Source organism: Alistipes montrealensis, assembly GCF_018362775.1.
GTDB classification, from domain to species: domain Bacteria; phylum Bacteroidota; class Bacteroidia; order Bacteroidales; family Rikenellaceae; genus Alistipes; species Alistipes montrealensis.
Map to the genome: position 1 here is coordinate 113,383 of NZ_JAGYXY010000002.1, position 115,343 is coordinate 228,725.

Genomic DNA, 115,343 nt, shown 5'->3' on the forward strand with positions numbered 1-115,343 from the left:
TTTCACGAGGATCAGGTTGCTTTCGGGAATTACTTTCAATACACGCAGGTTGAGAACCTTCACCTGCTCACCGCCCATCTGGCCGGGCAAACGCTTGCCCTTGAAGACGCGCGAAGGATAGGACGATGCGCCCAGCGAACCCGGCTTGCGGGCACGGTTGTGCTGGCCGTGAGTCTGGCCGCCGACGCCGCCGAAGCCATGACGCTTCACTACGCCCTGAAAACCTTTTCCTTTCGAAATCCCGGTCACGTCTACCCAGTCCTCCTCCGAGAAGAGGTCTACGGTCAGCGTGTCGCCGAGATTCACTTCGGGCATGTCCTTGAATTCCGCAAGTTTGCGTTTCGGGGTCGTGCCGGCTTTCTTGAAGTGACCTAACAAACTGCTGGTGGCGTGCTTTTCACTTGTCTCGTCATAGGCAATCTGAACCGCCTCGTAGGTATCCTTCTCGACGGTCTTGATTTGCGTAACAACGCACGGTCCAGCCTCAATGACAGTGCATGGTATGTTCTTACCCTCGGCACTGTAAACGGAAGTCATTCCGATTTTCTTTCCAATAAGTCCTGACATTTGTTGTCAAATTGTTTGTTATAAATAAAAAAGTGATCTTTCGTTAGATGGTCATCGATCCTATCACACTTTGATCTCTACCTCAACACCCGAGGGAAGCTCCAGTTTCATCAGCGCGTCGATCGTTTTGGGCGTCGACGAGTAGATGTCGAGGATACGCTTGAAGGTGCAGAGCTGGAACTGCTCGCGGGCTTTCTTGTTGACAAAAGTCGAGCGGTTGACCGTAAAAATCTGCTTGTGCGTGGGAAGGGGCACCGGGCCGCTTACGACGGCGCCCGTGCTCTTCACAGTCTTCACAATCTTCTCGGCCGATTTGTCCACGAGATTGTGATCGAATGACTTTAACTTGATTCTAATCTTCTGGTTCATATTGTTTGCTTATTCTATATCCTTACGTTTACCACTCGCTTTCTCGATGATCTCCTTAGCCAGGTTGGCAGGAACCTCCTCGAAGTGCGAGAACTCCATGGACGAGGTTGCGCGGCCCGACGAAATCGTACGCAGCACGGTTACATAGCCGAACATCTCCGACAGGGGGACTTTGGCTTTCACCACGCGGGCAGTACCCTTCGACTCCATGCCGGTAACCTGTCCGCGGCGCTTGTTCAGGTCGCCGATAACGTCACCCATGTTCTCCTCGGGGGTCACGACCTCCACGGACATGATAGGCTCCATAATCACCGAACCGGCCTTGGGGGCTGCTGCACGGTAACCGTTGCGGGCTGCGATCTCGAACGACAACTGGTCGGAGTCCACGGGGTGGAACGAACCGTCCTTCAGCGTAATCTTCATCGAGTCCATCTTGTAGCCGGCCAATGCACCGTTGGTCATCGCCGAAGCGAAGCCTTTCTGCACGGCGGGGATAAACTCCTTGGGGATGTTACCGCCCTTCACCTCGTCGACAAACGTAAGGCCCATGGCGCCGTCGTCGGCGGGACCGATCTCGAAGATGATGTCGGCAAACTTACCGCGACCACCGGTCTGCTTCTTGAAGACCTCGCGGTGCTGAACCGTCTTGGTGAGCGACTCCTTGTAGTTAACCTGGGGAGCGCCCTGGTTGATCTCCACGCCGAACTCGCGACGCAGACGGTCGACGATGATGTCGAGGTGAAGCTCACCCATGCCGCTGATCACCGTCTGGCCCGAATCCTCGTCGGTGTGAACCGTGAAGGTGGGGTCCTCCTCAGCCAGCTTGCCCAGGGCGATGCCGAGCTTGTCGAGGTCCTTCTGGGTCTTGGGTTCTACGGCCAGGCCGATAACCGGCTCGGGGAAGGTCATCTGCTCCAGAACGATAGGTGCGTTCTCGGCGCAGAGCGTGTCGCCCGTGCGGATTTCCTTGAAACCTACGGCTGCGCAGATGTCGCCGGCGCCGACAGTCTCCATCGGATTCTGCTGCTTGGCGTGCATCTGGTAGATGCGGCTGATACGCTCGCGCTTGCCGCTGCGTGCGTTGAGCACGTAGGAACCTGCATCGAGCTTACCCGAATAAACGCGCACGAAAGCCAGGCGGCCTACGAACGGGTCGGTAGCGATCTTGAACGCGAGGCCGCAGAACGGATCGCTCTCCGAAGCGTTGCGCGTCTCCTCCTTGTCGGTCTTGGGGTTGATACCCGTAACAGCGGGTACGTCCAGCGGCGAAGGCAGGAAAGCCATCACATAGTCGAGCAGTTTCTGTACGCCCTTGTTGTGGAACGACGAACCGCAGAGCATCGGAACGATCTGCATCGAGATCGTCGCCTTGCGGATTGCGGCGAGCAGTTCCTCCGGGGTGATCGAATCGGGATCCTCGAAGAACTTCTCCATCAGCGCATCGTCGGTCGAAGCGACCTCCTCGATGAGTTTGGCGCGCCACTCGGCGGCCTCTTCCTTCATCGACGCGGGAATCTCCTTCAACTCGAAGTTGTCGCGGACGCCCTTGTCGTCGTAGTAATAGATAGCGTTATTATATATAAGGTCTACCAGTCCTTCGAACTTGTCTTCGGCGCCGATAGGCAGAACGACCGGCAGGGCCAGCGCTCCGAAGTGCTCTTTGATCTGCGCGCAAACGGCCAGGAAGTCGGCGCCCGTACGGTCCATCTTGTTGACGTAACCGATACGGGGAACGTTGTACTTGTCAGCCTGACGCCATACGGTCTCCGACTGGGGCTCTACGCCGCCTACGGCACAGAACGTAGCGACAGCGCCGTCCAGCACGCGCAGCGAACGCTCCACCTCGACCGTGAAGTCGACGTGTCCCGGGGTATCGATCAGGTTGATCTGATACTGTTCGCCCTTGTAGTTCCAGAAGGCGGTCGTTGCGGCCGAGGTAATCGTGATGCCGCGCTCCTGCTCCTGGACCATCCAGTCCATCGTAGCGCCGCCTTCGTGTACCTCACCGATTTTGTGGGTTTTACCCGTGTAGAAAAGGATGCGCTCCGACGTGGTGGTTTTACCGGCATCGATGTGAGCCATGATACCGATATTACGAGTATATTTTAAATCTCTTGTTGCCATCTGTCAGTCTCCTTATTAGAATCTAAAGTGTGCGAATGCCTTGTTGGCTTCGGCCATGCGGTGCATCTCCTCCTTACGTTTGAAGGCTGCGCCCTGCTGGTTGTAGGCATCCAGTATTTCTGCTGAGAGTTTGTCTGCCATCGTCTTGCCGGCGCGCTTGCGGGAATAGAGGACAAGGTTTTTCATGGAAATAGAAATCTTGCGCTCCGGACGAACCTCCATCGGAACCTGGAACGTTGCGCCACCGATACGCTTCGATTTTACTTCGACTTGGGGCGTGATGTTCTCAAGGGCCTGTTTCCAGACTTCCAGCGGAGATTTATCAGCATCCTTCATCTTCTTGCCGACGATTTCGAGCGAGTCGTAGAAAATCGTGTAGGCAATACTCTTCTTACCATCCAGCATGAGGTTGTTCACGAAACGGGTCACAGCCACGTCTCCGAACTTCGGATCCGGAAGTAGAATTCGCTTTTTTGGCTTAGCTTTTCTCATTGTATTTGCTAAAAATTAATTTGGTCTTGGTAGAACTTTTATTTCTTCTTTGCAGGTGCTGCTGCTCCTGCCTTGGGGCGTTTTGCACCGTACTTCGAACGACGCTGGCGACGTCCGTCGACGCCTGCCGAGTCGAGTGCACCGCGCACCAGGTGATAACGTACACCGGGGAGGTCCTTTACACGACCGCCGCGGACGAGCACGATCGAGTGCTCCTGCAAGTTGTGGCCTTCTCCGGGGATGTAGGCGTTGACCTCCTTGCCGTTGGTCAATCTTACACGTGCTACCTTACGCATTGCCGAGTTCGGCTTCTTCGGGGTCGTCGTGTACACACGCGTACATACGCCTCGGCGCTGGGGACACGCGGCCAGTGCGGGAGACTTCGACTTGTCCTCCATCTTCACGCGGCCGTTTCTCACTAACTGTTGAATAGTTGGCATTTCTAAAACTGTCCTTTAATTGTTAAAAAATCTATCTCCATTGTCCAAAATGGACTGCAAAGGTACGCAATTTTTCGGAAATACAATATATATGCACGTCTTTTTTCGCCATTTTACAGGATTTTGCGCCATTCTCAATACTTTTTATCTATATAATTTTACACATAATAAGTTTTGATTATAATAAAACAAACAACAGGTTTATTATCAAGGCCATAAACCGAATATTCCCGGCCCCGAACCCCGGCATGAACTTTGCCCTGCAAACAGGATGCAGGCAGACCGTCCCCACAGGACGCCCCGAAAACCCCTGCACCGCAAACCAATGACGATCACCATGAAACGACTTTTACGCAACTTTTTGCCTGTGCTCCTCGCCGCACTCGCCGGCCCCGCAGCATGCAGTTCGGACGACGACGGTCCGAAACCGCCGAAACCCACCGGTTACGACATCTACGCCGCAGGCTACACGACGCCTGCGACCAAGGCCGTCGCAACGGTCTGGAAAAACGGCGAAACGCTCTACACGCTCACCGACGGCACGAACGACGCATGGGCCTATGCGGTCTGCGTCTCGGGCAGCACTGTCTACGTCGCGGGCTACGAACAGCAGGGCGACGAAATCGTGGCCAAAGTATGGGAAAACGGCACGCTGAAATACACCCTGGGCAGCGGCAGTGCAGATTCCTACGCCTATTCGGTTTTCGCCGCGAACGGCAGTCTCTACACGGCCGGAAGCACACAGACCGACGGAGCCCTGACGGCAACCGTCTGGAAAAACGGCGACGTGCTCCACGCCTACTCGGTCAGCCCGGCCGTCTCGCAGGCCCGGTCGGTCGTCGTCTCGGGCAGCGACGTTTACGCCGCAGGCAGCCTGCAAAGCGGATTCACCAAACCGCTCGCCGTCGTCTGGAAAAACGACAAGGCGCACTACACCCTCACCGACGGGGAATCCGAAGCCGGAGTAACCGCACTCTGTCTTTCGGGCAGGACGATCTACGCCGCGGGACATTCGGGCAACAGCGCTACGGTCTGGAAAGACAAGGACCTGCTTTACACCCTGACCGACGGCAGTTCCTACGCCGAGGCCATGGCCGTCTGCCGGTTCGAAAACACGCTCTACACGGCCGGCTACTATACCGACACCGACGATTTCGAGGAGGAGGGCGTCGTCTGGAAAAACGGACAGGAACTCTTCGACCTCTCCGACGGTTCGGGCAGCGGCTCGATGCCCTATTCGATAGCCGCCTGGTACGACGACGTATTCACCGCCGGGACCCTCTTCGGCACGACGCGGACCGCCGTCGTCTGGCACGGCAACGACATCCGCTACACGCTCTCCGACGGCACGGGCCACAGCGAGGCCTATTCGATGTACGTCGTGCCGCTTTACAACTGACGCACAACGACCTGAAATCACGACGGGACACGGCTATAAAGCCGTGTCCCTCCTTTTTATGCCATTCCGACGGACGAAAATGAGTCAATCCAAGAAACTTTTGCTATTTTTGCAGGAAAATCCGCAACAAAAACACACGAGATATGGAGTACAATTTCAAGGAAATCGAGCCCAAATGGCAGCGCCGCTGGCGGGAGAACAAAACCTACAAGGTGGAGACGGACCCCTCGCGGCCCAAATTCTACGTACTGGACATGTTTCCCTATCCGTCGGGCGCAGGCCTGCACGTCGGCCATCCGCTGGGCTACATCGCCTCGGACATCTACTCGCGCTACAAGCGCCTCAAGGGCTTCAATGTCCTGCATCCGATGGGCTACGACGCCTTCGGCCTGCCCGCCGAGCAGTATGCCATCCAGACGGGCCAGCATCCGGCCGTAACGACCGACCAGAATATCGCCCGATACCGCGAGCAGCTGGACAAGATCGGATTCTCGTTCGACTGGGACCGCGAGGTACGCACATGCGATCCCGGGTATTACAAGTGGACACAATGGGCGTTCCTCAAGATGTTCTCCTCGTACTACTGCTACGACAAGCAGCAGGCGCGCCCGATCGAAGAGCTGATCGCCGCATTCGAACAGTCGGGAACCGAAGGGCTGAACGTCGCCCGCACGACCGAAATGCACTTCACGGCAGACGAATGGAACGCCAAAAACGAGCAGGAAAAGGAGCAGATCCTCCAGAACTACCGCCTTGCCTTCCGCGCCGATACCCAGGTCAACTGGTGTCCGAAACTGGGAACCGTGCTTGCGAACGACGAAGTACACGACGGACTTTCGGTCCGCGGCGGCTATCCGGTCGAACAGAAACGCATGAAACAATGGCTACTCCGCGTGACCGCCTATGCCCAGCGCATGCTCGACGGACTGGACAAACTCGAATGGAGCGACTCGCTGAAGGAAATCCAGCGCAACTGGATCGGCCGTTCGGAGGGCGCCCAGGTCTTTTTCGACATCCAGGGCTCGGCGAAGAAACTGGAGATTTTCACGACCCGTCCCGACACGATTTTCGGCGTGACGTTCATGGTTATCGCCCCCGAACACGAATGGGTCGACTCCCTGACGACACCCGAAAACAAGGCTGCCGTCGAGGACTATATCTGCCAGACCAAGAAGCGCTCCGAACGCGACCGCATCGCCGACACAAAACGCGTCAGCGGCGTAGCCACAGGCTCTTACGCCATCAACCCCTTCACCAACAAAGCCATTCCGATCTACATCTCCGACTACGTGCTGGCGGGCTACGGAACGGGCGCCATCATGGCCGTTCCGGCACACGACTCGCGCGACTGGGCTTTCGCCCGGCACTTCGGCCTGGAGATCATCCCGGTGGTCGAAGGCGGAGACGTTTCGGTCGAGTCCTACGACGCCAAATCAGGCAAAGTAATCAACTCGGATTTCCTCAACGGAAAGGATGTAAAAGAGGCGATCGGACTGATGTTCGCCGAAGTCGAGCGCCGCGGATTGGGCAAGAAGCTCGTCAACTACCGTCTGCGCGACGCCATTTTCTCGCGCCAGCGCTACTGGGGAGAGCCCTTCCCGATCTACTACAAGGACGACGTAGCCTACCCGCTGCCGGAAGACAACCTGCCGCTGGAGCTGCCTCCGATCGCGGACTTCGGTCCCACCGAGCAGGGCGAACCGCCCCTGGCCCGGGTCAAGGGCTGGGAGACGCCCGAGGGGTATCCGTTCGAACTTTCGACCATGCCCGGATTCGCCGGATCGTCGGCCTACTACCTGCGCTACATGGACCCGCACAACGACCGGGCGCTCGTCGGCAAGGAGGCCGACGAATACTGGCGCAACGTGGACCTCTACGTTGGCGGCATCGAGCACGCCACGGGCCACCTGATGTACTCGCGCTTCTGGAACATGTTCCTCTACGACCTGGGAGCCGTCTGCGAACCGGAACCGTTCCGCAAGCTCGTCAACCAGGGCATGATCCAGGGCCGCTCGAACTTCGTCTACCGCATCGTCGGGACCGACAAGTTCGTGTCGCTGGGCCTCAAGGACCAGTATGAAACGCAGGCGCTCTACGTCGACGTGAACATGGTCCGCAACGACATCCTCGACCTCGACGCCTTCCGCGCATGGATGCCCGAATACAAGAACGCCGAGTTCATCCTCGAAGACGGCAAGTACGTCTGCGGCTGGGCCATCGAGAAGATGTCGAAGTCGTTCTACAACGTCGTGAACCCCGACTACATCGTCGACAACTACGGCGCCGACACGCTGCGCATGTACGAGATGTTCCTCGGTCCGCTGGAGCAGTCGAAGCCGTGGGACACCAACGGCATCGACGGCGTGCACAAATTCCTGCGCCGCTTCTGGCGCCTGTTCTTCGACCGCGACGGCCGCTTGTGCGTCACCGACGAAAAGGCGACCGAACAGGAGCTCCGCACGTTGCACAAGACCATCAAGAAGGTCTCCGAGGACATCGAGAATTTCTCGTTCAACACCTCGGTGGCCGCCTTCATGATCTGCCTCAACGAACTCGGCGAATGCTCCAAACGCGAAGTGCTCGAACCGCTGACCATACTGCTCGCCCCCTTCGCTCCGCATATCACCGAGGAACTGTGGGCCGCACTCGGACACACCGGTTCGGTCTGCACGGCCTCCTATCCGGCCTTCGACGAAAAGCACCTGGTGCAGAACTCGTTCGAATACCCCGTTTCGGTCAATGGCAAGCTCCGCTTCAAGAAGGAATACGCCGCCTCGATGACGCCCGCCGAAATCCAGGCCGATGTCGTGACCGCTCCCGAAGCGCAGAAATGGCTCGAAGGCAAAGCCCCGAAAAAAATTATCGTCGTGCCGGGCAAGATCATCAATATCGTGATCTGAACAGCATCCTGACACCAAAAACTTCCATTATGAAACGGATCATCCTACTAACTTTCGCAACGATTCTCGCCATGGCTACAACATCGGCAAAAGACTACGGACAGGCCGCGACAATCAAAATCTGGGACAACGCGACCGCTCCCCACAGCAACGGCATCACCACGCCGGAAACGGAAACCGAGCCCAACCGGCTGAGGAACACCTCGGAGGCTGTTCTCTACATCTTCCCGGCCGATGCGGCCAAGGCTACCGGCCAGGCTGTCGTAATCTGCCCCGGAGGCGGTTACGGCATGCTCGCCATCGACCATGAAGGCTACCAGATGGCGAAGTGGTTCGCCGCCAACGGCATCACGGGCGCCGTGCTGAAATACCGCATGCCCAACCACCATCCCGAAGTACCGCTCGAAGACGCGGAACAGGCCCTGCGCATCATGCGCGGCGACGTTTCGGGCGCCGAAGGCTACACCTGCCCGAAGGTCGGCATCGTAGGCTCCTCGGCCGGCGGACACCTCGCAGCGATGGCCTCGACGATCGGCAGCGTCCGCCCCGCCTTCTCGGTGCTCTTCTACCCGGTCATCACGGCCGTGCAGGGCAAGCGCCACCAAGGGTCGTTCATCAACCTGCTGAGCGAGGAACGCACCCCCGAGCAGGATGCGGCCTACTCGCTGGAAAGCCGTGTAACGGCCGACACGCCGCCGGCCATCCTGCTGCTCTCGGACGATGACAAATCGGTCCCGCCCGTCAACAGCACGCTCTACTACAACGCCCTGAAAGCGAACGGCATCGTGGCTTCGATGCACATCTACCCTTCGGGCGGCCACGGATGGGGCATCCGCGACAACTTCCGCTACAAGGAGGCATGGCAGGACGCCGTGCTGGACTGGCTCCGCCGGATCAACGAATAATCCCCCTGCAAGCGTATACCGGAGGGAATCCCGAGCCAGGGGTTCCCTCCGTTCGTTTTTTCGGTCGACGCATTGCCGTTTGCCGATTATTACGTATCTTTATGCCCAAAATAAAACAGATATGGCAGACAACACCATTTTAAACCGCCTCGACGGTTTGAAGCTCAAATACGAAGAGACGGGGCAGAAACTGACCGACCCCGAAATCATCGCCGATGTCAAACAGTTCATCCAGCTCACCAAGGAATACAAGGAACTGGAGCCGATCATCGAGACCTCGGAACGCTACCGCACGGCCATCGCCAACCTCGCCGAAGCCAAGGACACGCTGGCCACGGACAAGGACGAGGAGATGCGCGAAATGGCCCGCGAGATGATCGCCGAACTGGAGCCCCAGCTCGCGCAGATGGAGGAGGAGATCAAGCTGTTGCTGATCCCCAAGGACCCGCAGGATTCGAAGAACGCCATCGTCGAGATTCGCGGCGGCACGGGCGGCGACGAGGCGGCGATCTTCGCCGGCGACCTGCTGCGCATGTACACCAAATACATCGAGTCGAAGGGCTGGCGCTACGAAATCACCTCGTCGTCGGACGGCGCTGCGGGCGGTTTCAAGGAGGTGGTGCTGAAAGTCTCGGGACAGAACGTCTACGGAACGCTCAAATACGAATCGGGCGTGCACCGCGTGCAGCGCGTACCCCAGACCGAGACACAGGGCCGCGTGCATACGTCGGCCGCATCGGTCGCCGTGCTGCCCGAAGCGGAAGAGTTCGACATCGAAATTTCGATGAACGATGTCCGCAAGGACATTTTCTGCGCCAGCGGTCCCGGCGGACAGTCGGTCAACACGACCTATTCGGCCATCCGCCTGACGCACATCCCGACGGGCATCGTCGTACAATGCCAGGACCAGAAGTCGCAGTTGAAGAACTTCGACAAGGCCTTCGAAGAGCTGCGTACGCGTGTCTTCAACCTCGAATATTCGAAGTGGCTCGACGAGATCGCCTCGAAGCGCAAAACAATGGTTTCGACGGGCGACCGTTCGGCCAAAATCCGCACCTACAACTACCCGCAGGGCCGCATCACCGACCACCGCATCAACTATACGATCTACAACCTCTCGGCCTTCATGGACGGCGACATCCAGGACTGCATCGACCACCTGATCGTTGCCGAGAACGCCGAGCGTCTGAAGGAGAGCGAATTATAGCCGTACGATGGGCATTCCAGACGGTTTCGACGCGGAGGTTTACGACGTTGTCGCGCAGATACCTGCGGGCCGGGTCGCGACCTACGGCCAACTGGCCCGGCTGGTCGGTATGCCCGGTTATGCGCGCCGCGCAGGGCGCGCGCTGGCATCGGCCCCCGAAGGAGTTCCCTGCCACCGGGTCGTGAACGCCGCAGGCCGCACCGCACCCGGCTGGACCGAACAGCGGGAGTTGCTCGAAGCGGAAGGCGTCCGGTTCCGGCCGAACGGCTGTGCGGACCTTGTCCGCTCGGGCTGGGACCCCGCTTAAAAAGCAGGGTTCGGCGGGGCAGCGGCCGGCTGCAAGAAATTTTGTCCGGCTTCCGCCCCCGCCGAAGAAACGCTTTAAGGCAATAACGCGGCCTTACCGGCCGTTTTGCAAAAAAAGATACGGCATGAAAAGATACGTCCTGATTCTATGTGCGCTGTTCTGCGCCGCGACCCTCCGGGCCGCGACTCCCAAACCGCAGCCCCTGTACATCGTCAACGGCAAAGAGACGAAAGAGATACGCTCGATTCCTCCCGAAGACATCGAGCACGTCGAAATGCTCCCTGCCGACGAAGAGACCATCGCCCGCTACGGCCAGCGGGCCGCACACGGCGTCATGCTCATCACGCTGCGCTACGACCAGCCTGCCGCCTTCCCCGCAGATTCGACCTTCGGCAGTTACATCGCCCGGCAGGTGCGTTGGGACGCGAGCGAACCCACGGCCCGCGTGGTGCTGCGCTACAAAATCACCCCCGAAGGCGAAATCGTCGTCCAGCAGGAACTCGAATCGACCGACAACCGCCTCAAGCGGCGCGTGCTGAAAGCCGTGGCGGAGGCCCCGCGCTGGCAGCCGGCGCAAAAGAATGGTTCGCCCATCGAAAGCGAAGGCGTACTGAGCATCCAGCTTCCCGAAGGCCGGCATCTGCCACGGCAGATGGAACTGGTCATCCGCTGATCCCGTCCTACCCCGAAAATTAACCCCGAAACGTGAAAACCAACTCCCTATCCGCCTGGATTCTGGCTGTACGGCCTTACAGCCTCGGCAACTCGGTCATCCTCGTTCTGATCGGCTCCGCACTGGCCTATACCGACCATTCGTTCCACTGGCTGCCTGCCGTGCTGTGCCTCGTGTTCGCCGTGCTGATGCAGTGCACGGCCAACCTGGTCAACGACCTCTGGGATTTTCTGAAAGGGGCGGACAAACCCGACCGGCTGGGTCCCGACCGCGCCTTCGCCAAAGGCTACATCACCCTCCCGGCCATGAAGGCAGGCATTGCGGGCTTCACCCTCGCGGCCTGTGCCGCGGGCATCGGACTGCTCGTCTGGGCGCTCCGCGCCGGCATCCTCCGCTACGGAGGCTGGGAACTCATCGCCGCAGGCGCCGCCTGCATCCTCTTCGCCTATTTCTACACCGCAGGACCCTGGCCGCTGGCTTACCACGGACTGGGCGACATTGCGGTCATCCTCTTTTTCGGACTGGTCCCCGTGGGATTCACTTACTACATCCAGACCGGAGCATGGACCTGGGAGGTCCTCGTGGCGGCACTGGCATGCGGACTGGTGATCGATACGATGCTGATGATCAACAATTTCCGCGACCGCGAGGAGGACGCCCGCTGCAACAAGCGCACGATCGTCGTCTGCCTCGGCGCAGGCGTCGGACGCTGGGGCTACTTCGCCCTGGGGGCCGCAGCCGTCGCCCTGTGCCTCACGCTACTGGCCGGCGGCCGCATCTGGGCCGCCCTGCTTCCCCTTCCGTACCTCGCCGCACACACCGCCACATGGCGCAAACTGGTGCGTATCGACCACGGCGACGCCCTGAACGTCTGCCTGGGTGAGACGGCCCGCAACATCATGCTGTTCGGGGCGTTGCTAACCATCGGAATCCTGTTGGGATGATGGCTGAATCACAACATATTACCCTGCGCGAGTTACAGCGCCGCGTGAAGTCGGCGCTCGAAGGGCAGTTCGCATTGCCCGTCTGGGTAAGTGCCGAAATCTCCGAAATAAAGGTCAACTACTCGGGCCATTGCTACCTCGAACTCGTGGAGAAGGGCGGCGACAACGGCGTCCCGACGGCGCAGGCCCGGGCCGTCGTATGGCGTTCGCACTACCCCCGCATTTCCGGTTATTTCGAGGCCGAAACGGGCCAGCGGCTCGCATCGGGCATCCGGATACTGGCCAAGGTGCTGGTCTCCTACCACGAGCTCTACGGCTTTTCGCTGCAAATCACCGACATAGACCCCTCCTACACGCTGGGCGACATGGAGCGGCAGCGGCAGCAGACCATCGCACAGTTACAGCAGGACGGCGTCTGGGACATGAACCGCGAGGCGACAATGCCCGCAGTCGTGCAGCGCATCGCGATCGTGTCGAGCGCCAACGCCGCCGGTTACCAGGATTTCTGCAAAGAGCTGGACAAAAGCCCCTACCGGTTCACCCTCACACTGTTCGACGCCTTCATGCAGGGCGCTGCGGCCGAGGAATCCATCATCGAAGCCCTGTGCAGCGTCGCCGCCCGGATGGAAGATTTCGACGCCGTGGTGCTGATCCGCGGCGGCGGTTCGAGGAGCGACCTCAACTGTTTCAACGCCTACCGCCTCTGCGCCCATGTGGCACAGTTTCCGCTGCCGGTGGTGACGGGCATCGGGCACGACAAAGACACCAGCGTCGCCGACATGGTGGCCCACACGGCGCTCAAAACCCCGACGGCAGTGGCCGGATGGCTCGTCGGGCGAATGGCCGAAACCGACGGGTGGCTCGACTACGCGGCCCTGCAACTGCACGACACCACGACCGCGGCGATGCACGCCTCGGAGGTGCGCCTCGAACGCCTTTCGGGCGAGGTACGCCGGCTGAGCGGCGAACTCCTGACGCGGCAGTCGCTGCGGCTGGAACACCATGCGGCACTGCTGCCCGACGCGGCGCGCGACTTCCTCGCGCGGCAAAACGTCCGGCTCGGCAATGCCGCGGAACTCATCGCCGGGCGTTCGCCCGAACGCATCCTCCGCCTGGGCTTCGCCGTCGTGCGCACCGGAGGCAAAGCCGTGACTTCGGCCCGGGAAGTCGGAGCCGGGGAAAACATCGAGATAGAAGTTTCCGACGGCCAAATAGAAGCAACCGTAAAAGCTGGAAAAATATGGCAAAAAAAGAGCTGACCTACGCCGAGGCGATGGCCGAAATCGAAAAGATACTCGCGCGCCTGCGCAACGAAGAGATGGATGTCGACAACCTCGCCGCCGAGGTGAAGCGCGCGACGGAACTGATAGCCTCGTGCAAGGCGCGGCTGCGCAAAGCCGAAGAGGATGTGAACAAAATCCTGGAACCATGACAAAAGAAACGATAACCCTCCGGGAAACGAATCCCACGGACCTCGCCGAAATCGTCCGCGTACAGAAAGAGGCGTTCGGCTACGACAAGGAAGCGGAACTGACCGCGGCGCTCCTCGGCGACGCCAGCGCCCGGCCGTACGTGTCGCTGCTCGCATTCCGCGGCGGGAAGGCCATCGGGCACATCCTGTTCACCCGATGCCGCATCGAAGGCGCACAAACGGCGCAGGAAGGACACTACATCCTCGCCCCGCTTGCCGTCGTCCCGGAGTGCCAGCGGCAGGGCATCGGGGGAGCGCTGATCCGAAAAGGGCTGGAACTCCTGCGCGAAAGGGGTGCGAAGCTCGTTTTCGTACTGGGCCACAAGGAGTATTACCCGCGTCACGGATTCGTCCCCGACGCCGGGAAACGGGGCTTTCAGGCGCCTTATCCCATCGCGGAACAGTATGCCGACTATTGGATGGTACAAACCTTGCCGGAAGCAGGATTCACGGAACACAAAGGACGGGTGCTGTGCGCCGAAGCACTGGACCGTCCCGAACATTGGCGGGAATAGAAGGCTATGAAAAAACTGATTCGCTGGTCGCTCAACCACATTCCGCGTCCCGTCCTGCAACGCATCGCGGGATGGGCCGTACCCGTGGCGGGGCTGTTTTACAAAGGCCGCGGGGTCCAGTGCCCCGTGTGCGGCTCGAAGTACCGCAAATTCATGCCCTACGGCTACGTGCAGTCGCGCCCCAACGCGCTGTGCCCCAAATGCCTGTCGCTGGAACGCCACCGCCTGCTGTGGCTCTATCTCACGCGTGAAACCGATCTGCTGACGGCTTTTCCGCGCACGCTCCACATTGCCCCCGAAGTCTGTATCATGCGCCACTTAAAGCCCCACTTCAAGTCGCACCCCGGACAATACGTCACGGCCGACCTGGAAAGCCCGCTGGCTGACCTGCATTTCGACGTACAGCAGATTCCGCTGGCGGATAATTCGGTGGATGTCGTGCTCTGCAACCACATCATGGAACATGTCGCCGACGACCGGAAAGCGATGCGCGAACTGCACCGTATCCTCAAACCCGGCGGCTGGGGCATCGTCCTCTCGCCGGTGGATGCGGATTACGAGCGGACCTACGAGGACGACACGATCACCGACCCCGACGAGCGCACACGCATCTTCGGGCAGTACGACCACCGGCGCATCTACGGCGCCGACTACACCGACCGCCTGCGTGAAGCGGGCTTCGAAGCCGCAGACATCGACTATGCCGCGACTTTCTCCGACGCCGAGCGCAGGTTATACGCCCTGCCGGCCGATCACATTTACGTGGTTTACAAAGTCTGACAGGCGGCCGTCGAAGCGGCTGTCCGCCGGAAAGCGTCCGATGGCGATCCGCGGCTTGGTCTTGCCGTGAAAATCGCTTCCGCAAGTCATGAAAGCTCCCTTGGAGAGTACCAGCGAGGTGAAATAAACGGCCTGCTCCGGGCTGTGGTAGTTGTTGAAGACCTCCAGTCCGGCGGCCCCGCGGTCGAGCAGTTGCCCGGCGATCTCTTCGCGGCCCCGGAAATTGAGTCCCGGATGTGCGACAACGGGGATTCCCCCGTTGTCCCGGACCAGGGAAAGGGCTTCGCGGTAATCCATATATTCGACGGGGACGAACGCCGGGCGGCCCTGCGCGAAATAATCGAGGTAGAAGTTGATATACGGCATGTCGCTCCTGTCGCCGCCCTCCATATAGGGCTGCAACAGAGGCGTATGGTACTTTTCATCGGCAAGCATCACCTCGGCGATCAGTTCGCCCGTAGGCAGTTTGCCGCCGGCGGCGGCCAGCACGGCATCGGCGTCGATCCGAAAACCCAGTCGGAGCAGGTTGTCGACCATGCCGCCCAGCGACGCCGTCACCTTTGCGGCGACGGACTCTTCCAACCGGGCGAAATCGGACGACCGCCAGTCGATGCCGTAGCCCAGCAGGTGGAGGTCCGTACCCCGGTAGTTGCAGTCGATCTCGATGCCGGGAATAAAGCACAGGCCCGCGGCAGCGGCCGCTTCGGCGGCTTCGCCGACGCCGCGCACCGAATTGTGGTCGGTCAGGGAGAAAGCGCCCAGCCCGCAGGCCGAACACATGCCGGCAATTGCAGCGACGGAAAACTCCCCGTCACTGCTGTATCCGGAGTGGATATGCAGGTCGAAAGCAGCCATAATCAATAGAGATAAAACACGATCCCGACGAAGTGCGCCGCAACCGCGAGGTTAATCAACAAATGCCACACCATGTGGTGGTAGCGAAAGCCCTTGCGGGCGTAAAACCAGGCGCCGAGCGTATAGAGTACGCCGCCCAGTGCGATCAGCACCACGAGGGGCGTCGAGGCGTGGTTCACGAACAGCGGCAGGAAGAAGACGATCGTCCAGCCCATGACCAGGTAAATGGTCAGGCTGATGGCAGGTATCGACTTGCGGGACAGCGACTTGTAGAAAATCCCGAAAATTACCATCGTCCATTGCAGGACCGTGATGAAAATACCCTGCCAGCCGCCGATGACGGACAGCGCGATGGGCGTGTAACTGCCCGCGATGGCGACGTAGATGAAAATGTGGTCGAGGATGTGGAAAACCGCCTTGTGTTCCGACTGCGGGTTCATCGAGTGGTAGAGCGTCGAGGCGAGGAACATCAGGAAGATCGAAATGACGAAAACCGACACCGACGCCGACGCCAGAATCGCGTCCGGATCATGCACATAGGCCCACACGGCGGCAAAGGGAAGGGCCAGAAGCGCCAGCAGCGACATCACGCCGTGTGACACGGCATTGCCGATCTCCTCGCCTACGGTCGGCACATAAATCTCCTTTTTCTTTCCCATCGCATAACGTATTGGTTCAACGTTACAAATTTATAATTTTTTTTCATATCTTTGCCAAAGTTACTTACGCTCGGACGGGCTATGCCCCGGCACAGTTGCGGACGCACTGCCGCCGTTGGCCGGCATCGTCTTTGCCGTCAAGGATTTAGGTTAGGTAAAAATGGACTTCTCACGTTACGAAAAACTCCGCTCGCTCGTGCGCGCGAACTTCTCGGAGCAGACCCAGAGACTCGTCGACGAGGCGCTGGAGTATGCCGACGCGAAGCTCGCCGGATTGGTGCGTTACGACGATACGCCCCTTTTGGAGCATGCCGTCGCGGTAGCTTCGATCGTGATCTCGGAGGTGGGCCTGGGCCGCAACTCCACCATTTCGGCAATCCTCCACGATGTCGTGCGGCTGGCCCACAAGCAGCTTCCGCCCGAGGAGTTCCTGGCCCTGAGCACCGACATCCGCAAACGCTTCGGCGACGAGGTCGTGGGCATCACCCTCGGGCTGGCGAACATTTCGGAACTCAAGCTCAAGGTCGCCAAGGAGCAGGCCGACAATTTCCGCGACCTGATCGTAAGCTACTCCGAGGACCCGCGCGTCATCCTGATCAAACTGGCCGACCGGCTCGAAGTGATGCGTTCGCTGGAGATGTTCCCCCGCGAGAAGTGGCGCAAGAAGAGCTGGGAGTCGATGAACCTCTACGCACAGATCGCCCACAAACTGGGTCTTTACAACATCAAGAGCGAATTGGAGGACATCGCCCTGCGCTACCTCGAACCGAAGGATTACGAGCACATCGTCCTGAAACTCGAAGAGAGCGCCGAAGAGCGCAAAGCCTTCATCGGGCGGTTCCTCGTCCCCATCGAGCAGCGGCTGACCAAACTCGGCATCAAATACCACATCAAGAGCCGCACCAAGTCGATCTTCTCGATCTGGACCAAGATGCACAAACAGCACGTCCCGTTCGAAGGCGTCTACGATATTTTCGCCATCCGCATCATCATCGACTGTCCGCGGGAAGCTGAAAAGCAGATGTGCTGGACGGCCTATTCGGTGGTAACGGACTTTTATACCCCCAACCCCAAGCGCCTGCGCGACTGGATAGCGATCCCCAAGTCGAACGGCTACGAATCGCTGCACACCACCGTATCGGCCGAAAGCCGCTGGGTCGAGGTGCAGATCCGCTCCGAGCGCATGGATGCCGTGGCCGAACGAGGCATCGCGGCGCACTGGCGTTACAAGGGAGTCAACCAGGGGGCGCAGACGAGCGAAATGTGGCTGGGACACCTGCGCGAACTGATCGAAGACACGACGCACTCGCTGGCGCAGCGTTTCGACGCGAAGCCCGCCTCGGGTGAAATCTTCGTTTTCACGCCCAACGGCGACCTGCGCAAGCTGCCCGAAGGGGCTACGCTGCTCGACTTCGCGTTCGACATCCACACCTCCCTCGGCTCGACGTGCGTGGGCGGAAAGGTCAACGGCCGCGCCGTGCCGATCCGCGAACAGATGCGCAACGGCGACATCGTCGAGATCACGACCCAGAAGAACCAGACGCCCAAAGCGGACTGGCTGTCGTTCGTGGTGACCTCGAAGGCCCGCAACAAGATCAAATCCTTCCTGCGCGAAGAGCAGGCCAAGCATACGCGCATGGGGCGCGAGGAGCTGGAACGCAAACTCAAGAACTGGAAATTCGCCATCACCATCGACGAAGCGGTGGCTTACCTGGCCAAATATTTCAAGCTGCGCCTCGGAACGGAGGTCTATGCCCTGATCGCCACCCAGAAGCTCGACTTCGGGTCGATCAAGGAGATCCTCGCACGCCACCTCTCGGGGGAAGCCGCCGAAGAGCGCCGTGCCGCGGCCGCCGAGATCGAACGCCAGAAGGCCGCGCTGCACGGCACGCAGGAAAAAGCCGCGCCGCAGGATGCGCTGGTAATCGACGACGACATCTCGAAGATACAATACAAACTGGCCAAGTGCTGCAACCCGATCAAAGGCGACGACGTGTTCGGCTTCGTGACGATCAACGCGGGAATCACCATCCACCGCTGCGACTGTCCCAACGCCAAGCGCATGCGTGAGAATTATCCCTACCGGGTGATCGACGCCCGCTGGCGGCAGTCGGCCGAGGGGGCGTTCCGCGTCTCGATCCGCATCGTGGCGGCCGACACGACCGGCATGGCCAACCACATCACCGAGGTCATCATCCGCGACCTGAAACTCAACATCCGCACGATGAACTTCGCGCCGGCCGGAAACGGCTGCGTCGCGGGAATCGTCGCCGTCGAAGTGCCCGGCACGGGCGTCGTGGATACGCTCATCCACCAGATCATGCGCATCAAAGGCGTACAGCGCGCCTATCGCATCAACTAATTCGTCAACTTTTTTACCCACACAAACGATAAATGAATAACAACACAATCAGCGTCGTATTCGCCGACTCATCGCACGCACATTTCGCACCGCGCATTTGTGATCTGATCTATGAGTCGGCCCTGCAGCGGGGTACGGGCATCGCAAAGCGGTCGCCCGAGTACATCGCCGCAAAAATGACCGGTGGCAAGGCCGTCGTGGCGCTGGACGGTGAGAAACTGGTCGGGTTCAGTTACATCGAGTGCTGGGGTCACGGCGACTTCGTCGCCACCTCGGGACTGATCGTCGATCCGGAGTACCGGCATATGGGACTCGCGGAGCAAATCAAGCGACGAACCTTCGAGCTGGCCCGACGACGATTTCCGTATGCCAAGTTATTCAGTATCACCACGTCGTTGCCGGTCATGAAGCTCAACTCGCGGATGGGTTACGTCCCCGTGACCTTCTCGGAACTGACCGAAGACGAGGATTTCTGGCGCGGCTGCGAAGGCTGCTGCAACTACGACATCCTGCAACGCAACCAGCGGCGCATGTGCCTCTGCACGGGCATGCTCTACGATCCGGCCAAAGAACCGGTGGAAAAGCAGTCGCGGCTGGCTCCCTACCGGATGTTCTTTAAGAACAAGTTCAAAAAGTTATTTCACCTGAAGTAAAAATCCGGACCGCGACGCGACGAGTCCCTCCACGGGGAAGAGGTTCGGAGCGGGGCCGGAACGGAGTACGACGCCAAAGGCGGCGACAACGACCGGAAGATTTGCGAACCGGTCAAAACGAGTAAAAAAATTAAAACTGACATATCATGGAAAAGAAGAAAGTAGTTTTGGCATTCAGCGGAGGTCTCGACACCTCGTTCTGTGTAAAATACCTCTCCGAGGAGAAGGGTTACGATGTCTACACGGCAATCGCCAACACGGGCGGATTTTCGAAACCCGAACTGGAGAAGATCGAGAAACGCGCCATGGAACTGGGCGCCACGGCGCATGCGACGCTCGACATCGAGCAGGAATACTACGAAAAGAGCATCCGCTACATGGTCTTCGGCAACATCCTGCGCAACGGAACCTACCCCATTTCAGTAAGCTCGGAACGCATTTTCCAGGCCATCGCCATCATCGAATACGCCAAGCAGATCGGCGCCGACGCCGTAGCCCACGGCTCGACCGGCGCAGGTAACGACCAGGTGCGCTTCGATCTGACGTTCCAGATTCTCGCTCCCGAAATCGAAATCATCACCCCGACGCGCGACATGACCCTCACGCGCGAATACGAGATCGACTACCTGCGCAAGCACGGCATCACGGCCGACTACAAAAAGATGGAATACTCGATCAACAAAGGCCTGTGGGGCACGTCGATCGGCGGCAAGGAGACCCTCCACTCGGAGCAGACGCTGCCCGAAGAAGCATATCCCAGCCAGGTGACGGCCGACGGCGAGGAACGCCTCACGATCTCCTTCGAGCAGGGCGAAATCGCAGCCGTCAACGGCAAGGCATACGCCGACAAGGTCGAGGCCATCCGCGCCGTGGAGGCCATCGGCTCGAAATACGGCATCGGCCGCGACATGCACATCGGCGACACGATCATCGGCATCAAGGGCCGCGTAGGCTTCGAAGCCGCAGCGCCGATGCTGATCATCGCAGCGCACAAGATGCTCGAAAAGCACACGCAGACCAAGTGGCAGATTTACTGGAAGGACCAGGTGGCGACGTGGTACGGCATGTTCCTCCACGAAGCGCAGTACCTCGAACCGGTGATGCGCGACATCGAGGCGATGCTCCTGTCGTCGCAGCGCAACGTCACGGGAACCGTGGAACTGATCCTGCGTCCGCGCAACTATACGCTCGTGGGCGTCGATTCTTCGTTCGACCTGATGAAGACCGACTTCGGCGAATACGGCGAGGTCAACAAGGCCTGGTCGGCAGACGACGTGAAGGGATTCACGAAGATCCTGGGCAACCAGATCAAGATTTTCTACAACGTCCAGAAACGCAACAAGAAATGATCCGCGCCGGTATCATCGGAGGCGCCGGGTACACCGCCGGCGAACTGATCCGGTTGCTGGTCAACCACCCGCAGGCTGAAATTGCCTTTGTACACAGTACGTCGAATGCTGGCAACCGCCTTTCGGACGTACACGGCGGACTGGAGGGCGACACCAACATGCGGTTCAGCGATTCGTACGACCTCGGGGCGATCGACGTGCTGTTCCTCTGCTCGGCCCACGGACAGAGCAAGGTCTGGATGGAGGAGAACGACATCCCGGCCGGGCTGAAAATCATCGACCTGGCACAGGACTTCCGCGACGAGACGTGCGGATTTGTCTACGGCCTTCCGGAACTGAACCGCGAACGCATCCGCCGTGCCGGACGCGTGGCCAATCCGGGATGTTTCGCCACGGCGATTCAGTTGGCTTTGCTGCCGCTGGCTGCCGCGGGACTGTTGCAGGACGAAGTGCACGTGACGGCAGTGACGGGTTCGACGGGCGCAGGCGTAAAACCTTCGGCCACGACCCATTTCAGCTGGCGGTCGGACAACATATCGGTTTACAAGGCCTTCACGCACCAGCACCTGCTGGAGATCGGGCGCAACCTGCGGCGGCTGGAGCCGTCGTTCGGCTATGAAGTGAACTTCGTGCCGATGCGCGGCGACTTCACGCGGGGCATCCTGGCAAGCGTCTACACGACGTGTCCGCTCGACAACGAGGCGGCGTTCAGGCTCTACGCCGATTTTTACGCCCCCTCGGCATTCACGACCGTATCGGAACGCGAAATAGACCTCAAGCAGGTAGTGAACACCAACAAGGGGCTGCTCCACATAGCCAAACACGGCGGCAAACTGCACATCGTGTCGGCTATCGACAACCTGCTGAAAGGCGCTTCGGGGCAGGCCGTGCAGAACATGAACCTGATGTTCGGGCTGGACGAAAAAGAAGGTCTGAAACTGAAAGCAAGTGCATTTTAACCGGCGGCTTTCAACCGCCGCACGATAACCGCTTTTTGGTCGGCAAAAAGCGGTGCAAAAACCGACCGGCTGACAAAAAAAGCTGAAAGACGCGGCCTAACGCTGGCTCCGGGCGACTATTCGCGGGTTTGCAAGCAAACCGTCCCCTGCGCTCGCGCTTTTAGTCCGCATCTTTCCCGACGCTTTTTTTGCCGGGCCGGACACCAAAAATTACGACAATGGAATTATTCAACGTATATTCGCTATATCCGATCGAACCCGTCCGGGGCAAAGGCAGTTTTGTCTACGACGCGGCAGGAACCGAGTACCTCGATCTCTACGGCGGCCATGCCGTCATTTCGATCGGCCATGCGCAGCCCGACTACGTACGGGCCGTGCAGGAACAGGTAGCCCGGCTCGGGTTCTACTCGAATTCGGTCGAGAACTCGCTCCAGACGACGCTGGCCGAAAAACTGGGCCGCGCGTCGGGATACGACGATTTCCGGCTCTTCCTCTGCAACTCGGGAGCCGAGGCCAACGAAAACGCCCTGAAACTGGCGTCGTTCCACACGGGGCGCGCCAAAGTGCTGGCCCTCTCGAAGGCTTTCCACGGACGCACGTCGGGAGCCGTCGCCGTGACGGACAATCCCGCGATTTCGTCGCCCTTCAACCGCACGCCCAACGTGGAGTTCGCACCGCTGAACGACATCGAAGCCGTGCGCGCGAAACTCGCCACGCGGGAGTTCGCAGCGGTAATCGTCGAAGGCATCCAGGGCGTTTCGGGCATCCACTGCCCGACGGACGAGTTCCTGCGCGCCGTACGCGCCGCAGCGACCGAAACCGGGACGCAGCTCGTATTGGATGAAATCCAGTCGGGATACGGCCGCACGGGACGGTTCTTCGCCCACCAGGCGGCAGGCATCCGGCCCGACCTGATCACCACGGCGAAGGGTATGGCCAACGGATTCCCCATCGGCGGCGTGCTGATCGCCCCCCACTTCGAAGCGCGTCCGGGATTGCTCGGAACGACCTTCGGGGGCAGCCACCTCGCCTGCGCAGCGGCAATCGCCGTACTCGACGTGATCGTACGCGACGGACTGGTGGAGAACGCGGCGCAGGTCGGCGAATACCTGCTGGCCGAACTGCACAAGATCGGCGGGCTGAAAGAAGTTCGCGGACGCGGCCTGATGATCGGCATCGAGATCGAGGATTCGGGAGCGGAACTGCGCAAGCGGCTGCTCTTCGACAAACACATATTCACGGGCGGGGCGGGCGCTTCGACCGTGCGGCTGCTGCCGGCATTGTGCCTGACGCGCGAACTGGCGGACCGCTTCCTCGAAGCGTTCCGGGAGACGATCGGATAACGGCAGCCCGCACAAACCCCCGCCGAGGCCGGGTAGACCCCTAAACGGCACTTTTGCCGCCGGCGACAGCCTCCCGGAGCGGAACCCGAAACAATTAACAAGGAACGAAAAAGAAACGGAATCTATGGATAAATTTACCTGCGTACAAGACATAGGCGATCTGAAAACTGCCGTCGCCGAAGCGCTGGAGATCAAGCGCGACCGCTTCCAGTTCACAGGACTGGGGCGCAACAAGACCCTGCTGATGCTCTTCTTCAATTCGAGCCTCCGCACGCGCCTCTCGACCCAGAAGGCGGCGATGAACCTCGGCATGAACGTCATGGTTCTCGATGTCAACCAGGGAGCGTGGAAACTCGAAACCGAAAGGGGCGTGGTGATGGACGGCGACAAGGCCGAACACCTGCTCGAAGCCATTCCGGTCATGGGATCGTACTGCGACGTGATCGGCGTGCGCTCGTTCGCCCGGTTCAACGACAAGGCCGAAGACTACGAAGAGCGCGTACTGGAGCAGTTTATCCGCTACGCGGGACGCCCGGTCTTCTCGATGGAGGCCGCGACGCGCCACCCGCTGCAAAGCTTCGCCGACCTGATCACCATCGAGGAGCACAAGGCCACGGCACGTCCGAAGGTCGTGATGACCTGGGCCCCGCATCCCAACGCCCTGCCGCAGGCCGTACCGAACTCGTTCGCCGAGTGGATGAACGCCGCGGACTACGATTTCGTGATCACCCATCCCGAAGGCTACGAACTCGACCCGAAATTCGTGGGTACGGCGCGCGTCGAATACGACCAGCACAAGGCCCTCGAAGGCGCCGACTTCGTCTACGCCAAAAACTGGGCGGCCTACACCGATCCCAACTACGGCAAAGTCTTGTCGAGGGATCGTTCGTGGACGGTGGACACGGAGAAAATGGCCCTCACCAACAATGCTTACTTCATGCACTGCCTGCCCGTAAGGCGCAATATGATCGTGACGGACGACGTGATCGAATCGCCGCGTTCGCTGGTGATTCCCGAGGCCGCGAACCGCGAAATTTCGGCCCAGGTGGTACTCAAACGACTGTTGGAGGGACTGGAATAATGGAGAAAATCACGGTCGTAAAAATCGGCGGCAACGTCATCGACAACCCCGAGGCGCTGAAGCGGTTCCTCGAAGAGTTCGCGGCATTGCCGGGAGCCAAAATACTCGTACACGGCGGCGGAAAACTGGCCACACGCCTCGCCGAACGGCTGGAACTGAAGGTGCAGATGGTCGACGGACGCCGCATCACCGACAAAGGCACGCTGGACGTGGTGACGATGGTTTACGCCGGGCTGATCAACAAGCAGGTCGTGGCCGGACTGCAGGCCGCGGGGTGCAACGCACTCGGCCTGTCGGGCGCCGACGGCAACGCCGTGACGGCCCGCCGGCGCGACCCCAATCCGGTCGATTACGGATTCGTGGGCGACATCGAACGCGTGGACTCAGGATTGCTGCGCAGGCTGCTGGAAGGGGGCATCACGCCCGTCTTTTCGGCCATCATGCACGACGGACAGGGGACGCTCTTGAATTGCAACGCCGACAGCGTGGCTTCGGCCATTGCGCTCGGAGCGGCGGAAATTGCACCTGCGGACCTGGTTTTCTGCTTCGAGAAGAACGGCGTGCTGCGCAACCCGGAGGACGACACGACGCTGATCCGGGAGATCACGGCCGAAACCTACGCCCCACTCAAGGCCGACGGCATCGTGAGCAAGGGAATGATCCCCAAGATCGAAAATGCCCTGAAAGCCGTCGAAAAGGGAGTGCGGAGCGTTACGATCAAGCACTCGGAAAACCTGCTGAACGAAATCGGAACAACTATAAAATAACACCGTTTTGCGGCACGGGCCGTCTTGTTCACGACCTTTGGTCGTGTTTACAAATCCGACCCCACCCTAAACCCTCCCTCAGGGAGGGACTTAATGCCGCAAGCGGCAAAATCAGCGCTCCGGAATGCCGAACTCGAAAATGAACATGAAGACCACGGAAGCCATCGGGTTACTGAAACAACTTATCGCGACACCCTCCCTCTCGCGCGACGAAGCGCGTACGGCGGACCTGCTTTTCGCGTTCCTCGCGGAGCGCGGAGCGACGCCCGAACGGCTGCGCAACAACGTTTGGGCCCGGGCGGAAGGATTCGACCCGGCACGGCCGACGCTGCTCTTGAATTCGCACCACGACACGGTGCGTCCGGCCGCTTCGTACACGCGCGATCCCTACACGCCCGCCGTCGAAGGCGACAGGCTTTACGGCCTCGGCAGCAACGACGCGGGGGCTTCGGTGGTAAGCCTCACGGAGACCTTCCTGACGTTCCGCACGCAGCCGCTGCCCTTCAACCTCGTGCTGGGCATCTCGGCCGAGGAGGAGTGCATGGGGGAGAACGGCATCCGGGCCTTGCTGCCCGCGCTGGGAAAAATCGACATGGCGCTGGTGGGAGAACCGACGGGAATGCAGGCAGCGCTGGGCGAGCGGGGACTGGTCGTCCTGGACTGTGTGGCGCACGGCAAAAGCGGCCATGCGGCGCGCGGCGAAGGGGTGAACGCCCTCTATATCGCATTGGACGACATCGCACGGCTGCGCGGATTCCGCTTCGAGCGGGAATCGGAGCTGCTCGGACCGATCGGCATCGCCGTGACGCAGATCGAAGCGGGCACACAACACAACGTCGTACCCGACACGTGCCGGTTCGTCGCGGATATCCGTACCACGGACGCCTACACCAACGAAGAGACGGTCGAAATCCTGCGGGCCGCGATCCGTTCCGAAGCGACGCCCCGGTCGACGCGCATCCGCGCTGCGGCGGTCGGCGAAGGGCATCCGCTGGTGAAGGCGGCAAAAGCCGTCGGACGCGAAACCTACATTTCACCGACGACTTCGGACCGCACGCTGATGCCGTTCCCGTCGCTCAAGATGGGTCCGGGACAATCGTCGCGGTCGCACACGGCCGACGAATTCGTGCTCCTCACGGAGATCGCGGAGGGAATCGCCGTTTATGAAAAATACATCGAAAAATTGGCACAGGAATATGGCAACCAAACTTTGGGATAAGGGCTTCGAGCCCGACAGGATGATCGAGGAGTACACCGTAGGCAACGACCGCGAACTGGACATGCGGCTGGCAAAGTACGATGTCGAAGGGTCGCTGGCGCACATCGCCATGCTCGAAAAAATCGGGCTGCTGACGGCGGAGGAACTCGAAAAACTCACCGCGGGACTCCGCGAAATCGCGGCAGAGATCGAAGCCGGACGTTTCGAAATCGAACCCGACACCGAAGACGTGCATTCGCAGGTCGAGCTGATGCTCACCCGCCGGCTGGGCGACGCGGGTAAAAAAATCCACTCGGGGCGTTCGCGCAACGACCAGGTGCTCGTGGACCTCAAATTGTTCCTGCGCGACGAACTGAGGCAGATAGCCGACGCCGTGAAGGCCGTGTTCGACCGCCTGCAGGAGCAGAGCGAGAAATACAAAGAGGTGCTGATGCCGGGCTACACCCACCTGCAGATCGCCATGCCTTCATCGTTCGGACTGTGGTTCGGGGCTTATGCCGAAACGCTGATCGACGACATGCGCCTGGTGGCCGCGGCATGGCACATCGCCAACCAGAACCCGCTGGGGTCGGCGGCCGGATACGGCTCGTCGTTCCCGCTGGACCGCACGATGACCACCCGCCTGATGGGCTTCGAGGCGCTGCACTATAACGTCGTAGCGGCGCAGATGAGCCGCGGCAAAAGCGAACGCGCGGCCGCGGCCGCCATTGCCGCCGTGGCCGCGACGATCGGCCGCCTGGCAATGGACGTATGCCTGTTCATGAGCCAGAATTTCGGGTTCGTAACGCTCCCCGACGAGTTGACCACCGGGTCGAGCATCATGCCCCACAAGAAAAATCCCGACGTTTTCGAGATCATGCGCGGACGCTGCAACCGCCTGCAGTCGGTCCCCAACGAAATCGCACTGCTGACGACGAACCTTCCGGTGGGCTATCACCGTGACCTGCAGTTGCTGAAAGACATCCTTTTCCCGGCGACGAGCGAGATCAAACGCACGCTCGGAATGTGCGATTTCATGCTGGCGCATATCCGTGTAAACAAAAACATCCTCGACGACAAAAAATACGACTACCTCTTCACGGTGGAAGATGTCAACCGGATGGTGCTCGCAGGTACTCCCTTCCGCGAGGCTTACAAGCAGGTGGGCATCGCCGTCCAGAAGGGCGAATACAGCCCCACGCGCGAGGTGAGCCACACCCACGAAGGCAGTATCGGCAACCTCTGCACGGCGGAAATCAGGCACAAGATGGAGCGCGTGCTCGAAGAGTTCGAGTAGGAGCCCGAACGCTTGGCTATTCGGAATATTTTCCTAACTTTGTTTGAACCAATCCAAACCGACAAAGTCATGGAGATAAAACGTATGCTGTTGCTGCTGCTGGGACTGGCCGTAGCGACCTCCGCAGCCGCGGGACCGCAGAAGGTGAAAACCGCCGTAGAAAAAGTAACCCTGTTCATCGACGGTGCGCAGGTGACGCGCACCCGGCAGATCGACCTCCCGGCCGGAAACTCGACGGTCGTATTCACCGGCCTGTCGCCCTACCTGGACGACAAAAGCATGCAGGTAAGCGCCAAAGGGAAATTCACGGTGACGGCAGTCAACCGTCTTTTCAACCATACGGACAGCCTCGAACGTTCGACACGCCAGCAGGCGCTGGAACGCGAAATCGCAGAAACGGAGCGGCAGCAGAAACAACTGAAGGCCTCGCGCGAGGTGATCGAAGCCGAGTATGCCATGCTGAAAGTCAACTGCTCGGTCGGCAACCGGAATGTCGCCACCCCGCTGGCCGGCATCAAGGAACTCAACGAGTACTACACGGCGCGCCTGCAGGCCCTCAAAAGCAAAGAGTCGGGCATCAACGAAGAAGCGGCGAAACTGGACGCCCGCGAACGCCGGCTGAGGGCGGAATTGGCGGAACTGGGCGGCAGGCAGTCGGTTCCGATGAGCGAAGTGGAGGTCCGGATCGAAGCCCCCGCGGCCTGCAAGGCATCGTTCACACTGACCTACTACGTTCGTAACGCAGGCTGGTTTCCCTCCTACGACATTCGCTCGGGCGGGTTGTCGGAGCCGGTCGAAATCTCCTACAAAGCCAATATTTTCCAAAATACCAAAGAGGAGTGGAAGAACGTCGAACTGACGCTCTCCTCGTCGAATCCCACGACCGGGAGCATCGCCCCGCAGTTGCGGACCTACTGGCTCGACTACGGCCTCGCAGCACCGCGTTACAATGTCAACCTGACAAACAACACCGTTTCAGGCATCGTATTCGACAGCCGACGCGAACCGCTCGCGGGCGCCAGCGTACTCATTCCGGGAACGACGATCGGCGCCATCACGGACACGCAGGGCCGTTATTCGATCACCGTTCCCAACGGTGCGACCAGCCTGCAATTCAACTACCTCGGCTACAAGCCCCGGACGCAGGCGATCTCGGGCAGCACGATGAACGTAACGATGCAGGAGGACATGACGGCAATGGACGAAGTAGTCGTTATGGGATACGGCGTATCGAATGAACTGGCGGGAGCTGCGCCGGGTATACGGGTTCGCGGCACTTCGGCGCCCAAAAAGCAAATGGCGGTCACCGAAGAGAGCACCGTGATGGATGTCGAACAGACGCAGAACCAACTGGGCTACGAATTCGAAATCAAGCAGCCCTACACCGTTGCCTCCGACGGCAAGAGCGTCACGGCGGAGATCGGACGGTTCGACCTGCCGGCCGCCTACACCTACCAGAGCACGCCGAAGATCGACAAGGACGCCTTCCTCGTGGCGGAAGCGACCGACTGGGAGAAACTCAACCTGTTGCAGGGCGAGGCCAACGTCTATTTCGAAAACACGTTCGTCGGCAAGAGCATCCTCGACCCCAACCAGACGAGCGACACCCTCCGCTTCTCGATGGGCCGCGACCGGAATATCCGCATCGAACGCACCAAGGAGAACGACTACTCGTCGCGCCGGGCCATCGGATCGAACCAGACCCAGACCACGGGGTGGAAATTCATAGTACGCAATACGCGCACGGAACCCGTCGTGCTGACGCTTGCCGACCAACTGCCCGTGTCGCGCAACAGCGCCATAAACGTCACCGCCGAAGAACTGAGCGGAGGACAGTTGGACAAGGAGAGCGGCATCGTCACCTGGAAAATGGAACTCAAGCCCGGCGAGCAGCGCGAACTGCGCCTGCGCTATGCGGTGAAGTATCCCAAAGGGCGGATGCTGGTGATCGAGTAACCCGGAAAACGCACGAAAACAAAAAGGACGGATTCAAATCCGTCCTTTTTGTTTTGAGTCCGGCGATATGCGGTTTGCAAATACATACCGCCCGCCGGGCTACTGCTCGGTATCGGTCACGAACTTCTTCGGGAGTACGCCGAACTGCTTCTGGAAACATTTGGCGAAGTAGGACGTGGAACTGAAACCGACCATATAGCAGACCTCGTTGATGTGGTAACGCTTGTCCTTGAGCAGTCGGGCCGCGGTTTTCAGGCGTTCGAGCCGCAGGTAGTCGTTCGGGGTCATGTCCAGCACGCCTTTGATCTTGCGGTAGAAGCTCGCCCGGCTCATGTGCACCATCTCGGCGATGTCGTTGATCTTAAACTCGGGATTGTTGAGGTTGGCGTGGATGATCTCCTGCAATTTGAGGATGAAATCCGTATCCGCCGAGGAGGTCGCCATGGTGTTGGCCAGCACCAGCGGATTTTTCGAGAAAGCCTCGCTCAGTTTCTGCCGGCTCTTGATCAGGTTGGCGATTACCGACAACAGGTAATCCGACGAAAACGGCTTCTCGACATAGGCGTCGGCCCCGGCGTCCATGCCCGAAATCTTCGAATGGAGGTTCGTCTTCGCAGAGAGCAGGATGAGCGGGATGTGGCTGTAACGCAGGTCGTTTTTCACCCGCCGGCAAAGCTCGATGCCGTCCATCTTGGGCATCATGATGTCGGAGATGATCAGGTTTATGTAGTTCTTTTCCAGCAGTTCCAGCGCCTCGACGCCGTTTTCGGCCGTGAGCACCGAGTAACCGTCGGACACCTGCCGTTTGATGAAAGCGCACATCTCGGGATTGTCCTCGACGATCAGGATGCTGTAAGCCTCCCAGCCGAGGTCACCCCGCTCGTCGGGAACGTTCTCGGGGTTCTCCTCCGAAGCGACATCCGCAGCGTCCGCAGCATCCTGCCGGCAAAGCGGGATGGTCAGGATAAATTCGTTGATATCCGTGTCGGCGCCCATGACCAGCGTACCATGGTGCAGTTCGGCCAGCGAGCGGGCCAATGCCAGGCCAATCCCCGTTCCGGTCGATTCGCTCTTCCGGGTATGTCGGAAGAACGGGGCGAAGATAGCCTCGCGCATCTCCGGAGGTACGACCTCGCCGTCGTTGGTCACCGTGATCCGGAACGTAGTGTCCTGCACCGTCAGGCAGACGCTGATCCGCGTTTCAGAATATTTCAGGGCGTTGTTCAACAAGTTGCTCAGGATTTTGGTGAAGGCTTCCTTGTCGATCTGCGCGCAGGCCTCTCCGCTGCCCAATTCCAGTTCGAAGGCCTTGTGCTGCTGCTTGGCCGAGGAGCTGAACCGGTAGAACGTCTCCTCGACGATATCCGACACGTTATGCCGCGCAAGGTTGAGCGACAAATGTTCCTTCTCGATCTTCTGGAAGTCGAGCAGTTGGTTGGTAAGGTCCAGCAGCCGGTTGGTATTGCGGTCCATGACGATCAGGTCCTCGGCCATGCCCCGGTCGACCGTCGGCCGGGCCAGGATGTTCTCCAGCGGCCCTTTGATCAGCGTCAGCGGAGTGCGTATCTCGTGTGCGATATTGGTGAAAAAACTGATCTTGGCATTGTAAAGCTCCCGCTCCTTCTCCCGCTCGAAGGTCTGGATATGCTGTTGCTGCCGGCGGATGTTACGGCGCGAATAGTAGACGTAAACCAGTGCCAGGCCGCCCAGCACGATCAGTCCGTAGACGACGTAAGCCGCCAGGGAGAGGTAAAACGGCGGGGAGACTTCGATGAAGAGCCGTTTTTCGGGCCCCGGACCGGGATTGCCGGTTCCGTCGGCCAACCGGACCCGGAAACTGTATTTGCCGTAGGGGATTTTCGAATAGGTGATCGTGGCGCTCCCGGGCGAATACTGCCGCCAACGGTCGTCGAAACCTTCGAGTTTATAGAGCAGGCGGTCCGTCTGCGGCTCGCGGTAGCTCAGGGCGGCGATTTGCAGCGACAAGGAGTTCTGGTCGTGCTTCAGGCGGATCGAATCCGAATAGATGATGCTTTTGCGCAGCGGGGAGTTCCGGCCCCCGACGACGACCTCCTCGTCGAGCAGCGAAAACCCCGTGATGTAGATCGGCGGCACGTAGTCGGTCCTGTTGCTGACGAGCGTTTCGGGATCGAAGGAGATCAGGCCTTCGATACAGCCGAAATAGATGATCCCCTCCTCGGATTTGTAACCCGACTTGTAGTTGAACTGGTTGCTCAGCAGGCGGTCGGTAACGGTATAGACCCGCCTGACGCTCCCGGCCCGGGGATCGAACAGCGCCAGCCCCCGGTCGGTCGTGATCCAGAAATAGCCCTGGTTGTCCTCGATGATCTGGAAAACGACATCGCTGGGCATTCCGTCGGAAGAACTGTAACGGACGAAGGTTTTTCCGGCCGGATTGAACCGGCAGAATCCCGAGCCTTCGGTGGTGAGCCATATCTGTTTGTTGCTGTCCTCGAAAATACTCGTGATATTGTCGTAAGGAAGCGAATTTTCATTGCCTGCATCGTGCAGGAACTGCGACCAGACATCGTTGCGCACATCGTAGAGGTAGACGCCGTTCGACAAAGTTCCCACCCAGAGATTTCCGTTCGAATCCTCCCGGATGTCGTTGACCATCTTGCCGCCGTTGATCTGGGGAACATGAAGGAAACGGTCCGTCTCCCGGTTGTAATACTGCAATCCGTGCATGGTTCCCACGTAGATGCGCCCGCTGTTGGTCTTGCAGAGCGCAAAAACGTAGTTACTGAAAAGACGGCCCGGTTTGTTGTCGTTATCGTATTTGCGGATACGGCGGGTCTTGGTGTCGATCACCCGGATACCGTTCGAAAACGTACTCACCCACAGATCGTCCCCGTCCATCAGCAGCCCGTGGACATTGGAGAAATCGCGGCTCGGAGCAAAGAAGTCGAATGACCGGGTCGCGGGGTCGAACGTGTAAAGCCCGGCGTCCTCCGTACCGACCCAGAGCCTTCCGTCGTTGCCCGGGCAAATCTCCCGCACGCGCCGCCCCCGAAGGCTGTGTACGGCATCGGTGTGGTAGTACTTGTCGAAATCGGAATTCCGCTGGGGCAGGTAGTTGATGCCCCCGAAGAACGAACCGATCCACAATCCGCCTTCCCGGTCTTTGTAAAGCGAGTAAACAGCATTGTCCGAAAGCGAATAGGGATCGTAAAGGGAACTCTGAAGATGCTGGTAACGCCGGGTGCGGACGTTGTAAACGACGATTCCCGACTCGGTCCCGATCCACAACTCGTCGGCCGAATACTGGAGGATATGCCGCACGAACAGCGGCGCATCGGGGTTGTCCGACAGCCGCAGGCGGGTAACCGTTTTCGTAACGAGATCCACCTCCGCCACACCGTGCTCCTCCAGTCCGAGATACATCCGGTTGTAGTCGCTCAGGCAGATGTAGGAGATGATGTCCTTGGGGTAAATCTCCTGTCCGTCGGCGTCGAGGAACGGCTTTACATGCTCGAACCCATCCTCGGTCCAGTAGAGGCCCCCGCCGTAGCCGGAGAACCAGATGACCCCGTTTTTGTCGGTCGTGAGGCTGCGCAGGGTCGTCCGCGGTTTGTAACGGCATTCGATCAGGCGGGTGTGGGGATCGTAGCAGAAGACATCGTTATTCCCCACGACGATCCAGACGCGGCCCTCCCGGTCGCAGTCCAGAATCGGAATAGGCTTGGTGATCGGCTTCCCGTCGTCGTCGTAAAGCGGCACGGCGGCAAAACTTTCCAGTTCGGGATCATAGATGTAAAGCCCCGAGTCTGTGCCGACCCATATTTTGTGATCGTGGTCCTGGACGAGCGATTTAATGAGGCTGTTCCCCAGTCCGGTTTTGAGACGGGGATCGTGCATGAAGGTCTTGAACGACTTCCCGTCGTAGCGGCACAATCCGTCTTTCGTGCCGAACCACATGAAGCCCTTATCGTCCTGGATGATCGAGGCGACCGTATTTTGCGACAATCCGTCGTTGATGTCCAGCCGATCGAAATGGATCGACTGCGCCCGGCCCGGAAAAAGGCCGCAGGCACAGAAAAATGCAAGGACAAACGGATAAAATTTTCCCATACGAAGTTCAGGTTGGTGAAACAAATATAGGTAAATAAAATCACAAATGGAGCGCCCCGGACAGGACGTCCCGAGACTGATTAAATAGATAACACATTAACAATAAGCAATATACACAAATTAAGAATTCCTTTTTAACCGGATACAAGACAAAATTGAGATAATTTTTGTGTTAATAGCGACTATATTTTCTCACTCCGGTTTTCCCTTTCATACCTTTGTTCCAACTAAACTCACCTAACTTAAAACGGCACGCCGAAAATGGCTGCCGGTTCGAACGGAACCTATGAAAAAGTACTTCTTTATTCTGTCTGTATTTTGCGCAATCGCCGGTGAAACCTTCGCCATGGAGGGGCGCCTGTCACAGCGAATCACGCTGAAGACCCCGGGTAATCCGGCCATAACCCACGAGCTGCGCGAATCCGCAGCCGAGGGGGGGGGAATTTAGAGGCTGACCAAGAACTGCCGCTGACCATCCGGCGGCAAAAAACAGAAACAGACAACGAAATCAGGATCGTCCTCACCCTGACGGCGAACGATCTTCTATATTATAATGTAGAGCAGTTATTCCGCACCGGCCTCATTCACGAAAACTGCCTCTTCTACATGCCCGGGTTCTGGTATCACAAGAACCTGCGGTCGCCCAAATCGGCTCCTTCGTTCCACACCAGCGACAGTTGGCAGGTCCGCGAAGACCGCCTCAGCACACCCCTCACGGGTATCTACGACGAGGAATCCGGAACTTACTACACGGTGCTCCGCACGGATAAGCCCGACCGCGAAGCCCTCGCCTGTCACAATTACGGGGAGGTCATCCTCTCGGGCGAAACGTCGCTGGGATTCACCGGATTCCGCAACGCGGACACGCACGCCGCGCTGGTTTTCGGATTCCCGTACAGCGAAGCTCCGAAATCCTACATCCGCAAGCTGACGCTCGCCCCGGCGGTCCAGGCATTCGAAAAACTCGAAAAAGGCGAAACTCGCCGCCTGACGTGGACGATCCGCAAAGGCAGCAGCCCCTCCTATTCGTCGTTCGTCGCCCAAGTCTGGAACGACTCCTTCGACACGCTCGGCCCCCGTCCCGTCGAATCGCGCTACACCCCCGCCGAGGCCAAAAGCATACTGGTCGAATATTTCGTCCAGAGCTACGTCGGGGACTATCCGCTCAAATACACCTCCGGCGTGGAACTTCGCACGGCCGACTGCGAAAGCACGGGTATCGCCGAGATCGGGTTCGTGGGCCGCGTCCTGCTGAACGCCTTCAATGCGCTGGAGTACGGCGAAGCCAACGGGCGGAAGGAGCTCGCGGCAAACGCCAGGTCGATTTTCGACAGCTACCTGCAATACGGATTCACGCCCGGCGGACTTTTCCGCGAGGTAGTCGACTTCAAACGTAACCGGGAAGCGGACGTTTACAGCATCCGCCGCCAGTCCGAAGGCATCTATGCGATACTGAACTACCTCGACTACGAGAAACGCCGGGGCCGCAGCCATCCCGAATGGGAAGCCCGCATCCGGACCCTATTGGAAAAGTTCCTGACGCTCCAGAACCCCGACGGCAGTTTCCCCCGCAAATTCCGGGACGACCTGAGCGTGGTGGACGCTTCGGGCGGCAGTACGCCTTCGGCCACCCTGCCGCTGACGATGGCATCCGTCTATTTCAAAGCCCCGGCCTACCGGAAAAGCGCCCGGCACACGGCCGATTACCTGGAAAAAAACCTGATCTCCAAAGCCGACTATTTCTCCTCGACGCTCGACGCCAACTGCGAAGACAAGGAAGCGTCGCTCTACGCCTCGACGGCGATGTATTACCTGACATTCGTCGCCAAGGGCGAGGAGCGGCAGCGCTACATCGACCTGTGCCGCGAGGCGGCCTACTTCGCCCTCTCGTGGTACTACCTGTGGGACGTGCCCTTCGCACAGGGTCAGATGCTCGGCGACGTGGGATTCCGCTCGCGCGGCTGGGGCAACGTGTCGGTCGAGAACAACCACATCGACGTTTTCATCTTCGAGTTCGCGACAGTGCTCGACTTCCTGGCCAAAGAGTGCGGCGAACCCCGCTTCGCCCGCATGAGTGCCGTGATCCGAAGTTCGATGCTCCAACTGATGCCCGTCAAAGGGTCGATGTTCGAAATCGGCCGCGCGGGCTACTACCCCGAAGTCGTGCAGCATACCGCCTGGGATTACGGCAAGAACGGCAAGGGCTTCTACAACGACATCTTCGCACCGGGCTGGACCGTAGCGTCGCTCTGGCAAATGCTGAGCCCCGACCGCGTGACGACATTTTTCGCCAACTAAAAACGACTGAAAAATGGCAAGAATACTACCGCTTCTCTTCCTCATTATCCCGATCGCCGCACCGGCACAGACCGCGCAGAAAGAGCGCGAGTACATCCACACCCTGACTTCGGCGGACGGCCACGGCGGACAATTCGTCTGGAAAATGAAGCGCGCCGGCGAGGTCGGCGTCCGCTCGGAGGAGGTTTCCACGGACAAACTCACAACAGAAGACTGGCTGCCGGCAATAGTGCCGGGAACGGTGCTCAACTCACTGGTTTACGACGGAGTCTATCCCGAACCTTACTACGGGCTGAACAACAAACTGGAATCGGAACTTATCCCCGATCTTTACCGGGTCGGACGGGATTTCTACACCTACTGGTTCCGGACCGAGTTCCGGCTCGACAAAAAGGCATACGGCGGACGGAAAATCTGGCTTCAGGCCGACGGAATCAACTACCGGTCCGAAATATGGCTCAACGGCAACATGGTGGGCAACACGGCCGGCATGTTCCAGCAGCGCGTGATCGACATCACCGACAAAGTCTCGTTCGACGGAGCGAACGTCCTGGCCGTGAAGGTCTATCCCGTAGACATGCCCGGCACGATCCGCCCCAAGGGCGGCAAGTCGTTCGGCGCCAGCGGCGAGTTCCAGAACGGCGGCAACGGCGAGATCGGCCGCAACGTGACGCAACTGATGACCGTAGGCTGGGATTTCTTTTACCTCGACGGCATCCGCGACCGCAACACCGGCATCTGGCGCGACATCTCGCTGTTCGCCACCGGACGCGTCCGCCTGGCCCATCCCTTCGTAAAATCCGAACTTTCCAAGCCCGGTTACGACGTGGCGCGCCAGACCGTCTCGGTCGAAGTCGCCTATCCCGACTACATTCCGCAGAACGTCTGGCGCAAAGCCAAGGTCAGCGGCGAAATCCGGGGCGAAGGCATCCGCTTCGAAAAGGAGGTGTCACTCTACCGCGGCGAAGTGAAAGAGGTGGTTTTCACCCCCGAGGAGTTCCCGCAGTTGGTGATCCGCAACCCGCGCCTGTGGTGGCCGCTGAACAAAGGGAAACAGGAACTTTACGACCTGACGCTGAAAGTCGAATTCGACGGCAAGGTCAGCGACTCGATTTCGACGCGCTTCGGCATCCGGGAAATCGCCTCCACGACCGCCACGCCGGACCGTTCGCGCACGTTCAGCATCAACGGCAAACCGCTCTTCATCCGGGGCACGAACTGGCTGCCGGAGGCCATGCTCCGCACGTCGGACGAACGCACCTACGCCGAACTGCGCTACACGGCCCAGTCGGGCGTGAACCTCATCCGTTTCTGGGGCGGCGGCATCACCGAATCGGACTATTTCTTCCAGCTTTGCGACTCGCTGGGCATCCTCGTATGGCAGGAGTTCTGGATGACGGGCGACACCAACCACCCCAACGACGAAGGCATCTACTATTCGAACGTGATTTCGACGGTGAAGCGCATCCGCAACCATCCATCGCTGGCCTACTACGTCTCCTCGAACGAGAGCACGGAGATGCCGCAGACGGAGCGGCTGCTGGCGCGCCTCGACGGCACGCGCGGCTACCAGATGCAGTCGGAATGCGGCGGCATCCACGACGGCAGCCCCTACAAGCAGGTCAACATCATGAGCCACTACGAAGACAAGGCTTCGCCGCGCGGCAGCCGCGTCTACGGCTTCAATCCCGAATACGGCGCCCCGTGCCTGCCGACGGTCGAATGCCTGCGCGAAATGATGGACGACAAGGACCTGTGGCCCATCAACAAAGAGGTCTGGGACTACTCCGACGGCAACGGCTTCCACCTCATGTCGACACTCTACACCGACATGACCAACGAATACGGCCCCTCGAAGAGCATCGAGGAGTTCGCCGAAAAGGCGCAGTTCCTGGGAGCGATGAATTACAAGAGCATCTGGGAGGTCTGGAATTACAACAAACTCGGCTACGGCGACCGCTACACCTCGGGATTCCTTTACTGGTATCACAATTCGGCCATGCGCCAGGTAGCCGGACGCATGTGGGACTGGTCGCTCGAACCCACCGCAGCGCTTTATGCCGCACAGAATGCCTGCGAACCCCTCCACCCGCAGTTCGACTACCTGAAAAACACGGTTTCGGTGGTCAACGACCATTACCGCGCCTACCGCAACTACAAGGTCTCGGCCGAGGTCTACGACCTCGACATGCGGCGCATCGACGCGCAGTCGGCAGTGGTCGACCTCCCCGAGGACGGGGTTGCGAACGACGTGCTGACACTGAACTTCGCGGCGTCGAAGACCCCGGTGCAGTTCATCAAACTCAAACTCTTCGACGAGAGCGGCAAACAGGTGGGCGACAACTTCTACTGGCGTTCGGACAACGAATACAAGGGAGCCAACACGCTCACCGGCCCGGCGACGGCGGGATTCCAGTCGCTCGGGAAACTCGCCAAAACCAAAGTCGCCGCGGCTTATGAGACCTCGGCGGACAACACAAACCACTACATCGACCTCCGGCTGAAAAACACGGGCCGCACAGTTGCCTTCTTCACGCAGGTTCAGTGGCTCGACGAGCGGCGCAAGCCCGTACGTCCCTCGTTCTACACCGATAATTTCATCTGCCTGATGCCGGGCGAAAGCCGGACGGTCCGCATCGAAACGGCGCTCGACAAACTCCCCGGGGAGGAATACACGCTTGTCGTGCGGGGCTTCAACCTCGACACGCGCGAATTCAAGGTCAAAATCAAACGCCCGTGAAACTTTCGCTGCATATCCTCTTCCTCGTGCTGGCCCTGGGAACCCAAGCCCGCACACGCTCCTACGACGTAGTGATCGTAGGCGGAACTCCCGCAGGGATCACCGCCGCCATCGCCGCCGCACGCGAAGGAAAAAGCAGTGTCATCCTGGAACGTTCGGCTCACATCGGCGGACTCCCGGCCAACGGACTGGGAGCCACGGACATCGCTACACGGGGCGCTACGGCGGGACTGTTCGCCCGCTTCGTGACGCTGAACAAAGCCCATTACACCGAAAAATACGGCGCAGATTCCCCGCAGGCGCGCGATTGCAGCGACGGATACCATTTCGAGCCTTCGGTAGCCGTAGAGAGTTTCCGGCAAATGCTCGCCGAGGCGGGCCCCGGACGGATTACGGTCCTGACCGGCCGCCAGTTCGACGCCGAGGCGCGCTACGTCGAGAAGCGGGGCGAGCGGATCGTCTCGATCCGTATCCTCGACCGTACGACGGGCCGGGAGGAGCACTACCGCGGCGCGGTGTTCATCGACGCGACCTACGAGGGCGACCTGGGCGCCGCAGCCGGGGTTCCGTTCCGGACCGGACGCGAAGGGGCCGACGAATACGGCGAACCCTGCGCCGGGAAGATTTACCGCTGGTGGAAACACGGCCCCGACGCCGAGGGCACGACCTACGAGGGCGACGACGCCATCCAGGCTTACAACTACCGCCTCTGTTTGACCGACGACCCGCAAAACCGGCTGGCCGTCCCCAAACCCGAAAACTACGACCGTGAAGAGTTCGCTTCGTTGGTCGGCGACGTACTGGACGGCCGCAACACGGATGCCCGTTACCGGAACGCAGATTCGGCGACGATCGCCCGGAATCGCCGGCGCATCGAAGCCGGGGAGCGGACCTCGGCTCCCGGCGACGCATGGGGAATGGCCAAAGTGACGAGCATGACCCGGCTGCCCAACGCCAAGACGGACGCCAACAACCAACACCTCGCGCTTATCTCCACCGACCTGCCCGAAGAGAACTGGCCGTGGCCGACCGCCGGCTGGGCGTGGCGCGACCGCTTCGCCCGGCGCCTGCGCGACTACACGCTGGGCCTGCTGTGGTTCGCCCAGCACGACGAGTCGCTGCCGGCGCACTTCCGCAAAGAGTGCCTACGGTGGGGCCTCGCCGCCGACGAATACCGCGACAACGGCGGATTTCCGCGCCAGGTATACGTCCGCGAGGGCCGGCGGCTGGAGGGTTGCTATTTTTTCACCGCCAAAGACGCCCTGCCCGAAGCCGAGGGGAAGCGTCCGCCGCTCCACAGCAGTTCGGTTACCGCAAGCCACTATGCCCTCGACTCGCACGCCGTGCGCAAACGCGAGGCGGGGCGCATACACCTCGACGGGTTTTTCAGCCACCCGACGGCCGTCTATACGGTTCCTTACGGCGTGATGGTCCCCCGGAAGATCGAAAACCTGCTCTTCCCGACAGCCGTTTCGGGCAGCCACGTCGGATTCTCGACCCTGCGCATGGAACCCTGCTGGATGGCCCTGGGCGAAGCTGCCGGGACAGCCGCGGCGCTGGCCATCGACGCCCGGACGGACGTTCGCGGGATTGCGGCGGACTCGCTGCAGGGACGGCTGCTCCGCCACGGGGCGACGCTGGTCTACCTGCGGGATATGAAACCCGGCGATCCCGATTACGCCCAAGCGCAGCGGCTGGCGCTGCGGGGCTTTTTCCCCGAATGGGAAGCCGGGCTCGACCGCGTGACGGACGAAAGCACGGCCCGGTTGTGGAGTTCGCTCGCGGGGCGCGAGGTAACGGCAGACGGCAAAACCACCCGGCGCGAATGGTTACGCCGGTTACAAACCACTTCGAAATAATCCAATAACCAACACGAAAGCGTATATGAAACACAAACTCTCCTTTTTCAGCATTTTTATGATCGTCGGAACGATGATGTTGTGCTGCAACAACTGCAGCAAGGACGATTCCGGCAGCAGTAACACCGGAAAGTCGTACCTGCGGGTCAGCTTCAGCGAGAAGATGGTGGGCAACGGCTCCGGTTCGTTCGAGGTCTTTATCTCGTCGAATGCCGAATGGACCGCCGAACCGCGCAGCAAATGGCTCAGCGTAGACCGCAGCAAAGGCAAAGGCGACCTGGCGGTCCGCATCTCCTTCGAAGCGAACGACACGGAGAAACGCACGGGTATCGTCCGTTTCAACGCCGACGGGGTCAACCCCGTCGAGGTGGCTGTCACACAGTCGGCGCTGACATTCACCAACCCCATCACCATCGGGGGCAATATCGCGACGATGCCCGACCCGTATATCGTACGCGACGGCGATTATTACTACACCTGCAAGGCGAGCGGCAACGGCATCGCCATCTCGCGCTCCACGCGGCTCACCATGATCAACAGCACCACCAAGAAGTGGAGCCTGCCCTACGAAGGTCCCACCAAGCCGTGGAACATCGCCGACCTCTGGGCGCCCGAACTGTTCCACATCGGCGACCGCTGGTATGTCTACTACGCCGCCGGACGCCGCGGCCAGGACGGAATCGAAGGGTACGCCACGCAGCGCAGCGGCACGCTCCGCTCGAAGACCGACGACCCGCTGGGCGAATGGGAAGACATGGGCATGCTCTACACGGGAGACAACTACCAGCCCGGCATCAAACCCACGATCGAGAATACGGAATATGCGATCGACCTGACGACGTTCGAGCTCAAGGGACAGCGTTATGCCGTCTGGTCGGGCAACGAAAAGACCAACAGCATCCAGCAGATCCGCATCGCCAAGATGTCGAACCCCTACACCATCTCCTCGTCGCTCGTCGAAATCTCGACCCCGACGCAGTCCTGGGAAACAATGGACGGACGGCAAATCAACGAGGGTCCCGCCGTGCTGATCAACGAGGCGAAGGGAAAACTCTTCATCGTCTACTCCTGCAATCCCTCGTGGACCAAGAACTACCGGCTGGCGTGGCTGATGCTCGACATGAACAGCGGCGACCCGATGAACCCCGGCGACTGGCAGAAGTCGAGCAATTACGTCTTCTGGCGCTGCGACAACACGAAAGACCCGGTATCGGGCGTCAACGGACTGGGCCACTGCACCTTCACCAAGTCGCCCGACGGAACCGAGGACTGGATCGTCTATCACGCCATGCGCTATTCCGACGGCGGTTGGGGCGAACGCTACCCCTTCGTCGAGAAATTCACGTGGAACGCCGACGGAACGCCCAACTTCGGGACCGGCGCCGGATGGGGCGAATCGCTGCTGCTGCCTTCGGGAGAAACCCTCTAAACACCACCGTATTCGTAAACCAAACTGAATAATACCACCGAAAACCGCATGAAAAAGTTTATTTTAGTTGCACAGACCCTGCTGTTGCTCGCAACGGCCTCGAATGTCCAGGCGCAGAAAAGCTACGACCTGAAGCATTTCCCGAAAGGCTGCCAACCCGAAGAGATCGGCGTGAGGCTCACCGAGCGCTACCTCCAGACCCCGCATTCGCACTGGGGCGACATCAAATCGAAATACAAGGTGACGCTGATCACCTACCCCGACGTTTGCGCGTGGCTGGGCGCCCTGTGGTTCACCACGGGAACCGGCAACGACAGCCTCTACACCCGGCTCGTGGAGCGTTTCGAACCGCTGTTCACCACGCAGAAGAACCTGCAGCCCGAGCTGTTCCCCAAGGCCCACAACGTCGTCGATTTCTACGTCTTCGGCGCCGTGCCCCTGGAGATTTACAAGCGCAACCACGATCCGAAATACCTGGAACTGGGTATGAAGTACGCCGACGGCCAGTGGGAACTCCCCGAGAACCCGCAGCACTACAAACAGTTGTCCGAGGCAAAGCAGTACGCCGAACAGGATTACTCGTGGCAGACGCGCCTCTGGGTCGACGACATGTTCATGATCACGGACCTGCAGGCCCAGGCCTACCTGGTCACCGGCGATAAGAAATACATCGACCGTGCAGCCCGCGAAATGGCGCTCTACCTCGACCGCATCCAGCGCCCCAACGGACTCTTCTACCACCACACCGGCACGCCCTTCTTCTGGGGCCGCGGCGACGGATGGATGGCTGTCGGCATGGCCGAGATGCTGCGGATGCTCCCGAAGGACAACCCCTATCGTCCGCGCGTCGAAAAGGCTTACCGGCAGATGATGGAGACGCTGCTGCGCTACCAGGCTTACGACGGCATGTGGCGGCAGATCATCGACGACCCGAACTCGTGGAAGGAGACCTCCTCGACGGCGATGTTCACCTATGCGATGATCCTCGGCGTGAAGAACGGCTGGCTGGACAAGAAGATCTACGGCACGGCTGCCCGCAAAGCGTGGATCACGCTGCTCTCCTACCTCGACGAGCAGGACAACCTGCGCAACGTCTGCGAAGGGACGGGCGCCAAAAACAGCGCCGAGTGGTACCAGAACCGCCGCCGCCTGACCGGCGACATGCACGGACAGGCCGCCCTGCTGTGGTGCGCCTATGCGCTCTCCTGCGACGTGAAACCGTATAAACTGGCCCCGAACCGGTAAACAAATCCCATTATGAGCAAAATCCTGAAATCAGTCCTCCTCGGAATCACCCTCGCCGGGCTGTGCCTGGCGGCGTGCACCGAAAAGGCGACCACCGGCACGGGCGTAAAACCCAAGCCTACGCCCGACCCGACGCCCGGAGTCGAAGATTACGACCTGGTCAACTTTCCCGACCGGAAAGATCCCAAGACCGTAGGCGAAGGCGTCGTGGAACTCTTCATCCGCTCGGGAAACTCCAACTGGGGTGACATGCACTCCAGTTCGAAAAGCACGCTGACCTCCTATCCCGACATCTGCGCCTGGCTGGGAGCGTTCTGGTACGCCGAAGCATCGGGGAACAACGACCTGTTCAACCGCCTGGTAGCAAAATTCGACCAGTTCCTCGAAGTGGACGACAAGAGCATCGAGCCCAACAAGAGCCTCGTGACGAAGATTCCCCGCACGGAAAACAATGCCGTAGACTACAACATCTTCGGCGCTGTGCCGCTCCACATCTACTACGTCAAGAAACAGCGGGGCGCGGCCGAAAAGGACATCAAAAAGTACCTCGATCTGGGCCTTCGTTACGCCGACCAGCAGTGGGAACTGCCGACCGACACGAAATACACCGAGAAACTGCCCAATGCAAAAAAATGGCACGACCAGGGCTATTCGTACCAGACGCGCCTGTGGATCGACGACATGTTCATGATCACGGCGCTCCAGGCACAGGCTTACCTGGCTACGGGCGACGAAAAGTATATCGAACGCGCTGCCAAGGAGATGATCCTCTACCTCGACCAGTTGCCGGGCGAGAACGGAGTCTTCTACCACGCACCCACCGCCAAATTCTTCTGGGCCCGCGGCAACGGATGGATGGCCGTGGGTATGCCCGAGATGCTGCGGATGCTCCCCAAAGATGCGAAATACGACGCCTACCGCAGCCGGATACTCGCCGAATACAAAAAAATGATGGCCACGCTGAGCGCCTATCAGTACGACAGCGGCCTGTGGGGGCAGTTGATCTATCCCAACCAGGGCGACATGTGGGAGGAGACCTCCGGATCGGCGATGTTCACCTACGCGATGATCCTCGGCGTGAAGAACGGCTGGCTCGACGAGAAAACCTACGGCGCCGTGGCCCGCAAAGGCTGGCTGGGACTCCAGACCTATCTGCGGACCGACTTTGAAATCCGGAACGTCTGTTGCGGAACCGGGGCCGGCTCAAGTTACGCCTACTACCGCGACCGGGAAAAATACACCGGCGACCTGCACGGACAGGCTGCCGTGATGTGGTGCGCCTACGCACTGACCGAACTGGCAAACGAACAAAAATAAACATCTCGAAAACAAACCTAAAACTCTCCTGCAAGCCTATGAAAAAACCACAGCAGACCGAATGAAGGAACATTCGGTCCGGGACGAAACCCTCCTCCCGGACCGCGGGCTCCACGGCCCGAACAACCCCGAATTATCATCATCAATCATCTAAAACCGTATGGCAAATTTTTATAAAACAAGCATCGGGCGCGCCAGAACCCTGAAAAGCGTAAGCCTTGCCCTGCTTCTTATGTTGTTCCTGTCGGTGAACGTCGGCGCTGCATATGCACAGGGCGCCTCCGCACAACCGGGGAAACGACGCATCACCGGAACCGTCACCGACACCGACGGATCGCCGCTGGTCGGCGCCACCGTCTACATCAAGGACACCAACGTCGGAACGACGACCAACACCGACGGACTTTTCGTCATCGACGTACTGCCCAAACAGCAGATCACGGTCAGCTACATCGGCTACCTGTCGCAGACCCTGCCGACCGACGGCCGCGAAGTGATCAACGTCAAACTCAAATCCGACACGGACCTGCTCGAAGAGGTCGTCGTCGTGGGCTACGGCAAGCAGAAACGCCAGGCAATGGTCAGTTCGATCGCCACCGTCGGGTCACGCGACCTGATGCAGTCGTCGTCGAGCAACCTGACGAGCAACCTCGCCGGACAGCTCGCCGGCCTGATCAGCATCCAGCGCAGCGCCGAACCGGGACGTGACGACGCCGAATTCTGGATCCGCGGTATCAGCACCTTCAAGGGCGGAACCAACCCGCTGGTGCTCGTCGACGGAATCCCCCGTGATATCAACAACATCGAGGCCGACGAGATCGAGACCTTCAGCATCCTCAAGGATGCCGCCGCGACAGCCGTCTACGGCGCCGAGGGCGCCAACGGCGTCATTCTCGTAACCACCAAGCGCGGTACGATCTCCAAACCGAAAATCTCGTTCCGCATCGAGCAGTCGGTCGCCTCGCCGCAGCGCCTTCCCGAGTTCGTCGACTCGTGGGACTACCTCGAACTGGCCAACGAAGCCCGGTTCAACGACGGACTCACCCCCAGTTTCAGTTCTGCGCAAATCCAACTCTACCGCGACCGCGCGGACAACGACCTTTACCCGAATACGCAGTGGATCGACGAACTGGTCAAGAAAGCGGTGCACAGCCAGCGCTACACGCTCAATTTCCGCGGCGGCGCCGAGAACGCCAAATATTTCGTCTCGATGGCTTATTTCCAGTCGGACGGCGTCTTTAAGGAGAACCCCAACGGCAAGTATGACAGCAACTTCGGCTTCGAGCGTTACAATCTGCGCAGCAACATCGACCTGAAAGTGAGCAAGACCACGCGCCTGGGCGTCGACCTCTCGGGACAGTACGTACACCGCCGCACGGCCAACCGTTCGGCCGACGACATCTTCAGTTTCATGCTCCACACGCCGTCGTACCTCTTTCCGGCCATTTACAGCGACGGCACACTGGCCTCCTACGAGAAACAGGCCGATTCGAACAACCGCAACCCCTACAACATGCTCTACAACCAGGGCTACCGCCAGGAGTGGGGCGTCAAGATCCAGTCGAACATCAAACTGGAGCAGGACCTGAAATTCATCACCCCGGGCCTGAGTGCCCGCGGAAGCGTCAGCTTCGACTACGACGGCAGTTCGCAGACGCTGCGCGACTATTGGCCGAGTCTCTACCACGCCAGCGGCCGCGATGCCGACGGTAACCTGGTCTTCACCACGACTGCGTCGGGATCGCCCGAAATCGTGGACCCCAAATTCACCTCGACGAGCTACCTGCGTAAAATCTATATCGAAGGCGCCATCAATTACCAGCGTGTCTTCAACTACGTCCACAACGTCAGCGCCATGATTCTCTACATGCAGAAAGAGCAGCAGAAGAACGATCCGGTGCTTCCCTACCGCAAACAGAGCATCGTGGGCCGCGTGACCTATTCGTACGACAACCGCTACTTCATCGAAGGTAGTTTCGGCTACACCGGCAGCGAGACTTTCGCCAAGAAAAACCGTTTCGGATTCTTCCCGGCAGTCGGTCTGAGCTATTTCGTCTCCAACGAGAAATTCTATCCCGAAGGACTGAAAAAGGTGATGAACAACGCGAAAATCCGCCTCTCGATGGGCCGCACGGGTAATGACGACACGGGAACCGACCGCTTCCTTTACCGCGCAACGTTCAACACCGAGGGCCACACCTTCAACCAGGGCATCGGAACCTCGGCCTCGAACGGCATGGGCGCCGGTATCTACGACCTGCGTTTTATAAACAACGACATCCATTGGGAGATCGAAACCAAACGTAACGTCGGCGTCGACCTGGGCTTCTTCGACAACCAGATCGAACTGACGGCCGACTACTTCAACAACCGCCGCAAAAGCATCCTGCTCGAACGCAACACGATCCCCGGCGTCGCCGGCTTCCACGCCAAACCGTGGCAGAACTACGGCATCGTGGACAACTGGGGCGTCGACGCCAGCCTGAACGCCCGCCACGACTTCGGCAAAGTCCGCGTCAGCGCCCGCGGTACATTCACTTTCGCCCGCAACAAGATCGTCGAGTACGACGAACTGAAACAGCTCTACGACTACCAGCGGATCACCGGCACGCGCGTGAACGAGAACACGCTCTACATTGCCGAGCGTCTCTACACCGAAGACGACTTCATCCGCACGCAGAACCCCAACGGGACCTATTCCTACGAACTGCGTCCGGGTCTTCCGCGCAACGCATTGCAGGGAACCCTCGGCCCGGGCGACATCAAGTACGCCGACCTGAACCACGACGGCGTGATCGACAGCAACGACAAGAAGCGCGGCGTGGGACATCCCTACAACCCCGAAATCAACTACGGTTTCGGCCTCAACGTCGAGTACAAAGGCTTCTACGTGAGCGCCTTCTTCCAGGGCACGGGCAACTCGTCGGTGCTGCTGGCCTCGGGCAACAACCACTTCTGGCCTTTCAACTGGTATGAGGACAAGTCGAACTACCGCACGCTGTTCCTCGACCGCTGGACGGCCGACAATCCGCGCCAGGACGTTACGATGCCCCGTCTGCACAGCCATTACAGCCACAACGTCAACAAGGAACCCAGTACGTGGTGGCTCCGGAGCGGCAACTTCCTGCGCTTCAAGAACCTCGAAATAGGCTACAACCTGCCCAAGACCTTCCTCCGCAAACTCCGGCTCGACGCCGTGCGCGTCTACATGCTGGGCAACAACCTCTGCGTCTGGGACGACATCAAGTATTGGGACCCCGAACAGGGCAACCGCAACCAGGGTATGAGTTATCCCATGTCGCGCACCTTTACGCTGGGAATCGAAGTGAACTTCTAATCAAGGAGAACGAACTATGAAACAGAAATTTGTAAAAATACTTTCCATCGGACTGCTGGCCTGCACGGTCTGGTCGTGCAGCTTCCTCGACGTATCCGACGAGCTGGCCGGCGGCATCTCCGACATTTCGCAGGTATTCAGCAATGTCGACCGTACCAAAAAATGGTATTCGCAGGTCTTCAACAACCGTCCGGATTATTCGGCCGTATGGGTTACGAGCAGCCCGATGGGCAACCCCTGGACCGCGTATGCCGACGAAATCTATACGCGACTGGCCAACAATGCGGGCAAGTACACCGAATGGAACTCGGCCAACGGCAACTCGCAGCGCTGGAACACACTGTATGAGAGTATCCGCCAGGCCAATATCTTCCTGGAGCGGGCACATGCCATCGTGGACGAAGGCGGTCCCGACGCCGCCCGTCTGACCGAAGACGAAATCAAGCTCTACAAGGCCAACGTCCGCTTCATGCGTGCGGCTTACCATTACTACCTGATGGAGCTCTACGGACCGGTTCCCATCGTCGACCATTCGATGGAGCTGGGAGACGATCTCGACCTTCCGCGCAACTCGCTGGACGAAGTGATCCAATTCATCGACCGGGAGTTGAAAGAGTGCATGGAGGAGATGGCGCAGGAGCCTTACCATAACACGGAGAACCTGCGCGCCGTGCCTACCAAGGGCGCCGCGCTGGCGCTGCGTGCGAAGCTGTGGGTTTATGCGGCCAGCCCGCTCTTCAACGGCGGCTGGCCCGAGGCCGTGGCGCTGACCAACAAGGACGGCAAGCGGCTCTTCCCCGACCGGGACGAATCGAAATTGCAGACGGCGGTGGACCGCCTGCGCGATCTGCTCGACTATGCCGAGCAGGGCAACCGCTATGCACTCCTCAACACGGGCAATCCGGCCGACGACCTCTACAAACTCTTCCAGGAGTATAACACGGAGATTATCTGGGCCACGTCGACCAACTCGTGGGGTAAACTGGGCGACCAGGCCTTCGACACCTTCGCAACTCCGCGTTCGCAGCCCCAGGGACAGGGCGGTTTACACGTTTTGCAGGAGCTTGTCGACGACTTCTACATGAAGGACGGCAAACCCATCAAGGCTACCTCGTTCCTGGACAAATCGGAGCTCTACCCCGGTAACGAAACCGAGATGGGGACGTACAACGGCGTTACGGTGTCGAAAATGTACATCGACCGCGAGCCCCGTTTCTACAACACCGTCACCTTCTCGGGCATGAAGTGGCACATGAGCAATCAGGAAATCCAGTTCTACCGGGGCGGCAAAGACGACAACTCGGTGGCCGACGGCGCCCCGCTGACGGGTTATATGCTCTACAAGCGTATGAACCGCACCGTCTACGGCGGGAACATCTCGGGCGCTGTAACCTCGAAGTACCGTCCGGTAATTATCTTCCGCCTGGCGGAGTTCTACCTGCTCTATGCCGAAATGCTCAACGAGGTGGATCCGGGCAACGACGACGTGCTTAAATACGTCAACCTGGTGCGCCGGCGCGCCGGAGTGGAAGACCTGGACGTACTCAATCCCGCCATCAAGGGTAACCAGACGTTGCAGCGCGAGGCCATCCGCCGCGAAAGCCGCATCGAACTGGCCACCGAAGGACAGCGTTACTTCGACGTGCGCCGCTGGATGATCGCCGACAAGGCCCCCGGCGAAGGCGGTCAGGGCGGTGATTTCACCGGCATGAACGTCGATCAGCCCCAGCCCGCCTACTACACCCGCACGAAGATGCAGACCCGCGTCTTCAAGAACAAAAACTACCTCTACCCCATTCCGCTGGACGAGATGAAGCGCAGCGACCTGCTCGTGCAGAACCCCGGCTGGTAGACCCATGTAAACCGAAAAACTTATGACAATGAAAAAAATCAGTATATTCCTGTTCGCAGCGGCCACATTGTTGGGTGCAGGCTGCGAGGACAGTTCCGACGCGGACAAGGTGATTCCCGTCTCGGCGATTGCCCTGGATGCGTCGCTGAGCGGCGGCGTCTCGATGGAGGTCGGCCAAACGATGAACATCGCCGGCAAAGTGACCGTGCTTCCCGAAGATGCCACCGACAAGACCGAATCCTACGAGTCGTCCGACACGAAGATCGTCACGGTCGACGAATCGGGCGTCGTGAAGGCCGTCGACCCCGGTTTGGCGATGATTACCATCAGTGTGGGCGGCAAACACTCGCATTTCGAGGTGAAGGTCGAAGCGAAGAAGATTCCCGTCGAGACGATTACGCTTCCCGACGAACTGACCGACGGCGTAACGCTGAAGGTCGGTGAAAAACTCGACATTGCCGGCAAGGTCACGATCACGCCGGGCAATGCCACGAACACGGAAGAGAGCTACGAATCGTCGGTTCCGATGATCGCATCGGTCAGCGACGAAGGCATCGTAACGGCAATTGCAGTCGGCGAAACGACCATTACGGTCACCGTCGACGGCAAGTCGGCCCGCTTCGGCCTGACGGTCGAGAAAGTCGCCGTAGAAACGGTCACCCTGCCCGAAGAACTGACCAAGGGCGTCACGATGATCATCGGTGAAGTACTCAATATCGCAGGCAAAGCGACGATCGCACCCGAAAATGCCACCAACAAGGCGGAAAGTTACGATTCGTCGAAACCGGAGGTTGCCACCGTCAGCGATACGGGCGAAATCAAGGCGCTCTCGGAAGGAAAAACGACCATCACCGTCGAGGTCGACGGAGTCAAGGCGTCGTTCGAACTCAATGTGGAGAAAGAGACCGTAGTCATTACTTCGATTGCGTTCACAAACGCGAGCGAAGAGGTCGAGTTCAAGGAATCCGGTTCGGAACTGAACCTGGCGCCGCTGATGACGATCCTGCCCGCAGATCACACCGAAGGCGTAGTCTTCGCATCCTCCGACACATCGGTAGCGACGGTCGATGAAAACGGTAAGGTTACGTGTCTGAAAGTCGGTGAAGCAACCATCACGGCATCGGCCCGGAACCACGCCGCCGTGAAGGGAGAAATGAAGGTCATCGTCTGCGGCGATTACGACCGCACGGGATGGGAAATCAGCGCGACTTCGCATAAATTGCCCACGACACCCACGAATAACAGCAAAACAGCCGCTTTCGACGGTGACGCGAACGGGAAGTCGAATTTCGGCCAGACCCGTCCCGGCAAGATGTCCGGAGGCGTGGATCTGAGGTCGCAGCCCGACATCCAGATCTGGTTTGTGGTCGACATGCAGAGCGCCCGCAAGGTGAACTGTTTCCGCATCCGGCACATCTCCACGACTCAGCCCGATTTCGGAACCCGCTGGCTGAAGTTCGTCGAGATTCTGGGCAGCAACGACGGCGAAAACTTTACGCCGATTGCCGCCGATGTCAATTTCGAGAGCCAGTCGGCCGTATTGGCGAACCAGGAAACGAGCAACATCCGGATTCCCATGTCGGAATACCGCTACCTGAAATTCGTCAGCGACAAGAACTGCTTCAACCCGACCGGAAATACAGCCCAGATCAATGAGCTTTACTTCGGCCGCGAAAAAGAAAACACGGGGGAATAAACTTTCCGGCTCCGGCGGCCGGAGACACGGTCGCCGGAGTCAGGAATCTTTAACCGAAAAAACTACATTTCAATTATGAAAAAGATAAGTATTTGTCTGTTTGCCGCGGCAGCCCTGCTGGGCGTCGGCTGTGAGGACAATGTACCCGAACCGGGAACGATGGAGGTCCCCGTAGAAAGCGTCACGCTCGACGAGGAGTTGAGCGGCGGCCTGGTCATGGAAGTCGGCAAAACAATGGATGTTTCGCTGAAAGTAAAGGTGCTGCCCGTAAACGCCACCGACCTGGCGGAACTCTTCTATTCATCGAACGTCGAAGTGGCGACGGTCAGCCCGAAGGGCATCGTAACAGCACAGAAGGCCGGTATCAGCATGATCTCGATCTATGTGGGCGGCATCGAAACCTACTTTACGGTGACGGTCGTTGACCAGATTCCGGTCGACATCGAGTCGCTGGTATTTACGGCCGGCGAAAAAGAGATGGAACTCGGAGGAAACGCTTTGGACCTCGCGTCCCTGCTTTCGACCCTGCCCGTGAACCAGAACGAGGGCGTTATCTTCTCCTCATCCGATCCGACAGTCGCCTCGATCGACCAAAACGGCATGCTCCACGCCCTCAAGATCGGCAAGACGGTCATCACCGCCGTACCCAAACGTCACGCCGATGCAGGTCCGGAACTGACGGCCTCCATGACCGTCCGGGTCGTGAAGATCATCACCGAAGACTGCGACCGCAGCGGTTGGACGATGACCTTCTCACACGACATTTGTAAGGACGCAAGTATCGGAAGCAGCGCAACCGCAGCCATCGACGGCAACGAGAATACGACGTTGTCACTGGTGCGTCCAGGCAAATCGTACAACAACGGTCCCAACCTTTCCGGGACCCCCGAAGCCGATATCTGGTTCCAGGTCGACCGCGGCGACAATCCGGAAAAAGTCAACTACCTGCGGATCCGCCATCGTCCGGAATCGAGTAACAACAAGAACATCCTTGTCCGCTGGTGGGGATTCAACCGCATCGAGGGCAGCAACGACGGCACGAACTTCGAGACTCTCGCCGAGTACATCGCGCTGACGCCCGATCCGAACGTATACGAGAACCTGCTGACGGACAATATCGCGATCCCGGAGAACAACTACCGTTACCTGCGTTTCATCGGCCAGAACGATGTCAGCACGACAGCGCCGTTCCTGGGCTTCTACTGCGCGCGCGGTAAGAACAACGGCGGCATTGACCCGGGCAGCACGATTCAGATCAACGAGTTCTACCTCGGTCTCCAAACCAAGATCACGGAATAATTCCCCGCGCCGAACGGTCGGTCCGCCCGATTTCCGGCGCACTGCAAACGAAAAGGCCCAAAGAATGCTTCTTTGGGCCCTTTCTTTCACTTTCGGAAACAATAGACAATGATGCGAAAAAGTATATTATGCTTAACTTTTCTGTGCCTGCAGGCCGGTGCGCTGCGAGCGCAGGTAACGCTGGCCGAACGGGCTTCGGGCCGCACCGACTTCGAATTAGTCACTGCTGATTCCGGCTCCCCCGTCTGTTACGATGCGGCGGACGCCGCAGTCGTGGGAACCGCCGCGGGACTTTTCGCCGCGGACGTTGCCCGTGTAACGGGCCGTAAAATACCGGTCGTCGCCGGACAGGAACTCCCCGCCGGGACCCGCTATGCGGTAATCGTCGGAACGGTCGGCCAAAGCCGCTGGATCGACGAACTGGCCGCCGCGAAGAAACTCGACGTTTCGGCCATCGAGGGCGGCTGGGAGCGCTACACGCTCCGGCTGGTCGACCGTCCGGGCCACGGACTGCGCAAAGCACTGGTCATTGCGGGCAGCGACCGCCGCGGCACGGCCTACGGACTGCTCTCGGTATCGCGTGCCATCGGCGTGAGTCCCTGGTACTGGTGGGCAGACGCTCCGGTGGAGCACCGGGAACGGCTGACGCTGCGCGTCGCGGATTACACGTCGGCGGCCCCTTCGGTAAAATACCGCGGCATCTTCATCAACGACGAGGACTGGGGGCTTTACCGCTGGGCGAAGGAGAACTTCGAAAAGGAGTTGGGCAACATCGGCCCGAAGACCTATGAGAAGGTGTGCGAACTGCTGCTCCGCCTGCAAGCCAACTACCTCGCCCCGGCGATGCACGACGCGACGACGGCATTTTACAAGATTCCCGAGAACCGGGCGATTGCCGACCGCTATGCCATTGCGATCGGCTCGTCGCACTGCGAACCGCTGGGGCTGAACACCGCCAGCGAATGGGATTCGAAAACCAGGGGCGAATGGGACTATGTCAACAACAAGGCGGGGGTGGACCGGGCGCTGAAAGAGCGTGTCGAGACATCGGCTCCCTATGAAAACGTCTACACGCTGGCCTTGCGGGGGCTGCACGACCGGGCGATGGCCGGCAGCGAGGACCTCGACGCGCGGAAAGCCACCATGCAGGAAGCCCTGCTGGCGCAGCGGCAGATTCTGGCCGACGTGCTGGGCAAACCTGCGGAAGAGATTCCGCAGGTGTTCACGCCCTACAAGGAGGTTCTCGACGTTTACAACCGGGGATTGCAGCTCCCCGACGACGTGACGATCATCTGGCCCGACGACAACTACGGCTACATGAAACGGCTGAGCAGTCCCGAGGAACAGCTGCGCTCCGGGCGTTCGGGCGTCTACTACCACGCTTCCTACCTGGGCCGGCCCCACGACTACCTGTGGATGAACACCACCTCGCCGACACTGATGTACGAAGAACTGCGCAAAGCCTACGATTCGACGGCCGACCGTGTATGGCTGCTGAATGCGGGCGACATCAAATCCTGCGAATTTGCGGTGGATTTCTTCCTGGCGATGGCTTATGACATCGATTCGTTCGATTTCCGGCGCGCCGCGACCTACCGCGCAGAGTGGATGAGCGGCCTGCTGGGCCGGGAATATTTCGACGAATTCCAGAAAATCGCCGACACGTTCTACCACCTCGCATTCGTCCGCAAACCCGAATTCATGGGCTGGGGCTACCAATGGGCTACGGACAAATACGGCAAGGAGCGGAACACGGACACGGACTTCTCCTTCGCCAATTACCGCGAAGGCGACCGGAGGCTGAAAGCCTACACACAAATCGCCGGACAGGTCAGCACGCTGATGGACCGGATGCCCGAAGCGAACAAGGCGTGCTTCTACCAGGTGCTCTACTACCCCGTGAAGGCGTGCGAACTGCTCAACCGGATGGTGCTCAGCGGGCAGCAGAACCGTCTGTATGCGACGCAGCAGCGTGCCGCGACGGAATCACTGGCCGTCGAGAGCCGTATGTGCCACGACAGCCTGCGGGTAATCACGGCAGGTTACAACGCCCTGCTCGGCGGCAAGTGGGACCATGTGATGACGATGAACCAGGGTTTCGCCGCCTCCTATTTCCAGTTGCCCGAATTGCGGAGCGCTTCGCTCGCCGGGCAGGCCGAACTGGGGATCACGGTCGAAGGCGAGGACGTGACGAAGGGCATGCGGAGTTTCCACGCATTGCCGGCGTTCAACACGTTCCTGAGGCAGTCGTACTTTGTGGACGTTTATAACAAAGGGGCCGAACCGCTGTCGTGGAACGCCTCGGCAAGCGACGACTGGATCGTGCTGAGCCGGAGCGCAGGGACGGCCCGCACCGAAGAACGGATCGAAGTCTCGGTCGACTGGGAGCAGGTTCCTGCCGGAGAAAAGGTCCTGGGAAGCGTAACGTTCCGCGGCGCCGGCGGCGAGGAGCAGGTACTGGTTTCGGTCTTCAACCCCGCTTCGCCCTCCCGCGAGGAGGTGGAAGACCTCTATATCCAGCACAACGGGTATATTTCGATCCCGGCGGCGAATTTCCACCGCAAGCACGAAAACGACGCGATCCGCATCCGTCCCGTCCCCAACCTCGGTGTCGAGAATGCGGCGATCCAGTTGGGCGACCCGGCGGCCGCGAAACAAAATACCCGGCGGCGGGATGTCCCCGGCGTGGAATACGACTTCTACACCTTCGAGCAGGGCTCGGTCGACGTTTACACCTACGTGCTGCCGACCTTCGTGATCAGCGCCGACCGGGGATATGCCGGACACGAGGCGACCAACCTCGAAACCCAGTACGGCGTCTCGATCGACGAAGGCCCGGTGATGAACCCCTCGACCTCGTCGATCGAGTATGCGCAAATCTGGTACGAAAGCGTCCTGCGGAACTGCCGGGTGAACAAAACGACGCTGCACATCGGCAAGCCCGGCAGGCACACGCTGAAAATCCTGTGCGGCGACGCCGGCACGGTGCTCCAGAAGATCGTGCTCGACTTCGGCGGCATGAAACGCTCCTACCAGGGGCCGCCGCCCACCCGGGTCGAATAGATAACGAAAAAAGGTCCTTTCCGAAGGACCTTTTTTTATGGCTGAAAGTTATTCGAACGGGTTATTCCTTCGGCGGATAGTTCAGCGGTGCGAAGAATTCATCGAGGGTAATATTATAGAATTTGCAGATGATAGAGATCGTTGTTATATTCGGAAAATTCTCGCCTGTTTCGAGATTAGGAATATTCAACCCTGTACCTCCGACCAATTTCTCTTGGGTATGACCGTGAATACTGCGGAGTTCCTTTACCCGCAATACGATTTTTTGAAGTAATTCCTCATCACGCCGTTGTTTCTGCCTTTTCATTGATACAAATGAAAAAGTGAAATCAAAAATTTGCGCTAATACATGTATTAACATAAAGAAATAATACTTATATTTGTATTAGTAAACTCTCAAATGCAGAAATTATGCTAACTTTGTTGCGACATAACACGACTTGATTAAGTCGCGATAATAGGTAAACAACTACCTTATACTTCTCGAAAACTTGGAAACCTCTCCGGAGGATGTTTAATCAGGTATAATAGTTGTCAGTCCTTGTTATGTCCTGCCCGTTCTGCGGACAGGGCTTACAAGGGCGCAGGACAGCTTCTGATTTAGGGTTTTCCAAGACCTTCGGGAAGGGCTGCTAATGCGCCCTCTTTTTTTGTACCTACCCCCTTTCGTTATACAATAAAACATTTATTATTAAACAATGTTTTATTCAAAATATAATCAATAATATATTGTATGTGCGATTCCCGATTTATCAGCGCCCCCTATCTTGAAACCCTGTTTGCCGAACTGCGCGCGCAGGCCCACCCCTTCTATGCGTTTCTCGCGGGGCTGCCGAAGGATGATTTTTACCTGTTCTGCGCTTACGATTACCGCCGGAAATCGGAGACCTACGAAGACTCCGGGCGTTACCGGTTCTCCCTGCCGGAATTTCTGGCCAAAGCGGGAGAATTCGATCCGCAGGACGAGTTCTGCATCTATTTCGTCGGAATGGGAGTGCAGGAAGAGGAGGACAGCCCCGCCAGAATAGAACTGCTTTCGTGCGAAGATGCGACCGTCGGAACGCTTACGGAGCTTGCCGCGGAGTTTATGGCCCCCTATTGCGAAAAATGCCTGCGGACCGACACACCGTTCCGGCTGGATGCCGAAACCATTGCCCGGCATGGATTCACGCCGGAAGATGTCGCCGCCCTCAGCGGGCCGGCAGAGCGTTGCAACGCCGCGGCTGCGGCCCGTTTACAGGCCGAATACGACGCACTGAAAAAAATCGGCAGCATCGACCGATAACATTCGGGGCAGAGTCCGTCCGCCATTCTATCCCTTTCAGCGTCACTGACCGGCGGGCGGTTCTGCTCCTTTTCGGACACAAAAAAACAGGATGCCGCAAGCGACATCCTGTTTTTTCGTTCTGACTGCGACGGATTATTTTTTCTCCGTACGGGTCATGCGCTTCTCCTTGATGCGGGCTTTCTTACCGGTCAGGTCGCGCAGGTAGTAGATACGTGCACGGCGTACGACACCGATCTTGTTCACCTCGATCTTGTCGATGTGAGGCGAGTAGAGGGGGAAGATACGCTCCACGCCCACGCCGTTCGAAATCTTACGGATCGTGAACATCTTGGTCTTGCCCGAGCCCTTGATCTGGATAACCACACCGCGGAAGCTCTGCACGCGCTCTTTGTTTCCCTCGATGATCTTGTAGGAAACGGTGATCGTGTCACCTGCCTTGAACGACGGAACGTCGGCGTCCGTCTTGGCCCACATCTGCTCGTTAACGAGCTTGATGATTGCGTCTTTGTTCATTGTTGCAACAATTTTTTTTATTTCGCATTCGACATTCCCGCTGCACCGTGCTTACCATACGGGGCCTTTGCCCGTAATCCCGCGTGGTCCGTCTCGGCCGTCCGTCTGCACCTGCATCCGCCGCCTTCGTCCGTCCCGCATCTGCGTAGTGCCCAATGAAAGAGGTTGATATACGCCCTGAAAGGGACTGCAAATATAGGAAGAAATTTCGGAACGGCGCAAGTATTGCATGAAAAAAGCGCAATTTATCACTATCTTTGTCAAAATAACACCGGCCCGGACAGGCCGCGCCCCGGCAAACGAAACGGCCGGGCTGCGTCCGGATTACACGGTTCCGGCCGGAAAACAAGCGAAAAAATATGAACGAAAAACTGATACTTGTAACCAACGACGACGGATACGATTCGAAAGGCATAGCGGCAGCCATCGAGGTCGCCCGGGCCTTCGGCCGGGTGGTGGTCGTGGCTCCCGAAACGACGCAGAGCGGCATGAGCCAGGCCATCACGATGTACAACCCCCTTTACCTGCGCCGCATCCGCGAGGAGGAGGGACTCGAGGTTTATGCTTTCTCGGGAACCCCGGTCGACTGCGTGAAGATGGCCTTCGACTACCTGCTGCGCGACGAACGCGTCGACATGGTGATCTCGGGCATCAACCACGGTTCCAACTCGGCCGTCAACGTGCTCTACTCGGGGACGATGGGCGCGGCCATGGAGGGCAGTTTTTACAGTTGCCCGGCCGTCGGTCTGTCGCTCGACGACCACGAGGCCGACGCTGATTTCGACGCCGCGGTGCTTTTCGGCAAGCGGATCGTAGGAGACATTCTCGCCGCTCCGGAACTCGAACTGCCGCTGTGCCTGAACGTGAACGTGCCCGTCGGGCGGCCCGAAGAGATCCGGGGTATAAAACTCTGCCGCCAGAACCGCGGCTTCTGGCGCGAGGAGTTCTACCGCCACGAAGACCCCCGGGGCCGGGAGTATTTCTGGCTCACGGGCGCATTCGTCAATGCCGAACCCGAAGCCACCGACACCGACGAATGGGCGTTGGCCAACAAATACGTGGCGGTGGTTCCCGTGCAGGTAGACCTGACGGATTACCGGCAACTGAAAAATCTTGGCAATGTGCTGAAATAGTAGTATATTTGTAAAAAGATAATCTTTACATACCCCGACGCCTATGCTGATCAAGGTCCTGCTCGTCATCTCCATCGCCATTCAGTCCCTCGCTACGGTCTATGCGCTGCGGCTGGTGCGCACCACCAAGTACAACTCGGTGTGGATTCTCTTCATCGTGGGCTTCTCGCTGCTGTCGGTCGAACGTCTCGTGCAGTTGCTGGCCGTCTCCGGTTTCCAGGTCGAGCCCCGCTGGTGGTTCGGTTATCTGGGCATCGTGGTTTCGGTCTGCCTCTCGATCGGCGTGATGTACGCCCACAAGCTCTTCAAATACATCAACCGCCTCAACCGCCAGCGGTCGCTGCTCAACAAACGCATCCTCACGGCCGTGCTCCGCACCGAGGAGAAGGCCCGTTCGCGATTCTCCAAGGAGCTGCACGACGGCCTCGGGCCGCTGCTCTCGTCGGCCAAAATGTCGCTCACGGCCCTTTCGCGCGAGGAACACGACGCCGAACAGCGCGAGATCATCGACAATACGACCTACGTGATCGACGAGGCGATCCGCTCGCTGCGCGAGATTTCGAACAACCTTTCGCCGCACGTGCTCAACGACTTCGGGCTGGCGCGGGGCGTGCAGAACTTCATCGACAAGAGCGCCGCGATGCACGACGTAAAGATTCGCTTCACGACCAACCTCCGCTCGGAACGTTACGACACCGACATCGAGGTGATCCTCTACCGCGTGATCTGCGAACTGATCAACAACTCGCTCAAGCACGCCGCCTGCTCGGAGGTCAACCTCTCGCTGTCGCAGAACGGCTCGGAACTGGCGCTCGACTATACCGACAACGGCCGCGGATTCAATCCGCAGGCGATGATGGACTGCGGCATGGGCCTCTCGAACATCGCGTCGCGCATCAACTCGCTGGGCGGCACATTCGACATTGCATCCGCCAAGGGCAGGGGCATGCGTGCGGCCATCCGCGTCAATACGCAGCAGGAGCCTGCGCCGCTGAACCGAAACCGTAAACGCCGCCGCAGGTAATGGAACCGCATAAAATCATCCTGGTCGACGACCATTCGCTCTTCCGCAACGGACTGCGGGGGCTGCTCGAACGCTGCACGGAGTGCCGCGTCGTCGGCGAAGCGGCCAGCGGCGAGGAGTTCCTGGCTATGCTCGACGGCGCCGACGCCGACATCGTGTTCATGGATTTCGCCATGCCGGGGCTCGACGGGGCGCAGACGACCGAACGGGCGCTGGCGCAGCGTCCCGACCTGAAGATCATCACGCTTTCGATGTTCGGCGAAGAGAGTTACTATTCGCGGATGGTCGAGGCCGGGGCCCGGGGCTTCCTGCTGAAAGACTCCGATATCGGCGACGTGATCGAAGCCATCGACACGGTGATGGCGGGCGGCAGTTATTTTTCGCCCCAGTTGCTGTCGTCGCTCACAGGGCGCATGCGTACGCGCGAAGACGCCGCGGACGAACAGCTTTCGTCGCGCGAACGCGAAATCCTGGTGGCCGTCTGCCGGGGATTGTCGAACCAGGAGATCGCCGACGAACTCTTCATCTCGAAGCGCACGGTCGACAAGCACCGCGCCAACATCCTCGAAAAAACCGGCTGCAAGAATACCGCTTCGCTGGTAGTTTATGCCATCCGGAACGGCATCGTGGAGATTTAGTTTCCGATTCTCACAGGTGCGTCCGCACTACTTTGTCCCGCCGCCCTGCATCAGGACGCGAAATTTGCTTTTCGGCAATTAAAAACAATTACCTGCCGAGCGGAAAAAACCGCAACACTTACAGCAGCGGGGAAAACACCCGCATGAACGACTCCGCCAGGCGGCGTTTGCGGGAGCGGTTGAACCATTCGCCGGGCAGCAGCGCGTGGCAGCGCGCGGCGTCGTCTTCGAAGACCGCAGCCATGCGGGCCGTAAATTCCGTGTCGTAGACGAAGGCATTGACCTCGAAATTGTGTTCGAAACTGCGGAAATCCATGTTCGCCGAGCCGATGACAGTCAGCCCGTCGTCGATAATCAGCAGTTTGGAGTGCAGGAAACCGGGTTCGTAGAAGAGTATTTTCACCCCTGCTTTCATCATGTCGTCGAGGTAAGAATGCGACGCCAGGTCGACGACCTTCGAGTCGGAGCGCGCCGGGAGCATCAGCCGAACGTCGAGGCCGGCCAGCGCCGCCACCTGTAAGGAGGAGTTCAGCACGTCGGACGGAAGATAATAGGGCGTCTGAATCCAGATGCGTTTCTGCGCGTTCGAAACGGCGTAACTGTCGGCCTGCAGCAAAGCCCGCCACTTACCGAACGGACCGCTCGGCACGATCTGCAAAATATCGTTCGTATAACGTTCCGCCGCAGGATAATAGGCCGCGGCATAGATATTCTGTTTCGTGGTCGCCGACCAGTCGCTCAGGAACGACGCCTGCAATCCCGCCGCACCGTTGCCTTCGATCCGGAAATGGGTGTCGCGCCACGATCCCCACTCCGTGCCCCGGACATAGCGGTCGGCGATATTCATACCGCCGATGAAACCCACACGCCCGTCGACAATGGCGATTTTGCGGTGGTTGCGGTAGTTGACCTTACTCGTAAAAAGCGGGAATTTGACGTGCAGGAAGGAGAACACCTCGATACCTTCGCGGCGCATACCCTCGAAAAACGCTTTTTTCACACCGCTGCATCCCACGTCGTCGTAGAGGATGCGCACCATGACCCCCTCCCGGGCCTTCGCAACCAGCGCATCGCGCAGGCAGCAGCCCGTCCGGTCGTCGCAGAAGATGTAATACTGGATATGGACGTGGTGTTTCGCGCGGGCTATCTCCGCCAGCAGCGCCTCCATCTTCGACGCCCCGTCGGTGTAGGGGGTGATCCGGCTGCCGTAGAGCGGCACGGAGTGAATCGTAGAGGCGAGCAACGTGGCCAGCGGACGGTATTCGGCAGGAATGTCGGGCTGTTCGGCGTCGTGGGCCTCTTCGAGCTGCATGGTGATGCGCTTGCGCGTGCGGCGCGAGATGATGCGCTGCTTGGAGAGGTTCTGGCCGAAGAAAAAGTAGAAGATCAGCCCCACGACCGGGGCGAGCACCAGCACGATGATCCACGGCAGGGTCTTCAGCGGATTCCGGTTGTCGGTGATGATAACCAGAACGATACCGAGGATCGTGACCGTGTAGATTACGAGAAAAGTATATGTCAGTATTTGCTGCATATCCATCGGTTTCTTCTCATCGTGCGGCCCGGAACCCGCGCCGGGGACGGGGTGTTACTGGTTCGGGAACTGCACCGAATAGAGCAGATGCTCGACGCCGCGCATGTAATTGCGCTTGCGGGGCTTGTTGAGATCGGGAGCGAAGACGTAGCAATCGAGCGTGAAGACGCGGTTGGTGGCCGTATCGACGGTCGTATAGCTGACGAACGGACCGCCCATGAAGTCGCCGTGCACGTCCCAGAAGCCGCGCAGTTCGCACCACAGGCGTCCTTCGAGCCGGAACAGGCGGTAATCAGGTTCGATCACGTCCGAAGTGGTCATATACGAGCCGTCCGACGGACCGGGAATCCGCGCCGCAAACTTGTTGCGTGCAGCGATCAGGGCCTTTTCGGTAAGCGCCTGCTTGCCTTCATAGGGGTAGGAATAGATGAAAAATCCCTGGCTCGCGGTAGGATATTCGTTGCGCGCCCAGAGGAAGTCGCCTTCCAGTTTGGCCTGGGTATATCCCTTCGGGACCTTCATTTCGACACCGAACGTCTTGAGGATATTGGCCTCGATCGAGGGGTTGCCGTAAGCGGCGTTAGCTTTCAGCGAGCGGTTGCGCTCGGCCTGTTCGAGTGCATAGACGAGGCTTTCGCGGTTCTCCGAAAGGTAGGCCACCAGCGCCTTGTCGTCGGGGCTCTGCACCGTCATCACGATCTGCGGCTCGGCCGTCACATCGTACTGCACGGCGGTATTGCTCTCTTTCACTGCCGGATCGACCAGGATCTTGAGGATATTGCGGTGGTCGGCAACCATGCCCGAAAATCCCCGCTCCTGGACGCGCAGCACGTCGAACAGCGGTTCTACCTGGTTCAGGTAGGGAACCGGAGCGGTGAAGATTGCGCGCAGCGTATCGCCGACCTCGCCCGTCCACTCTTTCTGGGGACAAACTACGATCAGTTCATAAGGTCTCCCCTGTGCACTTTTTTTCGGTTTGGTCAGGGTGTGGAAGGCATCACAGCCTGCCATCGTCGCGACGAGAAGCGCCGCAAATGCAATACGGTAAAACATTTTCATAGCCGGTCGATTCGAGTTGTCTTTTTACAAATATACGTATATTTTTTCCAAATGGCACGGAATTTCACTATTTTTGCGGGCTATGCGTTTGAAACCGCCAAAAATAATCCGACGACTGATGCCGGACCTGATCTGGGAGATCGACGACGAAGACGGCGTGTTCCTGACCTTCGACGACGGTCCTACGCCGGGTGTCACGGAGTGGATTCTCTCGACGCTGGACAAGTACGATGCCAAAGCGACCTTCTTCGTACTGGGCAAGAACGTCGAGATGTACCCCGACCTCTACCGGCGCATCCTCGACGCCGGGCACAAAGTCGGGAACCACACCTATTCGCACCAGAAGGGATGGGGCATGAGCCTCGAACGCTATACGGAGGACGTGGATTTCGCCAACGACCTGATACACAGCGAACTTTTCCGCCCGCCCTACGCACGCATCACTCCGGCGCAGGCGCGGTTCCTGGGGCAGCGCTACAAACTGGTGATGTGGGACATCATTTCGCGCGACTACAACCGCCGCCTCTCGCCCCGCACGTGCCTGAAGAACGTCACGAAATACCTCGCACCGGGCGCTATCGTGGTTTTCCACGACAGCGAAAAGGCCTTCCGCAACATGCGTTACGCCCTGCCCCGCACGCTGGAGAAGATTCGCCAGATGGGCCTCCGGTGCAAACCGATCGAGCTTTAAATCCGGGCTGACAGCCCTGCGCACAGTCCCGAAAAGGAGCGTGTAGGATTTCCGGGATTTTTTTATTAACTTTGCGCCCGTGAAAGATAATAATTGTAAACTTATAATCCTATGACAATTACAGCCGCTGATATCAAAATCGGCATGTGCGTCGAAATGGACGGCAAGACGTTTCTCGTAGTCGATTTCCAGCACTGCAAACCGGGCAAAGGTCCTGCTTTTGTCCGTTCGAAACTCAAGAACCTCGAAAACGGCCGCGTGCTGGACAACACCTTCTCGTCGGTGGGCCAGAAAATCGAGCAGGTACGCGTAGAGCGCCGTCCCTACCAGTTCACCTACGAGGACGACCTGGGTGCGCACTTCATGCACACCGAGACCTTCGAGGAGATCAACATCGACAAGAACCTGATCAACAACTACGATCTGATTACCGACGGCCAGATCGTCGAGGTGATGTTCCACACCGAGAAGGAGAGCGTCCTTTCGGCCGAGCTGCCCCCGATCGTCGACATGGAGGTGATCTACACCGAACCGGGCATCAAGGGCGACACGGCATCGACCAACTCGCTCAAACCCGCCACGGTAAACTCCGCGACCGCAAAAGACGGCGCCACGATCCGCGTGCCGCTGTTCATCAACACGGGAGACAAGATCCGCGTAGATACCCGCACGCGCGAGTATTACGAGCGTATCAAGTAGTTTTCGATTCTTACGGGCACTGCTGCCCTGCAATAAAAAAGGTCCTTTCCGAAGGACCTTTTTTATTTGCCCTTCGGCGCGGCCGGGACATATTCTTCGCCTGAAGAACGGAAAGCGACATACCCCGGTTCCGGATTCAGGAAAGCGGTTAATTAAACGGAGTGTGGCGCGAATGGGAAACCCATCCGCGCCACACGGGAACAAGAGCAAAAAGCTCTGTATAATCGGAACTACTCCTCTACGGGAATGTCCTTGTTGACGTTCTTCGAACCTACGAGTGCGTAGAAGAGCATGTAGGCCAGACCGGCGATGATTACCCAGTAGCTCGACAGGTAGTTGGAAATGTCGGCAACATAGCCCTGGATCAGCGGGAGGATACCGCCGCCGCAAACCATCACCATAAAGATACCCGAGCCCATGGAGGTATATTTGCCGAGGCCCTCAACCGCGAGGTTGAAGATACCGCCCCACATCACCGACGTGCAGAGGCCGCACAGCGTGAGGAACATGACGCCGATGGGAACTTCGATCATGGCAAAGCCCGTACCGGTGAACACCGGCATACGGCCCATCGTATCGATCGGAGCGAAGATACCCAGCAATACGAAGGCAAGGGCCACGACGGAAACCACCGTCAACTGAACCTTACTCGACACCTTACCGCCGATGACACCGCCGATCAGACGGCCGCACATCATCAGGAACCAGTAAGTACCCACGAGCGAACCGGCCGCAGCCGCAGCCATTCCGACACCCGGCGTCGCAGCGTCGGGAGTAGAAGTCAGGAACAGGTTCATGAAGTTGGGGATACCCACTTCGACACCTACATAGATAAAGATAGCCACCGTACCCAGTACGAAGTGGCGGAACGACATGGCGCTGTGCTTGTCCTTCTTCTCGGTCTTGGCGCTCTGGATCGCGAAGGGTTCGGGAATGCGAACCGCTGCCAGCACGAAGAATACGACCGCGAAGATACCCATGGCGATGAACAGGGCGGGAGCCGCATCGCTGATCGTCGCATTGGCTGCATTACCCATCAGGTAACCTACGAGGATCGGCACGATAGTCGCCGAAATCGAGTTGAGCGAGCCGCCGAACTGGATAAGCTGATTACCCTTCTTGCCGCCGCCGCCGAGCGTGTTGAGCATCGGGTTCACCACCGTATTGAGCATACACATCGAGAAGCCCGAAACGAAGGCGCCGATCAGGTAGACCGAGAAACTGCCGGCAACACCCGAAAGATACTGGATGCCCACACCGACGAAGCCCACGACCACGGCGGCCAGCGCCGTCTTCTTATAGCCGATACGCTTGAGCATCATACCCGCCGGAATACCCATCACCGCATAGGCGATGAAGTTGGCGAAGTTGCCCAGCTGCGACATCCAGTTCGCCACGGCAAACTGATTCTTCACGATGACGCCCAGCGGATTCGAAAGTCCCGTCACGAAGGAGATCATTGCAAAGAGCAAGAACATCATGACGATGGGCAAGGTGTAATTTTTCTTTTGTTCCATAAAATTTATCAATGTTTAGGTTAATAAGTTTTCAGGGAGGGGTTATCGGTCCCGTTCGGCGATATAGGCGCAGAGGTTGACCAGCGCCGAGCGGTATTCGGAATCCGGATAGTCGGCGAGCATCTCCACGGCGCGGGCGATGTAGCCCTGCATCACCTCGGCGGCGAACGCAAGGCCGCCTTCGTTCTCGACCGTGGAGCGCAGGTATTCTACATCCTCGTCGTTCTCGTGGCAGCGGGCCAGCCGTTCGAGCAGCTCCTTGCGGCGGGATTCCGAGGCGCGGTCAAGCACGGAAAGCAGCGGCAGGGTGATTTTCCCTTCGCGCAGGTCGTTGTTGGCGGGTTTTCCGGTGTGGGCCGTCGGGGTGTAGTCGAGAATGTCGTCCTGGATCTGGAAAGCCATGCCCACGGCTTCGCCGAAGCGGCGCATCGTGGCCACCTTGTCGCGCGTGGCGCTCACGGCCAGGGCTCCGGCCGACGCGCTGACGCCCAGCAGGCTCGCAGTCTTCTTATAAATAATGTCGAGGTAGGCCTGGCGGGTCATCGTGCTGTTGGCGGCGCATTCGTCCTGCAGGACCTCGCCTTCGCACAGTGCGGCCATCGACCCGCAGACGTGCGTCACCAGGTCGAACTGTCCGCTCTGCAAACCGATATTCATATTTTTGGCAAGGATATAATCGCCCAGGATTACGGCTTTGTGCGACTGCCAGCGGGCGTTGGCCGACGGTTTCCCGCGGCGCATGTCGGCCTCGTCGATCACGTCGTCATGGATCAGCGACGCAACGTGGACCATTTCGACCAGCATGGCCGCGAGACAGGCCCTGCGGCCCGTAGCGGCCCCTTTGACCGGGGCGTTCATCGCCGCCGAAAGCATGACAAGCATGGGACGGATGCCTTTGCCGCGCGCCGAAAGGGCGTAACGCAGCATATCGGAGAGCAGCTCCCCCTCGGCCGTAAACTGGCGGTCTACGAATTCGTCGAAGGCCTCCAGTTCCGCAGTCACGGGTTTGCGGATGTCATCGAGTGTAATCATATCCGCAAAGATAGTCATTTTTCGCAATGAAGACACGGACTGTCAATGTTTTTTCGTACCTTTGGCAATCGGTTAAGATACGCTGAAATGGATTTTTCGAACACTATAGGATCAAAACTGCTGCCGGCCGCGGCAGCCCTCGCAATCTTCTTCGTAGTGAGCGCCGCCTATTTCGCCCCGCAGTTCCGGGGCGAGGTGCTGCCCCAGCACGATGTCATCCAATACGAAGGTATGGCCAAGGACATCAGCGACATGCGCGCCGCGACGGGCGAGGACCCGCAATGGACGGGCGGCATGTTCGGCGGAATGCCGGCCTACCTGATCAACGTTGCCTACCCGGCCCAGTTGGTGAAAAACACCGTGGGCAAAGTGGTGAAAATCATCGACACGCCCGCCGGATTCCTGTTTTTCGCCATGACGGCCATGTGGCTCATGCTGCTGATTTTCGGGGTCAACCCGTGGGTGGGCATTGTCGCGTCGCTGGCCTACGGACTTTCGACCTACTTCCTGCTGATCATCGGCGCGGGGCACGTCACGAAGATGTGGGCGCTGGTTTACGCCCCGCTGATGATGGGCGGCGCATGGATGACCCTGCGGGGCAACGTCTGGTGCGGCGCAGCACTCACGGCGCTCACGGCGTCGCTCGAAATCGGCGCCAACCACCCACAGATCACCTACTATTTCCTCGTGGCGATGGCCGCATTCTGGGTCAGCGAAGGCATCGCCTCCTTCCGGGAAAAACGGATGAAGAATTTCGCCCTGCGTACGGCAGCCCTGGCTGCGGCGGGCATCCTGGCCGTAGGATCGAACTTCTCGCCCCTGTGGTACACGGCCAAACATTCGAAGGAGACCATCCGCGGCGGTTCGGAGCTGGCCGCGACGGCCGAAACCTCGACGAGCGGCCTTGCCCTCGACTATGCCACGGCGTGGAGCTACGGCAAAGCCGAGACCTTCAACCTGCTGATTCCCGACTTCATGGGCCGCGAATCGGGCACGACCTTCCCGGCCGACGGACAGACCGCAGCCGTACTGAACGACTACGGGCTGCGCGGCGCGGCGCAGCAACTGGGCGTATACTGGGGCACGCAGCCTTACACGGGCGGCCCGACCTACCTCGGAGCCGCCGCCATATTCCTCGCCGCGCTGGGCATCGCGCTGGCCCGGGGCCGCAACAAATGGTGGATCATCGCCGCATGCGTGCTGATGATCCTGCTGGCCTGGGGCCGCAACCTGATGGGATTCACGGAATTTGCGTTCAAATACCTGCCCGGTTACAACAAGTTCCGCACCGTGTCGATGACGCTCGTCGTCGTGCAATGGGCCGTGCCGCTGCTGGGGGCGTTCGCCCTGATGCGGCTCTGGAAAGGCGAAATCCCCCGCGAGCGGCTGCTGCGCGGACTGGCGTGGTCCGCGGGAATCACCGGGGGCCTCTGCCTGCTGTTCGCCGTCGCCGGAGGCCTGTTCTTCGACTTCGGGCGTGCGCAGAGCGCCGCCGAGATGACCGATACGTTCCGCCACATCTTCGAGAGCAACAACATGCAGTCGTACATCGACCGCGGGATGGACGTGGAATGGGCGGAAGCGACAGCCGACGCTATGGCCGCCGACCGTGCGGCGATGATGCAGGCCGACGCATGGCGTTCGCTGCTGATGATCCTGCTGGCGGCAGGCGGTGTGGCGCTGTTCGCCCTGCGAAAGATCAACAAATACATGCTGACGGGCCTGCTCGGGGCCGTGATGCTGCTGGACCTCGTGCCGGTCGACCTGCGGTTCCTTTCGTCGGACAATTTCGTTTCGACGCAGCGCAACCGGGTGACGGCCTCGGCGGCCGACAAGGCGATCATGCAGGACACGGACCCGGGTTACCGGGTGCTGAACCTCACGGTCAGCCCCTTCAACGACGCTACGACCTCCTATTTCCACCGTTCCGTAGGCGGTTACCACGGTGCGAAACTGGCCCGCTACCAGGACCTGATCGACCGCTACCTCTCCCGGGTCGACGACGGCGTGCTGGACATGCTCAACACACGCTACCTGATCGTTCAGGGCAAGGAGGGACAGCCCGAACCGCGCATCCGTACGACAGCCAACGGGGCGGCGTGGTTCGTGGACAGCCTCGTATACGTCCCGACGGCACAGGCCGAAATCGATGCGCTGGAAACCATCGACACCAAAACCACGGCGGTAATCGCCGCCAAAGACGAGACGCTGACTGCCGGAATTGCCCAGGCGGCTCCCGGCGCCGATTCCACCCGCACGATCGCACTCACGGAATATCGCCCGAACTACCTTAAATATGAATACACCGCACCGGAAAAATCGGCGGCGGTCTTCTCGGAGATTTTCTACGACCACGGCTGGACAGCCTATGTCGACGGCGAAGAGACGCCCTACTTCCGGGCCGACTACATCCTGCGGGCGATGACGCTCCCCGCCGGAACGCACACCGTCGAATGGCGGTTCCGCGCCCCGGGCTGGACAACCGTCGAAGGCGTGACGCTCGCCGCATCGCTCGCGATCCTGCTGGGCGCGATTGCCGCACTGGTATATTGTTTCCGCAAGAAAAAAGCGTAAAGTTATGAAAGACGACAAGCGTTTAAAACGAAAGGTACGCAACTCCTATATCGTATCGACAGTGAGCATCACGCTCGTGCTGTTCCTGCTGGGATCGGTGGGTTATCTGATGGTCGCGGCACTGAAGGTCGCGGACACGCTGCAGGAAAGCATCGCCGTCACCGTGGAACTGAAAAACGGGCTTTCGGACACGCAGAAGGAGGCCATCAACAAACGCCTGACGGGCGAAGAGATGGTCGCGACGATCGCCTACTCGGCCAAGGAGGAGAAGGTCGACGACCAGGAGTTCCGCAAGATGTTCGGCAGTTCGTTCGAAGAGGTCCTGCAGGAGAACCCGCTACTGGATTCGTTCGAGCTTACGCTCACGTCGGCATCGGCCGACAAGGAGCTGCTCGACTCGTTCATCGCCGCCGTCGGGCGCATCGAGGGCGTCGACCGCGTATCGTATCCGGCGCTGATGGCCGAACGGCTGCACGCCACGGTGAATAAAATCCGCCTCGTGCTGCTGCTGTTCGGCGGCGCGCTGCTGGTCATCTCGCTGATCCTGCTGAGCAACACCATCCGGCTGGCAATCTTTTCCAAAAGATACCTTATCAACACGATGAAGCTGGTGGGGGCTACCAAGTGGTTCATCATGAAACCCTTCCTGGGAAGCAGCGTCACCCAGGGAATCCTGGCCGGCACGGCCGCATCGGCACTCTTCTGCCTGGCGGTTTACGGGCTGAACGAAGCTGTTCCCGAACTGATGACCATTGCCGAGGCCGGCAAAATCGCCATCATTCTCGGCTCGATGATTGCGGGCGGCATCATCATCTCGGGGCTCTTCACCATCGCGGCCCTCAACAAATTCGTCAATATGAAGTCGAACAAGATATATCTTTATTAAATGAAAAACGAACAGAAAAAAGCACAGGCCCCCCTGCAGGAAGACCCGCGCATGCCCCTTACGCGCCGCAACTACATCCTGCTGGCGATCGGGTTCGCAGTTATCCTCCTGGGCTTCATCCTGATGGCCGGCGGAGGGAGCGACTCGCCCGACGAATTCAACTATGCGATGTTCTCGTGGCGGCGCATCACGCTGGCTCCGATCCTCGTGATCGGCGGTTTCGTCATCGAGATTTACGCAATCATGAAACGCTACAAGTAATTCCCGCCGGTTCCGGGATACCCGGGCCGGTGCGCAGGCCCCGAAAACAGAACACCCGAAAATTTACACCCTCTCTGAATAAATGGATACACTACAAGCTATCCTGCTCGGTATCGTGCAGGGTATTACCGAATTCCTGCCCGTTTCGAGCAGCGGCCACCTGCAGATCGCCAAAGAGGTGCTGGGCGTACAGCTCGAAGAGAACCTCACGTTCGACGTGGCACTCCACGCCGCCACGGTGCTGAGCACGGTCGTCGTGCTGTGGAGCGAAGTCTGGCGGCTCCTGAAAGGACTCTTCTCGCGCCGGTTCAACGAAGAGCAGGCCTACGTGCTGAAACTCGTCCTCTCGATGATTCCCATCGGGTTCGTCGGATTCCTGCTGAAAGACCGGATCAACGACCTGCTTAACGCTCCCTATATCCTTGTGGTCGTAGGCGCCATGCTGCTGCTGACAGCGGCACTGCTGACCTTCGCCTACTACGCCAAACCGCGGCAGAAGGAGACGATCTCCTACCGCGACGCCCTGATCATCGGACTGGCACAGGCGTGCGCCGCCATGCCGGGACTCTCGCGGTCGGGTTCGACCATCGCGACGGGCCTGCTGCTGGGCAACAAGAAAGCCGCCGTGGCACAATTCTCGTTCCTGATGGTGTTAGCGCCGATCCTGGGCGAAACGCTGCTCGAAGCCATGAGCGGCGATTTGACCGCCGGCGTAGCTGCGGCTCCGCTCGTCGCCGGATTCATCGCCGCATTCGTCACGGGATGCCTCGCCTGCAAGTTCATGATCGAAATCGTGAAACGCGGCAAGCTCATCTGGTTCGCAATTTACTGCACCGTCGCCGGACTGGTGTCGATTATAAGCTATTTCTGCTGATGAAAGAAACGCTGGACCTCCGCGGCATCAATTTCGAAGACGGATACATCGCCGTACTGGACAAGCCCCTGCGCTGGACCTCGACCGACGTGGTGCGCAAAATCAAATTTGCGCTCCGCAGGCTGGGCTACCGCAAAATCAAGGTCGGACACGCCGGAACGCTCGATCCGCTGGCCACGGGCATCCTGCTGGTCTGCATCGGCCGCGCCACGAAACTCGTCGACTCGCTGCAGGCCGAAGAGAAGGAGTATGTAGCCGACGTAATGCTGGGCGCCACGACCCCGAGCTACGACCTGGAGCACGAAATCGACCAGACCTATCCGTGGGAGCACATCACGCGGGAAGCCCTCGCCGAGGCCCTTGAGTCGCTCACCGGGGAGCGGCTGCAAACCCCGCCCGTCTACTCCGCCAAGAAGATCGACGGCACACGCGCCTACGAGCTGGCCCGCGCCGGGGAAGAGGTCGCCGTCCGCCAGGCGATGATCACCATCTACGAAATGGAAATACTGGAGTATGCCCTGCCCCGCGTGCGCATCCGCATCCGTTGCAGCAAAGGGACTTACATCCGCTCGCTGGCCCATGAAATCGGACAGGCGCTCCACAGCGGCGCACATCTTGCCTCCCTGCGTCGGACGCGCAGCGGCGGCTTCACGCTCGAAAAGTCGTATGAATTGGACGAATTTCTTGAAAATCTGCAAAATCTTGAAACAAAATAGCCTTTTTTGCGTATAGAAAATAATCTGTCTTGTTTTTCGGAACCATCCCGTGAAGCCAAGGCGGCAACAAACCTGCGCTTCGGGCGATTGTCCGGCACAGAAAATGTCGAATGAAATTCAACGTAAAAAAGAGCGTCTATTTATGAAATTATCGCAGTACGGGTATGACTTTTCACCCGAAATGCTGGCCAAATACCCGGCCAACAATCGCGACGAATCGCGTCTGATGGTCATTAACCGCGCCAAAGGCACAATCGAGCACCGTATCTTCAAGGACATCATCGAATATTTCGACGAAAAAGACCTTTTCATTTTCAACGATACGAAAGTCTTCCCGGCACGCCTCTACGGCAACAAGGAGAAGACCGGAGCCGAAATCGAAATCTTCCTGCTGCGGGAACTCAACCGCGAACTGCGGCTGTGGGACGTGCTGGTGGACCCGGCGCGCAAAATCCGCATCGGGAACAAACTCTACTTCGGCGACGACGACCTGCTGGTGGCCGAAGTGATCGACAACACCACCTCGCGCGGCCGCACGCTGCGTTTTTTGTTCGACGGCTCTTACGAAGAGTTCAAGCAAACGCTCTTCTCGCTGGGCGAAACGCCCCTGCCGAAATGGGTGCGTGAAAAGGTCGAGCCCGAAGACGCCGAACGCTACCAGACCATCTTCGCGGAGAAAGAGGGAGCCGTAGCCGCCCCGACGGCCGGCATGCACTTCTCGAAGCACCTGATGAAACGCATGGAGATCAAAGGCATCGACAAGACGTTCGTGACGCTGCACGTCGGGTTGGGGAACTTCCGCACGGTGGATGTCGAGGACCTCTCGAAGCACAAGATGGACTCCGAGCAGTTCTTCGTCGAAGATCCTGCCGCAGCGTCGGTCAATGCCGCCAAGCAGCAGGGACGCAAGGTCGTGGCCATCGGTACGACGGTGATGCGCACGATCGAGACCGCCGTATCGACCAACGGCATGATCAAACCCATGGAGGGCTGGACCAACAAGTTCATTTTCGCGCCCTACGAGTTCACGGTGGCCGACGCCATGGTGACCAACCTCCACCTGCCCTACTCCACACAATTAATGATGGTAGCGGCTTTCGGCGGTTACGAAACCGTGATGAATGCGTACAAGGTGGCCAAAGAAGAGGGGTATCGTTTCGGTACTTACGGAGACGCAATGCTCATTCTTTAATTTTTTTTCACTACCTTTGTGCTATAAACCCTCAAAACATGGCAAGCAAGATACTGTACGTATGTCAGGAGATCACCCCTTATCTTCCGGAAACGGAGGGTTCCGGGCTTTGCCGTGCACTGACGCAGGCGATGCAGGAACACGGCAACGAAATCCGAACTTTCATGCCCCGTTACGGTTGCATCAACGAGCGCAGGCACCAACTGCATGAGGTTATCCGGCTGTCGGGCATGAACCTCATCATCGACGACAACGACCACCAGCTGATCATCAAGGTGGCGTCGATCCCTTCAGCGCGCGTACAGATTTATTTCATCGACAACGACGACTATTTCTCGCGCAAGGCCGTACTGACCGACGACGCGGGCAACTACTTCCCGGACAACGACGAGCGGGCCATCTTCTTCGCCCGCGGCGTACTGGAAACCGTCAAAAAACTCCGCTGGACACCGACGGTGGTACACTGTCACGGCTGGTTTACAGCGGTAATCCCCGTCTACCTGAAACGGATTTTCGCCGACGACCCGATCTTCCGCGATGTCAAGGTCGTGGTATCGCTTTACGGCGACGGTTTCACCGGGGAACTCGACCCCGGATTCGCCTCCAAGATCGCCGGCGAGGGCGTCAAGGACAAAAATCTTGCGATTCTCGACACTCCGTCATACGAAAACCTCTGCCGCTTCGTTATGGATTATGCCGACGGTGTTGTGGCCGCATCCCCGGATGTCGACCCCAAGGTATTGGAGATGGCCCGCGCAAGCGGAAAGCCGATGCTCGAATATCAGTCGCCCGAGGCAGAGGACTTTTTCGATAATTACAACCGTTTTTATGAAGCAATTCAATAACTTCCGCCGCAGGCTGCTCCCCGTTGCAGCGCTGGCTGCCACGATTGGACTGATCCTGCAGGGCTGTACCAAGGTGGATGATACGCTGGGCGGAAACCTCATCCCTGACAATCAGCAGATGAAGGCGGGATTCGTGACGCTCCCCCGGGCCGACGAAATAAACCCGAAAAAATACGTCGAGACGCGCCTGTTCCAGACTGACTCGATCGTCAGTTCGAACATCACTTACGGCTATTTCGGCTCGATGCTCAACGACACGCTGGGCCGCCGCTCGATGGGCTTCCTCTCGCAGATGGTCAACTATTACCTGGTCGATTCGGGATATTTCGGCTACAAGCCGATCTTCGACTCGGCGCAGATCATGCTCAAGGTGACCAGCTTCGGCCGCGACTCGCTGACCGAGCAGTCGTTTGCCGTCTATGAGGTCCTCAGCAACAAGTACCTCACCGATAAACCCATAGCGCCCAACAAATCGGAGCGCGACTCGACCTTCTACCTCAATTTCGATCCCGCAACGGAAGGCGTCTATAATCCGGACGAGCCGCTCTTCACCTTCTCGCTGGGCGGAGAGGGTAAATATCCTTCGACCACGACGGCCGTAACGCTGAAACCCACCGAGGCCGGTAAAAAGTATATCAGCCGCCTGATGCTCCAGGAGGGCAAATATGCAGGCGACTATTCGATTTACAGCGCCGACAGCCTGAAATACTGGGTCGAGGAGTTCCGGGGCCTCTACATCGCCCCGGACCCGGCCAAGCCGCTCACGAAATACGGCAAAGGTACGATCTTCGCCACGGACCTGACCTATTCGGGCCTGTCGGTCTACGGACGTAACCGCGTGAAGGACGACCCCTCGCTGATCAAGGATACGATCGGCATGGTCTACTACTTCTACGAAGACGGCGCTGGATTCGGCAATGTTTCGGTGAACAACGTCAAGCGCGACTACACCGAGGCCACGATCGCGGACAAGATCGATATCGAGCAGGCCAAGGAGACAGCCACGACCCGTCTTGAGAATCCCCGTCTCTATGTCGAAGGCATGGGCGGCGTAGTGACCGAAATGACCTTCACCCCGGAGTTCTTCGCGGAACTGGAGGCGGAGATCACCAAGGGCAACAAGGACGGCAAGGATTTCAAGACCCTCGCCTTCAGCCAGGTCCGCATGTCCGTCTATTTCGAAGACAGCGACTACGAATGGGAGAAGATCGCGGAAGCCGACAACATCGTGCGCCTGACCGACCAGATGAACGCCTACCCGAGCCGGCTGGGCATGTACACCAATTACAAGAAACTGACGCCAATTTCGGATTACGCCTACGTCTACGAGCAGAATTACAGCACGGAGCTCGCCTATTACGGCAAGATCAACCGCAGCCGCGGCTGTTACGTAATGGACATCACGGGTTACATGCAGCAGCTCTGGAACAGCTACATGCAGGCCAAGGCCGATGCGGGCGGGGTAGTCGAAAATATCGACTGGAGCAAAGTCACCAACCTCTCGGTTTACATCGGCCCCGAAGCATACAGCCTCTACACGACGACGTTCGGCGTGTTGCAGGGCATGTCGACGGAGGCCGGGGCAACCGTAACGAACAACGCTCCGATCCGGTTTACCATGGCGTACAACCTGATTAAATAAACAACAGATAAACCCTTTTGCGGAACCTAAGTGTAATGCTTAGGTTTTCGCATTTCTGAAAAGCCATCAAAAACAGCAATGCAGGAAAATTTAGTAATCGTAGAGTCCCCCGCCAAGGCCAAGACCATTGAAAAGTTCCTCGGCAAGGATTTCGTCGTAAAATCGAGTTTCGGACATATCCGCGACCTTGCGAAGAAGGACCTCGGCATCAATATCGGCGAAGGCTACAAGCCGGTCTACGAAATTCCCAGCGACAAGAAGAAAGTGGTCGACGAACTCACCAAACTGGCCAAATCGAAAACCGTCTGGCTCGCATCCGATGAAGACCGCGAAGGAGAAGCCATCGCATGGCACCTGACCGAAGTGTTGGGTCTCCCCGTCGACCAGACCAAGCGCATCGTCTTCCACGAGATCACCAAACGGGCGATCCTCGAGGCTATCGAGAAACCGCGCACGGTCAACATGGACCTGGTGAACGCCCAGCAGGCGCGCCGCATACTCGACCGACTGGTCGGTTTCGAACTGTCGCCCGTACTGTGGAAGAAGGTTCGCCCGTCGTTGTCGGCAGGCCGCGTGCAGTCGGTAGCCGTACGCCTGATCGTGGAACGCGAACGCGAGATCATCGCCTTCCGCTCGACAGCCTATTTCCGCGTCGTAGCACAATTCTACGCCGCCGCAGACCCCGAAAAAACGCTCTTCAAAGCCGAGCTCTCGTCGCGTTTCGAAACCGAAGCGCAGGCGGAAGCATTCCTGAAAAGCTGTATCGGTGCAACGTTTACGGTGGCCAAGGCCGAAGAAAAACCCGCGCAGCGCTACCCCGCGCCTCCGTTCACGACCTCGACGCTCCAGCAGGAGGCAGGCCGCAAACTGGGCATGTCCGTTTCGCAGACGATGTCCGTGGCACAGCACCTCTACGAACAAGGTCTCATTACCTACATGCGTACCGACTCGGTGAACCTCTCGCAGCAGGCGCTGGCCCAGTGCAAGGAGGAGATCACGAAACTCTACGGCGAGAAATACTCCCGCTGGTTCAATTACAAGACCAAGACCAAAGGCGCCCAGGAAGCGCACGAGGCCATTCGTCCGTCGTATATCGAACGCGATGCGATCGAGGGTACGCCCGCCGAGAAGAAACTCTACGACCTGATCTGGAAACGCACCGTCGCTTCGCAGATGGTCTGCGCCGAACTGGACCGCACGACCATCACCATCGACATGTCGGGTTCCTCGCACCAGTTCGTCGCACAGGGCGAAGTCGTCCGTTTCGACGGTTTCCTGCGCCTCTACTCCGAGTCCACGGACGACGACCAGGCCGCCGAGAGCGGCGAAGGACTGCTCCCGAAACTGACGGCCGGCGACCGGGTGCTCCCGTCGCAGATCACCGCCACGGAGCGTTTCACCTCGGCTCCGGCCCGCTACAACGAGGCCTCGCTCGTGAAACGACTCGAAGAACTGGGCATCGGACGCCCTTCGACCTACGCCCCGACGATCACCACGATCATCAACCGCGGCTACGTCGTCAAGCAGAATAAGGACGGACAGAAACGCAACTACGCACAACTGACGCTCACGGGCGAGAAGATCGCCTCGAAGACCCTCTCGGAGAACTACGGCAAGGAGAAAAACCGCCTCTCGCCGACCGACATCGGCATGGTGGTCAACGACTACCTGGAGGAACAGTTCGGCCCGATCATCGACTACAACTTCACGGCCAACGTCGAGAAGGAATTCGACCGTATCGCCGAGGGAGACATCACCTGGGACAAGATGATCGACGAGTTCTACGGACCTTTCCACAAGATGGTCGACTCGGCCATCACCACACAGACCGCCAAGACACGCGAGGTCCGCATCCTGGGCAACGACCCCAAGACGGGTCACATCGTAAAGGCCCGCATCGGCCGCTACGGCCCGATGGTCGAGATCGAAGGAAACGAAGGCGAGAAGGGTCGCTTTGCGTCGCTGAAGAAGGGCCAGCTCATCGAGTCGATCACGCTCGAAGAGGCGCTGGAACTCTTCGCCCTGCCCCGTGACCTGGGACAACTCGACGGCGAGGAACTGACCGTCGGCATCGGCAAATACGGCCCTTATGTGCGCTACGGAAAATCATTCGCATCGCTGGCCAAGACCGACGATCCCTACACGATCGGCTACGACCGCGCCGTAGAGATCGTCCGCGCACACCAGACGGCTGCCGCAGCGGCCAACACGCCCCTCAAGAGCTTCCCGGAGGACGCCGACATGCTGGTCAAAAACGGCCGCTACGGCCCCTACATCGCTTACAAAGGCAAGAACTACCGCCTGCCGAAGGGAGCGAAACCCGAAGAGCTCAGCCTCGACGAATGCCTGAAGATCGTCGCAGGATCGAAGAAATAGGCAAGCCGGGGCGGCCGGAATCCGCCGGAGCGGAACCAGAGAAGCCTCCGCAAGAAGGAAAAACTCAAAAAACCGAACGATAGATGAAAAAACTGATTCTCGCAGCACTCGCGCTTTGCTCCGTACTCGGGGTTGCGGCGCAGAAACCGGCCCCGGCCGAAGCCGAAGGCTACCGGTTCACCGATGTCAAGATCCTGCCCGTCACCCCGGTAAAGGATCAGAGCCGCAGCGGAACCTGCTGGTGCTATTCGACCCTCTCGTTCCTCGAAAGCGAAATCCTGCGCGCCGGAGGTCCCGAACTGGACCTTTCGGTGATGTGGATCGTGCGCAATATCTATTTCGAGAAGGCGGTGAAATACGTCCGGCTGCACGGCAGCCTGAACCTCGCCGTCGGCGGACAGGCCCACGACGTACTGCACGGCATCGAGGCTTATGGCATCGTCCCGACGGAGATTTACCCGGGACTGAACTACGGCTACGACAAACCCAATTTCGACGAGATCGACGCCGTGATCAAGGCCTATGCCGACGCGGTGATCACCGCCGCCGAGAAGCGCAAGGACGGCGGTAAGCTCACGACGGCCTGGCAGGCCGGACTGAACGGCATCCTCGACGCCTACTTCGGCGCGATGCCCGAGAAGTTCACCTACAAAGGCAAGGAGTACACCCCCGCATCGTTCGCCGCATCGCTCCCGATCGACCTCGGGGACTACGTCGAATTCGCATCGTTCACCCACCACCCCTTCTACACGGAATTCGCCATGGAGGTTCCCGACAACTGGAACTGGGACAAGGTGTGGAACGTGCCCCTCGACGAGTTTATGGAGATCATCGACAACTCGCTGGAGAAGGGTTACACCATCGCCTGGGGAACGGACGTAAGCGAAAAAGGCTTCAGCCGTACCAAAGGGCTGGGCATTATTCCCGAGGCCGACATCGAAGGCATGGAGGGAACCGAGGCCGAGAAATGGGGCAAACTCACCCAAAAGGAGAAGGAAGACGCCCTCTACAAGTTCGACAAGCCCGGCAAGGAGCGCACCATCACACAGGAGCTTCGCCAGGAGGGTTACGACAACTACGAAACCACCGACGACCACGGCATGCAGATCGTGGGCACAGCCGTCGACCAGAACGGCACTCCTTACTACAAGGTCAAAAACTCGTGGGATGTACGTCCGCCTTACGACGGATACTGGTATTTCTCGCGCCCGTTCGTCGCCTACAAGTCGATGACCGTACTCGTGAACAAGAACGCCGTACCGAAGGCGATCCTCAAGAAAATCGACCTCAGATAGGTGTCGGAATCCCCGTAACGACAAAACAGCCCGGCTTTTGCAAGCCGGGCTGTTCGTTTATCGAAGTTTTGGTTTCTTTCAGTGTAAAAGGGAGATTTTACATCTCGCGCAATTTAATGCTCTCTCCCAACATGATCAGGGCGGTACGGAACCACTCGTTAATCTTTGCTTTCATACTAAATAATTTTAATTAATTCTTAAAAATCTTTATCATTTAAGACGAAGCAAAAGTACTACGCAGAAAGCAAACTTCCAAATATTTTATTAAGATTTTTTATAAAATATGTAAATTTTTTGAAAAACTTACTCCCCTTCGATCTCCACGCCCAGCAGACGCGCCAGTTCGACGGCTTGCAATGAATTGATTTTTAAACCTTTCAACTCAAACGATTCGAGTTCCCGGACCCGGATGCCGCGAATATCCGAATCGGCAAAAGAAAGCCTCCGCAGGCGCGTTCCGAAGAATTCGGCCAGTGTCAGGTCGCATTCGGTGAATTCGACACGCTCGAAACGGCAGTCGCCGAAAGAGGCGCTGTGCATCGGACAGCCCGCAAAACGCACCGCACGCAGCCGCGCAAAGGCGAAATTAGCAAACTCGCCTTTACAGCGCCCGAACGACAGGTGATTGAGCGTGGTTTCGGCGAGGTTCGTTCCCGAGAGTTTGCAGTCGGAAAACTCCACGCGGTGGAAACTGCTCCCCTGCAGGTCGGCATTCGAGAAGTCGCAGTTGCGGAAAACGACATCCGAAAACTGCGAATGGGCAAGTACGCTTCCGGCGAAAATACATCCCGCAAAGAGACATCCCTGCACCGAGAGGTGCTCGCGGTCGAGCGATGCGAAGTCCGCGCCGCGGAACGAAGCGTCGGCAATCTCTTCATCACAGGTCATCCGGACGGGATCGGAGGGTTTTTCGGGTTCCGGAAGCAGTTGCGGGCGGGCGATTTCCATAGGATGCAAATTGTTTGAATTGCTACAAAGGTAGGAATTTTTACCCGTTTCGTTGCGACTTTCGGGGGTTCGGATTGTTCATTTTGCGCAACCGGAAATATTGGCTATCTTTGTGTTCAACTCCGATCTCTATTTGAATGAAAAAGACCTATTTACTTCTCCTTACCGTTCTCCTGGCAACGATTTCGCTGCACGCATCGGCCCAGAGCACAGATACCTCGAAGGAGAATTTCCCCACGACCGAAAAGACGCTCTCGCAGATCGGGCAGGCAGAGACACACCCGAATACCAAACCTATTCCGCAAACCGATACCGCAGCTCTCGCGGCAACCGTGAAGCGGCCGGGACTGATCCGCCGCATCATCGACTATTACAGCCGCTCGAACGTCGACCGTACCTTCGAAAAGAAAATCGACTGGAGTATCGCCCCGGGCCCCAACTACTCGTCGGACGTAGGTTTCGGCATCGGATTCCTGCTGGCGGGCCTCTACCGGCTCGACCGCACGGACTCGATTACCGCCCCGTCGAATATCTCGATTTACGGCAACTTCACAACCGAGAAATTCGTACTCCTGCGCTTCTCGGGAGACAATATCTACCACCACAACAAGCAGCGGCTGAGTTACTCGGGGGCATTCGTCTACTTTCCCGGAGCTTTCTACGGCGTAGGTTACGAGGCCGGCAAGGAGGGCTATGCCCAGGATCTCACGACGACCATGGGCATCTTTCGCATCTCCTACTGCACGGCGCTCGTGGGCCGCTTTTACATCGGCGTCAGCGGAGGCATCGATTACACCGGAGCCAAATACAAGGGCTCGGGGATGGTCGATTACATGCAGTGCATCGACAACGGCGAAGTCGCAAAGCCTGGCGGGCAGGTCGGCGAGATGTACGACCTCTGGAAAGACGGGAAACGTTACGACCCCGAAAAGCAGGACCCCTTCTCGAATTTCATCGCCACAACGGGCGACAAACCCAACGCCTTCAACACCAGCCTCGGGCTTTTCGCCCAATACGATACGCGCGACGTTACGTTCAACGCTTCGAAAGGCGTCTTCATCAAGGCCGAAGCCAAATGGTATCCCGAATGGCTGGGCAACACGCGGCGCACGTTCGGGCGCTTTACGCTGACCTTCGATTTCTACCAAAAACTCTGGAAAGGCGCCATACTGGCCTATGACCTCTACGCCGACGCTACGGCCGGAACGCCTTCGTGGCACATGTATGCCAAAATGGGTGGCATGGAGCGCATGCGCGGTTACTACGAGGGCCGCTATCGCGACAAACGACTGGTGGAAACGCAGATCGAACTGCGGCAGAAAATTTACCGCCGCCACGGCATCGTAGGATGGATCGGCGGCGGACAGGTCTGGGGTACAGAGGCCTTCCGCTGGGGGAATACGCTTTGCAGTTTCGGATGCGGCTACCGCTTCGAATTCAAGAACCGCATGAACATTCGCCTCGACTACGGCTGGGGAAACTTCGGCAACCAGAATCTGCCGTGGGACCGCAAACGCTCTTCGGCGTTCCTGTTCACCGCATCGGAGGCATTTTAAAGGATATATACGACGCGTATTTTGCCGCTTGCGGCATAAGTCCCCGCCTGAGGCGGGGGTTTGGGGGTGGGTCAGATTTGCAAACACGGCCAAAGGCCGTGATAACCCGACCGGCCAATCGGTCAAACGAACGGGAAACGAAAATCTTATAGGATATATACGACGATATAGCCGTCTTCACGGCGTACGGAGAGCCCGACGGGTTCTCCGTTTTCGATCCGGCCCGTCAGCACGCCGGCGGCAAGGTCGACCTGCTCGACACGGAGGTCCCTTCGGAAATCCAGTTCCCGGCGGCCGGAATACTTGTAAAGCGCCTCTTTCGCACACCAGACGATTCCCGGCCAGAACGGATCGCCGGAAAGGGATTTCTCTTCGGGCGTCAGGTAGCGGCTCACGGCGCGGCTGAAATTGCGCGTCTCGGGCTCGATATCCACAGCACAACGGTCGGGGGAGGCGCAGACGGCGATGCGGCCCGCGCAATGGGAAACGGAAATATGGACCGGTAGGTCGGTCACGACCGGAGCGCCCAGCGAATCATAGGCGATCCGCACGTCGGCGCCCAGTTCGCGGCGTACGACGGCCCGCCACGAAAGGAACTCGGCACGGCGGCGTTCCGATGCGAATGCAGCGGCCTGCGTCCGCTCTTCGGAGGTCGTCCACCGGGCGGCCTCTTCGGCGCTCATCGGCGGCTCTATCCACAGGGCAGGGATCATTGGAGGTCGACGCGGATTTTGTCGACGCGATGGCCGTCCATCTCCTGCACCGTGAAACGAAGGTCGTGCGAGGTGAAAACATCGCCCTTGCGCGGGAAGTCGCGTTTGAGTTCGAGCATCAGCCCGGCGAGGGTTTCGGCTTCACCCCGGACATCGGCGAAAACATCCTCGCCGATGTCGAGTATCCGTTCGAAATCCCCGAGGTGGGTCTTGCCCTCGAAAACATAGGATTTGGCGTCGAGGCGCGTATAGAAACATTCGTCGTTGTCGCTCTCGTCGGAAATCTCGCCGACGATCTCCTCGATAATGTCTTCGAGCGAGACCAGTCCCAGCGTCGAGCCATACTCATCGACGACGATGGCCATATGGACCTTGTTCGTCTGGAAATCGGCCAGCAGGTCGTTGATTTTCTTGTGTTCGGGGACGAAATAGGGTTTGCGGATCAACTGCTGCCACGCGAACTCGCTGCCGTTGTTGATATAAGGCAGCAGGTCCTTGACGTAGAGCGTTCCGCGGATGTTGTCCACATCCTCCTCGTAAACCGGGATGCGCGAGAAACCCGACTCGATGATCGTCTTCTTGACCGTCTCGTAATCGTCCTTCATATCGAGCACCGTGATGTCCACACGGGGTTTCATGATCTCCTGCACCTCGGTATTGACGAAGTTGACGATGCCCGAAAGCATCACGTGCTCTTCGGGACTGGAACCCTGCGTCATATCGACGGCGTCGGCCAGTTCGCCGAGCGAAATCTCGCTTTTGTGCGCGGCCTTCTCGCTGATACGGCTGCTCGTGCGGACCAGCGCATAGGAAAGCGGATAGAAAATCCACCGCAGCACCACGAGAGGCCGGGCCACCATCGAGGCGAAGCGCAGGGGAATTGTCTGCGCCAGCACCTTGGGCAGAATCTCACCGAAGAGCAGCAGCAGGAAGGTCACCAGCACGGTTTTGAACAGGAATTCGAAACGCAGGAACGTAAAGAGCGAATCGATGATACCGGCCGTGAGGATGACGATACAGATATTCACCAGGTTATTGACGACCAGGATCGTAGCCAGCAGCAGGTCGACATTCGACAGCAACCGCAGCATGGCTTCGGCCGATGCGCTCCTGCGGTTCTGCACGCGGCGGATGTCGTTGTGCGACAGGGAGAAAAAAGAAGTCTCGGCCCCCGAAACGAGCGCCGAAACACACAGCAGACAAAGCGTCACCGCGCAAAGCACGGCGATATGGGGTGAAAACCCGTTGAAGGTAATCCAGGAATGAGCGTCTTCCAAATTGAAAATCGGTTAGTTAATCAAACAGCGAACCGCCTTGGGTCTCCTCCTTCTGCGGTTGCGCATCGGCTGCATCGTCCTTCAGCACCTCCTTGCGGCTGCCGGGGACACGCACGACGAACTTCGAGTTGCGCGACTGGTAAGCCGGTTTGGCCAGCAGGGTGTCGATGTTGCTGTAACGGGTCGGCTTGGCCCCGAGCATCACCAGTTCGGGCTGGCGCTGGACGGGTTTGGGAGGCAGGGGCTTGATCGGCTCCAGCACGGGAGAGGCGGCGGGCGTCTCCTTGGTGACCGGCTCGACGGTACGGGCCGGGGGAATGATCTGCTTCATCACACCGGGCTGTGCATCGCCTTCGAATCCCGTGGCCACGACCACCAGTTCGATGAAGTTACCCAACTGCGGCTTCTCGCTCGTACCCCAGATGATGTTGGCGTTATGGATCACGCCGTGTTCGTCCTGCACGCTGGCATGGGCCTGGATATATTCCAGGATTCGCACGACCTCGTCGTACATCAGGGCGTCGGCATCGGACACCGAGATATTGAGCAGGATATTTTTGGCGCCCGAAATCAGGTTGTGATCGAGCAGCGGCGAACGCAGCGACGCTTCGGCAACGGTCTCAGCGCGTTTGTCGCCGTCGGCCGTAGCCACGGCCATGTGGGCCCGGCCGCTGTTGCGCATCACCTTCGAAACATCGGCGAAGTCGACGTTGACCAGGTCGCTCTCGACGGTGATGATCTCCGCGATGCCCTTGGCCGCAGAAGCCAGGATGTCGTCGGCTTTGCCGAAAGCCTGCTTCAGCGAAAGGCGGCCGTAAATCTCCAGGATGTTCTCGTTGTTAATGATCAGCAGCGAATCCGTGTTCTGGCGCAGCTCCTCGATGCCGCGGAATGCCTGTTCATAACGGATTTTACCCTCGACGGCCAGCGGCGAGGTGACGATGGCCACGGTCAGCAGCCCCATCTCCTTGGCCAGTTTGGCGATGACGGGCGATGCGCCCGTACCCGTTCCGCCGCCCATACCGGCCGTGATGAAGAGCATCTTCGTACCGGCCTCTTCGAGCACCTGGCGGATTTCGGGCAGTGACTCGACGGCCGCACGGCGGCCGTTCTCCGGGTCGTTGCCGGCCCCGAGGCCTTCGGCTCCGAGGCGGATTTTTTCTTCTACGGGACTCTTGTCGAGCGCCTGCTGGTCGGTATTGCAGACCATGAACGTAACGCCCTTGATCCCGAGGTTCCACATATGGTTTACGGCATTGCCTCCGGCGCCGCCGACGCCGACCACCGTAATGATCGGGCCTTTCGCACGCGGGGCTTTGATTTCCGACATCAATTCGTCTGTCATATCGTAATCTCCTTTCTTTCTACAACATTTATATTCATTCCGAAGCCCCTGTTCCGTCGCTCGCGGCGGATATAAGTTCTCCCCGGGGAAGGGGTTTGGGGCGGAGTCGGATTTGCAAACACGGCCAAAGGCCGTGATAACCCGACCGGCGCTCTTCGGAAAACGGCGGCATATCACCACCACCGTATTGAAGGCTCCAACTAAATCTCCTCGTCTTCGGCCGCCGAGAAACTCTTGTTGATCTTGTCGAAGGTCTTTTGGAAGATCGCACCCCAGTTGCGGTTGCGTTTGGGTTCGATCATCGGCGGTTCGTCGTCAAATCCGTCTGTCGGCCGGTCAGCCGTTTCGGGTTCCGACGGCGAATCGGGGTCGGGAGCAGCCGCCACAGGCGGCGTATAAGGCTGTGCCGCACGGGGCTGCGGAGCCTTGAACCCACCGGCCGCCGGCTGAGGCTGCGGGGGCGTGAAGGGTTGGCGCGGAGTTGCTCCCGGAGCAGCGGCTGCGGGAGTAACAGGCCGTTCGATAACGGTACAGCCCCCCAGTTCGGCTCCCTTGATGAGGATACCCACGGCAGTCGAGAACGCCGCGTCGGCGACCTTCTCTTTCGACTCCTCGGTGATACCCGTTTCGGGAACGGCGACACGTACGTCCATGCCCGTCACACGGCGGAACAGTTCGTCGAGGTCCTTGAGTTTAGCCGAACCGCCCGTCAGCACGATGCCGTAGGCCAGTTTTCCGGCATAGCCGGAATCCTTGATCTCCTGCATCACGAATTCGGCAATGTCCGTAGCACGGGCCTCGATCACCGTCGCCAGATTGCGCAGCAGAATATCTTTCGCCTCGCGGGCCGTACGGCCGTTAACGCGGATCAGCTTGTCTTCGGGGGCCAGTTCGGCAACAGCCGAACCGTATTTCTGTTTGAGGCTCTCGACGTGTTTTTCGGGAACGCTCATCGTACGGATGTCGCGGTTGATGGCCGACGCACCCATCGGGATCGAAGCGATGTAACGTACCACGTTGCGGTAGTAAACAGTCACGTCGGTAACCCCCGCGCCGACGCTGACCACGGCGACGCCCTCCTCCTTCTCATCGGGCAGCACCACCGCCTCGGGCGTTGCCAGCGCATCGGACATAACGTCCAGCATCTTGATTCCAAGCCGCTTAAGCGCCATATCGAGGCGCTGCATCGGAGTTTTGAGACAAAGGATGAAATTGAACGTCGACGAGAGTTTTTTACCGAACGAACCCACCGGATTGCGCACCTCCTGGCTGTCGTCGACCAGGTAGTTCTGGGGCACACGCTCCATGATGGTCTCGTCGTCGGGAGCCTGAACATTGCGCATGCGGTCGAACAGGGCGTCGACATCCTTCTGGTTGACGCCGTTCTGAGGGTCGTAGACAAAGACATGGTCGGTGTGGCGCGCACAGCGCACGAAATCACCCGAGATACCCGCATACGCCTCCGTAATGCGGATTCCGAGTTGCTGCTCGGCTTCCGACACGGCTTCGCGGATGGCGCGGCTCACCAGTTCGATATTCTCGATCCGGCCCGCGTTCACCCCTTCGACAGGCTTCGTGACGATGCATGCCACGTCAAGCAGGCCTTCGGGCGTCTTCTCCCCGACGGCCACCACGACCGACGAGCAGCCTAAATCGACGGCAACGGTATAATTCTTTTTTTCCACGGTATAATCCTTTTACTTCTTGCAGACCACCTGGTCGTTATATCTGATGTCAATAGTACGGTATTCGCTCCAGCCGATCGACGAAAGGCCGCTGCGGTAGAACCTCAGCAGTTTGTCGAACTTGCGTTCCACGTCGTCCAGCCGGCCGAAGAGGATGGTGTAGCGGCCGCTGCGGGGCGTAAGTTCCACCTCCAATGCTCCGCTGGGGGTCGTTTGGGCGGTGATCTGCACCACTTCCGACCTCCAGAAATCATCGTCTTCGACAGTTTCTACAAAGGTAAGGAGTTTCATGAAATCTTCGTAGCTTTTCTCCAACTTTTTTTGTTTCCGTCGTTCAGCCTCCTGCTGTGCGGCGATATGCTCGATCTGCTGGCGGATCACGATAGAGCGGTAGCGGTAGCTGCGGCGCAGTTCGGCCTTCTTTTCGCGCAGCGCATCGACCCGCGCATCGAACTCCTGCGAGCCCTCCAGCCGCCACCACTGCCGCTTGAGGCGCATCCGCCGCAGGGCCGAAATATTACGGTCGTTTTCCAGTTCACGACGGTAAAGGGGGTATTTGTCGCGTTCAAGCTCGGCGATGCGGTCGTCGATCTCGCGCAGGCGGTGGTCGATATGGCCCCGTACGCTCCCCACATACGACGCAGGGAAGGGCGGGCGGTAACTTCCGGTGACCACAGGCACGTAAAGCGACGACGCCCGCGGCGCCGCGAAGACATAACCGTCGCTCGTCACATAGGCGTTCATGCCGTCGGTCAGCAGGCGCAGCAGCGGCTTGCGCTGGCTGATCGTAATATGCAGGGTCCCCTCGTAAGAGACATAGGCAGCCGTTTTATCCACGAATCCGTTGCGGGCGATCAACTGTTCGATCGCCGTCAGGTCGACAGCGTCAACCGCCGTGCCAAGCGTCTTGATTCCGCTGTGCGAAATCCACGCGCGAACCATCGCCGCCGAGACCAGGTGGCCCTGCGAAGAGCTGTCCACCACCTCGATCTCCATGCTTCCGACCTTCTTCGACAAGCGCACACGGCGTGCCGCCGAGCCTGCAAAGACAATGTATGCAGCCACGGCGACCCACACGAGGGTCAGGAGCGAGTATCGGAGGTAGCGGGACATCAAATCATAAATTAAAGATTAAGAATTAAAAATGAAAAATTATTTAAGCCACGTAAGAAATCGTTTCTGCCAAACATAAGATAACTTACCAATTCCAGCCGGAAACGAAAATGCCCAAAAGCATATACTTGTATTTTTAATTTTTAACTTTTCATTTTTAATTGCTCCGCCAATGCGGAGCAGCAGGCGTCGATATTGCCTGCCCCGAAACTGATCACAACGTCGGTGTCCATCGCGGCTACCTCATCGGCAAGCCGGTCGCGGTCGACGATCCGGCACGGCACGGCGACCCGTTCGGCGATGATCTCGGACGTGATGCCCGGAATCGGCTCCTCGCGCGCCGGATAAATCGGCAGCAGCAGCACCTCGTCGGCATGCGACAACGCCTCGGCGAACTCCGCATACAAATCGCGCGTGCGGGTGTAGAGGTGGGGCTGGAACAGCGCCGTGATCCGCCGCCCGGGGAACATCCGGCGGACGGAGGTGAGCGTCGCGGCCAGTTCGCGCGGATGATGGGCGTAGTCGTCCATATAGACCTGCCTGGGCGTGTTGACGTAAAATTCGAACCGCCGTTTGACCCCCGAGAACGAGGCCAGCGCATCGCGCAGTTTGTCCGCATCGAGCCGGGCCCCCTCCGCCTTCGCGGCGCACCACGCCGAAGCGACGGCCGCAACCGCATTCTCGATATTGACCCAGCCCGGGATACCGAGCGTGCACCCCTCGATCACACCCGACGGCGTTACGAGGTCGTAGCGGTAATGACCGCCTTCGAGCAACTGCACATTGCGGGCGTAGAAGTCGCACGTCTCGTCGAACGAGTAACGGTAGACGGTGATTTCCGGGTTGTCGACTACGATATCGACACCCTGTTTGAGGATCAGCGAGCCGCCCGGCCTGATCTGCCGCACGAACTGCGAGAAGGCCTCCTTCACCGCCTCGTGCGTCCCGTAGATGTCGAGGTGGTCGGCATCGGCCGAAGTGATGACCGCCACGTCGGGATAAAGCCTGAGGAACGAACGGTCGAATTCGTCGGCTTCGACAGCCAGTCTCCGGCCGCCGCCCAGCACGAGGTTACCGCCGAAATTCTTCGAAATGCCGCCCAGGAATGCACTGCCGCCGCCCGTGAGGACCCGGTTGAGCCATGCCACCATCGTCGAAGTCGTAGTCTTCCCGTGCGTACCCGCCACGGCCATCACGTATTTGCCCTCGGAGAGGTGGCCCAGCATCTGCGAACGTTTTTCGATGCAGAAGCCGTGTTCGCGGAAATAACAGTACTCGCTGTGGTCCTCGGGCACGGCGGGCGTGTAGACCACCACCGTATCCGCAGGATCGAGAAACTTTCCGGGGATCAGCCGCACATCGTCCTCGTAGTGGACTGCGGCTCCTTCCGCCCCGAGTTCGTCGGTCAGGTGCGAGCGCGTACGGTCATAACCCGCGACGGCATAGCCTTCGTGCAGGAAATAGCGGGCCAGGGCACTCATGCCGATCCCGCCGATACCCAGGAAATAGACGTTTTTGAATTCCATTATTACATCACTTTTACAATCTCATCCACAATATCTTCCGCAGCGTCGGGCTTGGCCAGCGCCTCGAGGTTGCGGCTCATCGCCTGCAACTTCTCCCGGTCGGCAAGCAGTTCCATCGCCCGCCGCATCGCTTTCGCCCGGCACTCGGCATCGGGGACGACGACCGCAGCTCCCCTGGCTTCCAGCGCCCGGGCGTTCTTGGTCTGATGGTCCTCGGCCACGTTGGGCGAAGGCACGAACAGCACCGGCTTGGCCACGAGGCACAACTCCGAAACCGTCCCGGCCCCGCTGCGCGAAACGACCAGGTCGGCAGCGGCGTAGGCGTAGTCCATACGGTCGATGAAAGCCCCCTGCCAGACATGCCCGGCAGGATGCGCGGCCAGAAAAGCCTGCATCTCGCGCTCGTAGTACTTGCCCGTCTGCCAGATCACCTGCACGGGAGCTTCGCCGCCCGTTTCGACGATCCACGCCTTCATCATCTCGTTCAGCGTCCGCGTGCCGAGCGACCCGCCGACCACCAGGATCACCGGAAGATCGGGCTTAAAACCGTAGTATTCCAGCGCCTCGGCGCGGTCGGCGCCCTCTTTCGAGAAGCGGCCCCGCAGGGGGTTGCCCGTCAGGACGATCTTGCACGCCGGGAAGAAACGCTCCATGCCCTCGTAAGCCGTACAGATGCGCCGCGCGCCCTTTGCGAGGATCTTGTTCGTGACGCCCGCGTAGGAGTTCTGCTCCTGGATCACGGTCGGCACGCCCATCCGCTGCGCGGCCCACAGCACCGGGGCGCTCGCGTAACCGCCGAAGCCCACAACGACATCGGCCCCGAAGTCGCGGATGATCTTTTTCGCCATCCGGATACTCTTCACCGCCTTGAACGGCACGGCAAGGTTGTGCCAGTCGAGCCGCCGCTGAAGTCCCGCGATAGGCAGGCCCGCGATGCGGTAGCCCAGCGCCGGAACCTTCTCCATCTCCATCTTGCCCTCAGCCCCGACGAACAGCAGTTCGACTTCGTCGCCCAGCCGCCGTTTGAGCGCTTCGGCAACAGCCACAGCCGGGTAGATATGGCCGCCTGTTCCGCCGCCGGAAAGAATTATGCGTTTCATTATGTCGAATTTTTAATTCTTAATTCTTCATTTTTAATTGATTCCGGCAAAAGCCGGAATCACCGTCCCCAGTTTCCCCGGTCCAGCGACCGGTAGTTGATCGCCTCGGCGATATCCGCCGGGGCGATGTCGTCGCGCCCGGCCAGATCGGCAATCGTGCGTGCCACCTTCAGAATCCGGTCGTAAGCCCGCGCCGAAAGCGACAGCCCCTCCATCGCCCGTTCCAGCAGCGCCGCCGAAGCCGCATCGAGACGGCAGTATTCGCGCAGCATCGCGCTGGTCATCATCGAGTTGGTGTGGACGCCTTCCATTCCGCTAAAACGCGCCGCCTGCACCGCCCGGGCCCGGATAACCCGCTCGCGCACCGCAGCGCTCGGTTCGCCCGGAGCCGCTGCCGACAGTTCCTGCGGAGCCACGGGCGTCACCTCGACATGCAGGTCGATGCGGTCCATCAGCGGCCCCGAAATGCGGCCCATGTAACGGTGGACCGACCCCGGGGAGCAGATGCACTCCTTCGTCGGGTGGTTATAATAGCCGCACGGGCAGGGATTCATCGCCGCCACGAGCGTAAAATTCGCCGGGTATTCGACACTGTACTTCGCCCGCGAAACCACGATCTTCTTCTCCTCCAGCGGCTGCCGCAGCACTTCGAGCACACTGCGCCCGAATTCAGGCAGTTCGTCGAGCAGCAGCACCCCGTTGTGGGCCAGCGACACTTCGCCGGGCCGGGGCGACTGTCCGCCGCCGATCACGGCGACCTGCGAGGTGAGGTGGTGCGGAGCCCGGAAAGGCCGCCGGGTCATCAGTCCGCCCGTCACACCCACTTTGCCCGCCACGGAGTGTATCTTGGTCGTTTCGAGGGCTTCTTCGCGCGAAAGGGGCGGCAGGATCGTCGGCAGCCGCCGCGCAAGCATCGTCTTGCCCGACCCCGGGGCGCCGATCATAATCACGTTATGCCCTCCCGCGGCAGCGATCTCCAGGGCGCGCTTCACATGCGCCTGGCCGCACACGTCGGCGAAATCCTCGGCATAACGCGTCGCCGCCGCATCGAACGGCTCGTCGGCGGCAGGCACGGCTGGCGCGATCTGCATCTCGCCGTTCAGGTAGCCGACGACCTCGCGCAGCGTCGTGACGCTGATCACCCCGATGCCGTCCACGACCGCAGCCTCGGCGGCATTTTCCGCCGGCAGCACCACACGCCGCAAACCTTCCGAGCGCGCCCGGATCGCAACGGGCAGTACGCCCCGCACGGGTTTCAGCGAACCGTCGAGCGACAATTCGCCGACGAACATCGTTCCGGCTACCGCCTCGGCGTCGATGCGCCCCATCGCCGCGAGAATCCCCACGGCGATCGGCAGGTCGAAGCCCGAACCCTCCTTGCGCAAATCCGCCGGGGCGAGGCTGACGACCACTTTTTTACCCGACATCCGTTCGCCCGAGTTCTCGAACGCCGCCCGGATGCGCTGTTCGCTCTCCTTCACGGCGTTGTCCGGCAGTCCCACGAGGTACATGCCCAGGCCGCCGCCCGCGATGTTGACCTCGACGGTCACCGCCACGGCGTCGATCCCGACGACTGCTCCTGCATAAGTTCGGACAAACATGTTCCCGCAATCTTTAATTATGAACCGTGCATTCTGAACGGTGCGTCAAAACGGCGCCTCTTCGTCGATCTTCGCCGAACGGTTCACGTCGAATTCCCCGCCCATCGCCGCACCGAGGCCCGATGCGGCCGAGGGGTTGTTCGAACCGCTGGCGTAGTCGTCGTAGGCCTGCTGGCTCTCCGTCGCCTGTGCGGGCGGCAGCATCGAATCCTCCACGTCGGCAAAACGCGCCTGTTCTTTCAGGAAGCGCAGGTTCACGTCGCACACCGCACCGTTACGGTGCTTGGCGAGGATGATCTCGGCCATACCCGCCGTAGGCATGCCGTTCTCGTCCTGGTTGATGCCGTAATACTCCGGACGGTGAATGAAGGCCACGATGTCGGCGTCCTGCTCGATGGCGCCCGACTCGCGAAGGTCCGACAACTGGGGGCGCTTCGAGCCGCCGCGCATTTCGGTGGCACGGCTCAACTGCGACAGGGCAATCATCGGCACGTTCAATTCTTTGGCGATGGCCTTGAGCGTACGCGAGATGAAAGCCACCTCCTGCTCGCGGTTGCCCTTCGTATCCTGGTTGCCGGTCATCAGCTGGAGGTAGTCGATAATGATGATCTTGATGTCGTTGTGAATCTTCAGGCGGCGGGCCTTCGAACGGAACTCGAAGACCGAAAGGGCCGGGGTGTCGTCGATAAACAGCGGCGCGGAGCCCAGCGGCTTGGTGGCCGATTCGAGATGCCGCCACTGCTCGGGCGTCAGGCGGCCCGACTTGACATCGTTACCGCTCAGGCCGGTTTCGGCGATGATCAGACGCATCATCAACTGCACGGAGGACATTTCGAGCGAAAAGAACGCCACGCCCTGCTCGTGGTCGACGGCCATATTGCGGGCCATCGAAAGCACGAATGCGGTCTTACCCATCGAAGGACGTGCGGCGATGATCACCAGGTCCGACAACTGCCAGCCCAACGTCACACGGTCGATAGCCATAAAGCCCGACGGCACGCCGCTGAAAGCGCTGGTGTTCTTCGACGCCTCTTCGATCTGCATCAGCGCACGGGCCAGGATGTCCTTCGACGACTGCACCGAACGCTTCACATGCCCCTCGGCAACCTTGAAAATCTCGCCTTCGGCATAGCCGATCAGTTCGGTTACGTCGGTCGATTCGTCGTACGACCGCTTCTGGATTTCCGTTGCCGAACGGATCAGCTCGCGCTGAACGTATTTCTGGGCGATGATCTTGGCGTGGAACTCGACGTTGGCCGCCGAACCGACCTTCTGGGTCAACTGGGCCAGGTACGAAGCCCCGCCCACCTTCTTCAGTTCCTTCTTGGCCTTGAGCCGCTCGGTCACGGTGTAGAGGTCGATGGGCTTCAGTTCCATCGACAACTCGTTGATCGCCTTGTAGATCAGCCGGTGCTCCTCGGTATAGAACGCATCGGGGGAGACAAACTCCTGCACCGTGATGATGCAGTCCTTTTCGAGCATCAGCGCACCGAGCACGGCCTCCTCCAGCTCGACCGCCTGCGGGGGTACATTGCCGACGGTATCGGTCATCGCCTCGAACGCCTCCCGGTTACGGGAGGAGGGTGTAAAATCTTTCGCCATGTATAATCGGATTCTTTCAAAGGTCAAAAGTAAGCATAAGCGGGGAGAAATCAAAACCGAACGGAGGCCCAGTTTGTCGAAAACTATGTTTATAACATAGCTTTCGACAGCGAACGCCAAAACGACCCGGACGCCGGACCACCGAAGACCGCCCCGTTTACAACCCGGCCCCGCTCCAAGCCCCGCCCACGGCAGGCGTTTGCCGCGTGCGGCCGGAATAGGGTCCTGTTGATAAGTTTTTAAATCTACTCCTTCACACCCAGTTCGCGCTGCGAAACGGCAAGGGCGGCGATGCTGATGCGGCAGCCGGGCGCGTCGCGCAGAATGGCGGCGGCACACGAAAGGAGCGTCGACCCCGTGGTCATCACGTCGTCGACCAGCAGGACGTGCCGCCCGGCAAGCCGTTCGGGCCGACGGACAGCAAAGGCGTCTTCGACATTCCGGGCCCGTTCGCGACGGGGTTTGAGGGCCTGGCTGGCGGTGTTGCGCGTGCGGCGGACGCTGCCCCGGTCGACCGGAACACCCAACTGCGCGGCAATTCCTTCGGCAATGTATTCCGACTGGTTGTACCCCCTCCGGCAACGCTTAAAAGGGTGCAGCGGCAGCGGAACGACCACTTCCACATCGTCGTAGAGGCCGCTTTCGCGCAGATAACGCCCGTACCACTCACCCATCGCCCGGGCCGTACGCCAGGCGCCGCGGTACTTGAAGCCGTGAATCAGCCGCCGCCAGCCGCTTGCGTGGACGAAGAAGAGGAAACCCGAAGCCTGACTGACAGGAACCATCCCCCAGCATTTGCGCACGACGGGATTATCGGCCTCGCGCCAGTACCCTGTCAGCGGCGCCGTGGCGCGGCAGAAGGTGCAGACCGTCCGTTCGCCGCGCGCGAGCGGCTCCCCGCAAACGGCGCAGCGCGGCGGGAACAGCAGCGACGCGATGTCGTGCGCAAGGTCACTGAGGATCGACATTGACGACGACGGTAATCGATTTGAACGCAGGATTTTCGCCGAAGGCCTTCAGTTCGGCCGAAAGCAATTCGCGGGCGCGGGCCGACGATGCACCGCTCTCGATTTTCAGCAGGAGCCCCACGAGGTATTCGCCGCGGATGCGGTCGACGGGCGGGGTCATCGGCCCCAGCAGCCGGCGGCCGAAACGAATGCGCAGGCGTGCGGCCAAGTCCATCACCCCACCCCGCAGCACCGAAGGATCGCGGTGGCGCAGCACGAGCGACGTGAGCCGCGCATAAGGCGGATAAAAGAAGGCTTCGCGCTCGGAGAGCTGCGCCCGGGCCATGGCGCCAAAATCGCCCTCCGCAACCTGCCGGATAACGGGATGCCCGGGTTCGGAGGTCTGAATCACCACCTCGCCGCCTTCAGAACGGCGTCCGGCACGGCCCGCCACCTGCATCATCAGTTGAAAAGCCCGTTCGGCGGCCCGGAAATCGGGGTTATTCAGCAGGTTGTCGGCATTGAGGATGCCCACGAGCGACACCCCCGCGAAGTCGAAACCCTTGGTGATCATCTGCGTACCGACCAGAATGTCGGTCCTGCGGGCCTCGAAATCGGCGATAATGGCATTGAAAGCCCGTTCGGAGGTCACACTGTCGCGGTCCAGACGAGCGACACGCGCTTCGGGGAAGATTTTGGCGATCTCTTCCTCGACCTTCTCCGTCCCGAAACCCATCGGAATCACGTCGGTGACCTTGCACGAAGGACATTTCGCCGGAACGGACTCCGTATAGCCGCAGTAGTGGCAGACGAGTTTCTGTCCGCCCTTGTGGTAGGTCAACGTCACATTGCAGTGAGGACAGCGGGCTGTCCAGCCGCATTCGGAGCACTCGACATAGGGTGAAAACCCGCGGCGGTTCTGGAACAGCATCACCTGCTCGCCCCGGTCGAGGGTCTCGCCGATCTTGTCCAGCAAAAGTTTGTTGAAATGGGCTTTGCGCTCGCCGCGCTTGGCGGCCCGCAGGGTGTCGGAAACCAGAATTTCGGGCGGCCGGGCGTCGCCGTAACGCTCGGTCAGCTCCGCACGGCCATACTTGCCCGACGAGGCGTTGAGCCACGTTTCGAGCGACGGCGTGGCGCTGCCGAGCAGCGTCCTGCCCCCGCCGAGACGCGCCATCACCACGGCGCAGTCGCGGGCGTTGTAACGCGGCGCCGGATCGGCCTGTTTGTAGCTGGCGTCGTGCTCCTCGTCGACAATGACCAGTTGCAGGCGCTTCAGCGGCAGGAAGATCGACGACCGCACACCGACCACGAACTCGCCTCCCTGGGAGCGGTTCAGCCGCAGATAGGTCTCCGTACGGCGGTGGTTGGTGAGTTTCGAATGATAAGGGGTGACGCGGCTGCCGAAGATGCGCTCCATGCGCTCGATCAGTTGCGCCGTGAGGGCGATTTCGGGGACAAGCAACAGCACGTCGCCGCCCCGGGCCAGCACTTCGGCAATCAGGTGGATGTAGATTTCGGTCTTGCCCGAGCCGGTGATGCCCTGCAACAGGGCCGTGGTTTTCCCGGCGGCGAACTGTTCGCGCAAGGCATCCAGCGCCGTGAGCTGCTGCGGGGTCAGCTCCGGAAGGCGGAAGGCCGAGCCACCGCGTTCGACGGTACGTTCCCGCTCCGTACAGACGATGTATTTCTTGCGTTCGAGGGCGTGCAGCACGGCATAATCGGCCCGGAGCAGGCGGCGGGCGATTTCACCCGTCGAAATACGCGTCTCGTCGCCGGCCGAGGCCAGTTCGAGCAGCGCCTCGTATTGTTTGGGGGCGCGGCGTTCGATTTTTTCGCAGATTTCGTTAAAACGGCCTTCGTCGTGGAGCTCCGGAGCCAGCGACACGTAACATTCGGTCCGGGGACGAAACTCCTCTTCGGAAAACTCCTCCTCCGTGTCGCCCGAAGGTTTCATCAGCGCCGGCAGCGCCACGCGCATCACCTCGCCCAAAGCGCACATGTAATACGAAGCGATCCACTCCCACAGCGCCATCTGCTGCGCCGAGAGCAGGGGCGCGTCGTAGAGTATGCGCTGAATCGGTTTTACGGTCTTGAAGTCGGGCCGGCGGTCATGAACCCGCCACACGATGCCCGTATAGAATTTGCGGGCGCCGAACTGCACCGCTACGGCCTGCCCCGCCGCGGCCTCCATGCCCTCGGGCACAGCAAACGTGTAAGCGGGCTGCGCCAGCGGCAGGATTATATCGGCATAGCGCTGCATCAGCCTTTGCTGATTGCCTGGAATCCTTTACCGTAAACGCCCATGACCGAGCCGACGGTCATAAAGGCTTCGGGGTCGATGGTCTTGACGAATTTGAGGATCATCGCGGTCTCGCGCTTGCGGCAGACCACCATGACGATTTTGGACTCTTTTTTCGAATACCACCCCTGCGAGTCGATGAGCGTCACGCCGCGGTGGACGTTGTCGACGATGGCCTGGGCCATTTTCTCGTAGTCGTGCGTCACGATAAAGACCTGGCTCGACTGCTGGCTTCCGGCCATGATCATATCGACCGTGTAACCCACGACGGCCGTCATGACGTAACCGTAGATCACCGCGCTGATACCCATTCCCACGAGCATTGCGGAGGCGATGATGACAAAATCGGAGTAGATGAGGATTTTGCCGTAGCTGACCGTGCGGTACTTGTTGATGATCATGGCCACGATGTCCGTGCCGCCCGTCGAACCGCCCTGCGAGAAACACAGCGCGATACCCGCACCGGCCAGGATACCGCCCATGACGATCGCCAGCAGGTTGTCGACCCCGAGGAAATTGCCCTCGGGGAGCACCTCCTGCCAGAAGTTCATGCCGATGGAGATCACCACCACGCAGAAAATGGTCTTGAGGCCGAAATTCCATCCTACGATAAACCCGGCAATCGCGAGCAGGATCGCATTGACGATGAAGACCATCGTACCGATCTGCAGGTCGATTCCCACCGAAGCGAGGGCGTTGCACAACACGAGCGACAGACCAGCCGCGCCGCCGCCGACGCCGCCCGCCGGGAGGATGCAGCCGATCCAGCCGAAAGAGTACATCAGCATGCCGACGGCCATCAGGATATACTCCTTGACGGGCTTCAGCACGATATCCGGATTGATGGATTTCATAGGGATGGGGTTATTCGGGTTATTCGGTATTTTCTTCCGCAAAGGTAGTAAAAAATTCGCCTTGATAAGTATTGCGTTCTTCCAATCTTTTTTCGAGCATCGCAAGCAGTTGTTCGTTGCGCAACAGGCCCCAGTTACGGCCGTAATGATAACGCGGCGGAGCCTCCGAAGCGAAGCGTTCGACGACCAGTCCGGGGCGCAGCCGGCGGAGAATTTCGACGAACAGGTCGATGTATTCTTCCGGCTCCCAGAAGCGGAAACGCTCCGGCGCGGCGTCGTACTCGGCAGCCATCGGCGTCGAGCGGAAAACCTGCAACTGGTGGAACTTCACGGTCGTGAGCGGCAGGGCGTTGATCCGCGCCGCCTGGTCGAGCAGCATCGCATCCGTTTCGCCCGGAAGCCCGAGGATAAAATGCGCTCCGACATGCAGACCCCGCCCGGCGGTCATCTCCACGGCACGGCGGGCGCACGCGAAATCGTGGCCCCGGTTGACGGCGCGCAGCGTAGCGTCATACGTGGATTCGATGCCGTATTCCACGGCGACATACCGATCCCGGGCCAGCTCCGCGAAGTAGTCGAGTTTGCGTTCGTCGACGCAGTCGGGACGCGTACCAACGACGATACCCGCCACGTCGGGATGCGCGAGGGCCTCGCCGTAAAGCTCCCTGAGCCGCTCCAGCGGAGCGTAGGTGTTGGAAAAGGACTGAAAATAGACCAGATAACGCTGCGCCGTGCGGTAGCGGTTGCGATGGAATTCGATCCCTTCGGCGATCTGCTGCCCAACGCTTTTCGAGGGCATGCAATAAGAAGGGGTGAACGCTCCGTTGTTACAGAACGTACACCCTCCCTTGCCGATCGTCCCGTCGCGGTTGGGGCAGGTGAAACCCGCATCGACGGAAAGTTTCTGCACCCGGCAGCCGAACAGACGGCGGAAGTACCCCGCATAGGAGTTGAACCGCCTCGTATCGCCCCACGGGTAGATCATCGTCGCCTAAAAATTCCAGTCGTTCGGATTATAGTTGTTCTTCGGCACGTTGGGCACATTGGGGAAGAACGTATGCCCCGTAAGGCGTTCGATCTCCGCAACGCTCTTGAACACACCCTTCGACTCGAAATCGGCGGCTTTGACCACCTCGTTCTTGGCGTAGGTCTTGTGCCGGACGAGGATGGCGATGGACTGCAGTTCACTCTGCGAACAGTCGACCACCCACTTCTTGCCGGCGCTTTTCTTGGCCTTGAGCAGCACGATGTAATAGTGCGTCGGGATGGTCGTGCCGTCCACGACCTTGGACGTATTCTCCCAGTAGGTTCCCACCACCTGGTAGCAGGTGTCGGCCAGGCCGCGCCACTGCTTGTCGACCCAGTCTTCGGCCGTGTTCCACTGGCCGCCGCCGGTGTTGAAATAGGTCTGGAGCTGGGGGCCGATATTCGAATAATAGAAAACGTCGCGGTTGACGTTGGTCGTCACACGCCGCTCGTTCGAGCCGAGCATGTGTCCGCGCGTATAGCCGTCCCAATGCCCCACCTGCGTACATTTGATGTCCGGATCGCTCCGGTAGGCGTTCGTCCGGTTCACGCCGCCCGTATAGCAGTCGTGCAGCGGGGCGGCCACCCAGACCGGACAGCGGTAGGGCTTGCTGTAACAGGTCGAGAAATTACGCGCCTTCGTACCGCTCGACGGATAGTCCGGGCAGAGGTGGTAGGCATAGTAATATTCGTTATCGAGTTTCAGGGCGTCTTCGACCGGAAGTTCGGCCCAGCCCGTATAGCGCACGTTTTCCGACGGTTTTCCGGACTCGTCGAAAGTCGTGAACGAAGCCGTTCCGCCCGAATAGACCTTGCCGTCGACGGCTACGCACAGCCGGAACGAATAGCGGGTCGAAGGGGTCAGTCCGGTCAGCTGCGCGCTTTTGTCGCCGGGCCGGATGTCCGCCACACCGGCACGCACTTCAGCCCCGGTCGAGGTCTTGTAAAGGAAATAGGCATCCGAGACCGTCTTATCGCCGGTATACGTATAGGAACACGAAATCGTCGCACTGTTCTTCGTCAGATCGGCGAACGACGGATCGCCGAACGCAGGTTCATCGACGGGATCGGGAGGCGTCACGCTTCCGCCGCCGCAGTTGATCTTGATAGAGGCCACGTAGTTCGCACCATCGCCGCTGTTGAGCGTAAAATAGCGGCAGGCATAAGCCGAGCAGTCGAAAACATAGGTATCGCCCGCACCGACGGCTTTCAGTCCGTCGCCCGAGGGGACGGGCGTGTCGCCCAGGGCGAGCGTCATGTCCTTATCGTTGGAGTTCGATTTGAAGACCACCTCGACGCTGCGGATGACGCCCCGGTCTTCGAGATTGGCCAGGTAACCCGCCGAACGCTTGAACTGGATACCGTTGTCGTTCTGGAAATTGGCCACGTTCTTCAACTGGTAGTCGTGTCCGTCGATCTTATACGTGACCGCGCTGCCCGGATAGGATTTCGGCCAGCCGCCGAGGTCCGGATTCAGCGCTACCGTCACAGCCGGATCCTCGCCGCCGGAGCCGGCGGCCGCCTGGATGACATAGACCGAATTGGCCAACTCGCCGGCATAGTAGAACTGGATTTTCGCCGTACGTTCCGACGCATCGGGATTGGCGTCCACGTGAAACGTGATTTCACCCTCCTCCGAGTCGTCGAACGAGTTGATCCATTTGTCCAGATACGCCAACTCGGGCCATTCGCCCTCGACGGGATTGTGGAGGACGTAGGTAATCACGTAATCGCCCTGCGTAGCGGGAACCCGCATGGCCAGTTCGCTGGTGATCTCCAGGCCGGGTTCGTCGCCTATTTCGAGCGTCGTGAACGAAACCGTCTCGCTGACGACCCGTTGCGACCCCAGGTCGGCATAGGCATATACGCGGTAAGTCGTGGAAGACTTCAGCCCCGTCAGGCGGCAGCCCAGCACGTTCCCGGTTACGGTAGGATCGGCAACCACCGAAAAATCCGCCTCGGCCTGATCCTCGGTTCCGTAGGCGAATCCCGCATCGACGGCCTTGAGCAGTTCGGCGCTGAACTCGGCGCCGCAGGTTACGGCCGCCGAGGTATAGCTGACATCGCCCACCTCGGGGGCTTTGAAACGGAGTTGCGACGGGGTGGTCTCGTCGTCTTTACAGGAGACGAAGGCCACGGTAAGGCCCAGGAAAAGGAGTGTAATTATTTTTTTCATCGTAAATTGAAATTGCTTCATCGGCACAACAATCCCGGCGAAGAACGAAAACCGTCCTTCGTCGGGATGCGTGTATTTATATTTTCCAGAAAGAGCCGTCGAGGGTCGCCTTCGGCGCATTGGGCACGTTGGGGAAGAACGTCTGGCCGGTCTGCTCCTCGATCCACGAAACCGACTTGATAAACTGCGACGGCTGGGACCCCGAATAAACCTTGTGCTCGAACCAATAACCCGCACATTCGATCTGGTCGGACGTGAGCGTCCAGATCGGCTTCCCGGTATTGCCGCTCTTCGAGCGAATCAGCACCTTATAGTAGTGCGTCGGCACGGTAACCGTATTGTTGTCGTTATCCTTGCAATGTTTGTTTTCGTTGGCGAAATAAGCTCCCGTAACCATATAAAGCGTATCGGAACAGATCATCTTGTGGCAGTTCTTTTCGAGCGTCGACCAGATGCCGCCGTTGAATCCGTCCTGAATCTGCGGCGACATGTTGGTATAGTAGAACGTCTGTTTGTTGGTCGGCTTGTCCGACTGCCGGTCGTTGGAGGCGAGCATGTGCCCGCGCGAGAAGCTGCCGTCGCCGCTGGCTTGGTAGGACGAACTCAAATCGGGCTGCACCGAGGCGGGGATAACGGGATCGTATCGCCACGACTTGTTCTGCCCGCCGGCCGAACCTTCCGTATAACTCGTGTGCATCGGATAGGCCACCCAGACCGCGCCGCGCATCTTCTTGCTGTAACATACCGAGTAGTTGCGGCCGCCCGGCGCGCCGGCGCAATAGTGCGCGGCATAGTAATAATCGCCGGGACGATCCTGTACGACAGGCAATTCCGCCCACTGCGAATACTTCGCCAGGCCGGAAGTTCCTCCGCCCGGCGTTGTGAAAGAGCCCTTCCCGCTGTAATAGAACTCGCCAGCCCATGCCACACAAAGCTGGAATTCATAGACCGTCGCAGGGGTCAAACCCGTCAAACCGACCGTCTTGGGGCCCGCCCCCACCGAAACGGAGACCTGCAAATAGTCGCCTGCCGACACCGCCTTGTAACGGAAATAGACGCTGTAATCAGTGGCATCCCGGTCGAACGATAAATCACAGTTCAGCGTGGCCGTCGTCGTCGTTACGCCGGTCGCCGACGGGGTTCCGAATACGGGATCGGGGGCGGGAACCTCGCCGTCCCCGGTTTCGAAGGAGATGACAGGGCTTTCCACACGGCCCGTCGAAAGATCGGCGAAGGCGCGGACAACATAGGTCGTTTCGGGAGCAAGGCTGCTCAGCGTGGAGGAGATCAGGCGGCCGTCGACCCGGCTGTTGGTCGATTCGGCGAACGAACCGATCGTGCCGCCGATAACAGGCGCATAGGTAAATCCCACGTGGACGTTGTCCAGCACGCCGGCGCCGAAACGGGTCTGGCAGGTCATTTCGACCGTCGTACCGCTGACGGCGGCTTCGGGTGTCAGGAACCACTGGTTGTCATCGCCTTTCTTGTCGTCTCCGCAGGAAGCGGCGATGACTGTAAGGCCCAGCAGCAAAAATGCAACTATATTTTTCATTGGAATGAAAATGAGGTGTTTACTCTTTGTTTTTCGAATCCATCCAGATCGTCACCGGGCCGTCGTTGACCAGGGAGACCTGCATGTCGGCCCCGAATTCGCCCGTGGCGACCCCGTGGCCGGAGAGTTCTGCGACGCGTGCCGTAAAACGTTCGTAAAGGGGCCGCGAAACGGCTTCGGGGGCCGCCTTGATATAGCTCGGGCGGTTGCCCTTGCGCGTCGATGCTTGTAGTGTAAACTGGCTCACGACCAGGATTTCACCGCCCGTCTGCACGACATCGAGGTTCATCACCCCGGCTTCGTCGTCGAAGATGCGCAGCCGCACCAGTTTTCCGGCGAGGTATTCGATATCCTCGTCGCCGTCGTCGCTCCCGACGCCGACCAGCACCAGCAGTCCCGCCCCGATCCGGGACCGGATATCACCGCCGATGGCGACGGAAGCGTGTTTTACACGCTGAATCAGCAATCGCATAGCCGGAAAAGTTTAGCGGGTTTCGAAATAAGCCCACAGGTTGTCGCCCGCAGGCACGGGAGCCGTCACCGAGAGGGGTTCGCGGCGCACGGGGTGTTCGAACTCGACCCGGCGCGAATGGAGCGAGATGCCGCCTCCGGGCAGGGAGCGTTTGGCCCCGTATTTCAGGTCGCCGCGGATCGGGCATCCGATCTTCGAGAGCTGAGCCCGAATCTGATGGTGGCGGCCCGTAAGCAGTTCGACCTCCACGAGCGTGTAGTTCGTTCCCGCCCCGAGCGTTTCGTAGCGCAAGCGCGCCTGCTTGGCGTCGCCCTTCGGGGCGTCGTAGGCCCGCGAACGGTTGGTTTTGCCGTCACGCAGGATGTAATGGCACAGTTCGCCGCTCTCGGGCTCGGGAGTCGCCTCGGTAAGCGCCCAGTAGACCTTGTGGATGCGGCCCTCGCGGATCATCTCGTTCAGACGGACAAGGGCCTTCGAGGTTTTGGCGAAAATCACGACCCCGCTCACCGGACGGTCGATGCGGTGCACCACGCCGAGGAACACCTCGCCGGGCTTCGCGTCGCGCTGCTTGATGAAGGCCTTGATCTGGTCTTCGAGGGCGCTTTCGCCCGAGGGATCGGGCTGCACCAGATCGCCGCAGCGTTTGTTGACGATCAGCAGGTGGTTGTCTTCGTAAAGGATATCGTCCGGGTTGAACATCGTCGGAAATTACAGGATAAAGGTGAATGGCAGCAGTTTGGAAGCCGAATCGACCGCCGTCACCGTGCCGTGGCCGCTCATCAGCACCCGCATCGGGACGCCCTGGCGCCGCTCGACATCGACCATCACCTGCCGGCACTGGCCGCAGGGATAGCACTCGCGCTCCGAAGGATTCGAGGCGATGGCCAGCGTCTCGATCGGATCGTCGGCGTAGTTGGCCTGGGCATAAAACATCAGCGACCGCTCGGCACAGAGGCCCGCGGGATAAACTTCGCTTTCGAAGTTGCTGCCGTAAAGTATTCTCCCGCTGCGCAGACGCGCGGCGGCGCCTACGTGGAAGTTCGAGTAGGGCGCATGCGCATTGGCCGTGGCCCGTTCGGCCTCGGCGACCAGCCTGCGGTCCGCTTCGGGAAGTTCCGACAGCGCCGCATAATGTTCATAGTCGAAACAAAACTGCTTTTCCATAACTCCTCCTTTTTTACAGGGGTGAACTACAAAGATAATGAAATTTTCAGAAATTGCTTACTGAATCGTACTTTTTCAGCCTCTCTGCTTTCAACCCGAATCAATCGTTTCATTTTCAGGCCTTTTCCGATCCGCGAAAAAGGCTTTGCCGTCGGGACAGGTCCGGCGGGGTCCGCGCAGGCGGCATCCGAACGGTTTCCGGTATCGGGAAGAACGAGGCGGACGGGCAGTACCGAAGTACGTCCCATTCGCCTCGGACAAAGGATGTGCGGAAAATGCCGCTTATAAATCGAAACCGGCTTATTCGAGGACGAACTTCGCCTGCACGTTGTACTGCAACTTGATGGTCTTGAAATCGAGCGGTTCGTCCGCCGCCGCATCCTCGACAGCGCCCATCGCCTTGGCGCTGCGCATCACGGCCATGTTGTCGTAGAAGACGGGCATCACGTTGTTGTTCGAATCGTAGATGTAGAAACACTTGCCGACCTTCTGCCCGATGGCCTCGGCCAGCGTCGCGGCGCTCTGTTTGGCGTTCTGCATCGCCTCGACGCGCACCTGTTCTTTATACTCCTCGATCTTCGAATGCGACACCTTCAGGATCGAGACATTCGAGATGCCCAGTCCGTCGAGCGCCTGCCACACCTTGGCGACCATCGCCGAGGAACCCAGCTGCAGCTGGTATTTGGCCGTAGCCACAGAGGTATTTTTCTTGAAAAACTCGCTCGACAGGTTGGCCATCTTGAGTTGCTTCTCGACATCGACGCCCGCGCGCCTGAGCGCTGCGATCATGTCGCGCTGCTGGCTCTCGACCGAAACCTTGCCCTTCGAATCGCGTTCGTTGATGATGATCTGCAAATAGAACTCGTCGGGCGTAATCTCCTTCTCGGCGCGTCCGTTCACCTGGATGTAGCTGGGGAAAGCCTCCTGCATCTGAGCCGCTGCGGGGAGCGCGAAAAGCGCCACCGCCGCCATTAAAATCAGTCGTTTCATAATTTCTTCGTTTTAGGTAAACATCTTACAAAGATGGTGCAAGCCGCGGCATCCTGCCGGAATTATTTTCGGACAAGGCCCGTTACCATCCTTCTGTGTTTAGTAAAACGCCGGAAAACCAAAATACTGCATCCCGGAGCGAAGTTTCGCCGGGCTGCGGGCGGATTCCGCGCAAACAAACCGATTTCGCTCCCGGGCCGGGCATGCAGCGGGCAGGCCGGGCACGGCCGTGGGTTCCGGCCCGCCGCCCTATCGGCGGCGCACGAGCTTCACGACGTTCTCCACATGATGCGTATGGGGGAACATATCGACGGGCTGCACGGCCTCAACACGGTATTCGGCGTCCATCAGCGCCAGGTCGCGGGCCTGCGTGGCGGGATTGCAGCTCACGTAGACGATCCGCTCGGGCGCAGCACGCAGGATAACCCCGATCACCGGCTCGTCGACGCCCGCACGCGGCGGATCGAGGATGATCACGTCGGGACGGCCGTTCTCAGCGACGAACCCGTCGTCGAGCACCGCTTTCATGTCGCCGGCATAGAAAACCGTGTTGCCGATGCCGTTGAGTTCGGAGTTGACCTTCGCATCGGCGATCGCCTCGGGAACATACTCGACGCCCACGACTTTGGCGCAGCGGGCGGCGCAGAAATTGGCGATGGTTCCCGTTCCGGTATAGAGGTCGTAAAGCACGTCGCCGGGCTTGAGGTCCGCAAAATCGCGGGCCACCTTGTAGAGTTCGTAGGCCTGTGTGGAGTTGGTTTGGTAGAACGACTTGGGCCCCACCTTGAAACGCAGCCCCTCCATCTCCTCGATAATGTGGTCCTTGCCTTTATAGCAGACCGGGTCGAGGTCGCCCACCGAGTCGTTGAATTTCGTGTTGACGATGTAGAACAGCGACGTGATTTCCGGGAACTTCGCAGCCAGATGGTCCAGCAGGGCCGTGATGCGGGGCCGGTCGTCGCTGTTGAAAACCACGATCACCATTACCTCGCCGGTCGAAGCCGTGCGGACGATCATGTTGCGCATCAGCCCCGTATGTTCGCGGGCGTTGTGGAACGTATAACCGTTTTCGATGCAGAAACGCTTGGTCTCCATGCGGACGGCGTTCGACGGGTCGGGCTGGAGCCAGCACTTGTCGATATCCAGCACCTTGTCGAACATGTTGGGAATGTGGAATCCCACGGCAGGCGCGTCGCCGATGTCGCCCGCGGTCTCGATCTCCTCGCGCGTCAGCCAGCGGCGGCCGGCGAAGGTGAATTCGAGTTTGTTGCGGTAGAACTGCGTATGCGCCGAGCCCAGGCAGGGCGCGATTTCGGGCAGGGCGATCTTGCCGATGCGCGTAAGCTGATCGCGAACCTGCTCGGTTTTGAAGCGCAGTTGCTCTTCGTAGGGCAGATTCTGCCACTTGCAACCGCCGCAGACCCCGAAATGTTCGCAGAACGCCTCGGCGCGCAGGGGCGATTTCTTCACATAGCGGACGACGAAGCCCTCCATGAAGCGGCGGCGCTTGGATCGAATCTGCACGTCGACCACGTCGCCCGGGACGGTCAGCGGCACGAAGACCACCACGTCGTTCCAGCGCCCCATGGCCTTGCCTTCGGCGGCCAGCGTCGTTATTTCGAGCCCCTCGATCAGGGGATAGTTCGCTTTCTTTCTTGCCATTCTTGCCATAAATTCGAGTTTGGGTTGCAAAGGTATAAAAAAGCCGGACGGGTTCAAACCCAAATCAAAAGCGATGCGGTAAAATTTTCCGCCGGATAAAACGTATCGTTACGACACCGAAGGCCGCAGGAATCAACTGTTTTCCGCCTTCCTCGCTTTTGCGCGCGCCCGTACCCCGCCGAGCCAGAAGCCCAGCGCAAAAGGACCGCCGACCAGCACCGCGAGTGCCAGCACGACATAGAGCAGGATTTTACCGACGAGTCCCGGCAGGGCGTCGAGCATCGTCCGGACCAGGTCGCCGCCCGTCGTCCGCAGTTGTTCGACCAGCGCCTCGCGTTCGCGTGAAACGTATTGCTGCAACTCGCCGCGCTGGCGGTCGAAATCGGCAAAGGCGTTGTCGACCGAAGCGTTCATCGTCCAGATCAACTGCGTGGCCTGCCGGTTCAGTTCCTCCAGCACCTTGTCCGAAATCTCGGGCAGGTTTTCGGCCACGGCCACGATGCGCGCAAAACTGCGTTCGAGCGAATCGAGCTGCGCCCCGACCTGCATGCGCAGGCTGTCCTGCCCGAGCTGCATTTCGAAGATATCCTTCGACCAGCCGATACTGTTCGACATCTGCTGGGTCTGGCCGCTCAGGCGGTCGTTGACATCGGCCAGCACTTCGGCGATCGAACCTGTAGCGTAACCGCTTTCGACGCCTGCGGCCCGGAGATATTCGAGCCACGCAAGGGTCGTGTTGTCGGTCTCGTCACCTTCCGAGGCGGGATTTTCACGTACGTAATCCGCAACGAACCCCTCCATCAGGGTATAGCGGTCGTCCGGAAGCACCTGCCGGGCAAGCCGTCCGGCCCGTCGGTCGAGCCGCCGGGCAGCGTCGCGGGCAATATCGCTCTGAGGTCCGAACAGCAGCGAATCCGGCGCCCCGGCAAAGGCTTCGTTCATGCGGCGGCACAGAATCCACAGGTCGGCCAGCGCCACGTCGGGAATCCCCTGCATGGCGGCGGTCACCCCGGCGCGCGTGGCGCGGATTTTCCACCGCACGGCCGCGATGCGCACGTTCACATCGGGCGACGCGGCGACGATCGAATCGGCCGCACGGGCCACCTCGCCGGCCATATCGTAGTAAAACCCGCGCGTCATGGTCCGCACGTTCATCTGTTCTTTCGAGAGGGGATCGCCCGTAGCCACGGACACTTTCAGCAGCGAACATCCCGTGAGCGACACCGCAGCGAAAAGCGCGGCCGCCAGTTTCATCCATCCTTTCATCTTATTCCGTTTATGAGGTCCGGACCGCAATTACCTTTCCAGTTTTTTCACAAAGTCGCGGATATAGCGCACCGCAACGTAATGACCCGCCTGGGGCATGTTGCCGTGGTTGAACCCGTCGAACTCCCGAATCTGCACGTCGGGATGCCCCGCAACCTGCATCATGCGCCAGAAATAGGCATTTTCCTCGTAGCGGCCCAGCATCTCCTGTTCCCGGTCACCCGAGAGGATCAGGATCGGCGGGCAGTCGGGCCGCACGTAGTTCAGCGGCGCCATGTCGTCCACGACGGCCTGCGTGTCGGGAATGCCCATTTCGCGGCGGCGTGCAAAGTGAGTCACGACCTGCCCGCTGTAAGGAATCAGCGCCGCGAAGGCCGTGTCGGGGTCGATGCCGTAGGGCGCCATCCAGCGTTTGTCCAGGCCGATCATCGACGTAAGGTAACCGCCCGCCGAGTGCCCGGCGATGAAGATCAGCTTCGGATCGCCGCCGTACGAGGCGATGTTTTTCACCACCCACGCCGCGGCCGCGGCGGCATCCTCCACACAGTCGGCGACCTTTACGCGCGGAGCGAGGCGGTAATCCACACCCACCACAGCAAAACCTTTATCGCACAACGCCTTCGGAATATCGCGCCGCCCGCCCGTCAATCCGCCGCCGTGAAACCACACGACGGTCGGAAACCCTTTCAGGTCCTCCGGATAACAGATATCCAGCCGGCAGAGCGAATCGGCGTAACCGTCGCCCGCAGCATCGCGGTAGGCGATATTTTTTTCAGTCCTGTAAGCAGCCGTTTGGGCCGAAAGCCCCGCACAGAAGAGTGTCAGCGCGAAAAGAAGCGCAAAAAATCGTTTCATGGGATCGAGTCGTTTAGGTCATAAAGATAGGTAAATTCCCACAAAAAGTACTATCTTTGCAAAAGTAAACTTTCGCCGGGACGAGCGGCGCCGTCGCACATCCGGGAAACCGGACGGATGGGCCCGCAGCATCCTCGCGAAAGTACGGACTGCACCAAAAACAGCCTTTATATGAAAATCGCCTGCCTGCAATTCAATCCGATACAGGAAAACACCTATGTCGTCTGGGACGACACGAAAGAGTGCGTCGTAATCGACGCCGGAAACAGCAATCCGCATGAGGACGCCGCGCTCGACAACTTCATCGCCGAGCACGGGCTGAAACCCGTCATGGCGGTCAACACCCACGGCCATTTCGACCACACGCTGGGCGTCGAGCACCTCAAACAGCGCTACGGCATTCCCTTCGCCCTTTCGTCCAAGGACGGCTTCCTGCTGGACAACGCCGCGACGAGCGGTTCGGTCTTCGGCGTGAAGATCGGAGCCATGCCCACGGCGGACATCGACCTCGACACGACACCCGAAGTCCGTTTCGGCCAAACCGCCCTGCGCGTAATCCACACCCCGGGCCACACCCCGGGCCACGTGGCGCTGTACGAACCCGAGTCGAAATCGCTCTTTACGGGCGACACGCTCTTCCGCGAATCGATCGGCCGCACGGACCTTCCGGGCGGCGACTATTCGTGGATCATGCGTTCGATCCTCGACAGCCTGATTCCGCTGGGCGAAGAGGTCCACGTCTACCCCGGCCACGGCCCCGAATCGACGATCGGGCATGAAATGCTCTACAATCCCTTTATCGTCGAGGTGATGAACGAGGAGGTAAACTATCGGAATTGAATTCCGATAATTAAAAATGAAAAATTAAGAATTAAAAATTGGGGAAATTCATCCATAAGATTCTCTACCGGATCCTGCCGTTAGAAGGCTATCTGCGCGTTGTGAGCCGCCTGTTCTTCCTCTGGCAGCGGCTGGGCATCGGGCGTTACGCCCCCGCTACGGAATACGTCTACCACCTGCCGCAACTGGTCCGCCCGGGCGACACTGCGATCGACATCGGCGCCAACCTGGGCTATTACGCCCGTACGATCTCCCGGCTCGCAGGTCCTGCCGGGAAAGTCTTTGCCGTCGAGCCCGTGGCGCCGATCCGCAAAGTGCTCAGCCGCAACCTGCGCCGCTGCGGGAACGTCGAGATATTCCCCTACGCCCTCGGCACGGAGTCGAAACCGATCACGATGGCCAACGACTCAGCACGCGAGACGGGCTATTTCGGGACGGGGCAGAACTTCGTCAACGAAGACGGCGGCAAAGCCGACGTGGAGTTCACGGCCCAGATGCGCCGCGGAAGCGAGCTGTTCGGAAAACTCGAGCGGATCGACTTCATCAAATGCGACATCGAAGGTTACGAACTCGTCGTGATGACCGAGATGCGTCCCCTGCTGGAACGACACCGCCCCACGGTGCTGATCGAAACGGGCGGCACGAACCGTCCGCAGATCACAGCACTCTTCCGGGAGATGGGTTACACGGGTTACACGCTCCGGCGCGGACAGGAGGTCCCGCTGACCGAAGAAAGCACCAAAGACATTATTTTCAGATATGCGCATTGACATCATCACGGTAGTTCCCGAACTCGTGACCTCACCGCTCAACGAGTCGATCCTCAAGCGGGCACAGGAGAAGGGACTCGTCGAGATCGTCGTACACAACCTGCACGACTACGCCCACGACAAACGCAAGACCACCGACGACTACCCGTTCGGCGGTGAAGCGGGCATGGTCATGAAGTGCGAACCGGTCTTCGAACTGGTCGAGAAACTCCAGAGCGAGAGACACTACGACGAGGTTATCTACACCTCTCCCGACGGTAACCGATACAACCAGCACGAAGCCAACCGTTTGTCGACACTCGAAAACATCATCATCCTCTGCGGCCACTACAAAGGCATCGACCACCGCATCCGCGAGCACCTCGTCACGCGTGAAATCTCGATCGGCGATTATGTGCTGACGGGCGGCGAACTGGCGGCCTGCATCATCGCCGACTCGGTCGTAAGGATCATCCCCGGAGCCATCGGCGACGAGGCTTCGGCCCTGACGGACTCGTTTCAGGACAACCTGCTGGCGCCCCCGGTCTACACGCGGCCTGCGGAGTTCCGCGGCTGGCGGGTTCCCGACGTACTTTTGTCGGGCAACTTCGCCGAAATCGCAAAATGGCAGGACAACGAGGCCTACGAACGCACCAAGCGGCTGCGACCCGACTTACTAAACGAATAGCCCATGAAACCGTTATCCATCCTGCTGTTTACGCTCAGCATTTGTTGCATACGGCCTACCGCCGCACAGGAACCCGTCACGGTTTCATTCTCCAATCCGGTCCTGCAGGAGAGCGAATTTATACAGGCTTCGGCCAACCTTCAAAGGATATACGCCCTTAAAACTCTTATTACGGGCAAAATAGCAGGAACCCGATACCGACTCGACCTCGTTCACATCACCGACGGCAAGGAAAACCGCCGATTGCCGATGAACGACCTTATCTGCGAATCCGATACGCTGGAATTCTTCCTTGCATCCCAACCCGTCAGCACCGATTCGGTCCATATCATTCTCCGGTCCCCGATAACAAGACTCTGCGCATTGGAAGTCCCCGGAACGGACAAGTGCATCCTGATGGAGACCATCCCCGGAAAAAGGCTGACCACGGACGACGCCATTCCCGTCGCTGCTTTTTGCCAGGGCGAACCGATCGAAATACCGATGAAAGACGGGACCGTACTTAAAGGGCTCCACTATTGCCGCGTCCGCGACAGCCATCTCCACCCTTCGAAATGGCACGAACGGTTCAAACTGAAGGACTACCTCTATTTCGAAATTAAATTTACGAACCCCCAACGACCGGAAAATAAATGAAGTATTACCTCATCGCCGGGGAACCTTCGGGCGACCTGCACGGTGCAAACCTGATCAAAGGGCTGCTGAAAGCCGATCCCGAGGCGGAACTCCGTTTCTGGGGCGGGGATTATATGGCCGAAGCGGGCGGCGAAGCCAATCTGCGGAAACATTACCGCGAAACTTCGTTCTTCGGCATCGTACAGGTGCTGAAAAACCTCGGGACCATCAAACGCCAGATGCAGGAGTGCCAGGCCGATGTCGCAGCATTCGCTCCCGACGTGCTGATCCTGATAGACTACCCCGGATTCAACATGAAAATGGCCCGCTGGGCCAAGGAGCACGGCATCCGTACGTTCTACTACATCGCCCCGAAAGTCTGGGCATGGCGCGAATGGAGGGTGAAGGCCATCCGGCGGTATGTGGACAAACTGTTCATCATCTTCCCCTTCGAACGCGACTATTTCCCGCAGCACGGCCTCGAGCCCATCTTCGAAGGCAACCCGCTGGTCGACGCCATCGAAGCCCGGCAGGCGTCGCTTCCGACGCCTGCGGAATTCCGCAGCCGCAACGGGCTCGACCATCGCCCGATCATCGCCCTGCTGGCCGGCAGCCGCCGGGGCGAAATCCGCGAAAACCTGCCGCTGATGGCCGCTTTGGCGCAAAAATTCCCGGAACATCAGTTTGTGGTGACGGGCGTGAAGTGGCTCGACCGGGCGCTTTACGAACAATATACCGCCGGAAGCGGTATCCGCTACGTCTGCGACCAGACCTACGAAACGCTGGCGGCAGCCGAAGCGGCAGTGGTGACCTCGGGCACGGCAACGCTCGAAACGGCACTGCTGGGCATCCCCGAAGTGGTGGTTTACCGCACGGTGTGGTGGCAGGTGTGGCTGAGGCCCTATGTGCTGAAAGTACCCTGGGTGTCGCTCGTCAACCTCAACCTCGGACGCGAGGCCGTTACCGAGATCATCCAGTCGGGACTCTCGACCGAACGGGCCGAAAAGGAGTTGCGGGCAATCGTCGCAGGAGGTTCCAAACGCGAAAAGATGTTCGCCGACTTCAGCGAACTGCGCGCGATTATCGGCGGCCCGGGCGCCAGCGAACGGTTTGCCGCACGCATGGTCGCAGAACTACACACACAGAAAATAAAATAGCTTCCGATGAACGGCCCTCTCGCTCCTCTGCTCGCCGGAGCATTTGTAATCGTATGCGGCCTGCTGGTCAAACGGTTCCCGATGCTGATCTCGGGTTACAACACCCTGCCGAAGGAGAAACGCAAAAACGTCGACATCGACGGTCTTTCGTCGTTCATGCGACGACACCTGGTGATAATCGGAGGTTTATTAATTTTATTTACAACAATACTCGAACTGACCGGCCAGCAGGAGGCCTTTACGATAATCCTCGCTGTCTACCTGCCGGTTTACGTGATCTGGATAGTGGTCCGGGCACAGCGCTACGACCACAATAAATAAGGAGAGAGCATGAAAATCATCTGCATAGGCCGCAACTACGCCGAACATGCCGCCGAACTGCACGAGCAACTGAACGACAGCGGGAAACTCCCCGAAGAACCGTTGTTTTTCCTCAAACCCGACACGGCGCTGCTGCGCAACAACGACCCGTTCTACGTACCCTCCTTCTCGCAGGAGATACATTACGAATGCGAGCTGGTCGTGCGGATCAACCGCGTGGGCAAGGCCATTGCGGAGCGTTTCGCCCACCGTTATTACGACGAAGTGGGTCTGGGTATCGACTTCACGGCCCGCGACCTCCAGCGGAAAGCCATTGCCGAAGGCCTGCCGTGGGAGAGCTGCAAAGCCTTCGACCGCTCGGCGGCGATCTCGCCGGAGTTCATCCCGCTGGCCGAACTGGGCGGCGACATCCAGAAACTGCACTTCACGCTCGACGTGAACGGGGAGCGCCGCCAGAGGGGCGACACGGCGGAAATGCTCTTCACGGTAGACCGCATCATCGCCTCGGTCTCGCAGTACATGACCCTGCGCATGGGCGATTTGCTCTACACGGGAACGCCGGCCGGCGTCGGACCGGTAAAGCCCGGCGATAACCTGTGTGCGGCACTCGAAGGACGCGAACTGTTAAATTTCGACATACGATAATGCTGCTCAACGACAAACTCAAACCTTTCCGCCTGCTGCTGGCTTCGCAGTCGCCGCGGCGCAGGGAGCTGATGACGGGCTGCGGGCTTCCGTACGAACTCGCCCCGAAATACGATTGCGAGGAGATTTACCCCGAAGACCTTCCGGCCGAACAGGTCCCGCTTTTCCTCTCGCGCCTGAAAAGCGAAACTTACCCCGTGCCGCTCGCCCCGAACGACATCCTGCTGACCGCCGACACGGTGGTCGTGCTCGACGGCGAGGTCCTGGGCAAGCCCCACAGCCGCGACGACGCCCTGCGGATGCTCGGCCGCCTCTCGGGACGCCGCCACACGGTCGTTTCGGGCGTCACACTGCGCACGGCCCAGCGGATGCACTCGTTCGAAGTACGGACCAGCGTCTGGTTCCGAACGCTTGCGGCCGAAGAAATCGAGCACTACGTCGACACCTATCGTCCTTTCGACAAAGCGGGGTCATACGGCATCCAGGAGTGGATCGGCTATGCGGCCATCGAACGCATCGAAGGCTCGTTCTACAATGTCATGGGACTCCCCATCCAGAAAGTATACACCGAATTAGATAAATTTTTAGATTCATGAAACGCACCCTGCTGACCCTGCTCGCCGCGATCGCCCTCCTGCCCGCACTGGCCGATGAGGGCATGTGGCTCCCGAGCCTGATCTCCGGACGCATCGACGACATGCGCGCAAAAGGCTTCCGCCTCACGGCCGAAGACATTTATTCGATCAACAAAGCATCGATGAAGGATGCAGTCGTTCTTTTCAACGGCGGCTGTACGGGCGAACTCATCTCGCCCGAAGGCCTGCTGCTCACCAACCATCACTGCGGCTACAATGCCATCCAAAAGCACTCTACCGTCGAGCACGACTACCTGACCAACGGTTTCTGGGCCATGTCCCGGGCCGAGGAACTGCCCAACGAAAAACTTTACGTCCGCTTCCTCGTCCGCATGGAGGAGGTGACCGACCGCATGGCGGCAGGCGAAACGGC

94 protein-coding genes and 1 pseudogene (2 of these 95 only partly in view) are annotated in these 115,343 nt (G+C 59.3%); 58 read left to right on the plus strand and 37 right to left on the minus strand.

Annotation, left to right across the window (positions count from 1 at the left end; genetic code table 11):
* From rplC to rpsL, 5 genes are all read right to left on the minus strand, one after another.
* Positions 1-567, minus strand: the 5' portion of a protein-coding gene (gene rplC / locus KG007_RS03755) for a 50S ribosomal protein L3 (RefSeq protein WP_195459883.1). The gene continues 48 nt to the left of window position 1, outside the view; only the first 567 of its 615 coding nucleotides appear in the window; it begins with the start codon at positions 565-567; its stop codon lies beyond the left edge, outside the window.
* Between the two features lie 63 nt (positions 568-630).
* The gene (gene rpsJ / locus KG007_RS03760) at positions 631-936 is read right to left on the minus strand and encodes a 30S ribosomal protein S10 (RefSeq protein WP_004329464.1); all 306 of its coding nucleotides are present in this window, start codon (positions 934-936) and stop codon (positions 631-633) included.
* 9 nt (positions 937-945) lie between these two features.
* Complete coding sequence (gene fusA / locus KG007_RS03765; RefSeq protein WP_213347408.1) at positions 946-3,060, minus strand: elongation factor G; 2,115 nt, start codon at positions 3,058-3,060, stop codon at positions 946-948.
* Between the two features lie 15 nt (positions 3,061-3,075).
* On the minus strand, positions 3,076-3,552 hold the full coding sequence (gene rpsG / locus KG007_RS03770; RefSeq protein WP_015547046.1) for a 30S ribosomal protein S7: 477 nt from the start codon (positions 3,550-3,552) through the stop codon (positions 3,076-3,078).
* A gap of 38 nt (positions 3,553-3,590) precedes the next feature.
* Positions 3,591-3,992: a 30S ribosomal protein S12 gene (gene rpsL / locus KG007_RS03775; protein WP_195459880.1), complete on the minus strand. Its 402-nt coding sequence runs from the start codon at positions 3,990-3,992 to the stop codon at positions 3,591-3,593.
* Between the two features lie 337 nt (positions 3,993-4,329).
* Here rpsL and KG007_RS03780 point away from each other — a divergent pair, with 337 nt between their 5' ends.
* The 11 genes from KG007_RS03780 (at position 4,330) to KG007_RS03830 (ending at position 15,093) form a co-directional block, all read left to right on the plus strand.
* Positions 4,330-5,391, plus strand: coding sequence for a hypothetical protein (locus tag KG007_RS03780; protein ID WP_213347409.1), 1,062 nt, complete (start codon positions 4,330-4,332; stop codon positions 5,389-5,391).
* A 143-nt stretch (positions 5,392-5,534) separates the two neighbouring features.
* The gene (leuS, locus tag KG007_RS03785; RefSeq protein ID WP_213347410.1) at positions 5,535-8,291 is read left to right on the plus strand and encodes a leucine--tRNA ligase; all 2,757 of its coding nucleotides are present in this window, start codon (positions 5,535-5,537) and stop codon (positions 8,289-8,291) included.
* Between the two features lie 29 nt (positions 8,292-8,320).
* Positions 8,321-9,196, plus strand: coding sequence for an alpha/beta hydrolase (locus KG007_RS03790; protein WP_195459873.1), 876 nt, complete (start codon positions 8,321-8,323; stop codon positions 9,194-9,196).
* A gap of 121 nt (positions 9,197-9,317) precedes the next feature.
* A complete protein-coding gene (gene prfA, locus KG007_RS03795; RefSeq protein ID WP_213347411.1) occupies positions 9,318-10,403 on the plus strand; it encodes a peptide chain release factor 1 in 1,086 nt (361 codons plus the stop codon).
* Between the two features lie 7 nt (positions 10,404-10,410).
* A complete protein-coding gene (locus KG007_RS03800) occupies positions 10,411-10,710 on the plus strand; it encodes an MGMT family protein (protein ID WP_195459870.1) in 300 nt (99 codons plus the stop codon).
* A 124-nt stretch (positions 10,711-10,834) separates the two neighbouring features.
* Positions 10,835-11,383 carry an energy transducer TonB gene (locus KG007_RS03805; RefSeq protein ID WP_213347412.1) on the plus strand — a complete coding sequence of 183 codons (549 nt, stop codon included), beginning with the start codon at positions 10,835-10,837 and terminating at the stop codon, positions 11,381-11,383.
* Between the two features lie 32 nt (positions 11,384-11,415).
* On the plus strand, positions 11,416-12,327 hold the full coding sequence (gene menA, locus KG007_RS03810; protein ID WP_213347413.1) for a 1,4-dihydroxy-2-naphthoate octaprenyltransferase: 912 nt from the start codon (positions 11,416-11,418) through the stop codon (positions 12,325-12,327).
* Positions 12,327-13,586: an exodeoxyribonuclease VII large subunit gene (gene xseA / locus KG007_RS03815; protein WP_213347414.1), complete on the plus strand. Its 1,260-nt coding sequence runs from the start codon at positions 12,327-12,329 to the stop codon at positions 13,584-13,586. The genes menA and xseA overlap by 1 nt, the downstream gene beginning before the upstream one ends.
* Positions 13,568-13,759: an exodeoxyribonuclease VII small subunit gene (xseB, locus tag KG007_RS03820; protein WP_213347415.1), complete on the plus strand. Its 192-nt coding sequence runs from the start codon at positions 13,568-13,570 to the stop codon at positions 13,757-13,759. The genes xseA and xseB overlap by 19 nt, the downstream gene beginning before the upstream one ends.
* Positions 13,756-14,313 (plus strand): GNAT family N-acetyltransferase, encoded by a 558-nt coding sequence (locus tag KG007_RS03825; protein WP_213347416.1) that lies wholly within the window; start codon positions 13,756-13,758, stop codon positions 14,311-14,313. Before xseB ends, KG007_RS03825 begins: the two co-directional genes overlap by 4 nt.
* Positions 14,314-14,319: 6 nt before the next feature.
* Positions 14,320-15,093: a class I SAM-dependent methyltransferase gene (locus KG007_RS03830; protein ID WP_213347417.1), complete on the plus strand. Its 774-nt coding sequence runs from the start codon at positions 14,320-14,322 to the stop codon at positions 15,091-15,093.
* Here the strand turns inward: KG007_RS03830 and KG007_RS03835 are convergent.
* Both KG007_RS03835 and trhA read right to left on the minus strand, forming a co-directional pair.
* On the minus strand, positions 15,046-15,948 hold the full coding sequence (locus KG007_RS03835; RefSeq protein ID WP_213347418.1) for a PHP domain-containing protein: 903 nt from the start codon (positions 15,946-15,948) through the stop codon (positions 15,046-15,048). The two genes, KG007_RS03830 and KG007_RS03835, sit on opposite strands and share 48 nt — an antisense overlap.
* A gap of 2 nt (positions 15,949-15,950) precedes the next feature.
* Entirely contained in the window at positions 15,951-16,607 is a 657-nt protein-coding gene (trhA, locus tag KG007_RS03840) for a PAQR family membrane homeostasis protein TrhA (protein WP_213347419.1), read from the minus strand.
* 160 nt (positions 16,608-16,767) lie between these two features.
* On the opposite strand from trhA, the gene KG007_RS03845 reads away from it, so the two are divergent.
* The 10 genes from KG007_RS03845 (at position 16,768) to KG007_RS03890 (ending at position 29,572) form a co-directional block, all read left to right on the plus strand.
* Positions 16,768-18,969, plus strand: coding sequence for a RelA/SpoT family protein (locus KG007_RS03845; protein ID WP_213347420.1), 2,202 nt, complete (start codon positions 16,768-16,770; stop codon positions 18,967-18,969).
* Positions 18,970-19,001: 32 nt separating this feature from the next.
* Positions 19,002-19,622, plus strand: a complete 621-nt coding sequence (locus KG007_RS03850; RefSeq protein WP_195459850.1) for a GNAT family N-acetyltransferase — start codon at positions 19,002-19,004, stop codon at positions 19,620-19,622.
* Between the two features lie 146 nt (positions 19,623-19,768).
* Positions 19,769-20,971, plus strand: a complete 1,203-nt coding sequence (argG, locus tag KG007_RS03855; RefSeq protein WP_213347421.1) for an argininosuccinate synthase — start codon at positions 19,769-19,771, stop codon at positions 20,969-20,971.
* Positions 20,968-21,930: an N-acetyl-gamma-glutamyl-phosphate reductase gene (gene argC, locus KG007_RS03860; RefSeq protein ID WP_213347422.1), complete on the plus strand. Its 963-nt coding sequence runs from the start codon at positions 20,968-20,970 to the stop codon at positions 21,928-21,930. Before argG ends, argC begins: the two co-directional genes overlap by 4 nt.
* A 218-nt stretch (positions 21,931-22,148) precedes the next feature.
* Positions 22,149-23,273 carry an aspartate aminotransferase family protein gene (locus KG007_RS03865; RefSeq protein ID WP_213347423.1) on the plus strand — a complete coding sequence of 375 codons (1,125 nt, stop codon included), beginning with the start codon at positions 22,149-22,151 and terminating at the stop codon, positions 23,271-23,273.
* 124 nt (positions 23,274-23,397) lie between these two features.
* Positions 23,398-24,354 carry an N-acetylornithine carbamoyltransferase gene (locus tag KG007_RS03870; protein WP_213347424.1) on the plus strand — a complete coding sequence of 319 codons (957 nt, stop codon included), beginning with the start codon at positions 23,398-23,400 and terminating at the stop codon, positions 24,352-24,354.
* On the plus strand, positions 24,354-25,121 hold the full coding sequence (gene argB, locus KG007_RS03875) for an acetylglutamate kinase (protein ID WP_213347425.1): 768 nt from the start codon (positions 24,354-24,356) through the stop codon (positions 25,119-25,121). Before KG007_RS03870 ends, argB begins: the two co-directional genes overlap by 1 nt.
* Positions 25,122-25,260: 139 nt before the next feature.
* Positions 25,261-26,340, plus strand: a complete 1,080-nt coding sequence (locus KG007_RS03880; RefSeq protein ID WP_195460085.1) for a M20 family metallo-hydrolase — start codon at positions 25,261-25,263, stop codon at positions 26,338-26,340.
* Positions 26,318-27,616, plus strand: a complete 1,299-nt coding sequence (argH, locus tag KG007_RS03885) for an argininosuccinate lyase (protein WP_213347426.1) — start codon at positions 26,318-26,320, stop codon at positions 27,614-27,616. The genes KG007_RS03880 and argH overlap by 23 nt, the downstream gene beginning before the upstream one ends.
* A gap of 69 nt (positions 27,617-27,685) precedes the next feature.
* Positions 27,686-29,572: a DUF4139 domain-containing protein gene (locus KG007_RS03890; RefSeq protein WP_213347427.1), complete on the plus strand. Its 1,887-nt coding sequence runs from the start codon at positions 27,686-27,688 to the stop codon at positions 29,570-29,572.
* 99 nt (positions 29,573-29,671) lie between these two features.
* Here KG007_RS03890 and KG007_RS03895 read toward each other — a convergent pair whose 3' ends face one another.
* On the minus strand, positions 29,672-33,664 hold the full coding sequence (locus tag KG007_RS03895) for a hybrid sensor histidine kinase/response regulator transcription factor (protein ID WP_213347428.1): 3,993 nt from the start codon (positions 33,662-33,664) through the stop codon (positions 29,672-29,674).
* Between the two features lie 346 nt (positions 33,665-34,010).
* On the opposite strand from KG007_RS03895, the pseudogene KG007_RS03905 reads away from it, so the two are divergent.
* The 11 genes and pseudogenes from KG007_RS03905 (at position 34,011) to KG007_RS03955 (ending at position 55,799) form a co-directional block, all read left to right on the plus strand.
* Positions 34,011-35,962: pseudogene (locus KG007_RS03905) on the plus strand (hypothetical protein).
* 13 nt (positions 35,963-35,975) lie between these two features.
* Positions 35,976-38,702 (plus strand): glycoside hydrolase family 2 protein, encoded by a 2,727-nt coding sequence (locus tag KG007_RS03910; protein WP_213347431.1) that lies wholly within the window; start codon positions 35,976-35,978, stop codon positions 38,700-38,702.
* The gene (locus KG007_RS03915) at positions 38,699-40,561 is read left to right on the plus strand and encodes an FAD-dependent oxidoreductase (RefSeq protein WP_213347432.1); all 1,863 of its coding nucleotides are present in this window, start codon (positions 38,699-38,701) and stop codon (positions 40,559-40,561) included. Before KG007_RS03910 ends, KG007_RS03915 begins: the two co-directional genes overlap by 4 nt.
* Positions 40,562-40,586: 25 nt before the next feature.
* Positions 40,587-41,990 (plus strand): family 43 glycosylhydrolase, encoded by a 1,404-nt coding sequence (locus KG007_RS03920; RefSeq protein WP_213347433.1) that lies wholly within the window; start codon positions 40,587-40,589, stop codon positions 41,988-41,990.
* A gap of 48 nt (positions 41,991-42,038) precedes the next feature.
* A complete protein-coding gene (locus KG007_RS03925) occupies positions 42,039-43,235 on the plus strand; it encodes a glycoside hydrolase family 88/105 protein (protein WP_213347434.1) in 1,197 nt (398 codons plus the stop codon).
* A gap of 12 nt (positions 43,236-43,247) precedes the next feature.
* The gene (locus tag KG007_RS03930) at positions 43,248-44,552 is read left to right on the plus strand and encodes a glycoside hydrolase family 88/105 protein (protein WP_195459804.1); all 1,305 of its coding nucleotides are present in this window, start codon (positions 43,248-43,250) and stop codon (positions 44,550-44,552) included.
* A gap of 160 nt (positions 44,553-44,712) precedes the next feature.
* Positions 44,713-47,889 carry a SusC/RagA family TonB-linked outer membrane protein gene (locus KG007_RS03935; protein ID WP_195459801.1) on the plus strand — a complete coding sequence of 1,059 codons (3,177 nt, stop codon included), beginning with the start codon at positions 44,713-44,715 and terminating at the stop codon, positions 47,887-47,889.
* Positions 47,890-47,905: 16 nt separating this feature from the next.
* Positions 47,906-49,741 carry a RagB/SusD family nutrient uptake outer membrane protein gene (locus KG007_RS03940; RefSeq protein ID WP_213347435.1) on the plus strand — a complete coding sequence of 612 codons (1,836 nt, stop codon included), beginning with the start codon at positions 47,906-47,908 and terminating at the stop codon, positions 49,739-49,741.
* A gap of 28 nt (positions 49,742-49,769) precedes the next feature.
* Entirely contained in the window at positions 49,770-51,437 is a 1,668-nt protein-coding gene (locus KG007_RS03945) for an Ig-like domain-containing protein (protein ID WP_213347436.1), read from the plus strand.
* Between the two features lie 75 nt (positions 51,438-51,512).
* A complete protein-coding gene (locus tag KG007_RS03950) occupies positions 51,513-52,736 on the plus strand; it encodes an Ig-like domain-containing protein (RefSeq protein WP_213347437.1) in 1,224 nt (407 codons plus the stop codon).
* A gap of 111 nt (positions 52,737-52,847) precedes the next feature.
* Positions 52,848-55,799 carry a glycosyl hydrolase 115 family protein gene (locus KG007_RS03955; protein ID WP_213347717.1) on the plus strand — a complete coding sequence of 984 codons (2,952 nt, stop codon included), beginning with the start codon at positions 52,848-52,850 and terminating at the stop codon, positions 55,797-55,799.
* Positions 55,800-55,860: 61 nt separating this feature from the next.
* Here KG007_RS03955 and KG007_RS03960 read toward each other — a convergent pair whose 3' ends face one another.
* Positions 55,861-56,106 (minus strand): helix-turn-helix transcriptional regulator, encoded by a 246-nt coding sequence (locus tag KG007_RS03960; protein ID WP_213347438.1) that lies wholly within the window; start codon positions 56,104-56,106, stop codon positions 55,861-55,863.
* Positions 56,107-56,532: 426 nt separating this feature from the next.
* Here KG007_RS03960 and KG007_RS03965 point away from each other — a divergent pair, with 426 nt between their 5' ends.
* Complete coding sequence (locus tag KG007_RS03965; protein ID WP_213347439.1) at positions 56,533-57,084, plus strand: hypothetical protein; 552 nt, start codon at positions 56,533-56,535, stop codon at positions 57,082-57,084.
* Between the two features lie 135 nt (positions 57,085-57,219).
* Here KG007_RS03965 and rplS read toward each other — a convergent pair whose 3' ends face one another.
* On the minus strand, positions 57,220-57,600 hold the full coding sequence (rplS, locus tag KG007_RS03970; RefSeq protein WP_195459786.1) for a 50S ribosomal protein L19: 381 nt from the start codon (positions 57,598-57,600) through the stop codon (positions 57,220-57,222).
* 359 nt (positions 57,601-57,959) lie between these two features.
* On the opposite strand from rplS, the gene surE reads away from it, so the two are divergent.
* From surE to KG007_RS03985, 3 genes are read left to right on the plus strand one after another with little or no spacing between them, the layout of a single operon-like run.
* A complete protein-coding gene (surE, locus tag KG007_RS03975) occupies positions 57,960-58,733 on the plus strand; it encodes a 5'/3'-nucleotidase SurE (protein WP_195459783.1) in 774 nt (257 codons plus the stop codon).
* A 43-nt stretch (positions 58,734-58,776) separates the two neighbouring features.
* A complete protein-coding gene (locus tag KG007_RS03980; protein WP_195459780.1) occupies positions 58,777-59,757 on the plus strand; it encodes a sensor histidine kinase in 981 nt (326 codons plus the stop codon).
* Positions 59,757-60,395, plus strand: coding sequence for a response regulator (locus KG007_RS03985; RefSeq protein ID WP_213347440.1), 639 nt, complete (start codon positions 59,757-59,759; stop codon positions 60,393-60,395). Before KG007_RS03980 ends, KG007_RS03985 begins: the two co-directional genes overlap by 1 nt.
* A gap of 118 nt (positions 60,396-60,513) precedes the next feature.
* Here KG007_RS03985 and cls read toward each other — a convergent pair whose 3' ends face one another.
* A complete protein-coding gene (gene cls, locus KG007_RS03990; RefSeq protein ID WP_213347441.1) occupies positions 60,514-61,929 on the minus strand; it encodes a cardiolipin synthase in 1,416 nt (471 codons plus the stop codon).
* A gap of 54 nt (positions 61,930-61,983) precedes the next feature.
* Positions 61,984-62,988 carry a DUF4837 family protein gene (locus tag KG007_RS03995; RefSeq protein ID WP_195459772.1) on the minus strand — a complete coding sequence of 335 codons (1,005 nt, stop codon included), beginning with the start codon at positions 62,986-62,988 and terminating at the stop codon, positions 61,984-61,986.
* A 118-nt stretch (positions 62,989-63,106) separates the two neighbouring features.
* On the opposite strand from KG007_RS03995, the gene KG007_RS04000 reads away from it, so the two are divergent.
* Positions 63,107-63,679, plus strand: coding sequence for a polysaccharide deacetylase family protein (locus tag KG007_RS04000; RefSeq protein ID WP_195459769.1), 573 nt, complete (start codon positions 63,107-63,109; stop codon positions 63,677-63,679).
* A gap of 111 nt (positions 63,680-63,790) precedes the next feature.
* The gene (gene efp / locus KG007_RS04005) at positions 63,791-64,378 is read left to right on the plus strand and encodes an elongation factor P (protein ID WP_195459766.1); all 588 of its coding nucleotides are present in this window, start codon (positions 63,791-63,793) and stop codon (positions 64,376-64,378) included.
* 230 nt (positions 64,379-64,608) lie between these two features.
* On the opposite strand, the gene KG007_RS04010 is transcribed toward efp, so the two are convergent.
* Entirely contained in the window at positions 64,609-65,895 is a 1,287-nt protein-coding gene (locus tag KG007_RS04010) for an MFS transporter (protein ID WP_195459764.1), read from the minus strand.
* 42 nt (positions 65,896-65,937) lie between these two features.
* Positions 65,938-66,927: a polyprenyl synthetase family protein gene (locus tag KG007_RS04015; protein ID WP_213347442.1), complete on the minus strand. Its 990-nt coding sequence runs from the start codon at positions 66,925-66,927 to the stop codon at positions 65,938-65,940.
* An 87-nt stretch (positions 66,928-67,014) separates the two neighbouring features.
* Between KG007_RS04015 and KG007_RS04020 the strand changes: the two genes are divergently transcribed.
* From KG007_RS04020 to KG007_RS04065, 10 genes are all read left to right on the plus strand, one after another.
* A complete protein-coding gene (locus KG007_RS04020) occupies positions 67,015-69,501 on the plus strand; it encodes a YfhO family protein (protein ID WP_213347443.1) in 2,487 nt (828 codons plus the stop codon).
* Between the two features lie 4 nt (positions 69,502-69,505).
* Positions 69,506-70,387, plus strand: coding sequence for a cell division protein FtsX (locus KG007_RS04025; protein WP_195459755.1), 882 nt, complete (start codon positions 69,506-69,508; stop codon positions 70,385-70,387).
* Positions 70,388-70,648: a DUF3098 domain-containing protein gene (locus KG007_RS04030; RefSeq protein ID WP_195459754.1), complete on the plus strand. Its 261-nt coding sequence runs from the start codon at positions 70,388-70,390 to the stop codon at positions 70,646-70,648.
* Positions 70,649-70,730: 82 nt separating this feature from the next.
* Positions 70,731-71,522: an undecaprenyl-diphosphate phosphatase gene (locus KG007_RS04035; protein WP_213347444.1), complete on the plus strand. Its 792-nt coding sequence runs from the start codon at positions 70,731-70,733 to the stop codon at positions 71,520-71,522.
* Positions 71,522-72,238, plus strand: a complete 717-nt coding sequence (gene truB / locus KG007_RS04040) for a tRNA pseudouridine(55) synthase TruB (RefSeq protein ID WP_195459748.1) — start codon at positions 71,522-71,524, stop codon at positions 72,236-72,238. Before KG007_RS04035 ends, truB begins: the two co-directional genes overlap by 1 nt.
* Positions 72,239-72,380: 142 nt before the next feature.
* The gene (gene queA / locus KG007_RS04045; protein ID WP_195459746.1) at positions 72,381-73,430 is read left to right on the plus strand and encodes a tRNA preQ1(34) S-adenosylmethionine ribosyltransferase-isomerase QueA; all 1,050 of its coding nucleotides are present in this window, start codon (positions 72,381-72,383) and stop codon (positions 73,428-73,430) included.
* 38 nt (positions 73,431-73,468) lie between these two features.
* Complete coding sequence (locus KG007_RS04050) at positions 73,469-74,275, plus strand: glycogen/starch synthase (protein WP_195459743.1); 807 nt, start codon at positions 73,469-73,471, stop codon at positions 74,273-74,275.
* The gene (locus KG007_RS04055; RefSeq protein ID WP_213347445.1) at positions 74,259-75,917 is read left to right on the plus strand and encodes a DUF4270 domain-containing protein; all 1,659 of its coding nucleotides are present in this window, start codon (positions 74,259-74,261) and stop codon (positions 75,915-75,917) included. Before KG007_RS04050 ends, KG007_RS04055 begins: the two co-directional genes overlap by 17 nt.
* Before the next feature lie 78 nt (positions 75,918-75,995).
* On the plus strand, positions 75,996-78,293 hold the full coding sequence (topA, locus tag KG007_RS04060) for a type I DNA topoisomerase (RefSeq protein WP_195459739.1): 2,298 nt from the start codon (positions 75,996-75,998) through the stop codon (positions 78,291-78,293).
* An 83-nt stretch (positions 78,294-78,376) separates the two neighbouring features.
* Positions 78,377-79,588, plus strand: a complete 1,212-nt coding sequence (locus tag KG007_RS04065; protein ID WP_213347446.1) for a C1 family peptidase — start codon at positions 78,377-78,379, stop codon at positions 79,586-79,588.
* A 303-nt stretch (positions 79,589-79,891) separates the two neighbouring features.
* Here KG007_RS04065 and KG007_RS04070 read toward each other — a convergent pair whose 3' ends face one another.
* The gene (locus tag KG007_RS04070) at positions 79,892-80,536 is read right to left on the minus strand and encodes a pentapeptide repeat-containing protein (protein WP_213347447.1); all 645 of its coding nucleotides are present in this window, start codon (positions 80,534-80,536) and stop codon (positions 79,892-79,894) included.
* 137 nt (positions 80,537-80,673) lie between these two features.
* On the opposite strand from KG007_RS04070, the gene KG007_RS04075 reads away from it, so the two are divergent.
* Complete coding sequence (locus KG007_RS04075) at positions 80,674-82,092, plus strand: BamA/TamA family outer membrane protein (protein ID WP_213347448.1); 1,419 nt, start codon at positions 80,674-80,676, stop codon at positions 82,090-82,092.
* Positions 82,093-82,238: 146 nt separating this feature from the next.
* On the opposite strand, the gene KG007_RS04080 is transcribed toward KG007_RS04075, so the two are convergent.
* The 22 genes from KG007_RS04080 to KG007_RS04185 form a co-directional block, all read right to left on the minus strand.
* Positions 82,239-82,805, minus strand: coding sequence for a 4'-phosphopantetheinyl transferase family protein (locus tag KG007_RS04080; protein WP_213347449.1), 567 nt, complete (start codon positions 82,803-82,805; stop codon positions 82,239-82,241).
* Positions 82,802-84,082 carry a gliding motility-associated protein GldE gene (gene gldE / locus KG007_RS04085; protein ID WP_195459724.1) on the minus strand — a complete coding sequence of 427 codons (1,281 nt, stop codon included), beginning with the start codon at positions 84,080-84,082 and terminating at the stop codon, positions 82,802-82,804. Before gldE ends, KG007_RS04080 begins: the two co-directional genes overlap by 4 nt.
* Before the next feature lie 16 nt (positions 84,083-84,098).
* Entirely contained in the window at positions 84,099-85,427 is a 1,329-nt protein-coding gene (gene ftsZ / locus KG007_RS04090; protein WP_195459721.1) for a cell division protein FtsZ, read from the minus strand.
* A gap of 200 nt (positions 85,428-85,627) precedes the next feature.
* The gene (gene ftsA / locus KG007_RS04095) at positions 85,628-87,112 is read right to left on the minus strand and encodes a cell division protein FtsA (RefSeq protein WP_195459718.1); all 1,485 of its coding nucleotides are present in this window, start codon (positions 87,110-87,112) and stop codon (positions 85,628-85,630) included.
* Positions 87,113-87,124: 12 nt separating this feature from the next.
* Positions 87,125-88,225 carry a cell division protein FtsQ/DivIB gene (locus KG007_RS04100; RefSeq protein ID WP_195459715.1) on the minus strand — a complete coding sequence of 367 codons (1,101 nt, stop codon included), beginning with the start codon at positions 88,223-88,225 and terminating at the stop codon, positions 87,125-87,127.
* Positions 88,226-88,368: 143 nt separating this feature from the next.
* Entirely contained in the window at positions 88,369-89,751 is a 1,383-nt protein-coding gene (gene murC, locus KG007_RS04105) for a UDP-N-acetylmuramate--L-alanine ligase (protein ID WP_213347450.1), read from the minus strand.
* 2 nt (positions 89,752-89,753) lie between these two features.
* On the minus strand, positions 89,754-90,851 hold the full coding sequence (gene murG, locus KG007_RS04110) for an undecaprenyldiphospho-muramoylpentapeptide beta-N-acetylglucosaminyltransferase (RefSeq protein ID WP_213347451.1): 1,098 nt from the start codon (positions 90,849-90,851) through the stop codon (positions 89,754-89,756).
* Between the two features lie 59 nt (positions 90,852-90,910).
* Positions 90,911-92,452: a YifB family Mg chelatase-like AAA ATPase gene (locus KG007_RS04115; protein ID WP_213347452.1), complete on the minus strand. Its 1,542-nt coding sequence runs from the start codon at positions 92,450-92,452 to the stop codon at positions 90,911-90,913.
* Positions 92,453-92,497: 45 nt separating this feature from the next.
* The gene (dnaB, locus tag KG007_RS04120; RefSeq protein WP_195459704.1) at positions 92,498-94,054 is read right to left on the minus strand and encodes a replicative DNA helicase; all 1,557 of its coding nucleotides are present in this window, start codon (positions 94,052-94,054) and stop codon (positions 92,498-92,500) included.
* 245 nt (positions 94,055-94,299) lie between these two features.
* Entirely contained in the window at positions 94,300-95,022 is a 723-nt protein-coding gene (locus tag KG007_RS04125; protein WP_213347453.1) for a ComF family protein, read from the minus strand.
* Entirely contained in the window at positions 95,006-97,264 is a 2,259-nt protein-coding gene (gene priA, locus KG007_RS04130; RefSeq protein ID WP_213347454.1) for a replication restart helicase PriA, read from the minus strand. Before priA ends, KG007_RS04125 begins: the two co-directional genes overlap by 17 nt.
* Entirely contained in the window at positions 97,264-98,157 is an 894-nt protein-coding gene (locus KG007_RS04135) for a YitT family protein (protein ID WP_213347455.1), read from the minus strand. Before KG007_RS04135 ends, priA begins: the two co-directional genes overlap by 1 nt.
* A gap of 19 nt (positions 98,158-98,176) precedes the next feature.
* On the minus strand, positions 98,177-99,142 hold the full coding sequence (locus KG007_RS04140; protein WP_195459693.1) for a TIGR01212 family radical SAM protein: 966 nt from the start codon (positions 99,140-99,142) through the stop codon (positions 98,177-98,179).
* A gap of 6 nt (positions 99,143-99,148) precedes the next feature.
* Positions 99,149-101,359, minus strand: coding sequence for a DNA/RNA non-specific endonuclease (locus tag KG007_RS04145; RefSeq protein ID WP_213347456.1), 2,211 nt, complete (start codon positions 101,357-101,359; stop codon positions 99,149-99,151).
* A 76-nt stretch (positions 101,360-101,435) separates the two neighbouring features.
* Entirely contained in the window at positions 101,436-102,911 is a 1,476-nt protein-coding gene (locus KG007_RS04150) for a DNA/RNA non-specific endonuclease (protein ID WP_249413237.1), read from the minus strand.
* A gap of 19 nt (positions 102,912-102,930) precedes the next feature.
* Positions 102,931-103,383, minus strand: a complete 453-nt coding sequence (gene dtd, locus KG007_RS04155) for a D-aminoacyl-tRNA deacylase (RefSeq protein WP_213347457.1) — start codon at positions 103,381-103,383, stop codon at positions 102,931-102,933.
* A 12-nt stretch (positions 103,384-103,395) separates the two neighbouring features.
* Entirely contained in the window at positions 103,396-104,082 is a 687-nt protein-coding gene (locus tag KG007_RS04160; protein WP_213347458.1) for an RluA family pseudouridine synthase, read from the minus strand.
* 9 nt (positions 104,083-104,091) lie between these two features.
* Positions 104,092-104,547: a cytidine deaminase gene (locus KG007_RS04165; RefSeq protein ID WP_213347459.1), complete on the minus strand. Its 456-nt coding sequence runs from the start codon at positions 104,545-104,547 to the stop codon at positions 104,092-104,094.
* Positions 104,548-104,847: 300 nt separating this feature from the next.
* The gene (locus KG007_RS04170) at positions 104,848-105,537 is read right to left on the minus strand and encodes an SIMPL domain-containing protein (protein ID WP_213347460.1); all 690 of its coding nucleotides are present in this window, start codon (positions 105,535-105,537) and stop codon (positions 104,848-104,850) included.
* A 249-nt stretch (positions 105,538-105,786) separates the two neighbouring features.
* Entirely contained in the window at positions 105,787-107,199 is a 1,413-nt protein-coding gene (gene rlmD, locus KG007_RS04175; RefSeq protein WP_213347461.1) for a 23S rRNA (uracil(1939)-C(5))-methyltransferase RlmD, read from the minus strand.
* 132 nt (positions 107,200-107,331) lie between these two features.
* Positions 107,332-108,465, minus strand: a complete 1,134-nt coding sequence (locus tag KG007_RS04180; protein ID WP_213347462.1) for an AAA family ATPase — start codon at positions 108,463-108,465, stop codon at positions 107,332-107,334.
* A 30-nt stretch (positions 108,466-108,495) separates the two neighbouring features.
* The gene (locus KG007_RS04185; protein WP_213347463.1) at positions 108,496-109,320 is read right to left on the minus strand and encodes an alpha/beta hydrolase; all 825 of its coding nucleotides are present in this window, start codon (positions 109,318-109,320) and stop codon (positions 108,496-108,498) included.
* Between the two features lie 171 nt (positions 109,321-109,491).
* Between KG007_RS04185 and KG007_RS04190 the strand changes: the two genes are divergently transcribed.
* The 9 genes in view from KG007_RS04190 to KG007_RS04230 are tightly spaced (at most 38 nt apart) and all read left to right on the plus strand, a layout consistent with a single transcriptional unit that may run on beyond the window.
* Positions 109,492-110,160: an MBL fold metallo-hydrolase gene (locus KG007_RS04190; protein ID WP_213347464.1), complete on the plus strand. Its 669-nt coding sequence runs from the start codon at positions 109,492-109,494 to the stop codon at positions 110,158-110,160.
* Between the two features lie 38 nt (positions 110,161-110,198).
* Positions 110,199-110,930: an FkbM family methyltransferase gene (locus tag KG007_RS04195; RefSeq protein ID WP_213347465.1), complete on the plus strand. Its 732-nt coding sequence runs from the start codon at positions 110,199-110,201 to the stop codon at positions 110,928-110,930.
* The gene (gene trmD / locus KG007_RS04200; RefSeq protein ID WP_195459662.1) at positions 110,920-111,597 is read left to right on the plus strand and encodes a tRNA (guanosine(37)-N1)-methyltransferase TrmD; all 678 of its coding nucleotides are present in this window, start codon (positions 110,920-110,922) and stop codon (positions 111,595-111,597) included. The genes KG007_RS04195 and trmD overlap by 11 nt, the downstream gene beginning before the upstream one ends.
* 3 nt (positions 111,598-111,600) lie before the next feature.
* Positions 111,601-112,233 carry a hypothetical protein gene (locus KG007_RS04205; protein WP_213347466.1) on the plus strand — a complete coding sequence of 211 codons (633 nt, stop codon included), beginning with the start codon at positions 111,601-111,603 and terminating at the stop codon, positions 112,231-112,233.
* Positions 112,230-113,369 (plus strand): lipid-A-disaccharide synthase, encoded by a 1,140-nt coding sequence (gene lpxB, locus KG007_RS04210; RefSeq protein ID WP_213347467.1) that lies wholly within the window; start codon positions 112,230-112,232, stop codon positions 113,367-113,369. Before KG007_RS04205 ends, lpxB begins: the two co-directional genes overlap by 4 nt.
* Before the next feature lie 6 nt (positions 113,370-113,375).
* Positions 113,376-113,690 (plus strand): DUF3784 domain-containing protein, encoded by a 315-nt coding sequence (locus KG007_RS04215; RefSeq protein WP_213347468.1) that lies wholly within the window; start codon positions 113,376-113,378, stop codon positions 113,688-113,690.
* A gap of 9 nt (positions 113,691-113,699) precedes the next feature.
* On the plus strand, positions 113,700-114,335 hold the full coding sequence (locus KG007_RS04220; RefSeq protein ID WP_213347469.1) for a fumarylacetoacetate hydrolase family protein: 636 nt from the start codon (positions 113,700-113,702) through the stop codon (positions 114,333-114,335).
* Positions 114,335-114,931 (plus strand): Maf family nucleotide pyrophosphatase, encoded by a 597-nt coding sequence (locus tag KG007_RS04225; protein ID WP_213347470.1) that lies wholly within the window; start codon positions 114,335-114,337, stop codon positions 114,929-114,931. Before KG007_RS04220 ends, KG007_RS04225 begins: the two co-directional genes overlap by 1 nt.
* A protein-coding gene (locus KG007_RS04230) for a S46 family peptidase (protein WP_213347471.1) crosses the window boundary here: on the plus strand, positions 114,928-115,343 show its 5' end (the start). It continues 1,570 nt past the right edge of the window; 416 of the gene's 1,986 nt are visible here — the first part of the coding sequence; it begins with the start codon at positions 114,928-114,930; the stop codon falls past the right edge of the window. Before KG007_RS04225 ends, KG007_RS04230 begins: the two co-directional genes overlap by 4 nt.

What these genes read in the sequence shown, in the direction of transcription:
- rpsJ (WP_004329464.1), bottom strand. Translation starts at nt 936, where the DNA reads ATGAACCAGAAGATTAGAATCAAGTTAAAGTCATTCGATCACAATCTC.
- fusA (WP_213347408.1), bottom strand. Translation starts at nt 3,060, where the DNA reads ATGGCAACAAGAGATTTAAAATATACTCGTAATATCGGTATCATGGCT.
- rpsG (WP_015547046.1), bottom strand. Translation starts at nt 3,552, where the DNA reads ATGAGAAAAGCTAAGCCAAAAAAGCGAATTCTACTTCCGGATCCGAAG.
- rpsL (WP_195459880.1), bottom strand. Translation starts at nt 3,992, where the DNA reads ATGCCAACTATTCAACAGTTAGTGAGAAACGGCCGCGTGAAGATGGAG.
- KG007_RS03780 (WP_213347409.1), top strand. Translation starts at nt 4,330, where the DNA reads ATGAAACGACTTTTACGCAACTTTTTGCCTGTGCTCCTCGCCGCACTC.
- leuS (WP_213347410.1), top strand. Translation starts at nt 5,535, where the DNA reads ATGGAGTACAATTTCAAGGAAATCGAGCCCAAATGGCAGCGCCGCTGG.
- KG007_RS03790 (WP_195459873.1), top strand. Translation starts at nt 8,321, where the DNA reads ATGAAACGGATCATCCTACTAACTTTCGCAACGATTCTCGCCATGGCT.
- prfA (WP_213347411.1), top strand. Translation starts at nt 9,318, where the DNA reads ATGGCAGACAACACCATTTTAAACCGCCTCGACGGTTTGAAGCTCAAA.
- KG007_RS03800 (WP_195459870.1), top strand. Translation starts at nt 10,411, where the DNA reads ATGGGCATTCCAGACGGTTTCGACGCGGAGGTTTACGACGTTGTCGCG.
- KG007_RS03805 (WP_213347412.1), top strand. Translation starts at nt 10,835, where the DNA reads ATGAAAAGATACGTCCTGATTCTATGTGCGCTGTTCTGCGCCGCGACC.
- xseA (WP_213347414.1), top strand. Translation starts at nt 12,327, where the DNA reads ATGGCTGAATCACAACATATTACCCTGCGCGAGTTACAGCGCCGCGTG.
- xseB (WP_213347415.1), top strand. Translation starts at nt 13,568, where the DNA reads ATGGCAAAAAAAGAGCTGACCTACGCCGAGGCGATGGCCGAAATCGAA.
- KG007_RS03825 (WP_213347416.1), top strand. Translation starts at nt 13,756, where the DNA reads ATGACAAAAGAAACGATAACCCTCCGGGAAACGAATCCCACGGACCTC.
- KG007_RS03830 (WP_213347417.1), top strand. Translation starts at nt 14,320, where the DNA reads ATGAAAAAACTGATTCGCTGGTCGCTCAACCACATTCCGCGTCCCGTC.
- KG007_RS03835 (WP_213347418.1), bottom strand. Translation starts at nt 15,948, where the DNA reads ATGGCTGCTTTCGACCTGCATATCCACTCCGGATACAGCAGTGACGGG.
- trhA (WP_213347419.1), bottom strand. Translation starts at nt 16,607, where the DNA reads ATGGGAAAGAAAAAGGAGATTTATGTGCCGACCGTAGGCGAGGAGATC.
- KG007_RS03845 (WP_213347420.1), top strand. Translation starts at nt 16,768, where the DNA reads ATGGACTTCTCACGTTACGAAAAACTCCGCTCGCTCGTGCGCGCGAAC.
- KG007_RS03850 (WP_195459850.1), top strand. Translation starts at nt 19,002, where the DNA reads ATGAATAACAACACAATCAGCGTCGTATTCGCCGACTCATCGCACGCA.
- argG (WP_213347421.1), top strand. Translation starts at nt 19,769, where the DNA reads ATGGAAAAGAAGAAAGTAGTTTTGGCATTCAGCGGAGGTCTCGACACC.
- argC (WP_213347422.1), top strand. Translation starts at nt 20,968, where the DNA reads ATGATCCGCGCCGGTATCATCGGAGGCGCCGGGTACACCGCCGGCGAA.
- KG007_RS03865 (WP_213347423.1), top strand. Translation starts at nt 22,149, where the DNA reads ATGGAATTATTCAACGTATATTCGCTATATCCGATCGAACCCGTCCGG.
- KG007_RS03870 (WP_213347424.1), top strand. Translation starts at nt 23,398, where the DNA reads ATGGATAAATTTACCTGCGTACAAGACATAGGCGATCTGAAAACTGCC.
- argB (WP_213347425.1), top strand. Translation starts at nt 24,354, where the DNA reads ATGGAGAAAATCACGGTCGTAAAAATCGGCGGCAACGTCATCGACAAC.
- KG007_RS03880 (WP_195460085.1), top strand. Translation starts at nt 25,261, where the DNA reads ATGAACATGAAGACCACGGAAGCCATCGGGTTACTGAAACAACTTATC.
- argH (WP_213347426.1), top strand. Translation starts at nt 26,318, where the DNA reads ATGGCAACCAAACTTTGGGATAAGGGCTTCGAGCCCGACAGGATGATC.
- KG007_RS03890 (WP_213347427.1), top strand. Translation starts at nt 27,686, where the DNA reads ATGGAGATAAAACGTATGCTGTTGCTGCTGCTGGGACTGGCCGTAGCG.
- KG007_RS03895 (WP_213347428.1), bottom strand. Translation starts at nt 33,664, where the DNA reads ATGGGAAAATTTTATCCGTTTGTCCTTGCATTTTTCTGTGCCTGCGGC.
- KG007_RS03910 (WP_213347431.1), top strand. Translation starts at nt 35,976, where the DNA reads ATGGCAAGAATACTACCGCTTCTCTTCCTCATTATCCCGATCGCCGCA.
- KG007_RS03920 (WP_213347433.1), top strand. Translation starts at nt 40,587, where the DNA reads ATGAAACACAAACTCTCCTTTTTCAGCATTTTTATGATCGTCGGAACG.
- KG007_RS03925 (WP_213347434.1), top strand. Translation starts at nt 42,039, where the DNA reads ATGAAAAAGTTTATTTTAGTTGCACAGACCCTGCTGTTGCTCGCAACG.
- KG007_RS03930 (WP_195459804.1), top strand. Translation starts at nt 43,248, where the DNA reads ATGAGCAAAATCCTGAAATCAGTCCTCCTCGGAATCACCCTCGCCGGG.
- KG007_RS03935 (WP_195459801.1), top strand. Translation starts at nt 44,713, where the DNA reads ATGGCAAATTTTTATAAAACAAGCATCGGGCGCGCCAGAACCCTGAAA.
- KG007_RS03940 (WP_213347435.1), top strand. Translation starts at nt 47,906, where the DNA reads ATGAAACAGAAATTTGTAAAAATACTTTCCATCGGACTGCTGGCCTGC.
- KG007_RS03945 (WP_213347436.1), top strand. Translation starts at nt 49,770, where the DNA reads ATGAAAAAAATCAGTATATTCCTGTTCGCAGCGGCCACATTGTTGGGT.
- KG007_RS03950 (WP_213347437.1), top strand. Translation starts at nt 51,513, where the DNA reads ATGAAAAAGATAAGTATTTGTCTGTTTGCCGCGGCAGCCCTGCTGGGC.
- KG007_RS03955 (WP_213347717.1), top strand. Translation starts at nt 52,848, where the DNA reads ATGCGAAAAAGTATATTATGCTTAACTTTTCTGTGCCTGCAGGCCGGT.
- KG007_RS03960 (WP_213347438.1), bottom strand. Translation starts at nt 56,106, where the DNA reads ATGAAAAGGCAGAAACAACGGCGTGATGAGGAATTACTTCAAAAAATC.
- KG007_RS03965 (WP_213347439.1), top strand. Translation starts at nt 56,533, where the DNA reads ATGTGCGATTCCCGATTTATCAGCGCCCCCTATCTTGAAACCCTGTTT.
- rplS (WP_195459786.1), bottom strand. Translation starts at nt 57,600, where the DNA reads ATGAACAAAGACGCAATCATCAAGCTCGTTAACGAGCAGATGTGGGCC.
- surE (WP_195459783.1), top strand. Translation starts at nt 57,960, where the DNA reads ATGAACGAAAAACTGATACTTGTAACCAACGACGACGGATACGATTCG.
- KG007_RS03980 (WP_195459780.1), top strand. Translation starts at nt 58,777, where the DNA reads ATGCTGATCAAGGTCCTGCTCGTCATCTCCATCGCCATTCAGTCCCTC.
- KG007_RS03985 (WP_213347440.1), top strand. Translation starts at nt 59,757, where the DNA reads ATGGAACCGCATAAAATCATCCTGGTCGACGACCATTCGCTCTTCCGC.
- cls (WP_213347441.1), bottom strand. Translation starts at nt 61,929, where the DNA reads ATGCAGCAAATACTGACATATACTTTTCTCGTAATCTACACGGTCACG.
- KG007_RS03995 (WP_195459772.1), bottom strand. Translation starts at nt 62,988, where the DNA reads ATGAAAATGTTTTACCGTATTGCATTTGCGGCGCTTCTCGTCGCGACG.
- KG007_RS04000 (WP_195459769.1), top strand. Translation starts at nt 63,107, where the DNA reads ATGCCGGACCTGATCTGGGAGATCGACGACGAAGACGGCGTGTTCCTG.
- efp (WP_195459766.1), top strand. Translation starts at nt 63,791, where the DNA reads ATGACAATTACAGCCGCTGATATCAAAATCGGCATGTGCGTCGAAATG.
- KG007_RS04010 (WP_195459764.1), bottom strand. Translation starts at nt 65,895, where the DNA reads ATGGAACAAAAGAAAAATTACACCTTGCCCATCGTCATGATGTTCTTG.
- KG007_RS04015 (WP_213347442.1), bottom strand. Translation starts at nt 66,927, where the DNA reads ATGATTACACTCGATGACATCCGCAAACCCGTGACTGCGGAACTGGAG.
- KG007_RS04020 (WP_213347443.1), top strand. Translation starts at nt 67,015, where the DNA reads ATGGATTTTTCGAACACTATAGGATCAAAACTGCTGCCGGCCGCGGCA.
- KG007_RS04025 (WP_195459755.1), top strand. Translation starts at nt 69,506, where the DNA reads ATGAAAGACGACAAGCGTTTAAAACGAAAGGTACGCAACTCCTATATC.
- KG007_RS04030 (WP_195459754.1), top strand. Translation starts at nt 70,388, where the DNA reads ATGAAAAACGAACAGAAAAAAGCACAGGCCCCCCTGCAGGAAGACCCG.
- KG007_RS04035 (WP_213347444.1), top strand. Translation starts at nt 70,731, where the DNA reads ATGGATACACTACAAGCTATCCTGCTCGGTATCGTGCAGGGTATTACC.
- truB (WP_195459748.1), top strand. Translation starts at nt 71,522, where the DNA reads ATGAAAGAAACGCTGGACCTCCGCGGCATCAATTTCGAAGACGGATAC.
- queA (WP_195459746.1), top strand. Translation starts at nt 72,381, where the DNA reads ATGAAATTATCGCAGTACGGGTATGACTTTTCACCCGAAATGCTGGCC.
- KG007_RS04050 (WP_195459743.1), top strand. Translation starts at nt 73,469, where the DNA reads ATGGCAAGCAAGATACTGTACGTATGTCAGGAGATCACCCCTTATCTT.
- KG007_RS04055 (WP_213347445.1), top strand. Translation starts at nt 74,259, where the DNA reads ATGAAGCAATTCAATAACTTCCGCCGCAGGCTGCTCCCCGTTGCAGCG.
- topA (WP_195459739.1), top strand. Translation starts at nt 75,996, where the DNA reads ATGCAGGAAAATTTAGTAATCGTAGAGTCCCCCGCCAAGGCCAAGACC.
- KG007_RS04065 (WP_213347446.1), top strand. Translation starts at nt 78,377, where the DNA reads ATGAAAAAACTGATTCTCGCAGCACTCGCGCTTTGCTCCGTACTCGGG.
- KG007_RS04070 (WP_213347447.1), bottom strand. Translation starts at nt 80,536, where the DNA reads ATGGAAATCGCCCGCCCGCAACTGCTTCCGGAACCCGAAAAACCCTCC.
- KG007_RS04075 (WP_213347448.1), top strand. Translation starts at nt 80,674, where the DNA reads ATGAAAAAGACCTATTTACTTCTCCTTACCGTTCTCCTGGCAACGATT.
- KG007_RS04080 (WP_213347449.1), bottom strand. Translation starts at nt 82,805, where the DNA reads ATGATCCCTGCCCTGTGGATAGAGCCGCCGATGAGCGCCGAAGAGGCC.
- ftsZ (WP_195459721.1), bottom strand. Translation starts at nt 85,427, where the DNA reads ATGACAGACGAATTGATGTCGGAAATCAAAGCCCCGCGTGCGAAAGGC.
- KG007_RS04100 (WP_195459715.1), bottom strand. Translation starts at nt 88,225, where the DNA reads ATGTCCCGCTACCTCCGATACTCGCTCCTGACCCTCGTGTGGGTCGCC.
- murC (WP_213347450.1), bottom strand. Translation starts at nt 89,751, where the DNA reads ATGGAATTCAAAAACGTCTATTTCCTGGGTATCGGCGGGATCGGCATG.
- murG (WP_213347451.1), bottom strand. Translation starts at nt 90,851, where the DNA reads ATGAAACGCATAATTCTTTCCGGCGGCGGAACAGGCGGCCATATCTAC.
- KG007_RS04115 (WP_213347452.1), bottom strand. Translation starts at nt 92,452, where the DNA reads ATGTTTGTCCGAACTTATGCAGGAGCAGTCGTCGGGATCGACGCCGTG.
- dnaB (WP_195459704.1), bottom strand. Translation starts at nt 94,054, where the DNA reads ATGGCGAAAGATTTTACACCCTCCTCCCGTAACCGGGAGGCGTTCGAG.
- KG007_RS04125 (WP_213347453.1), bottom strand. Translation starts at nt 95,022, where the DNA reads ATGTCGATCCTCAGTGACCTTGCGCACGACATCGCGTCGCTGCTGTTC.
- priA (WP_213347454.1), bottom strand. Translation starts at nt 97,264, where the DNA reads ATGCAGCGCTATGCCGATATAATCCTGCCGCTGGCGCAGCCCGCTTAC.
- KG007_RS04135 (WP_213347455.1), bottom strand. Translation starts at nt 98,157, where the DNA reads ATGAAATCCATCAATCCGGATATCGTGCTGAAGCCCGTCAAGGAGTAT.
- KG007_RS04140 (WP_195459693.1), bottom strand. Translation starts at nt 99,142, where the DNA reads ATGATCTACCCGTGGGGCGATACGAGGCGGTTCAACTCCTATGCGGGG.
- KG007_RS04145 (WP_213347456.1), bottom strand. Translation starts at nt 101,359, where the DNA reads ATGAAAAAAATAATTACACTCCTTTTCCTGGGCCTTACCGTGGCCTTC.
- KG007_RS04150 (WP_249413237.1), bottom strand. Translation starts at nt 102,911, where the DNA reads ATGAAAAATATAGTTGCATTTTTGCTGCTGGGCCTTACAGTCATCGCC.
- dtd (WP_213347457.1), bottom strand. Translation starts at nt 103,383, where the DNA reads ATGCGATTGCTGATTCAGCGTGTAAAACACGCTTCCGTCGCCATCGGC.
- KG007_RS04160 (WP_213347458.1), bottom strand. Translation starts at nt 104,082, where the DNA reads ATGTTCAACCCGGACGATATCCTTTACGAAGACAACCACCTGCTGATC.
- KG007_RS04165 (WP_213347459.1), bottom strand. Translation starts at nt 104,547, where the DNA reads ATGGAAAAGCAGTTTTGTTTCGACTATGAACATTATGCGGCGCTGTCG.
- KG007_RS04170 (WP_213347460.1), bottom strand. Translation starts at nt 105,537, where the DNA reads ATGAAACGACTGATTTTAATGGCGGCGGTGGCGCTTTTCGCGCTCCCC.
- rlmD (WP_213347461.1), bottom strand. Translation starts at nt 107,199, where the DNA reads ATGGCAAGAAAGAAAGCGAACTATCCCCTGATCGAGGGGCTCGAAATA.
- KG007_RS04180 (WP_213347462.1), bottom strand. Translation starts at nt 108,465, where the DNA reads ATGAAAGGATGGATGAAACTGGCGGCCGCGCTTTTCGCTGCGGTGTCG.
- KG007_RS04185 (WP_213347463.1), bottom strand. Translation starts at nt 109,320, where the DNA reads ATGAAACGATTTTTTGCGCTTCTTTTCGCGCTGACACTCTTCTGTGCG.
- KG007_RS04190 (WP_213347464.1), top strand. Translation starts at nt 109,492, where the DNA reads ATGAAAATCGCCTGCCTGCAATTCAATCCGATACAGGAAAACACCTAT.
- trmD (WP_195459662.1), top strand. Translation starts at nt 110,920, where the DNA reads ATGCGCATTGACATCATCACGGTAGTTCCCGAACTCGTGACCTCACCG.
- KG007_RS04205 (WP_213347466.1), top strand. Translation starts at nt 111,601, where the DNA reads ATGAAACCGTTATCCATCCTGCTGTTTACGCTCAGCATTTGTTGCATA.
- lpxB (WP_213347467.1), top strand. Translation starts at nt 112,230, where the DNA reads ATGAAGTATTACCTCATCGCCGGGGAACCTTCGGGCGACCTGCACGGT.
- KG007_RS04215 (WP_213347468.1), top strand. Translation starts at nt 113,376, where the DNA reads ATGAACGGCCCTCTCGCTCCTCTGCTCGCCGGAGCATTTGTAATCGTA.
- KG007_RS04220 (WP_213347469.1), top strand. Translation starts at nt 113,700, where the DNA reads ATGAAAATCATCTGCATAGGCCGCAACTACGCCGAACATGCCGCCGAA.
- KG007_RS04225 (WP_213347470.1), top strand. Translation starts at nt 114,335, where the DNA reads ATGCTGCTCAACGACAAACTCAAACCTTTCCGCCTGCTGCTGGCTTCG.